This is a genomic window from Rubrobacter taiwanensis, from assembly GCF_004337705.1.
Taxonomy (GTDB): Bacteria; Actinomycetota; Rubrobacteria; order Rubrobacterales; family Rubrobacteraceae; genus Rubrobacter_C; species Rubrobacter_C taiwanensis.
The window spans coordinates 1-115,343 of sequence record NZ_SKBU01000023.1 but is presented as its reverse complement, the minus strand read 5'-3'; the positions used below and the strand labels follow the sequence as shown (position 1 = coordinate 115,343).

The window sequence follows — 115,343 nt, the reverse complement described above, 5'->3', positions numbered from 1 at the left end:
TTAGCGACTCCTTGCGGTCTCTGGGGCGCTCGGAGCTGCGCGAGACACCCTCCATAGCGTGCCAGGTCGCGATGGCGCTGCCCACCCGCTCCGGGCGGGCCCGGATCATGTGGACCCTCTTCGGAGCCGTCCTCTTCGCTCTGGCCGTGGTCGCGCTGGAGCTGCGGGATGTGAGCCTGATCACGGCCGGGATGGAGGTTCTGGGCTTCTCCTGGGGGGTGGCCTCCGGGCTTGCGGGCATGCTCAGGATCTTCTTCACCGCGGCCGGGTCTTTCATCCTGCTCGCGCTCGCCGTCGGCGCGCTGATAGATCTCGGGATCGCGGCGGGCTGGATCCTCTTCCGCCGCAGAAGAGCCCGGGAGGCATGATATGCCGCCCGCCGTGAGAAACGCGCTGCTGGTTCTCACGGCCGCGCTGCTGCTGGCGCTGCCGGAGACGGCTTCCGCGCTGGAGAAGAAGCCCGTGGGAGACATCGTGGTGCGAGAGGGTGAGGTCCTGCCCGAGGCGAGCACCGGCTGGGGAGATATCACGGTGGACGGGGAGGTCTCCGGAGACGTGCGCAGCGGGTTCGGGGACGTGGAGATCAACGGGCCCGTCGGCGGCGACGTGGAGGTCGGGTTCGGGCAGCTGGCCATCAACTCGCGGGTTCAGGGCGGGGTGAGCGTCGGGCACGGTGACGTCCGCCTCGGTCCTGAGGCCGAGGTGGGGAGGGTCTCGGTCGGCAACGGGAGCATCGATCCCCACCCGGATGCCGTCATCCGGGACGCCGAGTCGCTGGGAGCCGCATCCGAGATCCGGCACTCGCTCTGGGCCGGCCTCGTCTCCGGCATCCCGGAGATGGCGAGCTGGATGCTCGCGGCTCTGGGGCTGGCGGCCGTGGGGATCCTGCTGGTGGCGTTGGTCCCGCGCCCGGTGTGGGCCGCCGCCCGGAGTCTGGAGACGGCTCCCGGCCGGGCGCTCCTGCTGGGGCTCGCCTCGCTGCCCGGCGTCTTCATCCTGAGCGTTTTGCTCGCCGTGACCATAATCGGTATCCCGGTCCTGCTGCTCGCCGTTCCGGCGTATCTGGCGCTCGTGATCTTCGGGGTTCTCGTGGTCGCATACCTGCTGGGACGCCGGGTGCTCATCGGGACCGGCTACTACCGTGGCGGTGACGTGGCGGCCGTCGGGCTCGGCGCCATTCTGGTCTCGGCCGTGTACCTGATACCGCTCCTGGGCGGCGCCCTGCTCGCCCTTCTGGCCCTGCTCGGGACCGGGGCGGCCATCTCCGCCGCGCTCTTCCGCCGCCAGAGCGGCCATCCATCCTACGAGGCGTATCTGAGAGACCGGCGCGGCCGCTGAGCCGGGGGAGCTTGCACGGCGGCCGGCAGCATATATACTGCCAGATGAGGTGGGATCGGTTGGCACCCCGCGTAACGCAAACGTAACATCCGTGCAACGCGCACTTAACTGCGGTGGGCTAACATCCGCCTGAGACGAAGACGTTGCGCGGGATGCAGGGGACGTTTGAAAGGAGGCTTGTTCGCGAGGGATAAGCGAGTGTATGCGTATCTCGGACGTATCGGAAGAGACCGGATGACAGAAGGAGGATAAGGTTTGACCGAATCTTTGAGCAGGTTTACACGACTAGCCATGCTGCTGGCCCTCATAGCTGTGATGCTATGGGCCGTAGCCGGCTGCGGTGAGCAGGCCGGGGAGCAGCCTGCCGAGGAGCCTGGCGAGGGCGAGGCTGCGGAGGAGGTAGCCGGTGAGAACGGGATCGTAATCGGCTACGATCAGGAGCCGCAGATCCTCAACAGTTTCATTCAGGGTGGAGACCTGGCGGCCACCAGCGACATGACGGCGGGTATCCTGCAGGCTCCGCTCAGGATTACGCCGGATCTGAGCACGCTGGAGTCGGCCTACCAGCCCGAGCTGGCCGAGTCTCAGCCGGAGGTCGTGAGCGAGGACCCGCTGATCATCGAGTACACCCTGCGGGAGGGCATCACGTGGTCCGACGGCGAGCCACTCACCAGCGAGGACGCCCGGTGGACCTATGAGCAGATCATGGACGAGGACAACCAGATCATCACCCGCGTCGGGTGGGAGCTGATCGAGAGCTTCGAGACGCCGGACGAGCGGACCGTCCGCATAACCTTCAGCGAGCCCTACGCCCCGTGGCGCGACCTTCTGGCGACCGCGATCCTGCCCAAGCACATCTACGAGAACGAGGACTTCAACACCGCGCTGAACAACGAGATCGTCGGCAGCGGTCCCTTCGTGCTGGAGGAGTGGCGCAAGGGTCAGGACCTCACGCTCGTCAAGAACGAGAACTACTGGGGCGAGGAGCCCGCTCTGGACCGGATAACCTTCCGGTTCATCCCGGACACCAACACCCTCATAACCTCGCTCGAGGCCGGCGAGGTGGACTTCATCAACCCGCCGCCGGACATCGGCCTGATCGAGCGTCTGGAGAACATCCAGGGCGCGCAGGTCGAGACCGCGGCCGGCACGACGTGGGAGCACATCGCCTTCAACCTCGAAGAGGTAGACAACCTCCAGCTGCGCCAGGCCATAGCCTACGGCATAAACCGCCAGCAGGTCGTGGATGAGATCCTGCAGGGCGAGGTTCCGCCGCTGCACAGCATTCTGGTTCCCGAGCAGGGCGATTTCTACACCCCGGCGTGGGAGCAGTACACTCACGACCCGGAGCGGGCGCGCCAGCTCGTTGAGGAGGCTGAGGCTGCGGGCGCCGAGACCACGATCACCTTCTCGACGACCGCCGGCAACGCCCTGCGCGAGACGCTGCAGCAGGTCGTGCAGCAGCAGCTGCAGGAGGTCGGCATAGACATCCGCATCGAGAACACTGCCGCGCAGACCTTCTTCGGTCAGTGGACGGTCGAGGGCAACTTCCAGATGGGCGAGTGGGCCTGGCTCGCCAGCCCGGACCCGTCGGTCACGACGCTCTTCAGTGCGGACCAGATCCCGCCGGACGGCCAGAACTACTACCGCTACGAGAACGAGCAGGTCACCGAGTGGCTCAACGAGGCCGACCGGACCGTCGACGTCGAGCAGCGGGCCGAGCTGCTGCGGCAGGTGCAGGAGCAGATGGCCGAGGATCTGCCGCTCATCCCCATGTTCCAGCGGCCGGTCACCTACGCCTTCGTCGAGGGGCTCGAGGGGCCGGAGGTCAACCCGACCCTCGCCGGACCGTTCTGGAATATCGAGGAGTGGTCCATCTCGCGCTAGCGGAGCGCATTCTCAGGTGTGAGGCCCCGAACCTGCGGGCCTCACACCTCCGCGCTACGTCCGAAAGAAGGCGTACGCTTGCAATCGTGATTCGCTGGGGATTTAATAACGACACCGCTACGGGCATGGAGATTGTGTTCGGAACTCCCGAGAGCGGGCCGGAGGTGCGCGAAGCTTGCTAGCTTACATAATCAGGAAGATACTCTTCAGCATCATCATTCTGTTCGTGGCGAGCTTCGTCATCTTCTATCTGGTGAGTCTTTCGGGAGACCCCCTGCAGGAGCTGGCGCTCAATCCGCGGGTCAGTCAGGAGGACATAGAGCGGCTGGCCGCCACGTATGGTCTGGATCAGCCCGTGTACGTGCAGTACGGGATCTGGATCCGCGACATACTGCTGTATGGGGACTTCGGGCTGAGCTTCAAGCAGAACACGGACGTGAACTCGATCATAGCCGCGCGCATCTGGCCGACGGTGCTGCTGATGGGTTCATCGCTCATCTTCACGCTGGCCATAGCCATACCGTTCGGCATCTACTCGGCGATCAAGAAGTACAGCCTCATCGACAACATCGGGACCTTCCTCTCGTTCGTGGGTTTTGCGATGCCGGTCTTCTTCCTGGGGTTGATTCTGCAGCTGGTCTTCGCCGTCTATCTCACAGAATGGCTTGGCGTGCGGGTCTTCTACGTCTCCGGGATGAGTTCCAGGGGCGGGGGCGTGATAGATCTGCTGCAGCACCTCTTCTTGCCGATGGTAACCCTCTCGGTGGTGAGCATCGCGACCTTCACGCGCTTTCAGCGCAGTGCGATGCTGGATGTGCTCTCGGCGGAGTACCTGCGGACGGCGCGCGCCAAGGGGTTGAGCGAGAGGACGGTCTACCTCAAGCACGCTCTGCGCAACGCGCTCATACCCACCATCACGCTCATAGCTCTCAGCGCGGTCTCACTGATCGCCGGGGCGGTCATCACGGAGACCGTCTTCTCGTGGCCGGGGCTCGGGTTCCTGCTCATAGACTCGCTCTACAAGGGCGACTACAACGTGGCGCGGGCGCTGCTGCTCATCACGGCGGTGCTGACGGTGCTATTCAACCTCCTGGCCGACATAGCGTACTCGATCGTGGACCCGCGGGTCAGCTACGACTAGGGTAGAGGAGAGTTCTGTGGTAGATCAGAGAAGGACGGGGGCCGGGGGCGGCATAGAGAGCAGCGAGGTGATGCAGGCTGCCGAGGCCGCCGGTGAAGAGTACGGCAAGGTAGAGGGCCGGACCCAGCGCGAGATAGTCTGGCGGCGCTTCAAGCGGCACCGGCTGGCTCTCATCAGCGCCTTCGTCCTCATCCTTCTGTACATCTCGGCCATAGGCGCGCCCGTCTTCGCGCCCTACGGATACGAGGAGCAGGACTTCACCCGCATCAACCAGCCGCCGAGCGCCGAGAACATAATGGGGACCGACCGGCTCGGGCGGGACACCTTCTCCCGCGTGCTGTACGGGGGCCGGGTCTCGCTCATGGTCGGCCTCGGGGTGGGCGTCTTCTCGACCGCGCTCGGAGCGGGGCTGGGGATAATCTCCGGCTACTACGGCCGGGCGGTGGATGTGGGTATCATGGGTCTTACGGACTTCGTGCTGGTCCTGCCGTTCCTGCCGGTGATGCTGGTGCTCGGGAGCATCTTCCGCTTCACCCCGCTGACCATCACGCTGGTGCTGATAGTCCTGATCTGGACCCAGATAGCCCGGTTAGTGCGCGGGGAGGTGCTCTCCCTGCGCGACCGGGAGTTCGTGCAGGCGGCCAGGGCCATCGGCGTTTCGGACTTCAAGATCATGGTCCGGCACATCCTGCCGAACGTGGTCGGCGTGATAACCGTGCAGGCCACCCTCACCGTGGCGCTGGCCATCCTGCTGGAGAGCGCGCTCTCGTTCCTGGGGCTGGGCATCCAGCCGCCGACGCCTTCCTGGGGCAACATGCTGACCGACGCGCGCACCACGATGACCCAGCAGTGGTGGCTGACGATCTTCCCCGGCATGATGATAGTCATCACGACGTTGTGTATTAACTTCCTGGGCGACGGGCTCAGGGATGCTCTGGACCCGAAGGCGGTAGAATAGCGAGCATGGCGCTGCTAGAGGTAAGAGATCTGAAGACGCATTTCAGGACGCCGGACGGGATCGTCAAGGCGGTCGATGGCGTCTCGTTCACGCTGGAGGCGGGGGAGACCCTGGGGATAGTCGGGGAGTCCGGTTCGGGCAAGAGCGTCACGGCGCTCTCGATCATGCGGCTCAACCCCCAGCCGCCCTGCTACTACCCGCAGGGCGAGATCCTGTTCGAGGGCCGGAACCTGCTGGAGGCGGGCGAGAGGGAGCTGCGGGACATCCGGGGCAACGACATCGCCATGATCTTCCAGGACCCCATGACCTCGCTCAACCCGGTCTTCACGGTCGGCGACCAGATCATGGAGGCGGTCCGCATCCACCAGAAGGTCTCCAAGAAGGAGGCGAAGGACATAGCGATCCAGGCCCTCCGGGACGTGGGCATCCCCAACCCCGAGCGGCGGGTGGACGAGTACCCGCATCAGTACTCGGGCGGCATGCGCCAGCGGGCCATGATCGCGATGGCTCTGGCATGCAACCCGAAGATCCTGATCGCCGACGAGCCGACGACGGCGCTCGATGTCACCATCCAGGCCCAGATCCTGGAGCTGATGGTGGAGCTGCAGGAGAAGTACGGCACGGCGATCATCATGATCACGCACGACCTCGGGGTGGTCGCGCAGCTGGCGGACAAGATCATGGTCATGTACGGGGGGCGGGCCGTGGAGACGGGGACGACCGACGACGTCTTCTACGACCCGCTGATGCCCTACACCTGGTCGCTTCTGCGTTCCATCCCGCGGCTGGACAAGGCTGGGGAGGTACGGCTCCTGCCGATCAGGGGCCAGCCGCCCTCGCTCATCTTCCTGCCTCCGGGGTGCAACTTCAACCCGCGCTGCCCGTTCGCGAAGGACAAATGCCGCGAGGTGGACCCGCCGCTGGAGGAGAAGCGTCCCGGACACCGGGCGGCATGCATCCTCTCGCTGCAGGAGATAGAGGAGAGCAAGCACCGGGTGGACGAAGAGCTGGGGGTGGAGCAGTAGCATGAGCGAGTACCTGCTAGAGACCCGCAACCTGAAGATGCACTTCCCCATCCGGGCGGGGGTGTTCAAGCGCACGGTGGGGCACGTGAAGGCTGTGGACGGAGTGGACCTGCAGGTCCGCCGGGGGGAGACGCTGGGTCTGGTGGGCGAGTCCGGGTGCGGCAAGAGCACGCTGGCGCGCCTGATCCTGCGGCTGCTGGAGCCCACCGAGGGCGAGGTGATCTTCGAGGGCGAGAACATCCTGAAGTACAACCGCCGGCAGATGATGAAGGTGCGGCGGAACATGCAGATCATCTTCCAGGACCCCTACGCCAGCCTGAACCCCCGGATGACCGTGGGCAACATCATCGCCGAGCCGCTGAGGACCCACAGGGTCACCGACGACGTGAAGAAGCGGGTGCAGGAGCTGCTGGAGATGGTGGGCCTAAGCCCCGAGCACTACAACCGCTACCCGCACGAGTTCTCCGGCGGCCAGCGGCAGAGGATCGGGGTCGCGCGCGCCATCGCGCTGCGGCCGAAGCTGATCATCTGCGACGAGCCGGTCTCCGCCCTGGACGTCTCGATCCAGGCCCAGATAGTGAACCTGCTGGAGGATTTGCAGGACGAGCTGGGCCTGACCTACATCTTCATCGCGCACGACCTCTCGGTCGTCAAGCACATCTCCGACCGGGTGGCGGTGATGTACCTGGGCAAGATCGCGGAGATCGCCGACCGCAATACCCTCTACGGCCGTCCGCGCCACCCGTATACCAACTCGCTGCTCTCCGCGATCCCGATCCCGGACCCGAAGCTGGAGCGCGAGCGGCGGCGGATCGTGCTGGAGGGCGACGTTCCCTCGCCTGCGAACCCGCCTTCGGGCTGCAATTTCCACACTCGCTGCCCGCGGGCCCGGGAGTACTGCCGGGAGCACGTGCCGCCGCTGGAGCCGCAGGAGGCGAAGGACCACCGGGCGGCCTGTTTCTTCCCGGTCACCGAGGGCCAGAAGGTGGAGGACCGCACGAGCGAGGTCCCCTACCGGGCGACGACGGCGGAGTAGCCCCGGAGGGCGGCTTCTCTCTTGCGTGGTATCGGCTTCTGCCTGCTCGCCGCTCTCCTCTCGCTGGCGCTTGCGGCCTGCGGTCCGGGCGACCCCACGGTGAGCAACGGTCCGCCCGGGGTTGTTCCCCCGGAGCGGCAGGAGATAACCCAGGTGGGGCCGGGGGGCGTGGCCCGTCTGGAGCTGCCGCTCGAGCCGGGGTGTCTCAACCCCTACCTGCGGGAGTGCGAGGGAGCCGCTGCTCTCTCGGGCGTGATCCTGGAGTCCCCGCTCGCCGTCGTCGGGGACGGTCGCTACAGACCGTACCTGATGGAGTCTCTGCCCTCCTTCGAGTCCGGGACGCTGAGCGAGAATCCGTTCACCGTCACCTACCGGCTGCGGTCCGGCGTCCGGTGGTCCGACGGCGAGCCGCTCACCAGCGGGGACGCCGCCTGGACCTACCGGCAGGCTCGCGAGCTGGGCGACGGGCTGGCCCCTCCGTACGCGGGTTGGAGCGAGCTCGAGCGCGTCGAGACCCCGGACGCGCGCACCGTGCGCCTGACGTTCTCCGCTCCCCGGTCCGACTGGAGGACCCTGCTCACGGCCCCGATCCTGCCCCGGCACGTCTACGAAGGGCGGGATCTCGGCGAACTGCCGCTGAGCGAGGGACTGCTCGGCAGCGGCCCGTTCGTGCTGGAGGAGCGAACTCCGGAGGGCATGTGGCTCGTCCGGAACGAGAACTACTGGGCCGATGAGGAGCTGCCGCTGCTGGACGGGCTGGAGATCCGCTTCGGCGGCCCGGCGGCCGGGGCTCTGGCGGCCGGGCAGGCCGACTTCGGGGTCCTCGGCTCCCGGAGGGCCGGCGAGGTAGAGGTTATGGGCGACGTTCAGACCGCCCCGGCCGCCGCCGCCGTGGAGCAGCTCCTCTTCGACACCGGACGCCTCTCCGATCCCAGGCTGCGCCGGGCCGTGGCCCACGCCATAGACCGGGAGGCGCTCGCCCGGAAGACCGGGGGGCTTGAGGTGGCAAACGGCCTCTTCCCGCCCGGGATGAGCCGCTACCACGCTCCGGCCTGGGAGGAGTACGCGCACGATCCCGCCCTGGCCCGGCGGCTCGCGCGGGCGGCGGGGGCCGCCGGGTCCCTGGAGATCATCTACCCGGCGGGGGACGAGCGGTTGCAGGAGATGGCGGGGGGCGTGGCGCGGGACCTGGAGGCGGCCGGGATATCCGCCCGGGTGCGGGGAGTTCCGGCGCGGGAGCTGGCCCTGAAGATGCTGCCGGGAGCCTTCGACCTCGCCCTGTTGAGATTCGAGGCTCGCCGGGACGGTTCGCTGGCGCTCCACGCGCCCTACAGCCGGTCGGAGGCCCTCGGGGAGAGCCTCCGCGAGCTCGACGTCGGGCGTCGGGCGCGGCTCGTGCGGGAGGCGCAAGAGGAGATGGCTGAGGAGCTGGCGGTGCTGCCGCTCGTCGTTCGGCGGGACGTGCTCGCCTGGTCGAACGCCCTGTACGGCCCGCGGCCGGAGACCCCCGTGCAAAGTGTTCTGTGGAACGTAAGGGAGTGGGGATTCTACCGCTAGCGCCGGGAGATCTGCCGGCAGGGGATGCTACAATCTCTCGTGTCTATGAGAATCATTGCCGGGAGAGCTCGGAGGTTCCCCGCGCGCCGGGGCCGCTGGAGAGCGTTCCTCATCATTCTGCTCGTGGCGCTGATCCCCGCGGCGTACCTCTTCGGAAAGTCGCAGGCTCCGGAGGTGCCCGAGGGAGCCGCCGATGAGTTCGCGCTCTACCTGGAGGCGTGGGAGGCGGTGCGCGAGGACTACGTGGACCGGTCCCGGCTGGACCCCCGGGAGCAGACCTACGGCGCGATCCGGGGGATGCTCGAGAGCCTGGGCGACGAGGGGCACACGCGCTTTTTGACGCCCGAAGAGGCGCGGGCCAACCGGGATGAGCTGGCCGGAGAGTACGTCGGGGTCGGCATCCAGGTCGAGGACCGCGACGGCCGGGTGGTGGTATCCGCTCCCATAGACGGCTCACCCGCCGACGAGGCGGGCATCCGGCCCGGGGACGTAATCGTTGCGGTGGACGGCCGGAGCGTCCGGGACATGGAGCTTAACCGGGTCGTGGAGCTGATCAGGGGCCCCGAGGACACCGGGCTCCGGCTGACCGTCGAGCGGGGAGGCCGGGAGTTCACCTTCCCGCTGGACCGGACCGAGATTCGGGTTCCCGCCGCCTCCTGGCTCATGATCCCCGGCACCGACGCGGCGGTCCTGCGGCTCGCGGCCTTCTCGGCCGGGGCGGCCGACGAGGTGGAACGGGTGATGGAGGAGGCGGAAGAGGCCGGGGCCGGACGCTTCATACTGGACCTCCGGAACAATCCGGGGGGGAGGGTGGATCAGGTGCCCGGGATAGCGGGGCAGTTTCTGGAGCCGGGTCAAGTAGTATACATCCGCAAGGACGCCGACGGCAGGGAGCACGAAGTCTCCGTCCCCCGGCGGGCGGAGCCCACGCGGGCTCCGGTGGTGGTGCTCGTCAACGAGGGGACGGCCTCCAGCGCCGAGATCCTGGCCGGAGCCCTCCAGTCCCACGGCCGGGCGAAGGTCGTCGGGGAGACGACCTTCGGGACGGGGACCGTTCTGAACGAGTTCGTGCTGGAGGACGGCTCCGCCATACTGCTCGGGGTGGCGGAGTGGCTCACCCCCGACGGACGCTTCATCCGCGAGGACGGCATCGAACCGGACGTTCGGGCGGAGCTGCCGGAGGAGGTGCGCCCGCTCACCCCGGACGAGAGCCGGAACCTCTCCCGGGAGCAGATGCTCGACCGCGACCCCCAGCTCGGGCGCGCCTTCGAAGTTCTGCAGAGCGGATCCTAGAACGGCTCCGTTAGCACGCTCTCTCTTGCGGGTACACATCCCGGTGTAACTGCTCGTTTTCAGAGGAAGGTCTTCGCGTGAAACTAACAGGCAGGGCTCTGCGGGGAGCTGTCGGCGGAGCGGTCGGCACGCTCGCGCTTACCGGGTTGCGCAAGGTCATGGACCGGGTGGGACTGGTCGAGACGACGGCCCCCGAACAGGTCGTGAAACGGGCCGAGGAAGTAGGCTTGATCGGGGACATCGGGCCATTCACCCGCCGCCTCCTGATACTCGCCGCGCACTTCGCTTACGGCGTCTCCGCCGGAGCCGCCTTCGGCGCGCTGCGCCGCGAGTGCGCGGGCAGGGACGCTGAGGCCGCAGTGGGAGCGGCGCTCGGAATCCTCAGCTGGGGGGCGGGGTGGTCCGGCTGGCTGTGGATCCTCGGGGTGCATGGCGCACCCTGGCAGCAGCGGACGCCCCGGGTCCTGCTGCCGGTCCTGGATCACGCCTTCTTCGGAGCCGTGTGGGGGCTGGTCTACCGGGTGCTGAGGCGGCCCTAGCTCCGGCAGGTTATACTGAACGCTTAGAGGAGGCGAAGCGATTTGAGCGCAGCGGTAATAATACTGATCATACTTATCATCGTGGGGATAGCGGCAGCGGTCGCTTTCGCCGTCGTCACGGGGCGCACTGCCGGGGAGGCCCCGCGCGAGGGAGAGGACGAGGACGAAGAGCGGCGCGTAGAGGAACGGTAGCGCCGGGCCGTTAATCCAGCAGGTCCCGCAGCCCGGCTGCGTGGGGGCTGCTCTTGATCTTGGCCAGCGCGGTGAGCTGGATCTGGCGTATCCGCTCCCGCGTCACGTCGAACTTCTCACCCACCTCCTCCAGCGTCTTCGGCTGGCCGCCGGAGAGCCCGAAGCGGTACTCCAGCACCATGCGCTCCCGCTCCGGCAGGCCGTTCAGGGCCTCCTGCATCCGGGCCTTCAGCAGCGAGGTGGTGGCCAGATCGTGGGGTGTGGCTGAGTCCTCGTCCGCTATGAAGTCCCCCAGCTCGGAGGAGCTGTCCTCTCCGACCGGGGTCTCCAGCGAGATGGAGCGCCGGCTCACGCGCCGGATGCGCTCTATCTCCTCCGCCTCCACATCCATCGCCCGGGCGACCTCCTCGTCGGTCGGATCCCGGTTCAGCTCCGCGGCCAGCGTGCGCTGGACGCGGTAGTACTTGTTAATCTTCTCGACCATGTGCACCGGTACCCGGATGGTGCGGCCCTTGTCGGCGATGGCCCGGGTTACGGCCTGCCTTATCCACCAGGTGGCATACGTGGAGAACTTGTAGCCCTTGCGGTAGTCGAACTTCTCGACCGCCCGCATCAACCCGATATTCCCTTCCTGCACCAGGTCCAGCAGCGAGACGCCCCGGTTGGCGTACTTCTTGGCGATCGAGACCACCAGCCGCAGGTTCGCCCGGGTAAGGTGGGCCTTGGCCCGCTCGTCGCCCCTCTCTATCCGCTTGGCGAGCTGGACCTCCTGGTTCTTGGTCAGAAGCGGGGTCTTGCCGATCTCGTCCAGATACATCTGGACCGCGTCCCCCGTGTAGCGGCTGCGGAGGTCTCCCTCCAGCACCTCTTCTACCAGCCGGGTCTCATCTTCGGAGTCCTCAGGGACGCCGTTGCTCAGGAACTCCGGGTCCACGACCTCGACACCGTTCTCGCGCAGCAGGGAGTAGACCTGCTGGATCTCTTCGGTGGAAAGGTCTACCTCCTGTAGGAGGTCCAGTACTTCGGCTGATTCAAGAGACCCGGATTCCTGTCCGGCCTCAAAGAGTTCCTGCACTTCGTCTATATCTCGAAGATCTCTCTGAGGTTGCACCCTGCTCCCTTGCTCCTGAAGCCCGTCTGTTACCCTGACGTAATATATCTTAATCGGATGAAAGTTCAATAATGCTCTAAGATGTAACCTCATGACCGGCTACCGGAAGCGGCTCTCTGGAGAGGGTGGAGGATCGTGATCACCAACATTCGCAACCTGTACAAGATACTCAGCGAATCCCGCACTGCTGCCGAGCGGAGAGCGACGCTGGCCGTGCTCGGGGACTCTCCTGCGGCGGACGAGATCGCGGCGGTGCTCGGGGCACAACGGAGTGTCCGGGGGGCGGAGGTCGTAATCTGCGTGCTGGGACCGGGGGAGAGTACGCCTTCCGGAGTGGAGCCGGTGCTCACCGTCTCCATCGGGAGCGGTCCCGGGGACGTCGTTCTGGCCGGTACCACGGAGCAGGACATCAGGGAAGACCTGATCCCCCGCCTGCTGGACGAGGTGGATGAGGACTACCTGCTCCCGCTCGGCCGCGCCTACGAGTCGCTGCGCCGCCCGGTGTGCGAGAAGATCGTGCGCAACAACGCCCGGCAGAACGCCGTGATCGGCGCTCTGCCCATCCCCGGTGCCGACATGCCGGTCATGACGGCCAATCAGGCCCGGATGGTCCTGAGCATCGCCGCCGTCTACGGCGAGGAGCTCTCGCTGGAACGGGCGCGCGAGCTGGTCGGGGTGGTCGCCGCCGGGTTCGGGCTGCGGGCGCTCTCGCGGCAGCTCGTGAAGTTCATCCCGTTCGGAGGCTGGGCTGCCGCGGCCGCCATCGCCTACAGCGGCACGCTGGCGATGGGCCGGGCCTCCATCCTGTACTTCGAGCGCGGCAAGGAGATGCCCGGCGAGGAGGAGATGGAGCGGATCCGGGCGCAGGCCGAGGAGGAGGCCCGCCGCTACGGAGGAGGGCGGTGAGGGGAGGTTCGCTCTGTATAATCCTCTCAGGGAATGGCTGACTGGCGCTTCGTAGAGCCTGACGGCGAGCTTGTATCCGGTCTGATGCGCGCCGCTGGTGTAGATCGGATCTGTGCCGTCGTGCTCGCCAACCGGGGGGTTCTGCCGGAGACGCTCGAGGACTTCCTGAGCCCCAGCCTGAAGAACATCTCGCCCCCGGACGGAGGGCCGTGGCGGGTGGCGGCCCGGCGTGTTGCCACCGCCGTAAGGAGCGGCGAGCGCATCGGCATCTTCGGGGACTACGACGCGGACGGTGTCACCTCCGCCGCCGTTCTGAGCCTCGCTCTGAGCCGCTACACGGAGAACCTGGTCGTGAAGCTCCCCAACCGCCAGACCGGCTACGGGCTGCTGGAGCCCTACGTGCGGGACATGTTCGCCGAGGGGGTTAGGCTGCTCATCACGGCAGACTGCGGGATATCGAACCACCGGGAGATCGAGCTCGCCGCGGGTAATCTGGGGATGGACGTGATCGTGACCGACCACCACCTCCCGCCGGCTGAGCTGCCGGAGGCGGCCGTTGCCGTGCTGGACCCCAAGATATGGGATGAGGACGACCCGCTGGCCGGGGTCGGAGTGGCGTGGAAGCTGGCCCTGGCGCTCGTCCGCGAGCTCGGCGATCCCGAGGGGCGGCGGGTTCTCGGACGGCTGCTGGATCTGGTCGCCATCGGAACGGTCGTGGACATCGCGCCGCTGGTCGGGGAGAACCGCACGCTCGCCTGGACGGGCCTGAAGTACCTGAACGGCGGGAATGTACGGCCCGGGCTCGAGGCCCTGATCCGGGCCGCGGGCGTCAGGCGCCCGCTGGACGAGGAAGACCTGGGATGGCGCATCGGGCCGCGGCTCAACGCCATCGGGCGGATCCGGAACCCGTATCCTGCTCTGGACCTGCTGCTCACCGGAGAGCGGCAGCGGGCGGCCGAGATATCGCAACTGCTCAACCGCCTGAACGCCGAGCGCCAGCAGCGCACCCGGCTGGCCGTGGAGCGCTGTCTGAGGGAGGCCGACCCGGAGCAGGACTTCAAGGTAGTGTTCACGGACGAGATCGGGGGCATCGCCGGGCTCATCGCCGGGAAAGTGGCACAGGCCACGGGCCGGCCGGCGGCCGTATTGCACCGGCGCTCCGACGGCTCCTACGGCGGCTCGGCCCGCGCCGGAGAGACGGACGTGGACCTCTACCGGGCGCTTTCTCTGTCGCGGGAGTTCCTGAAGGAGTGGGGCGGGCACCGCAAGGCGGCGGGGATCTCGGTCTCGCCCGGCAAACTGGAGGCGTTCATCGAGCGTGTAAATGCCGCGGTGCGCGAGCAACTCGCGGAGAACCCGCGGCTCTTCACCCCCGCTCTGGAAATTGAGGCCGAGCTCTCCGCGGAGCGTCTCACCAACGGGCTGCTGGACTGGCACGAGAGGCTCGCCCCGTTCGGAAGCGGGAACTACCGGCCGGTCTTCGTCTCCGGAGGATTCTGCGTGGCGGGCTCCCGGCAGCTCTGGGAGGGGATGAACCTCCTGAAGCTGGACGGCGGGGTCTCGGCGAAGCTGGCGGGAGAGGAGATCCCGGAGTCCCCCTTCGACGCGGCGTACACCGTGAGCCGCAACCCCTACACCGGCGGGGTGGAGCTGGAGATAGTGGACTGGCGGAGGTAGGAGCTTGAACGCTATCGGGGTGGACGTCGGGGGAACCAAGATCGCGGCCGGGCTGGTGAGCTCCGGCGGCGAGCTCCTGAGGAGTGTCCGCTACCCCTCCTCCGGCCCGCCGGAGAAGCTCCTGGAGAACATAGCCCGGGCCGTCCTGGAGGCCGGGGAGGGGAGCGAGGTCGGCGGGGTGTGTCTGGCGGTGCCGGGCTTCATCCTCTCAAAGGAGAACAAGGTTATCTTCTCCCCCAACCTGCGTACCATCGAGGGGATACCACTCAAGGAGGAGCTCGGGCGCAGGACGGGCCTCAACGTCACCGTGGAGAACGACGCCAACGCGGCGGCCTGGGGCGAGTTCCGTTTCGGAACCGGGCGGCACGTAGATCATCTGGTCTTCCTGACCCTCGGGACCGGGGTGGGCGGCGGCGTCATCATCGGGGGAGAGCTGCTGCGCGGGGCGCAGGGCGCGGGCGGCGAGCTCGGGCACGTCACCATTCAGGCCACCGGGCCGCGGTGCAACTGCGGCAACCGCGGCTGTCTGGAGGCTATGGCCTCGGGGACCGCCATTCGGCGCCGGGCGCTGGAGCTCGCCGCCGAGCGGCCGGACTCCGCCCTGGGGCAGCTCGCCGCCGAGCGGGATCTGCTCGGCGAGGATGTCACCCGGCTGGCCCGGGAGGGCGATGAGGCCGCAAGGAGGGTGCTGGAGGAGGCCGGGGTCTGGCTCGGCATCGGGGTTGCCGGGTTCGTGAACGTGTTCAACCCGGAGATGGTGGCCGTGGGCGGGGGAGTAGCGGAGGCCGGGGACTTCATCCTGGAGCCGGCGCGCCGCGAGGTGCAGCTGCGCTCCATGTCCCCCTCCCGGGATCTGGTCGAGATCCGTCTTGCCTCTCTGGGGGTGAGATCCGGGATGCTCGGCGCCGCGGCGCTCGCCCGGCACCCCTCCGGGGAGTGCGTGCTCGGGGGCTGAGCCCTTGCCTCTCGTGGTCGTCCCCACCCCGATAGGCAATCTGGAGGACATCACGTTGCGCGCCCTGCGCGCCCTGCGCGAGGCGGACGTCGTGGCCTGCGAGGACACCCGCCACACGGGCCGGCTGCTCCGGCACTACGGGATAGAGGCAAGCCTCGTCTCCTACCACGAGCACAACGAGGCCGCCCGCGCCCCGCAACTGGCCGAACGGGCGCGCCGGGAGAGGGTGGCTCTGGTCTCCGACGCGGGGATGCCGCTCGTCTCCGACCCCGGCTACCGGCTGGTGCAGGAGTGTGTCGAGCGCGGGGTGGAGGTGGAGGTGCTGCCCGGCCCCTCGGCGCTCGTCACGGCGCTCGTGGCCTCCGGCCTGCCGGCGGACGAGGTCGTGTTTTTAGGTTTCGCTCCGCGCCGGCGGGGCGAGCGGGCCGCGCTCGTAGAACGCATCGGGCACGAGAGGGCCACCTTCGTCCTCTTCGAGTCCCCCAACCGGCTGGCGGGCATGCTGAGCGAGCTGCCGCCGGAGACCCCGGTCGCCGTGGCACGGGAGCTCACCAAGCTGCACGAGGAGGTCTTCCGGGGTAGCGCGGCGGAGGCGGCGAAGCGCTTCGCGGGCAGGGCCCGGGGCGAGGTGGTGCTGGTAGTGCGGGGCGGTACAGCTACGGCCGCTCCGGATCTGGAGGAGGCCGTGGCGCTGGCGCGGCGGTACGCCGCAGAGGGAGAGACACCGGGCCGGGCGGCGGCGCGGGCGGCCAGGGAGACGGGTCGGAAGCGGGGCGAGATCTACGCCCGGCTGGCGGCGGAGGCGTAGGAAGCTGCGCTCGCGCGGGGGTACAATCAGGGCATGAGCGGAGAGGTGAGACTTCTGCGCACCGTGGACGAGGTGCGCTCGCAGCGGTTCGAGCGGCCTTCGGGCTTCGTGCCGACGATGGGTTTTCTGCACGAGGGGCACCTCTCGCTCATGCGCCGGGCACGGGAGGAGAATGAGTCGGTGGTGATCTCGATCTTCGTCAATCCCCTGCAGTTCGGACCGGCGGAAGATCTGGAACGCTATCCCCGCGATCTGGACCGGGATCTGAAGCTGGCCGCTGGGATGGGTGTGGACGCCGTCTTCGCTCCGGCGGCGGAGGAGCTCTATCCGGAGGGGTTCACGACCGAGGTGCGGGTCAGGGGACTGGAGGAGAGGCTGGAGGGCGCGGCCCGGCCCGGCCACTTCGCCGGGGTTGCGACCGTGCTCGTCAAGCTCATGAACATCGTGGACCCGGACCGGATGTACATGGGCCAGAAGGACGCCCAGCAGGCCGTGATCGTGGAGCGCATGATCCGGGATCTGAACTTCAGGACGCAGCTCGTCGTCTGCCCGACGGTGCGGGAGGAGGACGGGCTGGCCCTCAGCTCGCGCAACGTCTACCTGAGTCCGCGGGAGCGAAAGGCAGCTTCCGCCATCTCGCGCGCCCTGTTTGCAGCGCGGGATACCGGCTCGCGGGAGCCGGCCGTGCTGGAGCGCGTCTTCCGGGATGAGATCGGCCGCGAACCTCTGGTGCGCCTGGAGTACGTCTCTGCCGACGACGCGGAGACTCTGGGGCTCGTGGGGGAGCACACGCGGCGCATCCTGCTCTCCTGCGCGGCGCGGGTCGGCAAGACCCGGCTCATAGACAACGTTCTCATAGACACCGGCCGGTAGTGGTAGAATCGCGCCCGTAGCATAACCGCGTGGATCGGAGGCAGACAGTGGGAGAGATAAGGCGTTCGCGGGAGGACCGCTGGATCGCCGGGGTCTGCGGCGGCATCGCCCACCGCTTCGGCTGGAACTCCAATCTGGTGCGCCTGGCCGTGGTGGCCGTGGCCCTGGTCGTGCCGGGCGTCTCGATCTGGATGGTGGTGCTCGCCTACGTGCTCGCCATCCTCCTCATCCCCGAGAGCGAGGCATACTAGGGGAGGGTGTTGGACTTCGCCGCGGCGCAGAAGCAGGCGCTCGAATGCCGGAAGTGCGGCCTCTGCTCCGGCCGGACGAAGGTGGTCTTCGGCGAGGGGCCGCTGAACGCCGAACTCTTCATCGTCGGGGAGGCTCCGGGATTCAACGAGGACCGCGAAGGGCACCCCTTCCGGGGGGCCTCGGGCCTCTTTCTGGACCGCCTGCTGGAGTCCATCGGCCTCGAGCGCGAGAGCGTCTACCTGACCACGCTCGTCAAGTGCCGCCCCCCGGAGAACCGCGCTCCACGGCCTTCAGAGGTAAGCTCCTGCAGGCCGTACCTGGTCGCGCAGCTTTCAGCCGTTGATCCGAAGGTGGTCGTCGCGCTGGGAGATCTCGCAAGCCGGGCTCTCACGGGCCGGCGGGAGCCCGTCTCCCGTATCCGGGGCCGCGCCGTACCGGTGGACGGGCGCTACGTTTTTCCGACCCATGCCCTCTCCCGGGCGCTCTACACGCCGGCGGACCGGGCCCTGATCGTCTCGGACTTCTCCCGGCTGCCGGAGCTGCTCGCCGCCGACCGCCCGACCACCTACGAGACGCTGAACGTTCCGCCCGAGAAGGAGCAGCTCCCCCTGCAGCCGGGGCTCTGGTAGGGAACGTCATGGAGTGGGAGGGGCTCGACGAGGGGGAGCTGAGAGATCTGGCCGCAAGGGTGGCCGGCGCGCTGAAGCCCGGTGATGTGGTGGTGCTCGCCGGAGAGGTGGGAGCGGGTAAGACGGCCTTCGTGCGCGCCGCTTCGCGGGCGTTGGGGGTGGAGGAACCGATCACCAGCCCCACCTTCCAGCTCGCCCGCAGCTACGAGGGAAGGGCGCGCGTCAATCATCTGGACCTCTACCGGCTGGAGGAGGTGCGGGACTGGGACGCGCTGGATCTGGACGAGTATCTGAGCCCGGAGGCCGTGACGTTTATCGAGTGGGCGGACCCGGCGCTGGAGCTGCTGGAGAACCCGACCCTGATCGAGCTCTTCCACGAGACCCCCGGCACGCGGCGGGTGCGCATCTCCGGACCTCTGGAAGAGAGGCTGTAGGATGCTGTTTCTGGCCCTCGACGCCTCCACACCCGTCACCACCGTGGCCGTCGCCCGGGACCGGGAGGTGCTGGCCGAGATCTCGGTCGCGGCCCGGGGAGCGTCCGAGGTGCTGCTCCCGGCGGTGAATGCCGCCCTGGAGCTCGCCGGGGCGGAGCTTAGGGAGCTGGACCGGCTGGTCGCCGGGACGGGGCCCGGAACCTTTACCGGCATCCGGATCGCGGTCGCCACCGCCCGGGCGCTCTCCCTCGCCTCCGGTGTGCCGCTCGCGGCCGGATCGACGCTGGCAGCGCTCGCGGCTCCCGTGCCGGCCGAGGACGTGCTCGCCGTGATAGATGCCAGGCGGCGCGAGGTCTTCGCTCAGAGGTTCGAGGCCGGTCGTCCCGCCGGGGAGATCCTCTGCTCGAAGCCGCACGACCTCCGCGTCGAAGGCTCCCCCGTGATCGTGGGCGACGGAGCCGTACGATACCGGGAGATTCTGGAACCCCTCGGCATCATCCCGCCCGACGACTCCCCGCTGCACCGCGTCTCGGCGGCGGGACACGTGCTGGCGGCCGACCTTGAAGCCGTGCCCGCCGAAGACCTCATCCCCCTCTACATTCGCCGGCCGGACGCCGAGGTGCGCCGGGACCGCAACCCCTGGAGCACATGATGGGGGAGGGCGGCGCGCCGGTCCTGCGGCCGATGCAGCGCTCGGACCTCGACGCCGTTATGGAGATAGAACGGGTGAGCTTCGAGACGCCGTGGAGCCGGTGGTCCTACGCCGCCGAACTGAAGAGCCCTTTCTCTACCTATCTGGTTCTGGAGCTGGAGGGCAGGCTCGCGGGATATATCGGCGCAAAGCGCATCGCAGACGAACTGCACATCATGACGGTGGCCGTGCGCCCGGACTGCCGCCGCCAGGGCTGGGCCCGGAGGCTCCTGCGGGCCGTGCTGGAGGCCAACCCGGGCGTCGTACGTGTACACCTCGAGGTGCGCCGGGGCAACTACCCCGCCAGGAGACTGTACGAGTCACTGGGATTCGAGCCGGTCGGCGTCCGGCCCCGGTACTACGAGGGCCGCGAGGACGCCATCCTCATGAGCCTGAACCTCTGAACCGCTCCCGGGCCCGGCGGCGGCGCTCCTCTATTCTCTTCTCCACCTCCGGCGGGCGTTCGAAGGGCTTGAGCAGGAGCAGGGCCGGCAGCAGGCAGGCCACGAACCCGCCGAAGATGAGTGCCGCTATCCTCCAGTCCACCGGACCGATGATCAAATACAGCACGAACTGCACCAGCAGCGTCAGCGCTATGAACGCGAACATCAGCGCGAATACCCTCATGTCCTCCCCAGTATATATACCCTCCGGCAGGATGAAGTGCGCTGCGCGGTATAGAATGGTCCCAGATATGCGGGACTCCAGGACAATACTTGCCATCGAGACCTCCTGCGACGACACCTGCGCGGCGGTCGTCCGGGACCGCCGGGCGCTCTCGAACGTGATCCACACCCAGCAGGAGCACCGCCGCTACGGCGGCGTCGTCCCGGAGGTCGCCTCCCGGGCCCATCTGGAGCGCCTGGACGGCGTCGTGCGGACCGCGCTTAGAGAGGCCGGCGCGGAGCTCGGAGACGTGGACGAGGTGGCCGTGACCGTGCGGCCGGGTCTGATCGGGGCCCTGCTCGTCGGCGTGGCCGCCGCCAAGGGTATCGCCTGTGCGCGCCGGCTCCCGCTCGCGCCGGTTAACCATCTGGAGGGGCACGTCGCCGCTGCCTACCTCGAAGACCCGGGGCTGGAGCCCCCGTTCGTGGCTCTCGTCGCCTCCGGCGGTCACACCGTCCTGTATGCCGTCGGGAAAGACCGCGGGATGAGCCTCCTCGGGCAGACGCTCGACGACGCCGCCGGCGAAGCCCTGGACAAGGGAGCCAGGATGCTCGGACTCGGGTTCCCCGGTGGGCCGGCTCTGCAGAAGGCCGCCGCAGAGGGCGATGACGCCCGCTACGACTTCCCCGTCGCGCTCCGGGACGGGAAGAACTTGAACTTCAGCTTCTCCGGCCTGAAGACCAGCCTGCTCTACAAGATCAGGGGCATGAGCGGGGAAGAGGTGCGCGCGGAACTGCCGCACCTGGCCGCCAGCTACCAGAGAGCCGTGGTAGAGGCGCTGGTGTCCAAGCTGCTGCGGGCCGCCGAGCTCCGCGACGCCTCGACCCTCGTGATGGCGGGCGGCGTCGCGGCCAACGCCGTGCTGCGCGAACGCCTGCACAAAGAGTGCAAGAAGCGAAGCCTGAAGCTCGTCATCCCCTCCCCGCGGCTCTGTACCGACAACGCAGCCATGATCGGCGCCGCCGCCCTCTCTGCCGAACCCCTCCCGTACCCGCATTACCTGAGCCTGAACGCCAGAAGCGTCTGAGGCGCTAGCCGCGCTCCGGCCGCCGGGAGAGGATGCTCTCCCGCTCCTCACCCCGCAGGATCGTGCTCTTCGCACAGCTCATGCAGGTCGCATGCAGGTTCTCCGGATGGTCCCTGCGGTAGAGGAAGAGCGCGAACCTCTTGGGAACCCGGTAGTAAATGTGCACGGCCCGCTCCCCGCAGTGCACGCACTCGCGCTCCTCGCGCCCCAGCTCCTTCGGAATGCGGCTGAGAGAAGGAATCTTGTCCATCCTGAAGACGCTCACGAGTTGAATTCTACCGCGGCCGCGATTATACTTCCGGGTGCGTTTTGGCACTCTCAACCCGAGAGTGCCAAACAACGCGGGGCAACTGTAGGGTAACAGCTTTTACGGAAGGAGGTTGGGAGTGGCGCACAAGGAGCTAAAGTTCAACACCGATGCGCGCCGGGCGCTGGAGCGGGGTGTAAACAAGCTCGCTGACGCGGTCAAGGTGACGCTTGGCCCCAAGGGTCAGTATGTAGTGTTGGACAAGAAGTTCGGTTCGCCCACCATCACCAACGACGGTGTCACGATCGCCCGGGAGATCGAGCTGGAGGACATCTTCGAGAACCAGGGTGCGCAGCTCGTCAAGGAGGTTGCGACCAAGACCAATGACGTGGCCGGTGATGGTACGACCACTGCGACCGTACTGGCGCAGGTCATCGTGCGCGAGGGGCTGAAGAACGTGGCCGCTGGGGCCAACCCGGTCATTCTGCGCAACGGCATAGACAAGGCGGTTGAGGCTGCGGTCGATGCCATCAAGGAGCAGTCGAAGGAGATCTCGGGCAAGGACGAGATCGCTCGCGTGGGGGCTATCTCGGCGCGCAGCGACGAGGTTGGCAGGGTCATTGCCGAGGCCATCGACAAGGTCGGCAAGGACGGTGTGGTCAACGTCGAAGAGGGGCAGACGCTCGGGATGGACCTCGAGTTCACCGAGGGCATGCAGTTCGACAAGGGCTATCTGAGCCCCTACTTCGTGACCGACCAGGACCGCATGGAGGCGGTGCTGGAGGAGCCGTACATCCTGATCGCCAACCAGAAGATCAGCAACGTGCAGGATCTGCTGCCGCTCTTGAATCAGGTGATGCAGGCGGGCAAGCCGCTTCTGGTCATCGCCGAGGACGTGGAGGGCGAGGCTCTGGCGACGCTCATCGTCAACAAGCTGCGCGGCACCTTCACGGCGGCTGCGGTCAAGGCTCCGGGCTTCGGTGACCGGCGCAAGAGGATGATGGAGGACATCGCCATAGTCACCGGTGGTGAGGTCATCACCGAGGAGTTGGGCCTCAAGCTGGAGAACACGCAGCTCGATCAGCTCGGGCGGGCGCGCCGGGTCGTCATCACCAAGGACGACACCACCATCGTGGATGGTGCGGGCGACCCCGAGCAGATCAAGGGCCGGATCAACCAGATCAAGGCCGAGCTGGAGACCACCGACTCGGACTTCGACCGCGAGAAGCTGCAGGAGCGGCTGGCGAAGCTGGCCGGTGGCGTGGCGGTCATCAAGGTCGGTGCGGCCACCGAGACTGAGTTGAAGGAGAAGAAGCATCGCGTGGAGGATGCTCTCTCCGCGACGCGGGCCGCTCTTGAGGAGGGCATCGTGCCCGGTGGTGGTGTGGCTCTGCTGCACGCTCAGGAGGCGGTCGGGAAGCTGCTCGACGAGCTCGACGGCGACGAGCGGACCGGGGCGCGCATCATCTACCGGGCGCTGGAAGAGCCGCTGCGCCAGATCGCGGTGAACGCCGGTGCCGATGGGTCCATCGTGGTGGACAAGGTGCGCGAGAAGGGCGACGGGATCGGCTTCAACGCCCTTACCGGCGAGTACGAGGATCTGATCAAGGCCGGGATCATCGACCCGACGATGGTGACCCGCTCGGCGCTGCAGAACGCGGCTTCCATCGGCGGTCTGCTGGTCACCACCGATGTGGTCGTGGCCGAGCCGGAGGAGGAGCAGCCCGCGATGCCCGGCGGTGGCGGCATGGGCGGCATGATGTAGGCCTACCGGCAGGAGAGCTTTACCGGGAGCGGCGGCCGTAACTCCGGCCGCCGCTCCCTCTGTTTGAAGTTTCGCCCGGGGGGGTATATTGCCTCAATCTGTATGGTTGATGTGTGAGGAGGTAGGTACAGTGCGCGGCGGTCTTCTGGGTACGGTGATAACGGTTCTGGTGATCGTTCTGCTCGTGATCCTGATCCTTCGGCTGATCTAAAGAGCCGTGTTGAGTCAGATCGTCTACATCCTGCTGGTGGTGCTCGTAATCGTCGTGATACTGAGCCTCCTCGGGGTTCTGTAAGGGGGAGTGGGTCTCTAACAACACCTTGACCGCTTATGCTACCGGGGTGTAGCATAAGCTGGACTTGCGGCGGTTGGAGAGAAAAGCGGCGAGAGCCTGCGGCGTAGTGTGCCGTGGGCTCTTTCTCTACCAGAAGGGGGCTTCGTAGGGCATGGAGATCGAGATCGGCAAGGGAAAAACGGCGCGGCGGGCCTACGGGTTGGATGACATAGCGATCGTTCCGAGCCGGCGCACCCGCGACCCGGAGGACATAGACATCTCCTGGAAGCTGGGGAGTTTGGAGCTGGAGCTACCGTGTCTGGCGGCGGCTCTGGATGCGGCGGTAGATCCTCGGACGGCCGGGATCATCGGGTCTCTGGGTGGGCTGGCGGTGCTGAATTTGGAAGGCATCCAGACGAGGTATGAGGATCCCGGGCCGGTCTTCGAGGAGATCGCCGCTCTGCCTCAGAAGAAGGCGACCCGGGTGATGCAGGAGATCTACTCCGAGCCTATCAAGGAGGAGCTGATCTTCCGCCGGATTCAGGAGATAAAGGATCAGGGGGTCTTGGCGGCGGCTTCCCTGACGCCGCAGCGCGTGGAGCGCTATCACCGGGCTGCGATCGAGGCCGGTCTAGACATCCTGGTGATTCAGGGGACGGTCGTCTCCGCCGAGCACGTCTCGAAGCAGGTGGAGCCGCTGAACCTGATGGAGTTTGTCCCCGAGCTGGACGTGCCCGTGATCGTCGGCGGCTGCGCCAGCTACTCCACGGCGCTGCACCTGATGCGCACCGGGGCGGTCGGTGTGCTGGTCGGGGTAGGGCCGGGGCGCATCTGCACCACCCGCGGTGTGCTTGGTGTCGGGGTGCCGCAGGCCACCGCGATAGCCGATGCGGCCGCAGCGAGGATGCGTCACTACCTGGAGACCGGAGAGTACGTGAACGTGATAGCCGACGGTGGGATGCGCACCGGCGGCGACATCGCCAAGGCCATCGCCTGCGGGGCCGACGCGGTGATGCTCGGCAGCGCGTTCGCCAGGGCGGAGGAGGCTCCGGGGCGCGGCTACTCGTGGGGCATGGCGACCTTCCACCCCACGCTCCCGCGCGGGACCAGGATCCAGACCAAACCGGCCGGCACCATAGAGCAGATTCTGCTCGGACCGGCACACGAGAACGACGGCACGCTGAACCTGATGGGTGCGCTGCGCACCAGCATGGCGACTACCGGATACGCGAACATCAAGGAGTTCCAGAAGGCCGAGGTCATGATCGCGCCGGCGCTGCAGACCGAGGGGAAGCTGGAGCAGATCACCCAGCGGGTGGGGATGGGCTGAGTTTTGATCCTCGTCCTCGACTTCGGCGGCCAGTACGCGCAGCTCATCGCCCGGCGGGTACGCGAGGCGCGCGTCTACTCCGAACTGATCCCCTACGACACGCCGCTGGAGGAGATTCGGTCCAGAGGGCCCGAGGGTATCATCCTCTCCGGCGGGCCGAACAGCGTCTACGAGGAGGGAGCTCCGCGGCTGGACCCCGGGCTCTTCGAGCTTGGCATACCCGTTCTGGGCATCTGTTATGGGATGCAGCTCATGGCGCTGGAGACCGGCGGGAAGGTCGGGAGCGTACAGATCCGGGAGTACGGGAAGTCCGAGCTCGAGGTGATCGAGCCCGGACTGCTGTTGGACGGGACCCCCGACGAGCAGCAGGTCTGGATGAGCCACGGCGACGCCGTTCTGCGGCCCCCGGAGGGCTTCACCGTCACGGCGCGCACCGGATCGGCTCCCGTCGTCGCCTTCGAGAATCTGGAGCGGCGGCTGTTCGGGATCCAGTTCCACGCCGAGGTCCGGCACACGGCCTACGGCATGGAGATCCTGCGAAACTTTCTCTTTGAGGCGTGCGGGTGCCGGCCGGAGTGGACGCCGGTAAACATCGTCACGGATGCGGTCGAGAAGGTGCGGGAGCAGGTAGGAGACGCGAAGGTCATCGCCGGGCTCTCGGGCGGGGTAGACTCGGCGACGGCCGCGATGCTGGTGCACCGGGCGGTCGGGGACAACCTGACGTGCGTCTTCGTGGACCACGGGCTCCTGCGGCAGAACGAGGGCGAGCAGGTCGTGGAGGCGTTCAGGCGCAACTCGGAGGTGCCCCTGATCCACGTGGACGCCCGCCGAAGATTTCTGGACAGGCTGGCCGGGATCACCGACCCGGAGGCGAAGCGCAAGATCATCGGGGAGGAGTTCATCCGCACCTTCGAGGAGGAGGCCCGGCAGATAGAGGATGCCCGGTTCCTGGTGCAGGGCACGCTCTACTCGGACGTCATCGAGAGCGGTACCCGCGACGCCGCCCGCATAAAGAGCCACCACAACGTCGGCGGGCTGCCGGAGATCATGGACCTGGACCTGGTGGAACCTTTGCGCAACCTCTTCAAGGACGAGGTCCGGGTCGTGGCCGCAGAGCTCGGGCTGCCGGACCGGCTGGTGTGGCGGCAGCCGTTCCCCGGGCCGGGGCTCGCGATCCGCATCATCGGGGAGGTTACCGAAGAGCGGCTGGAGATCCTGCGCCGGGCGGATCACGTGCTGCAGGACGAGATCCGCAGCGCCGGATACTACCGCCAGCTCTGGCAGAGCTTCGCCGTGCTCCCGGCCATCCACTCGGTCGGCGTGATGGGCGACGCCCGCACCTACGCCTACCCCATAGTCATTCGGGCTGTCACCTCGGACGACGCCATGACCGCCGACTGGGCGCGCCTGCCCTACGATCTTTTAGAGCGCATCTCCAACCGCATCATCAACGAGGTCCCGGGCGTCAACCGCGTCGCCCTGGATATCACCAGCAAGCCTCCCGGCACGATCGAGTGGGAGTAAGCGGCGGGCGGCTCCGGAGTGCAGGAGCCTAAGCTCGCCCCGCTCGCAGATCGGGCATACGAGGCTCTCTGCCACCGGAGGGGTACCGCTGCGCCTACAGGAGAGTTGCTGTTATGCATGCCGGAGGTGGGACTCGAACCCACACGGCCCATAGGGCCACCGGATTTTGAGTCCGGCGCGTCTACCAGTTCCGCCACTCCGGCAGGTGTGCGACCGGATTATAACACCGGGGAGGGCGGGGGCAGAGATAACGGAAACGGGGAGAGGCTATCCTCTCCCCGCCGTCTTGCTCCCGCTCTGTTCTGGCTCAGGCGCTGCGCGCCTGCTCCTCGTGCCGGCCTTCGGCGAATTCTTCCACGATCTTAGCACAGAATGCCGGCAGGTCGTCCGGTTTGCGGCTGCTCACGAGACCCTGATCCACGACGACCTCTTCATCTACCCAGTTGCCGCCCGCGTTCCGGATGTCGGTCTTGAGCGAGGGCCAGGAGGTTATCGTGCGGCCCTTAAGGACATCGGCCTCGACGAGCGTCCACGGACCGTGGCAGATCACACCCACCGGTTTGGCCTGCTCGAAGAACTCGCGCACGAAGCGAACGGCCTCCTCGTCCATCCGCAGGAAGTCCGGATTGGCGACGCCGCCCGGCAGGACCAGCCCGTCGTAGTCGGAGGCGCTGGCCTCAGAGACCACTCGGTCTACCGGGAACTTGTCGCCCTTGTCCAGATGGTTGAAGGCCTGGATCTCGCCCGGACGCGTGGAGAGTAGCTCCGGAGTTCCTCCGGCCTCCTTTACCGCCTTCCAGGGCTCAGTAAGCTCGATCTGCTCGGCGCCTTCGGGGGCGACCAGAAACGCTATCTTCTTGCCCTGAAGCTCGTTGGCCATCGCTCCTCCTGTAGCTGTTTTTCCGTATCACTTCCGGTTACAAGGAGTTGCTACCCGGATCGAGGACCAGATAAACCTCTCCGGCGCGGAATGGTGCGGCCTAGTAGAATGATACTCGATGGGAGATCGGCCCTTCGAAAGCCACGAGGGAGCGCCTGCGCTGGCGGCGCGGCCGGTCGTGGAGATCCGGGACCTCACCTACAGCTACCGGGGACGGCGGGAGCCGGCTCTGCGCGGTGTGAACTTGGAGATCCGGGAGGGGGAGTTCGTCGTCATCATGGGGCCTTCGGGGGCCGGGAAGAGCACTCTGTGCGCGGCGCTCAACGGCCTCGTGCCGCACTTCTTCCGGGGGAGGATGCAGGGGGAGGTGCGGATCCGGGGACGCTCCACCGGCGAGGGTAGGGTGGGGGAGTTCGCCCGCGAGGTAGGGCTGGTCTTCCAGGACTTCGAGGCGCAGCTCTTCTCCACGAACGTGGCGCTGGAGGTGGCGTTCGGGCCGGAGAACTTCCGGGTGGACCGCGAGGAGATCCTGCGCCGCACGGAGGAGGCGCTGGCTCGGGTCCGGCTGCAGGGCTTCGAGAACCGGCAGCCGGCGACGCTCTCGGGCGGGCAGAAGCAGCGGCTCGCCATAGCGTCGGTACTGGCCATGGAGCCGCACATCCTGTGTCTGGACGAGCCGACGACGGACCTGGACCCCATCGGCAAGCAGGAGGTCTTGCAGATCTCGGCCGAGCTGCGCCGGCGGCGGGACATGACGCTCATCGTGGTCGAGCACGAGACCGAGGAGACGCTGGAGGCGGACCGGATAGTGATCTTGCGGGATGGCGAGGTCGTCTGCGACCGTCCGGCCCGGGAGGTCTTGCGGGATGTGGAGCTGCTGGAGGAGAACCGGGTCATGCCGCTGCAGGTGGCCCGCTTCTTCCACGGGCTGGGGGTGCGCAAGGAGGAGCTGCCGCTCACTCCCCGGGAAGGGGTGAACCAGTTCCGCGAACGGGGCTTCCGGGTGGACGAGCGCTGCTACGAGGAGCTGCTCCGGCGGGACGAGGAGCGCGAGAAGAGCTACGGGGAGCCCCTGATCGAGGTCGAAGAGCTGGCCTTCTCCTACCCCGGCGGCGTGGCGGCGCTGGAGGACGTGAACCTCACGGTGCGGCGGGGCGAGTTTCTGGCCGTGGTCGGGCAGAACGGCTCGGGCAAGACGACGCTGGTTAAGCACTTCAACGGGCTTCTGATGCCCACCCGGGGGTCCGTGCGGGTCGGGGGCGAGGAGACGCGGGAGCAAGGGGTGCGGCTGCTGGGGCGCAGGATCGGGTACGTCTTCCAGAACCCCGACCACCAGATCTTCTCCGACACCGTCTTCGATGAGGTGGCGTTCGGCCCGAAGCTGCGCGGGCTCGGGGAAGGGGAGGTCAAAGAGCGCGTCACGGAAGCTCTGGCCGCCGTCGGGCTGGAGGGTTACGAAGAAGAGGACCCCTTCGGGCTCACGAAGGGGGAGAGGCAGCGGGTGGCGGTGGCCTCCATTCTGGCCGGGCGGCCGGAGGTCGTGATCCTGGACGAGCCGACCACGGGCCTGGACTATGCCGAGCAGCGCTCCATGATGGAGCTGGTCCGGCGGCTGAACGAGTCGGGGTCCACGATCATCGTCGTCACGCACACCATGTGGGTCGTCGCCGAGTACGCGCACCGGGCGGTGGTGATGCGGGACGGGCGGGTCGCGCTCTCCGGGAGCGTGCGCGAGGTGCTCTCGCACGAGAAGGAGCTCGTGGAGGCTTCGCTGCGGCCGCCGCACATAGTCTCGATGAGCAACGAGCTCGGCCACCCCGCGCTCTCGGTCGAGGAGATGCTCTACATCACGGAGAGGGACGGCCGGTGAACCCGTACCTCTACCTCGACCGGGACACCTTCGTGCACCGGTTAGATCCGCGGACCAAGATGTTCCTGCTGCTCGGGGCGTTCGTGCTGGTCTTTATCTACCTCAACCCGCTCTACCAGCTCGCGGTGCTGGCGGTGATCCTGTTCTTCGGTTATCTGGCGAAGATGCTGGTGAACCTCAAGCGCATCTGGTTCATCCTGGTCATGATCTCGGTCATGACCGTGCTCTTGTGGTCCATATTCGGCAGCGGCGAGACGCCGCTCTTCCTCTTCTTCGAGCTGGAGTCGCTGCTCTACGGTCTCGCCATAGCGCTCAGGATAGTGGGCGCGATCATCGCGGGCATGATCTTCCTCTCCACCACGCGCAACGAGGAGATAGCCACCGGTCTGGTGAAGCTCGGGATACCCTACCGCTTCGCCTTCGCCGTCTCGACGGCGCTCCGGCTCGTGCCCACCATAGCCGCCACCGGCTCGACCATCGGGCAGGCCCAGCGCTCGCGCGGCCTGGACCTGGAGAGCGGGAACATAATCCAGCGGATTCGGAAGAACGTCCCGCTTCTGATCCCGGTCTTCGTCTCCACCATTCGCTCCACGAACGTCTTCAGCATGGCGCTTGAGTCCAAGGGGTTCGGCGCGGGCAAAGAGCGCACGTACGTGCTGGAGCTGCACATAACCCGCCGGGACGTTCTGGCGATGGTTCTGTTCTTGCTGGTGCTCGCCGCGGCCCTGGCTATCCGGCTGGCCGGCTACGGCGGTCTGGAGGGGTTCACGCGGTAGGTTCTCTAGAGGAGAGGAGTCTTGAGGTGAGAGAAGTATTCACGATGTGGCGCCACACGCAGATGGTGGTCTTGGTGGCGCTGAGCGCGGCGATCTACGCGGCGGTCCTCATCCCGTTCAAGGGGTTCGTCCTGATTCCCGGTTTTACCGAGATCCGGCCCGCCAACGTCTTCCCGTTCGTGTTCGGGCTCCTCTTCGGGCCGGCCGGGGCCTGGGGCGCTGCGATAGGGAATTTGATCGGGGACTTCTTCGGCACGCTGGGGCTGGGGAGCATCTCGGGGTTCGTGGGGAACTTCTTCCTGGGCCTGATCCCGTACAAGCTCTGGGGCGCTTTCTTCGCCGGCGACCCGGCCCAGACCATCGACTCCCGCAAGAAGCTTATCGGGTTTATCGGGATCGTGATCGCCGCCTCTGCCGCCTGCGCGCTCTGGATCGCCTGGTTTAACGACCTTCTGGGCAACGTGCCGTTCGCGGCTCTGGGCAGCATCATCACGGTGAACAACGCGGTTGCGGGCATCGTGCTGGGGCCGATCCTGCTGCTGGTTCTCTATCCCCGGGTTAAGCGCTGGGGCCTGCTCTGGACCGAGATCATGCACCCCGAAGAGGTCTCGCCTGCCCGGCTGCGGACGCTAGGCAACATCCTGATGTGGGTCGGCAGCGTAGGGGGCATCGTGGTGGGGCTGATCATAGCGCTCGGCCTCTACGAGCAGGGCTTCGCCGCGGCCGGCTTTACCCCCGAGGGCTTCGGCGACGTCGGCGCGCTCGGTATCGGGCTCGGGATGATCCCCTTCCTCGCCCTGATAGTCATCGCCAGCATTATGCTCGGCGGCCGGGAGCAGGTCGTCGCGGAGCAGGAGGGCTCGGGGAGGGTCGTGTAGATGACGAGCTCGGTGAAGGACCTCTCGCTCGCCCCGGGCGGTCACCGGAAGATCGACTGGGCCGCCCGGCACTCTCCGGTCCTGAATGCCGTGCGCGACCGCTACCTCAAAGACGGAACCTTCGAGGGGCTGACCGTCGGGGTCTCGCTGCCCATCGAGGCCAAGACCGCCTACCTTACGGTGGTGCTCGCCGAGGCCGGCGCTGAGGTGGCGCTCGCCAGCCCCGGGCCGTTCTTCGTGCAGGACGATGTTGCCGCCGCGCTCGCCGAGAGGGGCGTCACCGTCTACGCCTCCTCGGACAACCCGCCCGAGGAGGCCGACCGGGAGCTGGAGCGGGTCCTGGATCACGGGCCGGACGTCATTATCGACGACCGCGCCGCCCTGACCCGTCTGCTGCACACCACCCGGCGGCACCTGCTGGGGAAGGTGCGCGGGGCTTCGGAGGAGACGACGAGCGGCGTCGCGAAGCTGCGGGCGATGCAGGACCAGGGCGTGCTGGAGATCCCCACCATCGCCGCCAACGACGCCCGCTGCAAGTACCTCTTCGACAACCGCTACGGCACGGGCCAGTCCACGATCACGGCCATCATGCAGAACACGAACCTCATGCTCGGCGGCAAGCGGCTGGTCGTGGTCGGCTACGGCTGGTGCGGCAAGGGCATCGCCCGCTACGCCGCGGGCCTGGGAGCGCGCGTCACCGTCTGTGAGGTGGACCCGGTGCGCGGCCTGGAGGCCTACGCCGACGGCTTCGACGTGTTGCCCGCTCTGGAGGCTGCCGGATTCGGGGAGATCTTCATAACCGCTACCGGCGGGAGGCACGTGCTCGCGCGGGAGCACTTCGAACGGATGCGGAACGGGGCCATCCTGGCCAACGCCGGGGGCGTAGACGTGGAGATAGACGTGGACGCTCTCGGCGAGCTCGCCCGCAAACGCTACGAAGCACGGCGGAACGTCGAAGCGTTCGTCATGCCGGACGGCCGGGAGCTGCACCTCGTGGGGCGCGGGATGGTCGTCAACCTCACGGCCGGAGATGGCCACCCGGTGGAGATCATGGACCTCACCTTCGCCATCCAGGCCCTCTGCGCCCACCACCTGGCCAACCGCCGGCAGACAGAGCCCGGGGTGCACCTGCTCCCCCGGGAGATAGACGACCGCGTGGCCGGGATCAAACTGCAAACCCTCGGAATGGGGGTGGACAGGCTCACGCCACAGCAGGAAGAGTTCCTGCGAGAGTGGCGCGAATAGCCTACACGGCCCGGCGATTCGTTGGTAAAATCTGACCGGTCGCTCGTGGTGACCGTAGCTCAGCTGGTAGAGCATCGGATTGTGGCTCCGAAGGTCGCGGGTTCGAGCCCCGTCGGTCACCCTCCCAAATCCCCTGTAAATCGCAGGAAAACGAGAGAGGCCGGGATCGCTCCCGGCCTCCAGTACACCAGTTTTACACCAGCTGAGATGCTACTTCTACCTCAAGGAGGTATCGACCGTCCTGAGGGATGGCGATTGCGTTGGAGATCTGCACCGTGCCGATCTCATTAGCAAGAGCAAAGGCCACTTCCCGGCCTTCCTCGTCAAGCAGTGATGCTATGAAGTTGGCTTGGCCCTGGTGGGTTATCTCGAAGACTGAAAGTCCTTGCTGGAGTTCGAAGTAAGCGTGAAGCGCGGTAAGCGTCCCATCCTCCTTCTCCCTCCCATCCCCCGGTGTTCTCGTGGGTCCCCTGCGAGATCTACTACGAAGACTAGGGAGGTTGCTATCGCCAGACTCAAGAAGACTCAGGCAAGTCGGCTGTCACGTGCCGCTCATGCGGGTGGGGTCGGACCTCATGGCGGCGGCGCTGTCACTCGCTGGAGCGAGGCCGCACGAGGCCAGGATGGGGTGGCTGCCGAGTTCGGTCGGGGGCTGTACTGCAAGCGCAAGGATGATGTAAGGAACCCGAAGTAAGGAGTAAGGACATGAACGAAGAGAGAAAGCCGGTCGGCCCGAAGGTCACAGTGGCTACCGCAGCCGTCACGATCCCGGTGTTCACGTTGGGGCAGTTCGGCATAGAGCTCACGCCGGAAGTTGCCGCGGCGATCGCCACGCTCCTCGTGTTCGGGACGGGCTACCTCAAAAGTGAGTAAGTGTCCCCACAACACCGCTGTATTCTCCCGTACTCCTAGCAGCTGGCTATACAGCTGTCCTGCCTGCGAGCTCGTGGGCAAAGGCGAGCGCGCAAGGATCGCTCACAGAGAGTTCCAGCGTGTGGCCCACCGCCGGCACGTGGAGAGCCCGATGGGGCGCCAGCGGACCGGGGAGAAGTCCACTCAGCAGGAGTAGGTCGTCTTCGCTTATTCGCCAGAGGGGACGGCAGCAGGCTGCTCTTCGTGCGGCGGCCGGAGGTAGTTAGCGGAATGGTCGACGCACCTGCCGATGTGCCCGCCGTCGCACGAGGCGCTACGGGTAACGGCCTCTGACGACAGAGCGCACGTCGAGGATGAGACGCAGGAGTTTCATGAGCTCGCGCACGAGGCCCCTTTCTTCTCTCTGACGACCTTCAGCTGCTTGTTCTCAGCCACGGCCTCGCGCACCAACATCTCTATGACCTGGGCCTGGGAGACGTGCCACTCCTCGGAGATCTCGCGCAGCATCTTAAGGACCTCCGAGTCCAACCGGAAGTTTCGGGACTCCTTCGGCACCTCAGCCCGTCTCCAGCGTCAGCGTGTTCGTCTGAGCACCCTTGCTCCGAGTGCTCAGGTAGAGCACCTCAATGCCGACCAGCCTCCCGTGCTCGTCCAGATCTAGTATCACCCCATCCTCTATCTCCCGCGTCTCCCGGACTTCTTCGTCGGAGACGTAGACGTAGAGGGCGTCCGCCTCCCGGTCTACCGTAACTCTCATACCTCTCATGCCTCCTTTGCGTTCACTATACCCGCACTCGCCGGTCAGGGTAGAGAGACACCACCCGGCGCGGCGCAGCCTCCTCATTAACCACCACCCGCAGCACCCGCCCCGCCCGGATGTTCCGCCCCTCCCGAAAGCGCATCGCTTTCAGGTAATGGACCACGCCACGCTCCGGGTGCGGCTCCACCTGGTCGGGGAAGAGGATCGTGTCGAGGATGACCTCTTCGGAAACGTCTCGTCGCTCCATCCTCTGTGCCGCGTGTATGGTGAAATCAATCTCCATACCCATAGTGTAACACATATGCGCCACATATCAACACATAGCAAGAAGGTTTTACGGAGGTTTTTCGGTGGAGGATTTAGCAAGGCTGAGAGAAGCCTTCCGCGCGGGCGCACTCCTGGCCGGAACAGGTGCGGAGGGAGCGGATCATGCGGTGCAGCGTCCGGGGCATTCGGGGAGACATGTTGTGGTGGATCGAGTGCATCTGGTATGAGTCGCGCCTGAGTGTGTACGGTTCGCGCTCGCGGGTTTGGAGCTGGACGATGTAGGAGAGGTGCACGGTCCTCAACTTACCGTCGAGACCATGCTGGCCTTCCTTGTAGCCGTTGTCTGTGGTGAGGATTGTCGTATCGCGAGTCCCACTGGTGGGATCGGTGGGGCGCGTGGAATGGGGAGAAGATGAAGAATGGTCTGTCGTCTGCTGCCTCGATGAACGGAACGGGTTGGTGCGATCCCGGACATAGCGGGTGCCCAGAGGCTCATCTACCTGTACTACCTCGTCGTTGATGTTGTACTGGTTGAGCCGGAGGCGCTGGTCTTTGGCTCCGAAGGTCGCGGGTTCGAGCCCCGTCGGTCACCCTCTTGATCTCCCTTTAGATAAGCCGGGTCGCTCGAAAAGCCACTACCTTCTGGCTTCGCCGGCTGAAGGTTGTGGCCTATGCCATATCAGATACGGCAATGTCTTCGTCCAAAGGGTGGACCGGTCGCCGGACGTGCCGGAACGGCAGGCGCTTGAGGTTCTCCGCGCATGGTCCTGGCAGGTCGAGTGTGTAGCTCGCTTTGGCTATGGGATCGTAGGCCCTGCGGTGGCCGGCGGCTGCTTTGATGTTGATGACAAACAACTCCTCCGGGTTGATGCCCTGGCTTCTCCACTGCGCGAGGTCGAATGGTGGGGTCTTGCGACTGGTGACGAGCACAACTACGCCGCCGCAGCGGACCAGCACGCACGCTCCCATGTCTATCTGCCGGCCAGACATGGAGGCCAGGTGGCTTCGCGGGTCCTCCAGACTGAATCGCCCGCTGGAGTGTCCGAGCACCTCAACCTCTACCGGGAGCGGTTCGGCCCCGATAGCGCCGCTCTTGCCGCCGAGCAGGATCTGCTGCCGGTGCCCCGGCTGCTTTCTCGATAGAGAAGCGACCGTTTCCGGATCGTTTATGACCACGCCCGCCTCTTGGATCCCGTGCTCCAGCAATGCCGCAAGTACTCTGGTGTTGTCGCCCGGGGCGCCTCCGCCCACGTTATCTGAAGGTTCAACGAGAAGTACGGGACCTTCGTCATGTTCCTTGAGCCTCCTCATCGCCTCCTCAAGGGAGAGCCCCTCCATCTGGGCCGACGAGCGCAATGACACCGCCAGTTCGGCCAGTTCTTGCAGCCGGCGCCTGGCCCGGGCGGGATCGCCCAACGTTACCGCCGAGAGGCACACCCCTGCCTGCGGCACGTCAGCGAAGGGGAAGCCTCCGAACACGTTGACCGCGATAACCTCCGGATACTCGCGCTCTGTCCTCCGGGCACTCTCTTCCAGGGCGCGCATCGGCCCGGCCGACGTGCCGGTCGCAGTGGGCGGCCAGAGCAAGGGCACGCGCACGCGCACCGCTACGGGCTTCTCTCCGGATTGCATCAACCGGTCCAGTAGCAGCGCGGCGTTCACCGCGGCTTCCTTGGCGTCAATGTGAGGGTTCTCCCGGTAGGCTATAAGACCATCGGCGAAAGCGGCCATCTCCTCGCTGAAGTTGGCGTGGAGATCCAACACCCCGCAAACAGGTTTGCCCGTAAGAGCCTCCATCCCGCGCAGGCGCCGCAGGATCTCGCCCTCTGCATCCTGGAACGATTCGGTAACCATCGCACCGTGCAGAACGAGACAGACGCCATCTATGCCATCCCTCGCATACCCCTCCACGCGCTCCCGGACTTGCTTCCAGAACGTCTCGACGACCTCATCGGCGACGGTCGGACCCGGAGCAGCCCTCAGATCCACCGCAGGCAGAACCTCCCACCTCCGTTTCCTGGCAACCTCAAGAACACCCGCCATCGGCGAGAAATCCCCTTCGGAGCCCAGGATCTCCTCCCCGACTGTTGTCTCGAAGTCCTCGAGCGTGGTTCGCCCGCCTAAGAACGTGTTCGTTTCGTGATAGATGCCGGCTATCAGAACCCTCTTGCCCACGCCCTGCCTCCTCTCACATCACGCCGCCGGAATCCGACTCTTGGACACATAAAAACTCAGGCTCGCCTTCCTTCGGATGAAGGGCAAAGCTTACTCTAACAGCCCGTTTGTTTCTTCTCAATACTAGCCAGTTTCGTTCGAAGAAACCAAATAGAGGTCGAGGGGCTACGCTCCGGATACACGGCTGGTATACTCCGGGTGCTCTTTGAGAAAGTATTGTTTCGTGTCGTGGTACGAAGGAGTGCGGTGATGTCGGAAAGAGCGGCGTCTGGGGGGGCTTACATAGTCAAGCCGGTGTACAAGGCACTCAACGTGTTGCGATGCGTGGGGGAGCATGGCGGTCGGCTTACCCTGACGGAGGTGAGTCGGCTCACGGGTCTGCACAAGACGACGGCGTACAGGTACCTTCATACCCTGGCGGAGTGCGGTTTCGTAGCGCATGATCCCAGGACGGACACTTACGGGCTCGGGATGCGGGTTTGGGAGCTGGGCCGGCTCGTCAGCGGGGATATGCGGGTGCGGGAGGTGGCGCTGCCCGTCATGCGAGAGTTGCGGGACGAGTTCAACGAGACGGTGAACTTGGGGATCCTGGACGGAAAGGAGATCGTTTACGTCGAGATGCTCGAGAGCGGGCACGCGCTGAGCATGCGCGCTAGAGTGGGGGGGAGAGATCCGGCCTACTCTACCTCTCTGGGCAAAGCCATCCTCGCCTTTCTGCCGGAAGAGGAGCAGCGCTACCATCTGCCCTCCCGGCTCTCGCCCCGTACCGGCCGCACGCACACCTCCCTCAAGGCGCTTAGAGACGACCTGAGCGCGACCCGGCGGCGGGGTTTCGCGCTGGACAACGGAGAGAATGAGGAGGACGCCCGCTGTATCGGGGCGCCTGTCTTTGATCAGAGCGGCTCTGTGGTGGCTGCCATCAGCGTCTCGGCTCCGGCGAGCCGGCTGCCGGATGAGCTGCAGCCCCGGGTGGCCGCGGCCGTTATGAAGGCCGCGGAGACTATCTCGGAGCGTCTGGGATATCCGGAGCTGAGAGACAATGCTCCGGGAGACCGGCGTTACTCCTCCGGGAGATAGGCGAGCGGGAAGGCGCTGTCTCTGTAGCATCGGCGGCGAGATCGGTTCAGAGTATGCCGTACTTCTCGTAAGCCTCCATTATCCCCATGCCGTTCTGAAGAGCCCGCTTCATGCTGTCCTCCCCGCTCGCCTTCTCAAGCGCGCGCGGCAGCACCTGGTCTGCAACCTCCGCCGGGATGACCACCACGCCGTCATGGTCTCCGAAGACGATGTCGCCGGTCGCTACTACCGCGTCGCCGCAGCGAATGCGCCCGCCGTGAGCGATGACCTCCGCCCGGCCCTTGGAATCTAACGGGCTGTATCCTCTGGCGAACACGGGGAACCCCATCCTCATGATCGCAGCGCTGTCCCTGGTCAGACCGTCTATCACGGCGCCCCTGGCACCCTTACTTGCCGCGGCCGTGCTTAGCAGCTCGCCCCACAGCCCGCAGCTGGTTGAACCATTGGTCGTGGCCACGACTACGTCACCGGCCGAGAGGCTGTCCACGGCTTCGAGCTCCTTGAGGTATGGCTCCTCAGGCATCTCATAGACGTCAGTAGCCAGAATAGTATAGGCACGCCCAACCAGCGTGTAGGAGGGATCTACCGGCCTTACGTCATGGCTGAGCGCCTGCCATCTGAACCCCAGGTCGTCCAGAATGTCCGCGATCACCGCGCTGTAGAGCTTCTCCTGCATGGCGGCGAAATCTATGCGCCTCTCCGCATCTCTCACTCGAACGCCTCCCCTTCCTCGCAGCTAAACCTTACTCCCCAACCCACCAGCGGCTGCAGTGCCGCGCTGCTTAGTACACCACCAGCCCGTCGATCTCTTGATGCGAAACTCCATTTTCTTGACGAGAAACACAATGGTTAGTAATCTACTGGCGAAGGAGAGATCCGTCAAGGTCTCTTGCGGGTGTAAGGCAGGGCTTGCTCCGTAAGGAGGTGGGGGCTGAAGAGTTGCAACGGGGGTGGGGAAGCGGAACATCTGCTGCAAGGGGGCCATCGCTTTGGGGAGATCGGGAGTCGTGAGAATTTCTCCGGTGGTGCTGGCGGCCGGTTACTTCCTCTCTTCTGCTCCTCTTGCGAACACTTCGGGCTTCCGATCCCACGCTCGTTTGTGGACTACCGGCGAAGTTTTTTGTGAATGGAGGTTATATGGGAAGAGACGAAGCTAGCCGGTTGAGCCGGAGGGAATTTCTGACCCGGAGCGCATGCCTCACGGCTGCCCTGGGGGTATTCGGACCGCTTTCGGGATGTGGAACGGGCCAGCAGGAGGCAGAGCAGGGTCCTGGCGAGGAGTTTACCGGCGCGCTCTCTGTGCTTATGGGGTCGCACATGGAGCCCGTGCGGGAGGTCGCCCGGATGTACGAGGGGGAGTACGGGGTAGAGCCGCAGATCGAGGAGGTTACGACCCCGGATCTGCGAAGCAAAGTTACGACGGCTTTCCTCGCGCGGCGGTCGCCCTGGGACTCCGTATTTCTGACGGCCGAGCTGGGAGCCGAGGTCGCCGACAAGGGCTGGCTCGTCGAGGCGACCGAGATGATCGGGCGCGTTCGCGAGCAGGGCACGCTCGTAGAGCGCTCGCTCGGCGCCGCCACCTACGAGGGGACGATCTACGCCGTTCCCTGGACCATCGGTTGTCCCATCCTGCACTGGAACAAGAGGTTGCTGGCTGACGCGGGCCTCGATCCGGAGGCGCCTGCCGAGTGGCATAGGACGCCGAATTCCTGGGACACGATGGTGGAGTTCGCCAGAGAGGTGACCGACGTGGACCGCAACATATACGGGCTCACTGACGCCTGGGCCGGAACTCACGTGCTCTGGACGTGGGGCAGCCTGCTGCAGATGCACGGTGGAAGCTTCCTGGACGAAGACGGCCAGCCGGCCATGAACAGCGAGGCCGGGATTGCGGCGACGGAGAAGCTGGTCGATCTCCTGCACACCCATGAGGTGATCGACCCGGCCGTGACGACGTACACCTGGGTCTTTGACGCCTCGCCGGGCTTCCTTAACGGCAACCGCGCCTTCTTCATTACCTGGCCTTTTATCGCCGATCTCGCGAGCTCGGCTGAGGATTCCAACATTGCGGGTGAGAACGGTTTTGCGCCCAACCCCGCTGTGGAGACCAGCGCTTCGGTAGATGGCTCCGAGTACTTCGCCGTCCCCGTGTACTCCGAGAACGAGGACGAGGGTTGGCGGTTCATCGAGCTTCTCTCGTCGCTCGAAGGCCAGAGGGTGGTCGCAGAGTCCGGATGGGCTCCGATCCACGCTGAGTTGTTGGAGGACGAGGCGCTCTTGGAGAGGTTTCCATTCTACGCAGCGATCCGCCAGTCGTACGAGTATCCTGTAGATGGGGGGTGGTCGCCGGATAGGCCCGTGTGGGCGGAGATACTCGCGAACCAGATCTCGGAGGCTCTCGGCCGGCAGAAGTCGCCCAGGGAGGCGATGGACGATGCGGTGAGGAGGATCCGGGAGCGGAGGGAGGAGGGACAATAAAGGGCGGGCGAACGACCCGGAGGGCGGTGAAGGGGCGTCGGGATGCGCCTGCGCGGATAGCTCCGGCGGCCCGGCCCAGGCGAGGACGGGTTCGGCCTGAGACGTGGCTTGCGGTCGCGTTCATCGCTCCGACGATCCTGATCGTTTGCGGGGTCTACCTCTATCCGGCGGTCGCCACGCTGCTGTACAGCTTCTCGGAGCTTGAGGTAGCCAGTCTGCGCATCGATCGTTTCGTCGGGCTGGAGCACTTCCGCGGTGCCGTGGCCAGCGAGGAGTTCAAAGCGGTGGTCCTGCGCACCCTCTACTTCGGGCTGATGGTCGTAGTTCTCACGACCGTTCCCGCGTTCCTGATCGCGTTGCTGCTCAAGGAACGCTTCCGGGGCCGCAACTTCCTGCGGGTTATCGTGCTGCTCCCCTGGGCGCTCCCGCCGGTGGTCTCGGGCGTGCTCTGGAGCCAGATGTTCCACGCCGACTTCGGGTTTATCAACGGGCTCATACGGACCGCCGGGGGGGAGGGGAACATCATCTGGCTCGGAGATCCGGTTCTCGCCCTCCACGCGGTCATCATTGCCGAGGTGTGGCGTTGGATCCCCTTCGCCACGCTCTTCATCCTCGCCGGCCTGCAGACGATCCCGCCCGAGACCTACGAGGCGGCGTCCGTCGACGGAGCAAACGCCTGGCAGAAATTCCGCTACCTTACCGTGCCGCTCATGTGGCCGATACTGCTGCCGGTTACTATCTTCATGTTCGTGTGGGCGATGAAGGCGTTCGACACTATCTTCGTGCTTACGCAGGGTGGTCCCCGGATGGGAACGACGACGTTGAACTACCTCGTGTACCGCCAGAGCTTCCAGGAGTTCTCCTTCGGGCAAGCTGCGGCTACCGCATACATTCTCTCTCTGCTCACGTTGCTGGTGATCGCCGTTCTCGCCTTCTTGCGCTGGCGGGCGAGGATCCGGAGCGGGGAGGTGGCGTCGTGAAGGCGCTGCGCAGGCTCTGGGTCTACCCGGCGGCCCTCGCCGTCCTGGTCGTTATCGCTTTCCCCCTGTACGGCGTCGTGCTCACGAGCATCCAGCGAGAGCAGGATATCCGGTCGCGGGACGTTAACTTCATCCCTCGTTACATCGAGCTCGGTCACTACCAGGCCGTCCTGGATCCGGGACACATAGTCCCAATCAGGGAGGCGATGATGAACAGCTTCACCGTCTCTGTGCTGACGGCCGTGATAGCCGTGGCGCTCGCCCTCCCGGCGACATACGCTCTGTACAGGCTTCCGTTGCCCGGGCGCTCTTACATACTCGCCGGGCTGGTTTCGATCTACCTCCTGCCCACGATCCTCTTCGTGCTGCCGCTCTACGTGCGGGCGGCGCAGTTCGGGCTCCTCGACACCTTCACCGGCCTCGTAATCCCCTACGTGGCATTCATTTTGCCGTTTATGGTCTGGATCCTCGGCGCCTTCCTCAAGGCGATTCCGGTACAGATCGAAGAGGCAGCGATGATCGACGGTGCCAACCGCCTGCAGATCCTCGTCCGCGTCGTGCTGCCTCTGATGAAGCCCGGCATCGGGGCCGGGCTCCTTATGGGCTTCATCCTCGCGTGGATCGAATTCCTGACGCCGCTGCTCTTCACCCGGGAACTCAGGATACTCACGGTTACCCTCGGTCTGTACAGGTCCACCTACGAGATCGAGATCGGCCAGCTGGCGGCGGCCGCCGTCCTGACGGCGCTTCCCCTCATAGTCCTTACTGTCGTCTTCCAGCGGGCGATCTCGCAGGTGATCACCACGGGAGCTGAGCGATGAGATCAATCGTGAGAATTTGGCCGTTCGACAAGGAGGTGTTTGAGTGAGCGTTCTCCTGGCTGACCGAACCTGGCCGGAAGTCCGCGAGGCGATCGAGCGGGGAACCGTCTTCGTGGTCCCCATAGGGGCGACCGAGCAGCATGGAGGGCATCTGCCCCTGGAGACCGACTGGCGTCTGTGCAGCGTGGCGGCCGAGCGGGCGTGCCGGCTCGCCGCAGAAGAGGGAGTGCCGGCGCTCGTCACGCCTCCGATCTGGACCGGGTTCTCTCCCCATCACATGGATTTCCCCGGCAGCGTCACGCTGGAGCTCTCGACCTTCATCGAGCTGGTAAGCCAGGTGGCGCGTAGCCTGTGGCACCACGGGGCGCGCAAGATCCTGCTCCTGAACGGCCACGGGGGCAACGCTAACTTGCTCCGATCAGCCGTGCAGCAGCTGCGCTTTCAGCACGGCGTGCGGGCGGCGGCGGCCAGCTACTGGGACTTCGTGCTCCCTAAGATCACCGGGTGGCGCCGCTCGAGACCGGGGGGGATAGACCATGCGTGCGAGATGGAGACGGCCTTGATGCTTGCGGCGCGTCCGGAGCTCGTGCGCGAAGAACACGCTCGTGACGCAACCTGGTTTCCCAACTCCGATTTTCTGAGTGGAGATCTCGCCGTCGGCGCTCCGGTCGCGGTGACCTTCGCCTTCTCCGAGCTCACCGAGGATGGCATCCTGGGCGATCCCACGGCGAGCACGGGCGAGCGGGGCGAGGAGCTGCTGGCGGCAGTAGCCGAGCGAATCGCCGCCTTTATCCGGGAGTTCTACGGTTGGGACTGGGACAGACCGCAGACTATCTAGGAGGTGCGATGACCGAAGTTTCGATCTGGACCTACCCGTGGGACCTCGCCGACGAGGGTGTTGGCGAGGCACTGAAGACGATGCGGGATCGGGCCGGAGCTACCGGAGTGAACGTAGCAGCGGTCTACCACGCCGGCAAGTTTCTGCACGTCCACAACCCCAAACGACGCGTGGTCTTCCCGCGCTCGGGAACGCTGTACTTCCGTCCCGATGCGAGCTGGTACGGGCGGCTGCGCATCGAACCGCCGGTTTGGGAGGGAGCCGGCGGTTTCTGGACAGAGCTTCGCAACGAGGCTGATCGGCTGGGGCTCGAGGTTACGGCGTGGACACTCTGTCTACACAACAGCGGCGTCGGGTTTGCTTACCCGGACTGCGCGGTCGAGAACGCCTTCGGCGACCGCATCTACACCGACCTGTGCGCCAACAACCCGGATGTCCGGGCGTACCTCGTGGCCGTCGCCCGGGACATTGCCGCGAACGTAGCCCCCGACAGGCTCCTGCTTGAGTCGCTGGAGTACATGCCTTTCAGGCACGGCTACCACCACGAGGTGATCGGGGTCCCGACCGGCCCGACCGTGGACTTCCTCATGAGCCTCTGCTTCTGTCCAAGCTGCCTGGAGGCGGCTTCAGAGAGGGATGTAGACCTCGTCTCCGTGCGCGGGTGGACGCGCGAGACGCTGGACCGGCACTTCGCCGATCCCTTCGCCGGAATTCCCGAGATGAGCTGGGCGGAGCTGCACGAAGCGGCCGGCGGCGAGTTCTCCGGTTTTCTGAAGCTGCGGCAGGACGCTCTAGTCTCACTGCTCACCGATATCGCCGGTGCGGTTAGGGAGTCCTCGCCGGCACGCCTGGCCCTCCTGGATTTCGGACCGCTCTACCCGAACGGCCCCGACGGCCGCGCATGGGAGAACGGCGTCGACATCTCCCGGCAACTCCCGCTCATCGACGAGATACACCCGACCTTCTACTTCGCTGACCCTGGATTACACCGCCAGAAAGTGAGGCAGTACGTCGAGCTGCTCGCCGGCGAGAAGCCGATGGTCGCCGCAATCCGGGCGATCTTACCCCAGACGGATTCGGAGGAGAGCCTGCGCCGGCAGCTGGAGCCGCTTGCGCCCCACGCGGCCGGTTTCTCCTTCTACAACTACGGCTTCATGCCGCTCCCGGCTCTGGACTGGATCGCATCCGCAGCGAGGACGGTGTCCGCCATATGAGACCGCGCGTCGACATACTCATCCAGCCCTTCTGTCTCCGGTTCAGCCTGCACGAGGACGAGGTCGTCTACCACGTGGCCGGCAGCGCGGACATGCAGCTCGACCGGATGGAGGCTTTATTCGGGGTCGATCCCGGACGCCAGACCCTCTTCGACGCCAACCTCGGCTTCCTGCCGGTAGCGACCACCGCCCTCATCAGGGGCGAGCGCAACATCCTGGTCGATCCGGGCAATCATCATGTGGGCTTCTACGGGACGCTGGGGCTTGCCCTGCGCCGGTTCGGCCTAGGCTTCGAGGACGTGGATCTGGTCGTCTGCACCCATTCCCACCACGACCACATGTCGAGCATCTTCACCCTGCGAGGAAAAGAGCTCGTGATCGGCGAGGGCGAGCTGGACTTCGCGCGGGAGCTGTACGGTGCCGAGGAGACCGGCGCCCGCCTGTCCACCATGGGAGCGCTAACCGAGGTTCCCGCCGGCGGCGAGCTTGAGCTCTGCTCCGGCGTGACCGCTGTAGCAACGCCGGGGCACACCCCCGGACACATCAGCTTGCTGGTCGATGGCGGCGAGGAACGAACGGTCGTCGCCGGAGATGCGGTGATGACCCGCACCGAATATCTCGAACGTCGCTTCTCTCACTGGTACACGGAGGAGCAGCTCAAGCAGCTGAACGCAAGCCTCGACCGCCTGTACGCCTGGGAGCCCGGCCTGGTCCTCCCCGGGCACGACCGGGCGTTCCGGCCGGAGAGCGATGGCTGAGAACACCTTGCGCGCCGCAGTCATAGGTGTTGGGATGATCGGCACGCTCCACGCTCGCGTCTACCGGGATGATCCCCGGACGGAGCTGGTCGCCGTAGTGGACGTAAACGAGGAGCGGGCGCGCGAGGTCGGCACCGAACTCGGCGTTCCCTGGTACGCCAGCGTCTCCGACATGCTCGCTCAGGAGGAGATAGACGCGGTCACGGTTGCGACGCCCGAGCAACATCGCTACGATCCGGCCGTGGCTTGCGCCAGGGCTGGCAAGCACCTCTTGCTCGAAAAACCCCTCGCCCCGACCCTGCCCGAGGTGGACCGGCTTATCCTGGAGGTCGAGAAGACCGGGGTTACGACGATGGTCAACTTCATCCTCCGCTCCGATCCCCGGTACGTGCGGGCCAAGTGGGCGATGGGCGACGGGACGGTGGGGGAGCCCTGCACGATCTTCGCTCGCCGCAGGGGGACCTCCCTCGGCGCGGAAGTGTACGGGCCGTGGACCGACCTGCTGATCTCGACGGCGATACACGACCTCGACGTCATGGTGTGGCTCAACGAGTGCGCGGTCGAGCGCGTGTACGCCGAAAGTGTGGTCAAGCGGTCTGCCGAATGGGGGCGCGAGGATGCAGTCGCTGCCGTGCTGCGCTTCGCCAACGGTGCCGTGGGACTCCTGGAGACCAGCTGGGTCCTGCCGCCGAACGTACCCGCTCCTCTCGATGCCGCGCTGGAGGTCGTCGGCACGGGCGGCGGGGTCTTCATCGAGGGCGCGAATCACGGTCTCGCTATCGCAGACTCCGAGGGTTACAAGTTACCGGACCTGGCCAACTGGCCGGCAGGGCGAGAAGGCGTGGAAGGGGCTCTCCGGGCGAGCATCAGCGCCTTTATCACCTCGGTTCTGTACGGTGAGCCTCCGGTCATGAGCCTGCGTGAGGCACGCTACGCGCAAGAGATAGTCGAGGCACTGAAGATCTCTATACGGCGTGGCGCTCCCGTGAAGCTCCCACTGGAAGGCGGAGGCCAGGCTGATTGAATGAGACACCGGGAGGCAGATTCTGTTGCACCCCAAAGTGCTGTTTCTCATCGGCTGTGTCGCTGCCGTGTTCGGACTGACGGGATATGTATCGGCAGATCCTGAGGAGCTCCCGTCCGAGCAGATCTAGACGGGAGAGTGAACGATCATGTATATGCAGGAGATGTATATGCAGGAGATGTTTTCGCTTCGGGGCAAGACAGCACTCGTTACGGGGGCACGAACAGGGATGGGTCAGGCTATTGCGATCGGGCTGGCGAAGGCAGGGGCGGATCTCATCCTTCTGGGACGCCGGCCCGATATGCAGGAGACCCGAACGCTCGTGACCGAGACCGGTCGACGCGCAGAAACAGTGGTCCTGGATCTCTCCGATCCCGATCTCGTTCAGTGGAGAGGGAGAGAGATCGCAGAGCGCTACCGAATCGACGTGCTGGTGAACAACGCGGGTATCATAAGGCGGGAACCGGCCATCGAGTTCTCGCGGGAGAGCTGGGATAGCGTAATCCAGACGAACCTCAGCTCCCTGTTCCTGCTCACGCAGCCTATCGCCCGCCCGATGCTCGAGCGGGGCGAAGGGAAGATAATCAATGTCGCTTCGGTTCTCTCTTTCCAGGGAGGCATCAACGTTGCCTCGTATGCTGCGAGCAAGCACGCGGTCGCCGGCCTTACCAAGACCCTGGCCAACGAGTGGGGACCATACGGTGTGCAGGTTAACGCCATAGCACCGGGATACATAGAGACGAAGAACACCGAACCATTGCGCAGAGACGAGGAGCGCAACGCCTCCATACTCGCCCGCATTCCTGCAGGCCGCTGGGGCAAACCGGAGGATATATCAGGAGCCGCCGTCTTCCTGGCTTCCCGGGCCTCCGACTACGTCAACGGACACATCCTCGTCGTCGACGGAGGATGGCTGGCCCGGTGAGCTGCCAGCGTAGGGCAGGCTCTTCCCGGAGAAGCGCAACCACAAGCGGACTGGGACCGAAGCAGGTGGGGTTGCTTGTAGGTGCGGGCGTAGCTCCCACAAAGATAATCATGGGGTATCTGGGCTTCGAAGAAGACGGTCGCTTTATCGTCTTCGATTCCCGGATCACAGGGGAATGCCCAGGGCGCGTGCTGCGACGCAGCGAGGCCCGCTAAAGAACTCCTCTGGGAGGAATCTCACTTTGTAGTTGACTTCCTTGCGGAGTAATCCTAGAATGTAGAAAAGCTTTTCTGAAAAGCTTTTCTATAAGCGAGGGTAGGATGAATATCAGGGACGTAGCACAGAGGGCAGGGGTCTCCATATCCACGGTCTCCAGGGTGTTGAACGACACCGGCTATCCGGTCAAGCCGGAGACCCGGCAGAGGGTACTGGAGGCCGTAGAGGAGCTGGGCTTTCGGCCCAATGATCTTGCCCGAGGGCTGCATCTCAAGAGGACCCGTACGGTGGGGTTGGTGATCCCGGACATCACTAACCCTTACTATCCGGAGCTGGCTCTCGGCGTTGAGGCTACTGCGTCGGGAGAGGGGTACTCGGTAATCTTCTGCAACACCAACCGGCGGGCCGAGAAGCTGGAGCACTACGTAGATGTGCTGCTGCAGAAGCGGGCGGACGGCATCATCATCGCCGGGGGAGGGACGGATTTCAGTCCGGTCTCTCAGGTGCTCTCGGATTTCGATATCGAGGCGGCGGTGATTGGGAGGCACAACCTGCCGTTCCCGTCGGTGCAGATAGACAACGTGGGGGCTGCTTATGAGGCTACTTCGCATCTGGTAGAGCTGGGGCATGAGCGCATAGCGTTTATCAGTGGGCCGTTGAGCCTGACCAGTGTGCAGGACAGGCTCAACGGATACAGGGAAGCCCTTCGGAGGCGGGGCATCGAGCGCGATGACCGGTTGGTGCGTGAGGGTGACTTCCAGCCGGAGAGTGGCTACTCGGCGGCGCGCTCCTTGCTACAGGGGAGCGTAAGGCCGACGGCGATCTTCGCGGCTAACGACCGCATGGCTATAGGGGCCATGGCTGCGGCCTTTGATCTCGGCATGGAGGTGCCGGAGGAGGTCTCCATCGTCGGTTTCGACGACATCACTATGGCTTCGTACGTGCGGCCCGCGCTTACTACCGTTTCGCTGCCGGGTTACGAGATGGGGGCATCCGCGATGCGGCTGATACTGAAGCTTATCTCCGGAAAGGAATGTCCCCGGGTTACTTGGTTACCTGCAGAGTTAGTGGTCAGGGATTCCTCCGGACCGCCGCCGCGGTCTGACGGATCGCCAATCAGGAAGGGAGGGGTGGAAGACAAGATCTAGAGGCAGTTTTTCCGGCTGGCCCTGGAAGCACACAGAGGAGATGAAGGAGGAAGAGTGGACTATCGGACGAACGATGCGGGTGCCGCGCGCAAGCACAACCTGCTGACCATGTCTTACGCTGAGGTTGAGGAGAGGCTTCAGGAGGACGGTCAGGACGTGGTGCTCGTCCCGCTCGGGAGCACGGAGAAGCACGGGGCTCACATCCCGCTCGGGACGGACAGCTACGTGACCATGGAGGTGGTAGAGCGCACGGCCGAGGCAGCCGATGTCATGTACTCGCCGCTGATGCCGTTCGGGTACTCGCCGCACCACATGGGCCGGCATCTGGAGGGGGCCGGGACCATTACGCTCGCCGCCGAGACCTACCGCCGGGTGATGCACGATGTGGCGCGGAGCCTGATCTACCACGGCTTCAAGAAGATCATCTTCATCAGCCACCACGGCTCGAATACGAAGCCCATAGACGAGATCATGCGGGCTCTGCGCTACCACACCGGGGCGTTCATCTCCTTCTACAAGACGCCGACCGAGCGCGAGGCCACCGTGGTTCAGGATCTCTTTGACAACCCCCCCGAGGAGACGCCGGGCTGGCACTCCAGCGAGCTCGAGACCGCGTGCCTGATGGCTACTGCAGAGGGGCTGGTAAACATGGACCGGGCGGTGAAGGACCGCGCCCACGCGCCGGCATATATGGGGGATGCCTTCTCCAAGCGCGATGGCACGGGAACGGTCGAGTTTCAGGGATCGGAGAACATCTGGGTTCCGATGGAGCACCACGAGTACTGCGACACGGCTGTGATCGGCAATCCCTTCCGGGCGACTAAGGAGAAGGGCTTGGCTATGTTCGATCGGATGGCCCGGCACCTGACCGACTACGTGAACGAGGTGCGCAACTTCGAGGTTGAGATCAAGCAGAGCGACTTCCCGGAGCGGGCTTATTCCTACGGAGCGCAGTAAGAGAGACTTCTGGAGGGCTCGAGTGGCTACCAATCCAGGACCGGCGAACGGCCTTGTTCGCCTGATGCGCGAGGAGTTGGTGGAGATCTCCCACCGCGCGTATCAGCGGGGGCTGGTAGTCGGCGTCAGCGGCAACAACAGCGTGCGCATACCGGGCACCGACGCCGTCCTGATAAAGGCTACCGGGGTCAACCAGGGGGATATGGACACGGCCGACACCGTACTTCTCGACCTAGACGGTAACGTGCTAGAGGCGGGTAGGGAACCCTCCAAGGAGATTCGCTGGCACCTGGCCATCTACCGCCAGAACCCCGGGGTCGGCGGCGTCGTGCACGTGCATCCTCCATACGCCACGGCGTGGGCGGTCGCAAACCGCACCCCTCCGCTGGTTCACACGGCCGCCCGGGGCGTGTTGCGTAAGATAGGGCTTGTAGAGCTGGCACCGTCGGGCTCTCAGGAGCTTGCGGACCTGGTCGCCGGAGCTTTCTCAGATAGAGATCTCCGCGTCGCGCTCATGCGCGAGCACGGGATCATCGCCATTGGTCCGGACCTGCGCACGGCCTACTACCGGGCCGAGTACCTAGAGGATACGGCCAAAGTTGCCCTTCTGGCGGCGCAGGTACAGGCACTCGGGCCGGACAGAGGGGTCTCGCTCGCCGGAGAGAGAGCTGCTGCGGAGGGCGGTGGCTGATGGAATCTCGCGCCATCGCCATACTCGCGACGCTGGACACCAAGGCGGGCGAGGCCGCTTACCTGCGGGATCTCATCCAGGACCGCGGTTGGTCTACTCTCGTGGTAGATGTCGGGTTGGGCGATGCCCCCGAAGGGCTCGCCGGGATCCCGGCGGACGAGGTGGCGACCGCCGCCGGTACCGGCGTGGCCGAACTCCGCGCCGCTGGGCGACGGGATAAGGCTATGGAGGCGATGGGATCGGGCGCCGGGAAGCTGCTCGCCGAGAGATACCGGGCCGGTCGGCTCGCGGGTGTCATCGCAGCCGGAGGTAACCAGGGAACGGCGATCGCCTCCATAGCCATGCGGGCCCTGCCCATAGGGCCGCCCAAGGTGATCGTCTCTACCGTAGCCTCGGGAGATGTGCGCGGTTATGTCGGAGACAGCGACATCGCGATGATGTTCTCCGTCGGGGATCTCCTCGGCGGGCCGAACCCTGTGACCAGCCGGGTGCTCGAAAAAGCCGCGGCGGCAGTCGCCGGCATGGCCGATGCAACAGAACGTATTGCTGCGGAACAGGAGCCGGGATCTGTTTCAATAACGGCCTTCGGCAACACCCACAAAGCGGTGGTTGTCGCTATGGAGCGCCTGACCGGAGCGGGTCATCATGTGGTTCCGTTTCACGCCTCCGGTGCCTGCGGCTCTGCCATGGAGCGGCTGGTGGACGAGGGGAAGATCGAGGGGGTGCTGGATCTCACGACACACGAGCTGCTCGGGGAGCTGTACCCGGAGGATATCTACGCGCCGGTGCGTCCGGGACGGCTGACCGCAGCCGGCCGCCGGGGCATCCCTCAGGTTGTGGTTCCCGGAGGTCTGGAGTACTTCTGCTTCGGAGCCCCGGAGACGATACCACCCCGCCTGCGGGGTCGGGCGATTCACTACCACAACCCTTACAACACCAACGTGCGGGCAAGCCGGGAGGAGCTGCGGCGAGTGGGGGAGACGATGGCCGAGCGCCTCAACGCCGCCCGCGGGCCCGTTGCGATCTTGATACCGCTGCGAGGCTGGTCCGAAGTGGGTAGCCCCGGCGGCGTGTTGCATGACCCGGAGGCCAATCGCGGTCTCGTCGAGGTTCTGCGGGAGCGCGTCAAACCGGCTATCTCCCTGCGCGAGGTGGATGCGGTGATAAACGATCCCAACTTCGCCGAGCTTGCTGCGGACACGCTGTTGGGATTCCTGGAGTCTGGATCTAGGCCGGAGAGGTCTGGCGTAGCCGGCGGCGAGCAGCGAGCCACTGTGGTTAGAGAATCGGGAAAGGAGGAGCCTGATGACCGCTGGCTCTTAGAGTAGGTCTGGCTTGCCAGGGAGGGGGAACCCTTGAGCCAATCTTCGAGAGCGAAAGGAGGAGTCGTCCATGACGATACCGACTAGAGAGCAGGAGCCGAGCTACAGCGTGCCTGAGAGCATGCGCGCGGCGGTGCTCTTCGGTCCCCAGGACATGCGGGTAGTAGACAAGCCCGTGCCGGAGCCCGGTTTTGGCGAGGTGCTTGTCAAGGTGGCCATGTGCGGCACCTGCGGGACCGACCTCAAGATCTATGACGGTCACTTTCCCCAGACGCCGCCGTACGGCGAGTTCACGCCGGGGCACGAGTGGACCGGCACCGTCGTGGCTCTCGGGGAATCGGTAGACGAGTTTGCGCTGGGGGACCGGGTCTGCATCGAGGCTCACCACGGGTGTGGCCGGTGCGACAACTGCCTGGTCGGCAAGTATACCGCCTGCCTGAACTACGGTAAGAGGGAGAAGGGACATCGCGCCACCGGCATGACCACCAACGGCGGTTTCGCCGAGTACGTAGTTCACCACGTGAGCTCCCTGTACAAGCTCCCGGACAACGTCTCCCACAAAGACGCCGTCCTGATCACCACGGCCGGCACAGGGCTCTACGGCCTCGATGCCGCCGGCGGTTACATTGCCGGGCAGGACGTGGCAGTCTTCGGCCCGGGCCCCGTGGGGCTTATGACCGTGGAGGCGTGCGAGCAGCTGGGAGCCAACCAAGTGATCCTGGTCGGAACCCGGGAGAGCCGCCTCCAGGTGGGCCGCAAGCTCGGCGCCGATCATACCGTGAACGTGCGCGAGCGGGATCCGGTAGAGGCTATTCTGGAGCTTACGGGGGGCGCGGGCGTAGATCTCGCTATCGAGTGCTCCGGAGCTTCGAATGCCCCGCAACAGTGTGTGGAGGTGACCAAGCGCGGCGGCAAGATACTGGTGGTCGCCTTCTACAAGGAACCGGTTACCCTGGATCTGAGCGCCGTCGTCCGGAGCGACATCACCTTGTACACCACCCGCGGTGAGGGCGGCAACAACGTCAAGCGCGCGGTCTCGCTCGCCGCGCAGGGCCGGTTGCACGGTGAGGGTCTCGTCACCCACGAGTATCCCCTGGAGGACATAACGGAGGCCTTCCGGGTCATGCGCGAGCGGGAGGGAGATCCCCTGAAGATTGTGCTCGTCCCGTAGGGACGCATGTGAAGCCCTCAGAATGCCAAACTGGGAGAGTTCTCAGGGTTAGAGCAATTCTCCGGAAAGGCTGAGCCCAATACGGGCGTGATCTGAGGTCTGGGTGGGGGGAGGGTAAGCGCAGCGGAAGAGCAAGAAGGGGTGATGTCTGTGAGCGTTATAAGATTGAGACGGAGCCTTGCGGCTTCCCTGGGAGTGCTGGTGATTGCGCTCCTGGCGTTCTCGTGCGGGCCCGGTGCCGAGTACCCGAGCCGGCCGGTCGAACTGATCGTTCCGTTTGGCCCGGGAGGTGCGGCAGACGTAGCTGCCCGGCAGATAGCTGAGTTGGCCTCAGAGGAGCTCGGCGAGAGCATCCAGGTGAGGAATGTCACCGGTGGCGGGGGCGCCGTGGCCTACAACGAGGTGGTAAACGCGCCCAATGACGGGTACACCGCTATCTGGTCCTCGGCGGCCCTGAATACCCTGGCGGCCGCAGGCAATATCGATTTCAACTACGAGGCTTTCGAGCACGTAGCTATAGTCAGCACCGAGACGGTTACCCTTGCGGTAGCGGCAGACTCGGAGTGGGAGAACCTTGAGGATTTCATCGCTGACGCTCGGAATCGGACGCCGACGGTGGGTAACTCGGGTATGGGCAGCACCACTCATCTTACCGCCGTCGCTCTGGCTGAAGAGGCTGGCGTGGAGTTCGAGCATGTGCCGTTCGGCGATGGTCTGGCGATAGCGAGCGTGATGGGCGGAGAGATAGACGCCAGCGTGCAGCATCCGGCCGAGATCATGTCGCAGTACGAGGCCGGGGACATACGTATCCTGGCGATCACCAGCCCCGAGCGCATCGAGACCTTCGAAGACGTCCCGACGGCTCAGGAGCAGGGAGTTGACGTAGTCCTGGAGCAGTGGCGGGGCATCTCCCTCCCGGAGGGTACGGACGAGGAGGTCATCCAGAGGCTTGAGGACGCCTTTACGCAGGCGGCGGAGACCGATGAATGGGCCGAGTTTACCCGGAATACCGGCGCCGATGTCAGGATCATGGGCAGCGAGGAGGCAACCGAGTTTATTGCGGACATGCAGCAGCAGATAGACGAGATTGCCGCGGCTGCCGAGGAGAACTGAGCTACCGGAGAGGTGGGAGAAGGCGGCATGGAGCTACGGATCCTTCACCGCCCTTTCCCGCCTGCCGCCTTGATAAGGGGACGCCGATGACCTTGAGGAAGTATCAGGACGCCATTATCGCGGTGCTGTTGCTCGGGTTCGCCGGCCTGTTCGCGTACCAGGCCGGCCAACTCCCTCAGGAGCACGTCCAGCGAGCGCCTGGTATGGCGATATACCCTTTGCTAGTAGCCGTTGCTATCGGGATTGCCTCGTTCGTCCTGCTTGTCAGGAGCTTGATAAAGGCGGAGGATGCAGGCTCTGAGGAGAAGCAAGAGCCTGAAGTTGATCTGGAGGAAGGCGTAACCTCAAGGAACGAATCAGAAGAAGACAGATCCGCTGAGGCGGGAAAACAGCGCCTCGCTCCCCACATTTTGTTCCCCATTGTGGGCATCGCCATTCTGGTTAGCTACGGCTGGGCGCTGGAGGCGGTTGGCTACCTCGTGGCAACTCCTGCGTTGCTCGCACTCCTGCTGCTCGCTTACGGGGTGCGGAGCTGGAAAGTTATCGTGGGGTTGTCTGCTGGTGCCACGGCTGTCATCTATCTGGTCTTCTATTACCTGCTGCTGATTCGCTTACCGTAGGCAGGGTCTATCATGCTCCTGGAGAACCTCAGCCAAGCGCTCATGGATATAGGTCACCCGATGACGCTGCTGGCCATCTTCGCCGGCGTCCTGTTCGGCATCGTGATGGGCGCGATCCCGGGTCTGACGGTGACCATGGCGATGGCGTTGATGCTGCCTTTCTCGTTTATGCTCCCTACCGCACCGGCTATCGGGCTCTTGCTAGGGGTTCATGTCGGAGGGATAACGGGCGGTTCGGTGACAGCGATTCTGCTCCGGATACCGGGCACTCCCTCAGCATCGGCCACACTCCTCGACGGGCACCCGATGGCGAGCAGGGGAGAGGGAGGCAAGGCTCTGGGCACAGCCGTTATGGCCTCGTTCTTCGGGGGGATGGTCAGCCTGTTGGCGCTCATCCTCATCGCTCCCCAACTGGCGGCTCTCGCGTTGAAACTGGGCGCTGCTGAGCTCTTCGCCATCGTGGTGCTCGGCCTCAGCATCATAATCGGGGTCTCGGGACGGTCGGTGATTAAGGGCATAATCGCGGGCCTGATCGGGCTTGCCTTCATGACGGTGGGCTTGGATCCCATGCTGGGCGTCCCCCGCTTCACCTTCGACCAGATCGCATTGCAGGCCGGGGTCTCGCTTATTCCGGCGATGATCGGGTTGTTCGCCATCCCGCAGATACTTGAGGAGCTGGAGCCGCGCCTTCGTACAGGCACGCGGGCGGTGGCCAGAAGGGTCACGGCGAAGTTGCCCAGCAGAGCGGAAGCGAGGTCTCTGCTGCCCACCTTCCTGCGCGGTTCGCTTATCGGGACGGCTATCGGCATAGTACCAGGAACGGGCGGGCCGATAGCTGCTTTCCTGGCGTACGATCGGGAGAAACGTGCCTCAAGAGAGCCCGAGAAGTTCGGTACGGGCGTTATGAGGGGGGTGGCGGCCCCTGAAGCCGCGAACAACGGGGTCACGGGCAGCGCGCTTATCCCCATGCTTACCCTGGCCATACCCGGCGATCCGATCGTTGCCGTCCTCATGGGGGCGCTTATCATCCACGGTTTGCAACCGGGACCGCTCCTCTTCCAGGAGCAGCCCGTCTTCATCCTAGGCGTCTACCTCTCGCTCTTGGTGGCGTACGTATTCACTGTGGTGACCCAGCTGCGCTTGATCCCTCTCTTCGTCCAGGTTCTCAAGATCAAGCGCCCCTACCTTCTCTCGGTTATCGCGGCGCTGGCCGTGGCGGGCTCGTACGCCGTGGATAACACCATGCTTGCGGTATGGACAATGCTCTTCTTCGGAATTCTGGCGTATCTGATGGGTAAGTTCGGCTTCCCTGTTATCCCGGTGCTGCTGGCCATCGTGTTGGGACCGATACTCGAGGCCCAGTTTCGCCGCGCTCTGGTAATATCCGGCGGTGACCCGACGGTGTTCGTTACCCGTCCGCTCAGCCTGACGTTTCTTGTGCTGGCCCTGCTGGTGCTCTTTAGTCCGCTTATCCGCAGGGCGGCATCCTCCCTGGCAGGGCGGCTTCTGCACCGAGGCTCCTGAAAACCGAACCCTCCTGGTCCCGCTGTGGACGCTACCGCAGCGTGCATTAAACTGTACGCTAAACGAAGTTGGTCCTTGCGAGACTCAAAAGACAGGAAGTAAAGAAGCTGTATCCGACGGGGCAAACTCGATCATCTGCTGCGATAGGCGGGTTGCCGCCAGAGACCGCAATGGTGCTCCGGCGGCGCTTCAGAAGGGAGAAGTGTGGCACCCGGAGTTGATGCCGCTTTCGACCCCATGCTCGGTCTGCTGGAGAAGAACGGCCTGATATGCCGGGAGGTGGCCCGGGAGTTGATCTCTCTTGCTCCGGGAAGCAGGCTGAAGACCACGAGCGAGTATGCGCGCCTCCTGCGGGCGGGCCAGGGAACGGTCCAGAAGGCATTCAAGACGCTGGAGGGGATGGGCGCTATCATCCTCGAAAGCCGAGGACATCTGGGCACTTACTTACTCGAGAAGGATCTGCGGCGTCTGTGGGCGGTTAGCGGTCTGGGGACAGTGACCGGTGTGATGCCGCTGCCCGACTCCGGAGAGTTCGAGGGCATAGCTACCGCTCTTACGCAGCTGTTCAAAGACGCGGGCATCCCGCTGAACCTCTTGCATTTAAACGGTGCCAGACGCCGCATCGAGTACCTGAGATCCGGCGCAGACTTCGTGGTGCTCTCGCGCTTCTCAGCTGAGAGGGTCTGCTCTCAAGAGCCGGACCTGAAGGTGCTGCTTGGCTGTGGCGCCAACACCTTCTACGCCGCCGATTCGCTGACCGTTCTGGTGCGAAGAGAAGCGGAGGGCACGATCCGGCGCGTGGGTATTGACGAAACCTCTTGGGATCACGCGGAGATCACCCGTCTGGAGTTCGATCAGGCTCCGGTGGAGTTCGTGCCGAGCCCTTACCATATGATCCCCGATCTGATCCTGGAAGGGACGCTCGATGCGGCCGTCTGGCGCAGAACGACCCGGCGCGTGGAGGCCGCCTCCCAAACACTGAGCTTCCTGCCCATCCGCAGCGACTCGGCCCGCCGTATCTCGCAGGATCTGAGCGCGCTAGCGGTGGTGGGCGCGAAGGACAACGCGGCTACCGGCTCCCTCTTCGCGGAGGTGGTAGACGAGAGAGGGTTAGTGAGGGTTAGAGACGAGGTGATCGAAGGCAAGCGTGTGCCCCTGTTCTGAAGCAGAGGCCCGTCACTTTTACCGGCTGGGATCCAGAGGGTCGTAGAGATCGCCATAAATACGCTTTCTGGTATCTTCTCTTGCCAGAAGGTCGTGGGGATATCCGAGCTCGATAGCGCTTGCCTTATTTAGCCTCGCGCGATGCTCCTCGCAGAGGCTAAAGTCTAGACAGGCCAGGTTCTCGCGCATCTGGCCGGCATCTACCGCTCCCATAATGGGCACGATGCCCCAATATTGTTGCCTGAGCCAGGCCAGCGCGACATGAGATGGCGGCCGTCCCGCCTCTGAGGCTATCCGGCGTACCTCGGCCGCTATACGGGCGTTTCTCTCGTCGGCCTCGCGTCCGACCCTGGAGAGCCGATAGGCGCCGGGCGGGGGACCGCCAACCGCACCCGCCAGCCATCCCGCTCCGAGAGGAGAATAGGCCGTGATACCTATGCCCAAATCTTTGGCCATCGGTAATAGCTCGCGCTCCGGCTCTCGCTGGATGAGGCTGTACTCCACTTGCAGGTTCACGAACGGCGTCCAGCCTCTAAGTTCGGCCAGGGTGTTGGCCCGCGATACCACCCAGGCCGGAGCGTTGGAGACCCCGACGTGAAGGACCTTGCCCGCCCGGACAACGTCGTCTAGAGCTCGCATCACTTCTTCTGCAGGAACCGTAAAATCCCAGGCGTGTACCAGATAGAGATCCACATACTCCGTTCTGAGGCGCCTCAGGCTGCCCTCTAACGCCCGCACCAGACTCTTGCGGTGGTTCCCGCTCGCGTTTGGATCCTCTCCGCGCGTGGAGAGAGTGTACTTGGTCGCCAGAACAAACCTCTCCCTGTCCCCTGCCACCAGCTCGCCGACGTATTCCTCGCTCTTCCCCCTGCCGTAGCGGTTGGAGGTGTCAATGAAGTTTCCGCCAGCCTCCGCAAAGATCTCGAAGATAGCCTTACTCTCATCCTTGCCCGCTTCGCCAGCCCTGCCCGAACCAAACGTCGCCGTACCCAGACATATCTCCGAAACCCTCAGCCCGCTGCGCCCCAACAACCTGTACCGCATGCCGCTCCCTTCCTCAAATCTACAGCCCCCGACCACTTCATGCTATCCCGCTGACCTTTACAGCAATCTACATTATTTTGTATATTGTGTGAAGCTAAGAAAGGAGGAAGAGATCGGGCAAGTATACGTTTTAGCCGTCTGCGGGATGGGGTTTGGGACGAGTCTCATGATGCTGATGAACGTGCAGGAGCTGGGCAGAAAGCACGGGATTCAGGTCAGGGGGGAGGCTGTAGATCTGGGTTCGGCGAAGGGGCGGGAGGCGGATCTCATCGTGGCGTCCAGTGAGATAGCCGACAAGCTCTCCGGCTCATCCGTGCCGGTGGTTGGCTTGAGCAATCTGGTGGATAAGGGTGAGCTGGAGCGCAAGGTACTCCCGGTGCTCAAAGAGTTGGGTGGAGAGTAGTGGTATGACGTGCGCGTAGATCCTGAAATTCGGGAGGAGGTTAGCATCGGCGGCAAAGCAAGAACCGTGCTCGGAGACGTTGAGGCGGAACAACTGGGCGTAGTCTACAGTCACGAGCATCTCATTGCCGTTCCGCCGGCGTCTCAGGAGGACCGGGATCTCGAGCTGAGCGACTACGACAAGTCCCTGCAGGAGCTTGTGTACTTCAGAGAGGCTGGAGGGAGGACGCTTGTTGAAGCCTCCACCCTGGATTACGGGAGGAACGTGCAGCTGCTCGCTAAGATGTCCGAAGCTGCCGGCATCAACGTCGTAGCCACCACCGGCTTCAACAAGCACATTTACTTCCCTGATTGGGTCGAAGCGAAGTCTGTTGAGGAGATAGCGGATCTGTTGATACGGGAGGTGCGTGAGGGGGTGGATTCAACGGGCATCAGGGCTGGAGTTCTCAAGTCCGGCTCCTGGTACAACGTGATCCACCCTTTGGAAGAGAAGGTGACCCGGGCCGTTGCCAGTGCTCAACTCGAGACAGGGGCTCCTGTCTGGCTTCATACGGAGGCCGGCACCATGGGGTTGGAGATGCTCGACATTCTGGAAGAGGAGGGGGTAGACCTGAGCAGGGTCGCTGTGGGGCACTCAGACCGCAATGCGGATCCCTATTACCACCTCAAGCTCGCCGAGAGGGGCGCTTACGTGCAGTTCGATGGTCCCGGGAAGGTCAAGTACTACCCGGACAGCACGAGGGTGGATCTTATCAAGAACCTCCTAGGGCACGGATACGGAGCGCGGCTTCTGATCTCCGGGGACATGGGGCGCCGGTCCTATCTGCACGCATACGGAGGCGGGCCCGGCTTCCGCTACATACTCACCAAGTTCATACCTAGATTGCGTGATGAAGGGATTAGCGAGGAGAGCATAGAGCAGATATTCGTTGCTAACCCTGCCCGGTGGCTGGCGCAGTTCTGATCCGAACCCGGAGTGAAATAAGGTGGGCGAACTGTGAGAGAGGTCGGAGAGATCCAGTACATGACCCGGGATAAGGTTGAGGAGGCTGTGGGACGTTTCCCCGTAGCCATACTTCCCCTGGGTGCTACGGAGCAGCACGGGCCTCACCTGCCTCTGGGGGTGGACACCCTCCTCGCGGAGGGGCTGGCGCGGCTTGTGGCCCGGGAGACGGGGGCTCTGCTACTACCCGCAGTGCCCTTCGGCTACTCGTGGGTGTGGCGGGAGATACCTGGCACGGTCTCCTTGCAGCAGCACCACGTAGAGGCCGTGATCAAGGACGCGGCATACAGCGTCTCGCGCTACGGCGTTAAGCTGCTCGCCCTGATAAACGGCCACGAGGCCAACAACGCTTCCATGAAGTACGCGGCTCGCGAACTTCAGGACGAGCTCGATATGCCGGTGATCTACTTCTTCTACCCCGAGCTCGCGCAGGTGATGGAGGAGCACTGCGATTCCCGGAGCTGGCACGGCATGATCCACGCTTGCGAGTTTGAGACGTCCCTTATGCTCGCGCTCTACCCGGAGCACGTCCGGATGGAGCGAGCGGTTGCGGAGTACCCGGAGAAGCCGGCTCTTTACGGAAATTCCACTCTCTCGCTCGGGGAGCTCAGCGAGAGCGGCGTCTACGGCGACCCGACGAGGGCCACCGCCGAAAAGGGACGGCGGATGCTGGACGTATTCGTGAAGAGCATCTCGGCTGGGATTCGAGAAGGGTTTGAGTTGGCGCAAGGGGGAGGGCAGGACCGGTAATTCTTATCTGCCTCTGATGCGCTATTGGCGGAAGGGAAGGAGAGCATGGAGATCATATTCGCCGTAATCGAGCTGATACAGCTGCCCGCTATCGTGCTGGGCCTTATCGCACTTATTGGATTGTTGATCCAACGCAGGCCCGGCGGAGAGGTTATAAACGGCACGGTCAAGACGGTGTTGGGCATGCTCATCATCGGTGTCGGGATCGGGGCGCTGGTCAACGCTCTGGACGGTATCCAGGCGATGTTCCAGACTGGTATCCCGGAGGAGCGGTTTCAAACCTTCGTCACATTCGACGAGGCGGTGGTGAGCGCCGTTCAGGAAGCGAACGTAGACGATCTGGGAGCGGCGATAGCGTGGACCCTGCTCTTCGGCTACATCTTTCACATCATCCTGGCCAGAATTACTCCCTTCCGTTACCTCTACCTGACGGGGCATATGATCTGGATCCACGCTGGCGCTTTTGCCATCCTGTACCATTCATTGGGCCTCTCGCTGGTGTGGGTAATTGCTCTTGCTTCCATAACGCATGGCACCTACATGACGCTGGCCCCCGCTATAGCCCAGCCGTTCATGCGCAGGATCACGGGCAGCGACGAGATTGCCTTCGGGCATGGGCAGACGCTGCTCAACGTGTTTTGCGCCTTGGTGGGCAAGCTGGTCGGCGATCCGGAGCACAGCGCGGAGAAGCTGGAGGTGCGCGACTCGCTGAATTTCTTCCGGGATATCGCCATCTCCACCTCCCTGATCTTCCTGGTTATAAGCCTGGGGGCAGCAGGTCTTGCGGTGTGGCAGACGGGAATCGGAGGCTTCGAGGAGAATATCAGCGACGGTCAGAACTGGCTCGTCTTCGCCATCTTGCAGGGATTGGGCTTCGTTGCCGGAATGCTGGTCCTCCTGCAGGGGGTGCGCATGCTCCTGGCCGAGATCGTTCCGGCCTTCAGGGGAATCGGCGAGAAGGTCATTCCCGGAGCCCGGCCGGCGCTGGACGTGCCGGTCATCTTCCCGTACGCACCCAACTCCCTGATTATCGGCCTCATATCCGGGACCGTAGCTCAGGTTGTGGCGATGGTTCTCTTGGCGCTCATCGGTTGGCCGGTCCCTCTGCCAAGCATGATCGTGGCCTTCTTCGCCAGCGGAGCGGGGGCCATCTTCGGCAACGCCACCGGAGGCCGGCGCGGGGCCGTGGCGGGCGGCTTTCTCTGGGGGTTCGTGGGCTGGTTCATGATCAGCTTCGCATACAAGATGCAGGTGTTCGGCGACTTGGGCGCGCTGGGCGCCGAAGGACTTGCCTTCACCGTACCGGACGCGATCGTGCCGGCCATAATAATCTGGCTGATCGCCCGGCTGCTCGGTTTTGTTTGATGGGTTCGATGGCTGGAGGGAGAACGTCGAACGCCTCTCAGAGGTCTCCGGAACAGATGTGGTTGGCTACGGCTCCTTCATCCGGGCTATCGAGGAGCGGCGGGCTTTCTTCAAGGAGATGGGCGCCGTGGCCACCGACCACAGCGCTCTCACGCCCCATGCCGAACGGCTCTCTCCTGCCGAAGCGGAAGCCATCTTCGCGCGCGCCCTGCGCGGCGAGGCCAGCGAGGACGACGCCGGACGCTTCACCGCGCACATGCTGGTGGAGATGGCGCGTATGAGCGCGGAAGACGGTCTGGTCATGCAGCTGCACGCTGGATCTTTCCGCAACCACAACGAGACCATCTTCTCGCGGTTCGGAACCGACATGGGCACCGACATTCCAGTCGCGACCGAGTGGACCCGCAACCTGCGGTCGCTGCTGAACGCGTACGGCGCCGACCCAAGCTTCCGCCTCATCCTATTCACACTCGACGAGAGCACCTATTCCCGAGAGCTTGCTCCGCTCGCCGGCCACTACCCGGCGCTCTTATTGGGAGCGCCGTGGTGGTTCTTTGACAGCCCGCTGGGGATGCGCCGCTACCTGGACGCCGTGGTGGAGACCGCCGGCATCTATAACCTCGCCGGCTTCAACGACGACACGCGGGCGTTCGCCTCGATCCCCGCTCGCCACGACGTGTGGCGGCGCGTAAGCTGTGACTGGCTGGCGGGGATGGTGGTCCGTGGCGTAATAGACGAGGAGGATGCCCCAGAGATGGCGCGGGAGCTGGCCTACGGGCTGGCGAAGCGGGCTTATGGGCTGGATGGCGATGCGTGAGGTCAAGAGAGCGAGGAGGCGGTTGTGAACCGGATCTTCGGCCTTCGAGGCCGGGTCGCCGTTGTGACCGGCGGGACCGGCGTGCTCGGAGGGGCGATGGCGCGTGGGATCGCCCGCGCCGGGGCGCGCGTGGGTGTGCTGGGACGCCGGAAGGAGAGAGCGGCCCGGGTAGCAAAGGAGATAGAGGAGGCCGGCGGAGAAGCGATGCCGCTGCCCGCCGACGTCCTGGACCGGAAACAGCTGGAAGCTGCCAGGGAGACGGTGCTGGAGCGCTGGGGGAGGGTGGACATACTCGTAAACGCCGCCGGCGGCAACGTGCCGGGGGCCGCCGTGGGAGAGGGAGAGAGCTTCTTCGGACTCTCCCGGGAGGCTTTTGCCGGAGTCTTCGACCTGAACCTTGTGGGTACCGTGCTTCCCATCCAGGTATTCGGTGCGGCTATGGCAGAGGGTAAGCCTCCGGGGGAGGCGGAAGGCTGCATAGTCAACATCTCTTCGATGGCAGCACAGCGCCCTCTCACGCGGGTCGTGGGCTACTCTGCGGCCAAGGCCGCCATAGACAACCTCACCCGCTGGCTGGCCGTGGAGCTGCCCCGGCGCTACGGCGCGGGCATGAGGGTAAACGCTATAGCTCCGGGCTTCTTCCTCGGGGAACAGAACCGGGCGCTGCTCGTAAACGAGGACGGGTCGCTAACCGAGCGTGGGGGCAAGATCATCGAGCACACCCCGGCGGGACGCTTCGGAGAGCCGGAGGAGCTTGTGGGGACCCTGATCTGGCTTTGCTCTCCTGCGGCCGGCTTCGTTAACGGTGCCGTAATTCCCGTAGATGGTGGCTTCTCGGCCTTCTCAGGGGTGTAGGCGCGCACGGGGCTCTGTGGCCCCAGGACACCGCCCGGGGATCTCTCCGGGCGGTGTCCTGGGGCTGCCGGTCTAGCGGTCAGCGTAGGCCGGGTGATGCTCCCGGAGGGCTTTGCCGCCGGGCCTGGCCTCCAGGAGCGTGTCCTGCAGAGCGTAGTAGGCTGGCTTGCGCTCGAAGTTCTCCCACATCACGGTCGCGGCACCCTGGTCCGGGAAGAATACGGGGACCCAGGAGTACTTGTCGGTGAAACCCCAGATCGTGAACGAACCGCATCCTGCCACGTTCAGGCAGGCCTGGAGCGCCTGGCGGTAGTAGTCTGCCTGCTGCTGCAGCTGCGCGGGCGTCGGCGCTGCTCCGCCGGGCAGGTCCATCCGGACGTCGAGCTCGGTGACGGCGGTCGCGACCCCGAGCTCGTCGAAGCGCTGCAGGTTCGCCTGCATATCGGCCGGGAATGGCCACCGCGTGCTCAGGTGAGCCTGTACCCCGAAGCCGTGAACCGGGACCCCCTGAGCGCGCAGATCGCGGATCAGGTTGTAGTAAGCAGTACTCTTGGCGTTGATGCCTTCGACGCTGTAGTCATTGAAGAACAGCTCGGCTTTGGGGTCGGCCTCGTGCGCCCACCGGAAGGCGTCCGCGATGATACCCGGCCCAAGCTCCCGCAGCCAGATGTTCTCCTGCGTGCGCAGGTTGCCGTTGCCGTCGAAGATCTCGTTAGCCACGTCCCACTGGTGGATCTGGCCCTTGTAGCGGCCGACGACGGTGAAGATGTGCTCGCGCAGAATCTCGCGCAGCTCCTCGTCCGTGAAGTCGCCCTCCTCCAGCCACGCCGGGTTCTGGCTGTGCCACAGCAGGGTGTGCCCCCGGACTTTCTGGTTGTGCCGCCGGGCGAACTCCACGATCTCGTCGGCCGGACCGAAGTTGTAGACGCCCCGCTCGGGATGCACGAACTCCCATTTGAGCTGGTTCTCCGGCGTGACCGAGCTGAACTCAGCCGCTAGCAGCTTGCGGTACTCGGTGTCGTAGGTGAACGGGTCGGGATAGTCCTGGGCCTCGTGGTGACCCCCACCGGCCGCCGCAGATCCCACATAGAGATTCTTCGGAGCCGCCCACCGGAGAGTATCCTGCTTGGCGAGACCCGGAGGCCTGTCCGGCGGGGCAGCCGGCGCCTTACTCACTCCCAAGATCATCAGCCCCAGACATAATCCCCATAGCAGGAGAAGCCCCCTGACGTAGCCTGCACTCAAGTCATCCCTCCTTACTTTAGTTACCACCCCAGCTAAGTTAGCCGGAATAGTAGCCTTTATGCGTCTGCATTGCAATGCTATGGCCGTAATATCCCGAAAATTCCGGCAACTTTTTTTACTCAATTAATTAAGTGTCGCAGGTGCTGTTCTTGGCCTTCTGGAGCCGGGCTGAAGAGAGAGGCCGGTCTTGCCTGAGGGTTGCGCGACGGTGTTTTCTCTGATTCTTGTCTCAGCCTGCCTCGACTCTTCGGAACGCGCGGTTGCAAAGATGATAGACGGCGTAGGCGGTGGAGCTGCCCGCTATTAGCAGTGCCACGGGGATGATTGCCACTAGCGCCGCAGCGGCGCCTACTACCAGCAGGCACAGAACGGAGACGGGAAGCCGCCCGATACCGAAAAGGACGGAGTTCTTGATGATCTGAAGGAAGCTTACGCGGTAGTTGGCCATCACGGGAAACAAGTATACGGATGTGACCAGGTAGAGGATCCCCAGGATCGAGACGCAAAAGAAGAGAAGCGGCTGCCATGGGGGCGCCGATTGCGCGGCGAGGTTGAGGCCGGACAACAGCAGCAGACCGAGCGGGGACCAGATCACCGCGACGCACAGGCTCTGGGTGAAGTTGGCCTTGAAGAAGCGCAGAAAGCTGGCGATCACGCGAGGCTCCCTGTCCAAAACCCACTCGCGCACGACCGCGAACATGGCGGCCGTGGCCGGCCAGATCGTGACCACCGGGAGGCAGGCGAGCAGCCAGCACAGGTTGAGGATGAACAGATCCGAGAAGCGTTCTAGCATCCGGTAGATACGGCTGTCCTGAAAGCTCATCGTCCCTCCCCCCCGGCGCACCCCCGCTGCATGCGGCGCCTCTCTTGACCGGCCAAAAGTCTGTCTGGCCGCATTCTTTTCCTGAAATATATGGCACAAGACATGCCGGGACACCCACAGTTTAATACAGTATTCGTAAAAAGATGCCGGTGTATAAGGGGATATGGCTGAAAACTTGACAGTAAAAACCGGAAAATGTACCCTTTACCGGGAGACTTTATTTACGTTGTTTTATAAGTGGGTTACGGGAAGGATTGGAGATCGAAGACGGGAACCGTGGCAGGCGTGTAGCCGGTAGGGTGGCTGGAGATATCCGGCGTCACAACCGTGCGGTCGTGCTGGAGTTGGTTCGCAACCTCGGGCCGGTATCCAGGGCGGAGGTGGCCCGGGCGGCGCGGCTGAGCCCGGCCACGGTGGCCGAGATCATCGGCGAGCTGGTGCGTGAGGGGCTGGTTCGGGTTGCGGGCGAGGGGCCCTCGACCGGCGGGAGGCCCCCGGCGCTCGTGGAGCTTGACCCCGAGGCCCGCAGTGCGGTCGGTTTGGAGATCGGTCCGCGGACCCTTACTGCTGTGGTGACCGATCTCAACGCTGCCGTAAAAGTGCGTGTGGAGAAGCCTTCGAAGATGGTCGAGGGGGCAAAGGTTACCGCCGGGCAGGTGGAGGCGATCTTCGAGCAGATTCTGCAGGAGGTGCCGGAGGCGGCGGAGAACAGTCTCGGTGTCGGGGTGGCGGTTCCGGCTCCGATACTGAGATCGAGAGGGACTAGATTCGACCCTCCCAGCGACCCGGAGTGGGGTGGCCTGGACGTTCCGGAGTTGATAAGTCGCAAGTTCGATGCGCCGGTCTTAGTAGACAACGATGCCAATGCTCGGGCTTTGGGGGAGTTTCTGTTCGGCGCGGGGCGCGGGGCTAGCAACATGCTCTATGTGATAGCCCACTGGGGGGTGGGCGGAGCGCTCGTGGTGGATGGCGATCTGCGGCGGGGGGCTGACGGAGGAGCCGGGGAGATCGGACACACGGTCATAGAGGTAGATGGTCCGCCCTGCGGGTGCGGGGGGTACGGCTGTCTGGAGGCCTTCGCCGGTAGGGCGGGCATCGCCCGGAGGGCCCGGCGGGCGCTGAAGCTGGCAGGCAGGGATCGGTTGGGAGGAGTGGATCTTGATGACCTGAAGGTCAGGCATGTTGTTCAGGCGGCCCGCGACGGAGACGAGCTGGCCGCAAGGGTGCTCGAGGAGACCGGCCAGTATCTGGGGATCGGTGTTGCCAACGCGATCAACGTTCTCAATCCGGAGGTGGTGGTGTTGGGGGGCTCGACCGTGGAGATCGGGGAGATGGTGACGGGCCCGCTCGTCAGGGTCGCCAGGAGAAGGGCGCTGCCGGGCATGGCGGAGGGAACGAGAATTGTGAAAGGGGAACTGGGGGAAGACGCCGGGGCCGTGGGTGCTGCGGCTCTGGTATTGCGGGAGTTGTTTGCCGTCTCCGTTCCGGAGGCGGTGCGGAGAACGGTTGTGTAATAAGGGATGGGGGCGGAAGCATCGTCAACAGGAGGAGGTTTTTGATGAGAAGGAGGCTCAGCCGGAGAGAATTCCTCAAGGTTGCCGGCGCGGGAGTCGCTGGTGCGGCCTTGCTGGGAACCGCAGGCTGCGGGGGGCAAGGGGACGAAGGACAAGAAGGTGGAGCGGAGTCGCTCGAGATGTGGCTCTTCTCCGAAGAGCGCGCCGAATGGATCCGGCAGGTTCTCCAGTCGGAGGTTTGGACGTCTGAGCATGGGGACGTGGAGGTCAATCTGCGGGTCTTCCCCTACGAGCAGATGCACGACCGGTTGCAGACCGCGCTCGTTTCCGGACGGGGAGCCCCGGACCTGGCGGACGTCGAGATCTCGCGCTTCTCGCCGTTCATCCGGGGAGATCAGGTCCCCTTCGTGCCGCTCAACGACCGCATAGGCGACGAGATAGATAACGTCTACACGCCGGCCGGCACAGATCCGTGGACGTGGGAAGGCCAGATCTACGGCCTCGGAAACGAGCTGAACACCTGCGTGCTCGCCTACCGGCAGGACATCATGGAGGACGCCGGCATCCAGACCCCGTTCGAGACGTGGGACCAGGTCATAGAGGCGGGCCGGGAGATCTCTACCGCTGACAGGAAGATGTTCGCCATACACGACGAGGCTTTCGGCGACCACTATATGATGTCCCAGAGCGCCGGCACGACCTACTTCGATGAGCAGGGCAACTACATCGGCGACAACGAGCTGAGCATCGAGGCGATGCAGTTCCTTTACGATCTGGTCTACGAGCACGAGATCGCCGACATCGCGCCGGTAGCTGGCGATGATCAATGGTATCCGCCGAACTACCGGGCGGCCTTCAGGGCCGAGCGGTTCGTCGCGGTGTTCGGGCCGCCGTGGCACCTCGCGATGCTTCCCCTCGACGTGCCGGATCAGTCCGGGCTATGGACCGTACAGGAGTTTCCGCAGGGTGTAGGCGAGGGTATTCCGACGGCCCAGTTCGGCGGCACCGGACAGTGCATAACCGTGCAGTCCGAAAAACCCGATCTGGCCTGGGAGCTCATACGCGCCTGCAACCTGACCACCGAAGGAGTCCTGGAGGACTTCAAGTTGCGGACGGTGTACCCGACCTACAGCCCCGCCTACGAGGATCCCGCGCTGCAGGAGCCCAGCGATTACTTCGCTGACACGAGGTTCGGGGAGCTCTACTCGTCCCTCGCTCCGCAACTCGTCCCGTTCAACCAGTCGCCGCAGTGGGCCGAGGCGACCGAGACCATTATCAGGGATGTGATTACTCCGGTCATGCAGGATAGGGCGGATGCGGCGGAGGCGCTCAGGCAGGTGAGGTCGGCGATAGAGGGAGGCTAACAGCTACGGGCCCGGTGACGGCGGACGCTTTCTGGCGTCCGCCGTCACCCACGATCTTCGAGGGCAGAGGTGGCGGAGCGGGTGTATAGAGAAGAGACGCAAGCAACGCAAGAGCACGGGGCGGGCAAGCCGCCCGGGGAGCGGAGGCCGACTGCGGGATGGTGGCGCCGCAACCAGCGCGCGTATACGCCGTACCTGTTCTTGCTGCCGTTCTTCTCCATCTACTGCGTGTTCATGCTGTACCCGATCTTAGATGCCCTGAGGCTGAGCTTCTTCGAGGCCGGGGGGTTCGGGACGCCGGAATTCATCGGACTGGGCAACTACCGGCAGCTTCTGGAAGACCCGCGCTACCTCAAAGCGCTGGAGAACACCACGATCTACACGCTGGCGAGCATCTTTATATTGAGCCCCATCGCGCTCATCCTGGCGGTGACCATCCGCTCGTTCGTCGTCCCCTGGGCGACGTTCAAGAGCTTCTACCGGCTGACCTTCTTCCTGCCCTTTATCACCTCCCTGGTGGTAGTGGCGCTGATGTTCAACGTTGTGTTCGATCCCAACTACGGGCTGTTGAATGCTTTCCTTACGTCGATCGGCTTGCCCCAGCTAGGCTGGTTGCGTTCTCCGGATTTGGCGCTGCCGTCCGTGATCATGGTCGGGATCTGGACCTACGTGGGGATCAACTCGCTCTACTTTCTGGCCGGGCTGCAGAACATCCCGGATGAACTGCACGAGGCGGCGGCCGTGGACGGGGCGGGGCGGGTGAAGACCTTCTTCTACGTGACGCTGCCGCTGCTCAAGCCCGTGATCCTGTTCGTCGTCGTGCAGGCGACCATATTCTCCTACCAGCTCTTCGAGCTGCCGTTCCTGCTTACGGGAGGCGGACCCTCGGACGCGACGCTGACGCTGGCGATCTACCTCTACGAGACCGGCTTCAGGCAGTTCGACCGCGGGTACGCGTCCGCCATCGGCTACTCGATGGCCCTCATAGCCATAGCCATAGCTGCGACGCAACTGTACCTGTACAGGAGGCTCGAGAGGTGAGAGGACTTCGCTCCAGAGAGAGGGGGGCACCTGATGAGCCATAAGTTAAGAACACGCTTCTGGCAGGTGCTCGGCAATGCCTTCCTGTTGTTCGCCGTGTTCCTCACGGTCATGCCGTACATCTACATGGTCACCTCGTCTTTCAAACCTGGTAGCGAGCTGTTCTCCATACCGGTCCGGATCTTCCCCGAGAGCCTTTATCTGGGCAACTACGAACTGCTGCTCCGGGAAACCGACTTCGTGCGTTGGTTCTTGAACAGCGTCTTCGTCTCCGCTGCGCGCACGGCGCTCTCCATCGTCATCTCGATAATGGCGGGCTACGCCTTCGCCAAGTTCGCCTTCAGGTTCAAGGGCGTTCTGTTCGTCTTGGTCATCGCTATGCTGACCCTGCCCATATACGTGCTCATCGTGCCGCTCTACACGATGATGATCACCTTCGGCTGGACGGACACCTACATAGCCCTCATCCTGCCGGTCGCGGCGCAGGCGATAGGCGTCTTTCTGGCGAGGCAGTATCTCCTCTCCATCCCCGACGAGATGCTGGACGCCGCGCGCATAGACGGCGCCGGGGAGTGGACGGTCTTCTGGCGTATCATCCTCCCGCTCTCGAAGCCGGTGATCGCCGTGCTCGGCATCCTGTTCTTTACCACCACGTGGAACGACTTCGTCTGGCCGCTGGTAGTGCTGACGGAGAGCAGGATGTTCACGGTCAGCCTCGGGCTGCCGACGCTTCTCGGTCCCTACAGCCAGGAGTACGGTGCGATCCTGGCAGGGTCGTTCTTGAGCACCCTCCCGATCGCCGCCGTCTTCCTCGTCATGCAGCGGCGATTCGTGGAGGCAATAACGGCCGGGGCGATTAAGGGTTGATGGTGACAATCTGAGCGGGATTCCAGTCCAAGGCGTAGGGGAGAGTCCCGGACAAACGGAGGTTGTTAGATGACGGAGAACCAGCAGGCGCTCAGCGTGAAGGGGAGCGAGATCGTAGACGGCGAGGGCAGCCCCGTCGTGCTGCGCGGGTTCGGCCTGGGCGGCTGGATGAACATGGAGAACTTTATCACCGGTTATCCGGCCAACGAGGAGGCCCAGAGGGAGGCCGTAAGAGAAGTCCTCGGGGAAGAGAGGTGCGAATACTTCTTCGACCGCTTCCTGGAGCACTTCTTCACCGAAGACGACGCCCGCTTTATAAGCTCCCTGGGACTGAATCTTCTGCGGCTGCCGGTCAACTACCGCCACCTCGAGGACGACATGCGGCCCTTCGAGATAAAGGAGGAGGGCTTCAGGCACCTCGACCGGGTGATAGAGCTGTGCGCGAAGCACGGGATCTACACGATCATCGACCTGCACGCCCTGCCCGGTTACCAGAACCAGCACTGGCACTCGGATAACCCCACCCACAAGGCGCTGCTCTGGAGGCACAAGCACTTCCAGGACCGCACGGTGAATATCTGGGAGGCGATAGCCGGCCGCTACAAGGGTAACCCGTGGGTTGCAGGCTACAATCCTGTAAACGAACCGGCCGACCCTACCGAAGAGATGCTCATGCCCCTCTACAGGCGCCTCTACGAGGCGATCCGGGCCATAGACCCAGACCACATAATCTTCCTTGAGGGCAACCGCTACTCGCAGGACTTCCACATGTTCGGAGAGCCGTGGGAGAACGTGGTCTACACCAACCACGACTACGCCTTGCCGGGGTTCGTGGATGGCGGCCCGTACCCGGGTGTATCTCGCGGGAAGTACGTCGACCGGGACGTGCTGGAGCAGACGTTCCTCCAGCGCAGCAGCTACATGCTGGAGCACGGGGTGCCCATCTGGGTGGGAGAGTTCGGCCCGGTCTACCCGCAGGACCGCCCCGAGACTCACCCAACCCGCTACCGGGTACTCCGGGACCAGCTGGAGATCTACGACCGACACGGGGTCAGCTGGGCGATCTGGACCTACAAAGACATCGGGCTGCAGGGGGTCGTCTACGCCGCTCCCGATTCGCCGTGGGTGGAGCGCATCCGGCCCATCCTGGAGAAGAAGGCCCGCCTGGGCGTGGATCACTGGGGCGGGACGGACGCGCACATCCGCCACGTAATGGAGCCGCTGGAGCAGCTCTTCGAGAAGGAGTATCCCGGCTACGACCCGTTCCCCTTCGGGGCCCGGCGCGATATCGAGCTGCTGGTGCGCAACATCCTGCTGGCCGAGCCGATGGTCGGCGAGTACGCAGAGCTATTCCGGGGCATGGAAGAGGCGGAGATAGACGGGATGATGCGGTCCTTCCGATTCGAGAACTGCATCAGGCGCGAAGAGCTGGCCGGCATACTCTCCGAGCACGCTCCCAGGGCCGCCGGGAGGAAGGGCTGAGCTTGCGTTCTGGGGTAAGCTGGAGGAGCTTCGGGGCATCTGCGGCTCCCCGGTGCGGGAGAGGCGAAAAGGAGGCTTGAATTTGACTAACGTGGTGAAGAACTCGGTAGGGATCTGGGCGTTTGGGCCGGCGGTCACTCGCTTTGTGCCGCCCGGCTACCACCACGAGGTGGCAGACGAAGGGATGGTGGAGAAGACAGAGCGGGTGTGCGAGGGGCTCTCGGATCTGCTCGATGGACTTGAGTACCACTACCCCGGAGAGGTGAACGAGGAAAACGCAGAGGGGATCCTTGCGGTGCTCAAGGAGCACCATATGGAGCTGCCCGTGATCGCCGCCGGGCTGCACAACGACCCCACCTACAAGATGGGCGCTCTCATTAACCCCGACGAGCGGCTCAGACGCCGGGGAATAGATACCCTCAAGCGAGGGATCGAGCTTGCGGGTGAGATCGGGGCGAACTTCATCATCTGGCCCGGGGCCGAAGGGTACAACTACACCTTCCAGCGGCCCTATGCCGGGACGTGGAGGGCGTTCATCGAGGGAGTAGCTGAGCTCACGGAGCACGCCGGCGGACGGGGCGTAAAGATCTTTCTTGAGCACAAAAACAGCGAGCCGGCGATGAAGATTTTGATGCAGAACATAGGCATGACGCTCTTTACCATAAAGAAGGTAGAAGAGCTTGGGGTAGACACCTCCAATCTGCTGGTGAACCTGGACTGGCAGCACCTGATCATGAACGGGGAGTCTCTGGCCGAGTACGCCGAGCTTCTCGCTTCAGAGAACAAGCTGGGCCACCAGCACGCCAACGACGGCTGGGGCACCTTCGATGACGACAACGTGGTGGGCACCAACTTCTTCATGCAGACCTTAGAGATGGCCCAGACCCTGCAGGACGTGGGCTACGGGGCCAACGGGGAGATAGTGGGCTTCGACCTCTATCCCTACACAGAAGATCAGGTAAAAGCCGTAAGGCGCGCTATTTTGCACTGGGAGTTCATCTGGGATGTGGCCAAGAGAATAGAGCGCAGAGCACTCGCGGAGGCCAAAAAGAGGGCCGACGCCCTTGGAGGGCAGAGGGCGGTCTATGCGGCACTCGGGCTCGACTCTGAATACGAGGAGAGGATCATCGGGCGGCGCAAAGAGGCCAAAGCCTCAAGGAGCGCTTCACAGCAGTGAGCGTGCTCATCGGCCTGGACATAGGGACCACGGGAGCCCGGGCGGTTGCCGTAGAGGAGGACGGCAGAGTCTTAGCCGAAGCCTCCTCAGAGTACCCGCTGATGAGCCCTCGCCCCGGCTGGAGCGAGCAGGACCCCGAAGACTGGTGGCAGGCATCCAGAGAGGTTCTGGGCCGGGTGGCCACAAAGGTCGGAGGCGAGGTTGCGGGGCTTGGGCTCACCGGGCAGATGCACGGCTCGGTCTTCCTTAACTCCTCAGAGGAGGTCATCCGCCCGACTCTATTGTGGAACGACCAGCGCACGCTCAAGCAGTGCGAGAAGATAACGGAGGCAGTCGGCGAGGAGCGCCTGCTCGCCATCGCCGGCAACCCGGCTCTGACCGGCTTTCAGGCGCCCAAGATCCTGTGGCTCAGAGACGAAGAGCCGCAGAACTACGAGAAGGTGGCCGGCGTGCTCCTGCCCAAAGACTACGTGCGCCTCAGGCTCACCGGCGAGCACGCAACGGACGCCTCCGACGCCGCCGGCACGCTGCTTTTAGACGTGAGGCTCAGGGACTGGTCAGAGGAGATCCTCTCGGCGCTAGAGATCCCCAAAGAGTGGCTGCCCGCAGTATACGAAGGGCCACAGAAGACGGGAGCGCTGCGCGAAACGGTCGCCCGGGAGCTCGGCCTGCCTCCGGGAATACCGGTGGCAGCCGGCGGCGGGGACAACGCGGCTGCTGCGGTGGGGACGGGGATAATCCGGGAAGGGATAATAAGCTCCTCCATCGGAACCAGCGGCGTGCTCTTCGCCCATACAGACACCTTCTCGCCCGACCCCTCGGGGAGGATACACGCCTTCTGCCACGCCGTACCCGGCAAGTGGCACCTCATGGGGGTTACGCTCTCTGCGGGGGGCTCTCTCGGGTGGTGGCGCGGTGCTCTGAGGAGGGACTTTGAGGAGCTGGTAGAGGCGGCCTCAGAAGTTCAGCCCGGCTCAGAAGGGCTCCTCTTCCTGCCCTACCTCAGCGGCGAGAGGACCCCCCATCTGGACCCCAAAGCCCGCGGGGCATTCTTCGGGCTCACCTCCCGCCACACGCTCGCGCACATGAGCCGGGCTCTGATGGAGGGTGTTGTCTTCTCCCTGCGGGATGCATTAGAGATCATGGGCGGCCTTGGGGTCGGTGCGGAGGAGGTACGGGTGACGGGAGGCGGAGCGAGGAGTCCTCTGTGGAGGGAGCTCCAGGCCGACATCTACGGCGCGCCTATCTACCGCACCACGGCCGATGAGGGGCCGGCATATGGAGCGGCCCTTCTGGCCGGAGTTGCCTGCGGCGTCTACACGGATGTGGAGGAGGCTTGCTCGCATATCCGGCTGCGTGATGAGGTAGTCCGGCCGCACCCTGAGCGGGTGGCCCTCTACAACGGATACTACGAGGTCTACCGCTCGCTGTATCCCGCAACCAGGGACGCCATGAGCAGCCTGACGGATCTCGCCGCGAGCGGCCAGCATCGACCGGGAAAGGCACCAGCATGACCGCACATAACGAGAGCAACTCCGCGTTCGGCGGGCTTGAGACCCCCGATACGCTCACGGCGGACGAGATCGAGGCCAGAGCGCGCGACCTGCTCGCCCGGCTCAGTCTCGACGAGAAGATCTGGCTGATGTACGGCGATACCCCGTTCTGGTCCGGGTTGGCAGATATGATGGACGGAGGATACAACCTGCGGGTGTGGCCGGCCGGAGCCGTTCCACGCCTGGGCATCCCCGGCATCCGCTTCGCCGACGGGCCGCGCGGCGTGGTGATGCCGGGCGCGACCACCTTCCCGGTCTCGATGGCCCGCGGCGCGAGCTGGGATGTCGGGCTGGAGGAGCGGATCGGCGACGCGATCGGGCGCGAGCTGCGGGCCCTGGGGGGCAACCTCTTCGGCGGCGTGTGTATAAACCTGCTGCGCCATCCCGCCTGGGGCCGCGCCCAGGAGACCTACGGCGAGGATACCCACCACCTCGGCTCCTTCGGTGCGGCGCTCGTCCGCGGCGTGCAGCGCCACGTGATGGCCTGCGCCAAACACTACGCCCTTAACTCCATGGAGAACGCCCGCTTCACCGTCGACGTCACCGTCGATCCGCGCGCGCTGCACGAGGTCTACCTCCCGCACTTCAAGCGGGCGGTGGATGCGGGCGCGGCCTCGGTGATGAGCGCCTACAACAGCGTCAACGGCGAGTGGTGCGGGCAGAACGAGGCGCTCCTTACCGGCATCCTCAAGGAGCAGTGGGGCTTCGAGGGCTTCGTGCTCACCGACTTCATCTTCGGCATGCGGGATGCCAGAAAGGCCGCCCTGGCCGGACAAGACCTCGAGATGCCGTTCCAGATGCTCTACCACCGCGACCTGAGGGAGTTGGTCGAGCGCGGCGAGGTGCCCGTCTCGCGGATCGACGACGCGGCGCTGCGGCTGCTCCGGCAGCAGGTGCGGTTCGCCCAGGGCCGTGATCCGGACGACTACACCCCCGACGTGGTGGGGTGCGAGGAGCACCGCCGGCTGGCCCGCGAGGCGGCGCAGAAGAGCATCGTGCTGCTCAAGAACGAGGATGGCATACTGCCTCTGGCCGGCGTGCGGCGCGTGGCCGTGATCGGAGAGCTGGCCGACACGCCGAACACCGGCGACCGCGGCTCCAGCGACACCCGCCCGGGGTATGTGATCACCCCGCTGCAAGGGCTCCGCGCCGCGCTCGGCGACGGGGTTGCGGTCGAGTACTACGATGGGAGCGACCCGGCACAGGCGGCGAGGCTCGCCCAGAAGGCCGACGCGGCGGTCTGCGTGGTGGGCTACACCTTCCGCGATGAAGGAGAGTACATACCCCCCGACCTGATGACCCGCTTCGCGCCCAACCTCCCGCAGCCTTCGCCGGAGGAAGAACCGGTCGCCCGGACTCTGATGCAGGGCGGGACGCCGGACGAGGAGGAAGGGTCCGGATTCGGTGCCGGCGGCGATCGCGCCGCGCTCACCCTGCGCCCGGAGGATGAGGCACTGATCCAGGCGGTTGCGGCGGCGAATCCGCGCACCGTGGTCGCGGTTATGGGCGGCAGCGCGATCATTACCGAGGCCTGGCGCGAGCGGGTGGCGGCCATCCTCATGCTCTGGTACCCGGGCATGGAGGGCGGGAACGCCTTCGCCGACGTGCTGCTCGGGCGGGTCAACCCGAGCGGCAGGCTCCCCTGCAGCTTCCCAAGGCGCGCCGAAGACCTGCCCTTCTTCGATAAGGATGCTACGGAGATCACCTATGACCTCTGGCACGGCTACCGCAAGCTGGAGCGCGACAGAACCCGGCCCGCCTTCCCTTTCGGCTTCGGCCTGAGCTACACCTCATACGCCTACAGTAACCTCCGGCTGGCCCGAGATCAGTTGGGGCCTGACGACACGCTCGTGGCCGAGGTCGATATTACCAACACCGGCAGCGTCGAAGGCGAAGAGGTGGTGCAGCTCTACGTTGCGGCGCACGGGTCGGAAGTCGAGCGCGCGCCGAAGGAGCTGAAGGCGTTCGCCCGCGTGGCGCTGGCCCCGGGAGAGAGGAGCCCCGTGCGCCTGGAGGTGCCGGTTGCGGACCTTGCTTACTACGATGCGGAGAGGCGGGAGTTCGTGGTCGAGCCGATCGACTACGAGGTCGTCGTGGGTCGGCACGCACTGGATGAGAATGCGCTGCGAGCGCGTTTCCGCGTGAGATGAGGGGGCTTTACGGCCGGAGTGCGGTTGATCCGGTCACATCCCGCGGTGATGTGGAACGAGGGTGCAGAGAGGAGGGGGGTGCTTGTCCGGATTGCAGCGGACCGGATCTCAGATAGCGTCTCTGTACCCGTGCAGCAACGCTTCGCGTCAGGTGCTGAACCTCTCGGGCTTTTGGGACTTCCGCTTCGATCCCGGGGATGCCGGGCTCGATGCCGGCTGGGGCGCGGGATTTGCGCCCCAGCGCCCCATAGCGGTGCCCGCCAGCTGGAATGAGCAGTTTGAGGAGGCGCTGGACTATCTCGGTCCGGCCTGGTACCAGACGCGCTTCATCCTGCCCTGGGGGTGGAGCGGGAAAAGGGTGCGCCTGCGCTTCGGCTCTGTGAACTACCTGGCTGCGGTATGGCTCAACGGCGCTCATCTGGGTGAGCACGAGGGCGGCCACCTTCCCTTCGAGTTCGATGCCGCGCCGTACCTGCGCGCCGGGGAGAACCTGTTGGTGGTGAGGGTGGAGGGGGAGCTCGCGCCCGACCGCGTGCCGCCGGGCAGGATACCTCCGGACCCCCGGGACGACTTCCCGCACCGCAACCACCCCGACACCTCCTTCGACTTCTTCCCCTTCTGCGGCATACACCGCCCCGTCGTGCTCTACGCCACGCCCCGCGACGCTATAACCGACCTCACGGTAAGAACCGAACTTGAAGGGACGACGGGGCTCGTGCGCGTGCGGCTGGACCGCACGCCGGGGGATGGGGCGACCGCGCGCCTGTCCCTCAAAGGGCATGGTGCCGAGGTCGCAGAAGAAGTGTCCCTCTCCGGCGAGACGGCGGAGATCGAGCTAACGCTGCCGGATGTTGCGCCGTGGTCTCCGGAGGCGCCCAACCTGTACGAGCTTGCGGCCGAGCTCTCGCGCGGCGGCGAGGTCTTCGACCGCTACTCGCTGCCCGTCGGCGTGCGCACCGTGACCGTCGAGGGAGACGCCCTGCTTATCAACGGGGAGCCGGTGAAGCTAAGGGGCTTCGGGCGCCACGAAGACTTCCCGGTGGCCGGGCGCGGGCTCGTGCCGCCTGCGGTCGTGAAGGACTACGCGCTCATGCGCTGGGTGGGAGCCAACTCCTTTCGCACCTCTCACTACCCGTACTCCGAGGAGGCGATGGACCTCGCCGACCGGCTCGGGTTCCTGGTCATAGACGAGACGCCCGCGGTGGGCCTCTTCTTCGCAGAGGAGGGGCTGGGGAGGCGCCTACAGCTGTGCCGGCAGTACGTTCGGGAGCTTGTGGCCCGCGACAAGAACCGTCCGGCAGTTATCCTGTGGAGCCTGGCGAACGAGCCGCACTCTAAAAGGCCCGGTGCCAAAGAATTCTTCCGCGAGCTCTACGGCCTCACGAAGTCCCTGGACCCGACCCGTCCGGTAACGCTGGCCAGCATGCACGAGGAGGCCGACGAGGCGTTCGAGTTCTGCGACCTGATCTGCCTGAACCGCTACTTCGGGTGGTACACCGAACCCGGCATGCTCGAAGAGGGCTTCGCCAGGCTCTCCGAGGATCTGGACGCCGCGCATGCAAGGTACCACAAGCCCGTGATCGTTACCGAGTTCGGTGCCGACGCCCTGCCCGGCTGCCACTCCCACCCGCCCGAGATGTTCACCGAGGAGTACCAGGCTGAGATGATCTCCGGCTACGTGCGGGTTCTGGAGGAGAAGCCCTACGTCGCCGGACAGCACGTCTGGAACCTGTGCGACTTCAAGACCGCCCAGGAGGCAAGGAGGGTGGGCGGTATGAACCTGAAGGGCGTCTTCACCCGCGACCGCCGCCCCAAGCTGGCGGCCCACCGCCTCAGGCAGTTCTGGAACGCGCGGCACGACGAAGACACGAGAAAGGAGAGAGCATGAACTTCCCGGAAGGTTTCCTGTGGGGCACGGCGACGGCGGCCTACCAGATAGAAGGTGCGGCCGCCGAAGACGGGCGTGGTCCCTCCATCTGGGACACCTTCTCCCATACCCCCGGCAAGGTCTACCGCGGTGACACCGGAGATATAGCGTGCGACCACTACCACCGGCTGGAAGAGGATCTGGATCTGATGGCCGCCCTCGGCCTGAAGGCCTACCGCTTCTCGGTCGCCTGGCCACGCATCCAGCCGGAGGGCAGCGGAGAGGTAAACCGGAAAGGGCTGGACTTCTACCGCAGGCTCGTGGACGGACTCAGGGAGAGGGATATAGAGCCGATGCTCACGCTCTACCACTGGGATCTTCCGCAGGCGCTCGAAGACCGGGGCGGCTGGACGAGCCGCCAGACGAGCGAGCGGTTCGCCGAGTACGCGGGCATCGTCTACGAGGCGCTCTCCGGCTCGGTGAGGTACTGGATCACGCTCAACGAGCCCTGGGTCTCGGCCTGGATGGGCTACGGTATGGGGATGCATGCGCCGGGGAGGAGGGGCACCGGAGAAGCCCTCGCCGCGACGCACCACCTCCTGCTCGGGCACGGGCTCGCGCTGGAAGCGATGCGCGCGCAGGGCGGGAACGACCGGTTCGGTATCACGCTCAACCTCGCGCCCGTGCGGGCGGCCTCGGACGAGCCCGCCGACACAGAAGCGGCCCGGCGCGTGGACGGAAACGCCAACCGGCTCTACCTTGACCCGCTCTTCCGCGGCAGCTACCCGGAGGATATGGTGGAGTACTATCGCGATGCCAGCGACTACGCGTTCGTGCGCGAGGGAGATCTGGAGCGGATCTCCGCTCCCGTGGACTTTCTGGGCGTAAACTACTACATGCGCCACACCGTGATGGACGCCCGCAGGGACTCCCCGGATCTCGCCACCGGCATCCGCTTTCACGGCCTGGGCGCGGCGACGGTCCTGCCGCCCGGCGTCGAGACCACCGCGATGGGCTGGCCCGTGGAGCCGGATGGCCTCACCGAGCTGCTGGTGCGGCTCAAGGACGAGTACACGGAAGACCTGCCCGTCTATGTTACCGAGAACGGATGCGCCGTCTACGACTACGTGGACCCGGAGGGCGGTGTGGACGACGTGGAGCGCATCTCCTTCCTCGACGCTCACTTCCGGGCGGCGCACGAGGCCATCGAGCGCGGCGTGAACCTGCGGGGATACATGGTCTGGTCGCTGCTGGACAACTTCGAGTGGGCCGAAGGGTACTCCAAGCGCTTTGGCATCGTCTTCGTGGACTACGGAACCCAGAGGCGCATCCCCAAAGCGAGCGCCCGCTGGTACCGGGAGGTCATCCGCAAGAACGGCCTGCCGGACGCCGGCCGATAAGCGCTCCGGCGGAGCGGACGTCCCGCAGCGTGCTAAAATCCAGAAGTTCTGTCTTGCGGAAGACGGCTTTTAGAGAGTGAGCGCGCCTTGGGTAGAGGGAGTACTGCGGCAGGCTCCGGCAACGGAGTTCAAACGGTCGAGCGGGCTCTCGACATTCTGGAGCTCTTGAGCCGGCGGAGGGGGGAGCTTGGGGTGAGCGAGATCGGCTCCGAGGTCGGGCTCGCCGGCGGGACGGTGCACCGGCTGCTCTCCACGCTCACCGCGCGCGGTTACGCCCGCCAGAACCCCGCAACCCGCAAGTACGTTCTGGGTCCCAGGGCGCTCACCCTGGCCTCTGCCGTCAGGGAGCGGCTGGGCGTGCTGGCCCGCCCGTTCCTAAGGGAGCTTATGGAGATCAGCGGGGAGTCTGCAAACCTCGCCGCTCTCGACAAGAACTCGATCGTCTACATGGAGCAGGTTCCGGCGCCCCGCATGGTGCGCATGTTCACCGAGCCGGGCAACCGGGTCCCCCCGCACTGCACCGGCACCGGCAAGGTGCTCCTGGCCTACCAGCCCGAAGAGGCGGTGGACTCCATCATCCGCCGGAGTGGGCTGCCGCGCTTCACGCCCCGCACCATAACCGATCCGGACAGGCTCAGGGAGGAGCTCGCGTGCATCCGCGAGCAGGGCTACGCGCTGGACACCGAGGAGATGGAGGAGGGGGTGCGGTGCCTTGCGGCCCCGGTCTTCGCTCCGGACGGCAAGGTTCTGGCTGCGATGAGCATCTCGGGTCCGGCCGGGCGGCTGGATGAGGAGCGTATCCGGGAGCTCATCCCCCACATCCGGCGCATAGCGGAGAGCTTCTCCGCGAGCCTCGACGTCTCGCCGGAGGCCGCCTCCGGAGGCGGGGATGATCCCGGACCGGGGTGAGATGAGGGGCTCCGGGCAGGAACGCCTGTTCGAGGGCGAGACGACGGAGACGGTGGAGCCGCCGGAGAAGGGGCTGTACCTGGGCACATCCGGCTGGTCGTACGCCGACTGGGAGGGCACGCTCTATCCTCCGGGCACGCCGCCCGTAGGGCGGCTGGCGGAGTACGCAAGACACTTCGCCACGGTCGAGATAGATTCCACGTTCTACGGCACACCCCGGCGTTCGACGGTCGAGCGCTGGCGCGCTACCGTGCCGCGGGGGTTTCTCTTTGCGGCCAAGTTCCCGCGCGAAGTCACACACGAGCGCGAGCTGCAGGACGCAGGCGATCCCGCCCGCGCCTTCGTGAGCACCATGGCCGGGCTGGAAGACAAACTCGGACCGCTGCTCGTGCAGCTACCCCCGGGCTTCCGGGCGGATAACATCGGGCGGCTGGAGGATTTCCTGCGCGGACTGCCGCGAGGGTTCCGGTACGCCGTCGAGGTCCGGCACCGGAGCTGGCTGAAGTCCGGGCTGCCGGAGCTCCTCGGCGAGCTCGGGGCAGCGCTCGTGCTCGTGGACAGCCCCGGCATGCCGCGCCAGGAGCTCGCCACAGCGGACTTCGTCTACATCCGCTGGCTCGGCGACCGCCGGGAGTTCCCGGAGGGACACACGCACCCCAAGCGCGACCGCTCGCAGGACCTCCGGTGGTGGTCGGAGCGGGTGGACCGCTTCCTGGAGGAGGGCCGGACGGTCTTCGCTTACGCGAACAACCACTACGAGAACCACAGCCCGAGCACCATAGAGCGGTTTCTGGGGATGAGGGGCGGCTGACCCTGCCGGTGGATTGAAGCCCGCCGGCGTTTTATCTTTAACCCGGAGTCTCTGCCGGATCTCACGCCCGAAAGGAGTTACATGCCGGATCGAGACGCCCGCCGTCTGCAGTACTACGCCCGCCGTCTGGACGAGCTGCGCACCTGGCGCAACGCGCGCGAGCTGCCCATTCGCTACTGGCGGTTCACCGCTCCAGACGGCGAGGTGCGCAAGCTGGAGCTCGGGGATCGCTGGCCGGCCGTGGAGGTGCCGGTATCCTTCTCGGCGAGTGCGGCGGTGCCCGCGGAGTGGAGGGGAGAGCCGGTGGAGCTCGACCTCTGGCTCGGGGGCGAGGGGTTCGTGCGGCTCTCGAACGGCGTGGAGGGCGGATTGGACCCCTTCCACCGGCGCTTCCCCGTTGCGGACTCCGCCGCGGGCGGCGAGCGCGTGGAGATAGAGGCCGAGGTCGTCCCCAAGGGGCTCTTCGGCTCGCACGTGGCCGAACCCAGGCTCACCCGCGCGCACCTCGTCGTGCCCGAGGTAGGGGTGCGGGCGTTGGAGCGGGATCTCTCCGTCATCGTGGAGGCCTGCCGCTACCTCGGAGACCACGAGGCCGTGCCGCTTCTGCTGGATGCGGTGGAGGCCGCTTTCCGGCAGCTGGCGCCGGACTGGCCCTCCCGCACCGATATCGCGCTCGCCCGTTACCGGGAGCGGTACAAGAACACCATGGGCCGCGCCTTCTGGAGCCTGCCGCCGGTCTTCGAGGACGAGGCTCTGGACGTGGAGCAGGAGGGGCTCGAGCTCTGGAGCCTGCCGCCCGGGATTGGGGATCTCGAACCGCTCTCCGAACGGGCGCGGGCGGCCGTCCGGGCCGCCCGCGCGGAAGTGGCCCGGAGGCTGGAGGAGCTCCGGGAAGAGTACCCGCCGGCCGGGCGGCTGGCGCTGAGCGGGCATGCGCACATAGATCTGGCCTGGCTCTGGCCCCTGCAGGAGACCCGGCGCAAGGCGCGGCGCACCTTCTCCAGCGTGCTGCGCCTGATGGAGGAGTACGGGGAGTTCACCTTCAACCAGTCCTCGGCCCGGCTCTATGCCTGGGTCGAGGAGGAGCACCCGGAGCTCTTCGAGCGCATCCGGCGGCGCGTTGCGGAGGGGCGCTGGGAGCCGGTCGGCGGCTCGTGGACGGAGCCGGACTGCCAGATGCCCGGAGGAGAAGCCTTCGTCCGCCAGCTTCTCTACGGCCAGCGGTACTTCGAGGAGAAGTTCGGGCGTCGCTGCAAAGTCGCCTGGCTGCCGGACGCGTTCGGATTCTCGCCGGGCATCCCGCAGCTCCTGCGCGGGGCGGGCCTGAGCGGGTTCTTCACCTGCAAGCTCAAGTGGAACGAGGCCAACCGCTTCCCGCACAACCTCTTCGTCTGGGAGGGGATAGACGGGAGCACCATCACGGCCCACACAATGGAGAACCCCGGTTCGGACTACAACGGCAACGTCGCGCCGTCCGACCTGCTGGGGACGTGGCGCAACTACACGGGCAAGCGGTACCACCCGGAGAGCCTGTTCACCTTCGGCTGGGGCGACGGGGGCGGCGGTCCGAGCCAGAAGATGCTGGAGAACTACGAGCGGCTGCGGGACTTCCCGGCCCTGCCGCGCCTGCGCTCCGTGCGCGTGGAGGACTTCTTCGAGAGCCTGCCGCGCGCCGGGCTGCCGAAGTGGGTCGGGGAGCTGTATCTGGAGCTGCACCGGGGCACGCTCACCTCGCAGGGCCGGGTGAAGAAGCTGAACCGGGAGGCCGAGCACCGGCTGCTGGAGGCCGAAGCGTTCGCCCTCATCGCGGGGTTCTGCGGCTTCGAGTATCCCCGGGAGGAGCTGGAAGGAGTCTGGAAGACGCTGCTTTTGAACCAGTTCCACGACATCCTTCCCGGCTCCTCCATCCGCGAGGTGTATGAGGAGGCCCACCGCCAGCTCGCCGGGGCGGTCGAGAGCGCCACCCGCATCCGGGACGCGGCCCTGCGGCACCTCGCGGAGCGGGTGGAGGAGCCTCAGGAGGCGGATGGCGTGTTGCTCGTGGCGAACGCCGCTCTGCATCCCCGTCCGCTCTCCGCGGTGCTGCCGGAGCTGGAAGGGGGTGAACTGGTGGACGCGCGGGGAGAGCCGCTGCCCGTTCAGAAGACGCGCGACGGTCTGCTCGTGCACGACCCGGGGCGCGAGGTGCCGGGGCTCGGCTGGGTGGCGCTCTTCGTGCGGCGGGGTGCTGAGAGGATGCCCGGGGCCGGTGTCCGCGTCCGGGAATCCGGGGGCGGGGCCGTGCTGGAGAACGGGGAGATCCGGGCCGAGATCGGGCACGACGGAGCGCTGCATAGCCTCTACGACCAGGTTGCGGAGCGTGAGGTGCTGGACGGTCGCGGGAACCTCCTTCTGGCCTGCACCGACAAGCCCCGGGAGTGGGACGCCTGGGACATAGAAGAGCGTTACGAGCTCGAATGCGAAGAGGTCGGCGGGATGGAGGAGGTCCGGGTTACAGAATCCGGGCCGCTCGAGGCGGCGGTGCGCACTACGCGCCGCTGGCGCAGCTCGCGTATCGAGCAGACCTACCGGCTCCGGGCCGGCTCCCGGCGGCTGGATATCGAGACTCGCGTAGACTGGCGCGAGCGGCAGGTGCTCCTGCGGGCGCTCTTCCCGCTGGCCGTGCGCTCGCACGAGGCGACCTTCGAGACGATGTACGGCGCGGTGCGCCGTCCGACCCATCGGAACACCTCCTGGGACGCCGCACGCTTCGAGGTCAGCGCCCACCGCTTCGCCGACCTCTCCGAGACCGGGTACGGGGCCGCGCTGCTGAACGACGGGAAATACGGCCACAGCGCCCGGGACAACGTGCTCGGCATCAGCCTGCTCCGGAGCCCGGTTCACCCGGACCCGACCGCAGATGAGGGCGAGCACCGCTTTACCTACAGCCTCCTGCCGCACGCGGGGGACTGGACGGCGGGCGTGGCGCGCGAGGCGTTCGGCCTGAACAGCCCGCTCTTCGCCGTTGTTCTCGAGCCCGGTTCAGGGAGCGTGCCGGTGGAGTCCGGTCTGGTGCGGAACGAGGGACTGGAGCTCGCGCTCGGGGGCCTCAAGCGGGCCGAGGACGGGGAGGACGTCATCCTGCGCCTCTACGAGCCGCACGGTGCGCGGGGAACGGCCGTCCTGAGGTTTGCCCGGCCGCTCGAGAGAGCGCTCCAGACGAACCTGCTGGAGGAGCTGGAGGAAGAAGTGGCTGTGGAGGGAGACACGATAAGAGTCTCCGTGCGCCCGTTCGAGGTCCTGACGCTGCGCCTCTCCCTCGCCCGTGATAACCTCTAGGTGGTCTGCCCGTGTAGCGGAGAGCCCCGTCGGGTAGAACCCCGTTATGGAGCAGCTCACAGACAACCGCTACCGCACCATCCGGCGCCTCGGCAGCGGGGGCATGTCCGAGGTCTATCTGGCACACGACGAGGTACTGGGACGCAACGTCGCCCTCAAGGTATTGCGCGGGCACCTCGCCGAGGACGAGGAGTTCGTGGAGAGGTTCAGGTACGAGGCCCGGAGTGCGGCTGCGCTCTCGCATCCCAGCATCGTCTCTATCTACGACCGGGGAGAGTCCGGCGGCACGTACTACATAGCCATGGAGTACGTGCCCGGCGGTACGCTCAAGGACCGTATCCGGCGGGATGGGGCCCTGCCGCCTTCTGCGGCAGCCGAGGCGGCGATCCAGATCGCCGGCGCGCTCGAGGCTGCGCACCGGCGGGGGATAGTGCACCGGGACGTCAAGCCGCACAACATACTCATCACCGAATCCGGCGACGTGAAGGTGGGGGACTTCGGCATAGCCCGGGCCGCGTCTGCGGCCCGGGCGACGGCGACGGGCATGATCCTGGGCACGGCCCATTACATCTCGCCCGAGCAGGCTCGCGGCGAGGGGGCCACCCTGCGGAGCGACCTCTACTCTTTGGGCGTCGTGCTCTACGAGATGCTCACCGGGAGGGTGCCCTTCGAGGCCGAGACGCCCGTAGCTCTGGCCGTCAAGCACGCCAGCGAGCCGCCGCGTCCGCCGCGAGAGGTGAACCCGGCCATCCCGCCGGAGCTGGACGCCATCGTACGGCGGCTGCTGGCCAAGGACCCGGAGGAGCGTTACCCGAGCGCGGCCGCGCTCATCCGGGATCTGGAGCTCTTCCTGAGCGGACTCTCCGGGGAGGCGACCCGGATCATGGCTCCGGCGGCGGGCGGGCGTCCGGGGCGGCGCCGGAGGACCGGTCTCTGGGTTGTGGCCTTCGCGGGGCTCTTCCTCCTCTCATTCGCGGGCGCGGTCGGCTGGAGCCTCCTGCAGCCGGCTCAGAGCGCGGATGCCAGGGCGGTGCCGGACCTGCGGGGGCAGACGCTGCAGGAGGCGCGGCAAGCGCTCGGCGGGGACTACGAGCTCGTTGTGGAGGCCACCAGGGACGTTCCCGAGCCCGGGAACACCATCCTGGAGCAGCGCCCCGGCCCCGGATCGCCGCTAGAGCCGGGAGGGGAGATCTCGGTCGTCCTCAGCTCCGGGATGGTGGAGGTTCCGGATGTGGCGGGGGAGCCTGAGGAGGCCGCCCGCCGGGTGCTGGAGGAGGCCGGGCTTGAGGTCCGGGTCGAGACCGGGGAGAGCGGCTCGGTGGCGGAGGGGGACGTGATCCGGCAGGAGCCGGAGGCCGGGGAGATGGCCGCGTTCGGATCTCCCGTAACCATCTTCGTGAGCACCGGAGAGCCGGAGGTGAGGGTGCCCGACCTGGCCGGTATGTCCCTCTCGCAGGCCGTAAGCGCGCTGGAGGCGGCCGGCCTGAGCTTCGGGAGCGAGTCCTACGCTCCGAGCGCCGCCGCGCCGCAGGGAACCGTTATCGCTCAGTCTCCGGCGCCGGGGAGCGCGGTGGAGCCGGGGACGGCCGTGGACGTCACCATCAGCTCCGGCCCGCCTGCAGCCGCAGCCCCGGGGGCGGCCGGTGGAGCCTCGGGCGGCGAGACGACCGTGTACTACCGGGTGCGGCCCGTGCAGCCGCAGGAGCAACGGCCGGACACCGGAGGCTCTCAGCCCGCGCAGCAAGATGAGCCGCCGGGTCAGCCTCCCGGTGAGCAGCAGCGGCCGGACTCCGGCGGTTCTCAGGCGGGGGCGCCGGATCAGAGTGGTTCCTCCCGGACCCAGGGCGAGCAGAGCGTCTTCGAGGACGGCTCGCCGTTCGGTCCCGGCGGCTTCCCGGGACCTGCCCCGGTGCGGCCGCAGCCGGCAGAGGATGACTAGTCTTCGCCGGATTCTTCCGCGAGCTGCCTCAGCTGGCAGAGTATGCGGTGGGTGAGGCCCCAGATCACGTACCGCCCGTCGTAGATGAGGGCGGGCCAGGTGCCGGGGAAGTCCGCGATCTCCACGGGCTCGTCCTCCAGCTCCTCCAGCGGCACCCAGAACGCCTCCTCCACCTCGCTCTCCTGCAGGGGGCCGGGTTCCGCGTCTATGGCGACCACGACGGGGGAGACGGTGAGCCGTCCCGGCATCCTGCGGGGCGAGACGTCGCTCAGGCGGCCCAGGTAGCGCCCCCAGGAGATATCTATCCCGACCTCCTCCAGCGTCTCCCGGCGCGAGGTTTCGTAGGGAGAGGCGTCGTCCGGCTCGCAGCGGCCGCCGGGCAGCGCCATGTGTCCGGACCAGGGGTCGCCGGGCTTCTCGGCGCGCTGGATCACGAGCACCTCCAGGCCCTGGCCCCGTTCGCGCAGCAGCAGGGCGACGGCCGCCCGGCGCGCGGTACCGCTCTCCAGGTGTGGCTCGAACTTCCTCAACGCCCGCGCTATTCTCTCCAGAGTCCCCATCGTCCGCCAGTATACCGGCCCGGGCGGCAGAGAGATGTTATGCTTCCTCTCTGCAGAGTTTGAGAGGGGAGTGTGGCATGAGAGATGAGCGGATCAGGAAGTGGGCCGGGCTTCTGACCGAGTACTCGCTCGGGGTCCGGGAGGGAGATCAGGTCCTGATCTCCGGCTCCGTCCTGGCCGGACCTATCCTCAAGGAGGTTTATGCCGCCGTGCTGGACCGCGGGGCGTACCCGATCCCGCAGGTGACGCTGCCCGGGATGCAGGAGGTCTTCTTCCGCCATGCCAGAGATCGCCACTACGAGAAGATAGCCCCGGCGGTGCGCGGCCTCTACGAGCGGGCCGACGCCTACGTCAATATCCTGGCCCCGGAGAACACCCGCGCGCTGGCCAGCGTAGATCCCAAGAAGCAGCAGGCTATCAGCCTGCGCGACAAGCCCATCCGGGAGATGATCCTTGAGAAGGACCGCTGGATACTCACGCTCTTCCCGACCAATGCGCTGGCGCAGGAGTCAGACATGAGCCTGGAGGATTACGAGGAGTTCGTCTTTGAGGCGATGGCCCTGAACGAGGATGACCCCGTAGAGTTCTGGCGCAGGAAGGAAGAGGCCCAGGCCGGTCTCGTCCGGCGGCTGGAGCGGGCGGACGAGATCCGCATCACGGCTCCCGGGACCGACCTCACGCTCTCCGTGAAGGGCCGGAAGTTCGTCAACAGCGCCGGCCGGCACAATATGCCCTGCGGCGAGGTCTTCACCGGCCCGGTCGAGGACTCGGCCAACGGTCACATCTTCTACAACATCCCCTCGGCCGTGCAGGGACGGGAGGTCTCCGGTGTGCGCTTGAGGTTCGAGAACGGCCGGGTCGTCGAGGCTTCCGCGGAGAAGGGGCAGGAATATCTGGAGGCCATGCTCGACGCGGACGAAGGCGCCCGGTACCTGGGCGAGCTGGGTATCGGGACCAACTACGGCATCCGGCGCCCGACGCGCAACATCCTCTTCGACGAGAAGATCGGGGGCACGGTGCATCTCGCGGTCGGGCAGTCCTACGAGGTGACCGGCGGCAAGAACTCCTCCAGCGTGCACTGGGACATGATCTGCGACCTCCGCGGTGGCGGGGAGCTGTACGCCGACGGTGAGCTGATCCAGAAGGACGGGAAGTTCGTCGGCTACGATCTGTAACTGCCGCCCGGAGGTATACTTGCTGAGGTTCGAGCGGTTCTTCTGGAGGTGGAGCTGAGTTGGACGGCTACCGCACCGGCCCGGCGGAGCGGGCCGGCTGCTGAATCCGTGGAGGTGTTGGGAGGCGTGCGCTACGACGCCGTGTTCCTGGACGTCGACGGCACGATGCTCTGGATGGATCTCGACCTCGAAGGCTACGTGGAAGATCTCGCCCCGTACGCCGCCGGGGAGCTCACCCCGCACCGCGCCGCCCGGCCGGTCCAGGAGGCTCTGCGGGAGTACATACAGGAGAACGTCAGGTACCGCACCGTGGAGGAGCTGAACGGCTTCAAGCACGCCAACGCCCGGCGGACGGCCCGGCTGCTCGGTCTGGACGCGCCTCCCGAAGTCCTTCTGGAGAGCCTGGAGCGCCGCCTCTCCTTCAACCTCTTCCCGGAGACGGTGGAGGTGCTGGAGGAGCTGCGGAAAACGGGGGCGGGCCTCTACGTGGTGTCCAACTGGGACATCCTCCTGGAGGACGTGCTGGAGGAGATGGGCATCCTCGGATACTTCGACGGCCTGATCGTCTCCGCCCTCGTCGGGGCCGAGAAGCCCGACCGGCGTATCTTCCGGGAGGCGCTGCGGGTGAGCCGGACCGATCCCCGCCGGGCTGTGCACGTCGGCAACGATCCGGTAGCCGACGTCCGGGGTGCGGCCGCGTGCGGGATAGACGCCGTGCTCGTGGACCGCAGCGGGGAGGTGGAGGCCCCGGAAGCCGTCGCCACCATACCGGATCTCGGCCGCCTGCCGGAGCTCGTCGGAAGTTAGCCGCTCTAGAAGGAGATACAGGCCGGATATGCTCGAAGAGGAGCTGCATGTAGATTTCGCCCGCATAGAGCGGGCGGTGCGGGAGATACTGCTGGCGATAGGGGAGGACCCGGAGCGCGAGGGTCTCAGGGATACCCCCCGGCGCATCGCCCGGGCCTACGCCTTCCTGTTCGCCGGGCTCGCCGAGGACCCGCGGGCCCATCTGAGCGTCGGGTTTCAGGAGAACCATCACGAGATGGTGCTCGTGAGGGACATCCCGTTCTACTCGATGTGCGAGCACCACCTCATGCCGTTTATCGGGAAGGCCCACGTGGGCTACATCCCGAACGGGAAGGTCGTCGGGCTCTCGAAGCTGGCCCGGGTGGTGGAGGGTTACTCCCGGCGCCCGCAGCTGCAGGAGCGGCTCACGGGGCAGATAGCCGACGCGCTCTACAGGGGGCTCGACGCTCAGGGAACGATCGCCGTCGTGGAGGCCGAGCATCTGTGCTACGACCGGGAGACCGAGATCCTGACCCGGCGGGGATGGGTGCGTTTCGACGAGATGGACGTGGAGGACGAGGTCGCACAGGTCGATCCGGATTCGCTCCGCATGAGCTTCGTGCCGCCTCGGAACCTGGTCCGGTACCGTTACTCGGGACCGATGTACAGATGGCGCAGCGACACCGTCAGCCTGATGGTCACTCCCGAGCATAGGATGGTGTATCGGGCGGAGTGGGATCTCCGGTGGTCCGTAGCTCCGGCCTACGCCATGCCGCCCGCTTTCTATGTGCCCCAGGCGGTAAAGTGGGACGCGCCGGATGTGAGGCGGGTGGATTTCGCCGGCGAGAGCGTGTCCGGAGATGATTTCGCCGCGTTCATGGGGATGTGGCTCTCCGGGGGCTGGATGCGCAGCGACGAACGGGGGGTGGCCGTGAGCCGGAACGCGGAGGGAGGGACAGACGAGATTCGGGCGCTGCTGCAACGGCTGCCCTTCGGTTTCCGCCGGGCCGTGTGTAAGGACCGCTCCGAGCGCGTCCGGTTCGAGTCGGGGCACCGGGGCCTCTACGAGGCGCTGCGCGCCTTCGGGAAGCCTGAAGTGAGGTGCGTGCCTGACGAGATCAAGGGCATGAGCGCCCGGCAGATCGAGCTCTTCCTGCGCTGGCTTGCCCCGGGAGAGGGCCGCATCTACATGTCCGGATCATGCCGCCTGATGGACGATGTACAGGAGCTGCTGCTCCGGGTTGGCGAGACCGGAGCTCTCCGGATTTGCAAGGACCACGCCCGGATAGAGGTTCGAACCCGCGGGGAGCGGCCGGAGGAGGACTGCGGGAGCTGGGGCAGACTCCGGGCCGAGCACCTGGAACGGGTAGACTTCGACGACGAGGTCTTCTGCGTGAGCGTTCCTACCGGAGCCGTTCTGGTGCGCCGGGAGGGGCTTCCGGTCGTGAGCGGCAACTGCATGACGATGCGCGGCGTGCAGAAGCCGGGCAGCATAACCGTCACCTCCGCCGTGCGCGGAATCTACGCCAGAGACGAACGCTCCCGGCAGGAAGCGATGGCGCTCATCTCACGCGGGAGGTAGCCGCTACCCGCCGGAGCCCTTGGCGGCCGGCTCGACGAAGATGTGCCGGGCCAGCTCCAGGCTGATGATGTGGCGGTCACCGCCGGTCTCTATGACCAGCGGACCGTCGAAGGGATGGCGGCCCGTGACCTCCAGCTCCACGCCCAGGGTCAGCCCGATCTTTGAGAGATAGGAGAGCATCTTCGGGTCCCGGTCCAGAACGCGCCGGACGGCGACCCGCTCGCCGATCTGCACGCTCTCCAGCGGGACGTAGTCCTGCTCCTCGATCTCGCCGTCCTTGGTCGGGATCGGCGAGCCGTGCACGTCCACCGTGGGGTAGCCTAGCAGCTGGTCCACCCGGTCCTCGAAGTACTCTGATATCACGTGCTCTAGCCTCTCAGCCTCAGCGTGTACCTTGTCCCAAGGGTACCCGAGCGCCCGGGCGAGGTAGAGCTCGATCAAGCGGTGGTGCCGCAGCACCTCAAGCGCGATCTTCTCTCCCTCCCCGGTGAGCGTGACGCCCTTGTACGGCTGCCGCTCGACCAGACCGAGGTCCGCCAGCCGCTTGACCATGTTCGTCGCCGAGGCGTCGGCCACGCCCATCAGCTCGGCCAGCCGCGAGGTGCTGGCCTTGCCCTCGGTCTGCTCCAGCTCGTATATGAACTTTATGTAGTCCTGCATGGCCTTCGTCAGAGCCATTGCGGTTGCCTCCGGACGTGACGGTCAGGGCATGCTAAAGCCGAACCCCAAGTATATAGCCGGGGCCGGGGCGCTACAACCCTCCTACTCTTCCCCGGCCTCTATCTCCACGCCCTCAAACTCAACCGTGGCAGCCTGAGTGAAGACCTTGCCCTCACCGTCCTCCGACCCGTGGCGGTTGAACCGCGGCGGCTCCAGATCCACCTTCAGCGTGTACGTCCCGCTCTCCGGGAGGCTGAAGTTGTTGGCGTAGTGGTAGAACTCACCGTAGTAGAACTCTAGCTCCTTGCTCTCCACCTCCCGCCCGGACTCGTCGAGCACCGTGAGCGTTATGCTCATCTCCGGGATGAGCAGCCCCGTGTCCGGGTCGAAGGGCAGAACTTCGATGTGGTTGGTCTCGCCGGCCTCCGGCTCGCGCCACCGGAGCCGGTTGGGCTCCCCCTCCCACCAGCCCTCGGCCGGCTCCACGATGTACCCGACCAGATACGGCCCGACCTCTTTGAGACCGCCCTCACTGGAGATCTCCTCCTGCGCGATGGCATAGGAGTCCACGATCCCCTGGAAGTCATCCTGAGCCGGCCCGGCGACCGTGGTGCCCGCCGTCGTCCCCCCGGTAGTACCCCCCGCCGTGGTGCCCGCCGTGGTGCCGCCCGTAACCTCCGTGGTGGCCCCGCCGGTCTCCCCGGTCGCCTCCACCCCTTCCTGGTTCCCCCCGCACGCCGCGAACATACCCACCAGAATCGCCAAAACCCCCGCCGCTAACGCGCGACCAGCTATGCCCGCCAAATATCTCCCTCCTTGATGTCCCCTGTCTCGTAATGACAGCCATTTGCAATAAAGCGGCTATCAGGGTACTCTTCCGGGCGGGTCCGGTCAAGCGCCGGGCCTTCGCTGCGGGAGTTTTGGAGAAGGGGGTGTTTTGGGCCGGGTTTCGGATGGGAGGCTCGGGGGGCTTCAGGCTCCGGGTCCGGTTTAGGGAGATTCTCCGGTGGGGGTGATCTTCGTTCTGATCGCGCTCTATCTGCCGGGGCATTTCCTCGGCGGCGGGCTCGCGCGCAAGGGGGACGGTCTGGCGGAGGTCTTACTGCTGCGGGTGTGTGCTGCGGCGGCCGTTGCGTGCCCGGTGCTCGTGGCGCTGGCGCTGCTCGGGCGGTTCGAGGCCCCGGTTATCGCCGGGGTACTGCTGGCGGTGGCCGGGGTGATATGGCTCTTTCGCCGGAGGGGCGGTTACCGGCCCCGGTTCTTCCGGTGGGATCTCGCCCCGGCGGGGCTTGGGGCTCTGGGTGCGGTGCTCTACTCGCGTCCGGCGGAGTACGTAATCAACGACCGCGACCCCGGGGTCTACACCATCGTCGGCGCGAAGCTGGCTCGAACCGGGGAGCTGTTTACGAGGGATCCGCTCGTGGCCGCCATAGCGCCCTTCCACGAGTTCCACGCCGCCACCAAGTACCCCGGCTTCTACATATTAGGGGAGGGTTTGATCGTGCCCCAGTTCTTCCCGGGGCCTTTCGTCTGGCTGGGGGTCGGGAACCTGATGGGCGGCGTCCAAGCCGGGCTCTTCTGGGTGGTGCCGGTCTTCGGGGCGCTCTCCGTTGCGGTCGCCTTCCTGCTCGGCCGGGAGCTGTTCGGGCGGTGGGCCGGGATGCTGGGGGCGGCCCTGCTCGCGGTGGGCTATACGCAGGTGTGGTGGGCGCGCCATCCGTCGAGCGAGGTGATCTCGCAGTTCTTCATCCTCGGCGGGCTGTGGCTCGCCGCCCGGTTCGCGAGCGGCGGCCGCGCGCGCGAGGGGGTTCTGGCCGGGGCCCTGCTCGGCGGGGCGATGCTCGTGCGGGTGGATGCCTTCCTCGCGGCGAGCGCCGTACCCCTCCTGGTGGGCTACGACCTGCTCCGGGGCGGGACCGCGCGGCGCTGGCTTCCGCTCTGCATCCCGCTGGCGCTCTTCGCCGGGGCGGCGCTGCTCTACGCTACCACGCTTGGGGGGCGCTACCTGGAGCTGATCCGGGAGAACCACGGGCTGGGGCGGGCCCTGGAGCTGGCCCCGCACATAGTAGCAGCCGTCGGGCTGCTCGCCGCTCTGCTCCTGCTCGCCCGGCGCGGCGGCGCGGCGGGCCGGCTGGCGGCGCATGGGCGGAGCCTCGCGCTCCTCTGGGCGGCGGCCCTCGTAGGAGCCGCCCTCTGGGCGTACTTCCTGAGACCCGGAGACCCGCCGGTTCTCCCGGAGGGTTCGGTGCCCTTCAGGGCGTACGACGAGCACGTCGCGGTCCGCATGGTCTGGTTCCTGACCCCCGCGGTGGCAGCCCTGGGGCTTGCGGGCTTCCTGCTCGCCGCCCGCCGGTTGACCCCGGGACGCTTCATCTTCCTGGGGGCCGCCGCCAGCTTCGCCGTCCTGTACGTCGCCCTCCCGAACGTGGCGCCGGACCTCCCCTGGGCCACCCGCCGCTTCGTTCCGGCCGTCTTCCCGGGGCTCTGCCTGCTCGCCGGGTACGCCGTCGCGGAAGCGGGGCGGTTCGCGGCGCGGTGGAGGCCGCTCGCCGGGGTTGCCTGCGCGGCGGCGTTGGCTGCGCTCGCACTCGGCTGGACCGTACACACCGCCTGGCCGGTCTACGGCGTGCAGGAGCTGCGCGGGGGAGTAGAAGGGTTCGAGCGGGTCAACGCCGCCATACCCGAGGCCCGCGTCGTCTTCGTGGAGCTGCCGGGCCGTCCGGACGACTACGGGGCTCCGCTGGAGTACCTGCACGGGCGGCCGGTGCTCGCCTACGACTCGAAACGCTTCCGGGAGGAGCTGGATGCGCTGCGCGCCGCCGGGCTGCTAGAGGACGCGATCTACGTGACGGTCGACGGGCTGCCCGCCCCGAGCATCCACGGCCTGGAGATGATCGAGCTCGCGCGCGAAGAGGTGACGCTTCCGCGCCTCCGGCCGGAGTACGAGCGCGTCCCGAGTGGCACCTACGAGCTGCAGGTCGTCTTCAGGGTCTACCGGCTGGAGGATGGGGGATGAAGTTGCGGCTCCTGCTGCTTCTCGCCGGGTTTGCGGTGCTGCTGGCGGCGGCGGTGGCGGTCTCCCCGGAGGCCGTGCGGCAGGCCGTGTACCACGCGTTGCGCAACCCCCTCGGGCTCTCGCTGGCGTTCGCCGCCTACACGGGGGCGTTCGTACTGCGGGCGCTCGCCTGGCGGGAGCTGCTCCGAGACCGGATCCCGCTGCGGTGGCTGTTCTCTCTGCTGCTCGCCGCCCTCTTCCTGAACCATGCGGCTCCGGCCAAGGCCGGGGACTTCGCCCGCATGTACGCAGCGGCCCGGCGCGGCGTTCCGGCGGAGCGGGCCGTGGCGAGCGTGGTGCTCTCGCGGGTGGCAGACCTCCTCGGCCTGCTGGTGGTGCTCGCCGGAGCCTGGGCGCTCGCCGGTGGCGCGCGGTGGGGAGCTGTCGCTCTGCCCGCGGCGGTGGTGCTGGCCGGCTGGGGCGGGCTCTGGCTGCTCGCCCGCATCGAGCTGCCCTCCGGGGTGGCCCGGCGCGCTGCCCGGCTGCAGGCGGCGCTGCGGGAGACCACCGGGGCGGCGCTGCTGCGGGCCCTCGCGTTCGCGGCGTCGGCCTGGGTGCTGGAGGCCGGCATCCTGCTCTTCGTGGCGCGGGGGCTGGGGATGGACCTCCCGCTCTCCGCGGTGGTCGCCGCCTCGTGTTTAGCCGTGCTCGCGGCCGCCGTTCCCCTCACCCCGGGGAGCGTCGGAACCTACGAGGCCGGGATGGTGGCCGCGCTGGTGGCGCTCGGCCAGGGGGCGTCCCTGGCGCTGGCCGCGGCCGTAATCTCCCACGCCCTGAAGTTCTTCTACGCCCTCGCCGCTGCTCCCTGCGCGCTCGGCGAGGGGGTCTCCGTCGCGCAGGCTAGAGAGGTGAGAGATGCGTCCCGCGTCCGGGTTTGAGATAGTTGCCGCGAGGGTCTGGAATGTCCTCAACGAGGGCAAGTCCTTCCATCCCGTCTTCGTGCTGGGGACCTTCCTGCTGCTCCACGTCCCCGAACTGGGGAGCGCGGAGTTCTGGGCGCGGGCGCTGCCCGCGCTGGCAGTTGCATCTCCTTTGGTAGCTCTCTTCGTCTACTACGACTTCCCGCTGCGGCTGCGGTGGACTCTGTGGGCGTACCTCGCCGCCTTCCTGCTCCTCTTCCGGTTCGCCGACCTCGCGGCCCTCGTCCTCGCGCTCGGCCTCTACATATTTTTCACCGTCTTCTTCTGGGGGACGCTCTACTACCACCTGCGCACCGGGGCCCCGAGGACCAACTTCCTGCGCTTCTGGAGGCTGGTGCTGGAGAACCCGGACTCCACCAGCGGCAACTTCCTGGAGCAGGTGCCGAAGGCCCTGATCTCGCTCTTCACCCTCCAGTACCTCGTCTCAGAACCGCTGACGTGGGGGCGGGCGGGGCTCGCGCTCGGGTTCACCGCGGCGCTCGCCACCGCGAGCTACGTTTTGCACCGGCGCTTCTTCGATTGGAAGCCCGTCTACCCGGCAGAACCCACACGGGACGTGAACCGGGGCCGCCCGCTGGCGCGGCGCGTGATCGTCGTCGTGATAGACGGCTGCCGGCTGGACCGCTTCCACCAGGCTAGGAAGCCATACCTGGAGAGGATGATGGCCTCCGGGACCGTCTACACCACCGTGGAGACCGTCTACCCGGCGCGCACCGTCGTCTGTTTCTCCTCTATGCTGACCGGCGCGCCGCCGGAGGCGCACGGCATCTCCTCCAACCTCGTGCTGAAACTGGGTCTCAGGGTGGAGAGCGTCTTCGACGCGCTGCGCCGGGCCGGGAGGAAGGGGCGGCTGGTCGGGATAGCCCACCTCATAGACGCCTTCGGGGACGACGTGGCGAGCGTTACGAGCGTGGCGCACAACGACCGGATAGACCAGAACCTCATCGCCGCCGCCAAGCGGGAGCTGGAGGAGCAAGATCCGGACCTGCTCGTGCTGCAGCTGCTCGCGGTAGACCAGAACGGCCACGTGCGGGGCACCTACTACCCGGAGTACGTAGAGCGGATCGAGATCACCGACCGCCTCATCGAGGGCTTCATGCGCTGGTGCGAGGAAAGGGGCTACCTGGACGGGGAGACCGCCGTGATCCTGATGGCCGACCACGGGCAGGGCATCGGCATCGGAGCCCACGGCCACCTCTCAGAGGGCGAGCGCTACGTGCCGTTCGCCCTGTGGGGCGCCGGGATCGCGCCCGGCAGAGTGGTCGAGGAGCCGGCCTCCATCCTGGACCTCGCGCCCACGATCTGCTACCTGCTCGGCGTCGAGCCGCCAGACGGCTCGGTCGGCCGGGTGCTGAAGGACGCGCTCGCCGGGGAGCGGGTGAGGTGAGCGCCGGGCTCCTGGCCGTCGTCGTCCCGGCGAAGGACGAGGAAGCCACGATCGGCGAGCTGCTGGAGCGGATCTCCCGCGTCCAGATCCCAGGCTACATGCTGCGCACCTTCGTGGTGGACGACGGCTCGGCAGACCGGACGGCGGAGATCGCCCGAACCCGAGGCGCGACCGTGATCCCGCACCCCGCAAACCAAGGGCTCGGAGCGGCACTGCGGACCGGGCTGCGCGCCGCCGTGGAGGCCGGAGCGGATGCCGTAGCCTACCTTGACGCCGACCTGGAATACCACCCGGAGGACATCCCGCGCCTGGTGGAACCCGTCCTCGCAGGCCGGGCGGACTACGTGCTCGGGAGCCGCTTCCTGAACGGAGCGCGGGGGATGAAGCTCCACCGGCGGCTGGGTAACCACGCGTTCACCACCCTGCTCAGAGCCCTCGCCCGGTGCCCGATCTCCGACGGCCAGACCGGGATGCGAGCCTTCTCCAAAGAAGCCGCCTCCCGGGCCGAGATCATCCACGACTATAACTACGCCCAGATCCTTACCCTCGACCTGCTGCGTAAAGGATTCCGCCTGGAAGAGGTGCCGGTCCAGTACTCCACCCGCCGCTACGGACTCTCCTTCGTAAACTGGTGCTACCCCCTGAAAGTCCTGCCCGCCATCTGGCGCGAACTGCGTACACCATGAACGCCTTGCCACTCACCGCAAACCCGTGCGATACTGTAAGTAACTATAAGTTACAAACGGCTTACATTGTAACGATTTCGTGTGGCAAGCTCATGCGTGAGAGTTACGAGCGGAGGTGTTATGGGACGCAGGGGCATCTTCTGGGCCGGGATGATGCTGGCTTTAGTGGTGGCGGCGTATACGGTACCGTATACGCTGCTCTCCGGGGTGGATGCATGGTACGGAGCGTTTCTGTTCTGGGTGTTGTTTGGGCTGGCGGCGATCGGGGTGAACGCTGCGATCTCCCGGAGCTGGAGGGACTAGGGTGGAGGTAGGTCTGGTCTGGCTGGCGATCGGGGTCTATGTTCTGCTCGGGGCCGGGGTGGCGGTTCTGGCTCGGGGCGGGTTCGTCGGGGATCTCTCGGACTACTTCCTGTGGCGCCGTTCGATGGGCGGGGTCGTGGCGGCGCTGAGCTACAGCGCGACCACGTTCAGCGCGTTCATGATGGTGGGGCTTGCGGGGCTGACCTATGCTGGCGGTGTGGGGGCCTTGGGGTTCGAGATGATCTACATCTCCGGTCTGGTGCTGGTGGCGTTCTTCGGGCCGCGCTTTCTCTTGGCGGGCAAGAGGTTCGGGTATGTGACGCCGTCGGAGATGCTCGGCGACCGCTACGCGAGCCGGGCCGTGGCGGCGGTTACGGCGCTGGCCAGCTGCGTCTTTCTGATACCCTACAGCGCGGTGCAGCTCGCCGGGATCGGGTATCTCCTGGAGGGCACGACGGGCGGGGCGATCCCGTTCACCACCGGGACGCTCGTAGCCACGGTGCTCGCCGTCGTCTTCGCGCTGGTGGCGGGGATCCGCTCCGTCGCCTGGACGGACGCGCTGCAGGTAGTCATCATGTTCGTCTCGGCATCGGTGGCCGTGGCGCTGGTGGTGAACGCTTTGGGCGGGTTTGGGGAGTTCTTCGGGCGGCTCGCCGCGGAGCGGCCGGGGTCTTTGAGCGTGCCCGGGAGGGACGGGTACTTCAGCTTCAGCGTGTTTCTGGGGCTCACGCTGCCGTGGTTCTTCTTCAGCATCTCAAACCCGCAGGTCAGCCAGCGGCTCTTCATGCTCGGCTCGCTGCGGAACCTGCGCAGGATGCTGCTGGGGTTCTTAGCCTTCGGGTTCGTCTACACGCTGGTGGCCGTGCTGTGGGGCTATGCTGCGCTGCTGGAGTTCCCCGAGCTGGAGTCGCCGGATACGGCCTCTCCGGCGCTCATAGCTTCCGGACTCGTGCCGCCGGTGGTGAGCGTGCTGCTCATCGTGGGGATTCTGGCTGCGGCGATCTCCACCATAGACTCCATCCTGCTCACGCTCGCCTCGATGGTGGCGCGCGACGTGTATGGGGTCTCCCGGGCCGCGCCGGACGACGCCCGGCAGCTTGCGGTCGGGAAGGTCGTGATCCCGCTGATCGCGGTCCTGGCACTGCTCTTCGCCGGGTTGCGTCTGGACCTGATCGCGGTCCTCGCCGTTTCGTCTTCTGCGGGGTTGTTGGTCACCGTGCCCGCGATTATCGGGGCGTTCTTCTGGAAGCGGGGCACGGCCGCCGGGGTGCTTGCGAGCATCGTCGGGGCCGGGCTGCTGGTCGTGCTGCTGGAGCTCACGCAGGTACGGCCGCTAGGTCAGGCCTCCGGTGTCTGGGGGCTGCTCGCCGCGAGCGCCCTCTACGTGGGCGTCAGCCTCATCACCCGTCCGCCGCGGGAGCGGGCCGAGGAGTTCATCGGGTACCTGCGGGGCGCGCTGCGAGATAAGGGGGCGGCTTAGCGCCGTTCCGGAGCGAACGGTGTTCTATGATTGGTGCGTGGACCTTGCCGGTGGGAACATGCTGCGGGCGGGGCGGAGATGAGCTGCGGGCGCTCGCTGCTACGGGACCGCAACCTGCACATCGTCTTCGGCGTCACGTTGATGGCCGTGCTCGGGGCCTCCAGCGTGACGCCGGCCTTCCCGCGGATAGTGGAGGAGCTCGGCGTCTCGCCCGGAGAGGTTGGGCTCCTCATCACGGTCTTCACGCTGCCGGGCGTCTTCCTGACGCCGGTGCTGGGCATTCTCTCGGACCGCATCGGGCGCAAGCGGGTCTTGGTGCCTTCGCTGCTGCTCTTCGGGGTGGCGGGTGGAGCATGCGCGCTGGCCCGGGATTTCGAGCTGCTGCTGGCGCTGCGCCTTCTGCAGGGGGTGGGAGCTGCGTCGCTTGGAGCGATGAACGTGACCCTGATCGGGGACCTCTTCTCCGGCCGTGAGCGGGTAGTAGCTATGGGGTACAACTCCGGCGTGCTCAGCGTCGGAACGGCGGGCTATCCGGTGCTCGGCGGCGCGCTGGCCACTTTAGGCTGGTTCTACCCGTTCGCCCTGCCGCTCTTCGCCGTCCCCATCGGGCTTCTGGTGCTCTTCTCCCTGCGCAGCCCGGAGCCGCGCAGCGAGCAGGGGCTGGGAGATTATCTGCGCGCCGTGTGGAAGCGGGTGCGGGACCGGCGTGTGATCGGGCTCTTCACGGCCAGCATCGTCACCTTCATCATCCTCTACGGGCCGTATCTCACCTACCTGCCGCTCTTGATGGCCGGCTCCTTCGGCGCACCGCCGTTCATCATCGGGGCGGTGATCTCCAGCTCCTCGGTTGTGACGGCGCTCACCTCTTCGCAGCTCGGATGGCTGACCCGCACGTTGCGCCCGGCGAGCCTCATCAAGGCTTCCTTCGCGCTGTACGCGCTGGTGCTGATCATGGTGCCGAACATCCCCGCGTTGCCGCTGCTCCTGGTTGCGACCGCGCTCTACGGGATCGCGCAGGGTATCAACATCCCCAACATCATGGTGCTCCTGAGCGGGGTTGCGCCCGCGGAGAACCGGGGTGCGTTCATGGCGCTCAACGGAATGGTGCTGCGCTTCGGACAGACCGTAGGACCGGTCTTTATGGGCGCGGCGGCCGCGGGGCTCGGGCTCGCCGGAGCCTTCTATGCCGCTGCGGGTCTGGCGCTTATCATGCTGGTGCTGGCGTTCCTGTTTATAAGGTAGCGCTCTCTACGCCCCGGTCAGCACCTCCACGGCGCGGTCGGCAGCGTCGGCGTAGGGCCTGAAGACCAGATCCGCCCCGGCCTTCTCCAGCGCCCGGGCGTCCTCTTCGTTGGCCGCCGTGAGCGCGATCTTCCCCTCAAAACCGTGCTCCCGCAAGGCTTCGAGCAGGACCAGGTTCACGCTGCGTTCCCTGACGGAGCTGATGACGCACCGGGCTTTGCTCAGGGGCAGGGCGGCCGGAAACTCGGGGTCTTCGGCGTCTCCGTAGTGTGCGGGCAGGCCCTTCTCGTGCCAGCGCTCGACGGCCTCGGGGTCGAAGTCCACGCCGAGCAACGAGACTCCCCGCTCTTTGAGGCCCGCAGCGATCCGGCTGCCGTAGCGCCCCAGACCGAAGATTATTACCTCGGCTCCGGGCTCCTCTCTCTCGCCTTCGTCCTCCGGGTGCTCGATGTCGCGCTCGAAGATCGAGAGCCAGGGTGCCAGTCGTTCGTAGAGGGGATGGGAGTAGAGGATCATATATGTGGAGATGCTGATGGTTATGAGGCCGACGAGCGTTATGAGGCCCAGAGTGTCGGGACCTATGTGTCCCAGGGAGAGCCCCAGTCCGGCGAAGATCAAGGAGAACTCGCTGATCTGGGCCACGGTGAGCCCGGTCAGAAACCCGGTGCGTTTGCGGTAGCCCATCACCCCGATGATGACCATGAGTATCAGGGGGTTGCCGATCAGGACGAATAAAGAAAATATGATGCCAGCCCCAAGCTTCTCTCCCAGCAGCTCCAGATCCAGGTTCGCCCCCAGGCTTATAAAGAAGAAGAGGAGCAGGAAGTCTCGCACGCTCGTGAGCCTTGCCCCTATGGTCTCGCGGTACCGGGTGGAGCCTAAAGAGACGCCGGCGAGGAAGGCCCCGATCTCCTTGCTGAACTCCAGAAAATCTCCGGTCGCCGCCAGGAAGACCGCCCAGGCGATGGAGAACAGAACCAGCAGCTCCGGGGATGCGGCCAGACGCCGCAGCAGCGGCGGGAGAACGTAGCGCATGAGCAGGGCTATCGCGGCCAGAAACGCCGCCCCCTGCACCGCCACCCTGAAGAGCCGCCATCCCAGATCTGTACCCTCGCCGCCCTCGCCGAAGGCGGTGAGCGCGATCATCACGATCACCACCACTATGTCTTGCACGATCAGGAGCCCTACGGCGATCCGCCCGTGCAGGGAGTCGATCTCCCGCTTGTCGGAGAGCAGCTTGACGATGATGATCGTGCTGGAGAAGGTCAACGCTATCGCGATGTAGAGCGCCGCGACGGGATCGAAGCCGAGCGCGAGCGCGATCAGGAAGCCGCCGATGGAGGTGAAGAGCACCTGCCCGAGCCCGGTAGCCAGTGCCACCGGTCCCATGGTGCGGATCAGGTGCAGATCCAGCTTGAGCCCGACGATGAAGAGCAGCAGCGCTATACCCATCTCTGCCAGCAGGTCTACCGGCTCTCCGGGTTCGATCCAGCCCAGCACCGAGCCCACAAGGATCCCCACCGCTATGAACGCCACGATGAGCGGCTGGCGCAGCCGGACGGCCACCGCCCCGACGATGGCGGCGATGATGAGCATCGCCGCTACGTCGTAGAAGACGTTGTCGAAGATGTCATGTAGCAGATCGGGCACCGGGGCTGCCTGCCTCCGCTACCTCGTCGGGTTGAGACTGCTCTAACATGTCTCTCCGGCCGGCGGCAGCAGCGTCCCTACCTGCTCTTCTTGCGCTTCTTGCGCTTCCGGCGGAGCCGCTTCTCCCGGTTCCTTGAGGAGTCGTCGGAATCCTCGTCCTCGGACTCCAGCTCTGCGGCCGCAGAGCTGGCCTCTTTCTTTTCTTCCTTTGGCTTGTCTTTGCCGGGGCCGAGGTTGTAGATGATGTAGTTCTGCACCGCCGTGAAGATGTTGTTGGCGATCCAGTAGACGAAGAGCCCGGCCGGGAAGGTCCAGGTTATGACGGTGATGCCGAACGGCAGGATGCGCATCAACCACCGCTGCTCCCTTGGCAGGCGCTTGGCCGTGATCTCCATCCCGATCAGCATCGTGACCGCCGAGAGTACCGGCAGGATGAAGTACGGGTCGTGCTGCGTGAGGTCCGTGAACCAGAAGATGCCGCCCTCCCTGAAGGTGGGCTCGCTGGCGGGGCGGTCGGCCGCCCCGATGATCCCGGCGCTCCCTCCGAAGTCCCGGATGACGTAGAAGATCCCGATGAAGATCGGGAGCTGCACGAGGATCGGCAGGCATCCGCCGAGAGGGTTCACCCGCCGCTCCTGGAAGAGCTTCATCTGCTCTTCCTGCTGCTTCTGCCGGTTGTCCTTGTACTTCTCCCGGATCTTGTCCAGTTCCGGCTTGAGCTCCTGCATGGCCTTCATGCTCTTGACCTGCTTGACCGTCAGCGGGAAGAGAACGGTGCGCACCACCACGGTCAGCAGGGCGATGCTGATCCACCACTCGACCCCTAGATCGTAGTGGAAGAAGCGCAGCACATAGGCCAGGACGCTTACGACCGGGCTGAACAGGTTTTCTATGAAATCAACCATGCAGCCCGCTTATTCTAACCGACCCCGACCGAGTTATCAGGGCGGAGCATATAATCTATGGGTGCGTGTCGCAGGATGTTGTACGAGTTTGAACCGGTGAATGAGCGCTACGCGCGCGAGATCCTGAGCTGGAGCTACGGGAAGCCCTGTTCATCGCACGATGAACCGGCAGAAGGGCTGCTGGCGGTGCTACTGGCCCCGGAGAATAACTACCACGCCATCCTGAAGGACGGCGAGCTCGTCGGGTTCTTCTGCGCCGGACCTGATGCGCGGGTGCCGGGCGGGAATTACGATGGGGATGCGCTGGATATCGGGCTCGGGCTGCGCCCGGATCTCGTCGGGCAAGGACTGGGGCTCGGTGTCGTGAAGGCCATCCTGCGCTTCGCGCGGGAGAGGTTCTCTCCGGCGGCGTTCCGGCTGACCGTCGCGACCTCCAACCGGCGCGCGATCCGGGTCTACGAGCGGGCCGGGTTCGAGTGGGAATGCCTCTTCGAAGGCGAGGGCGGAGCGGAGTTCGCTCAGATGGTGCGGGAAGCAGAGGGGTGAGGGCCGGGGTGTGCCGGTAAGACCGCCCTGCCGGCATCGAGCTGTGCCGGCTCCGGGAGCGCACCGCACTCCCGGTCTCTGAATAACACCTGTACCGAAGTACAGCCCGAAGACGGGTCCGCCGTCCGATGGCGGAAGGCTTCACCTGCCGTACATTCTGTTTGCAAGGGTTACGCCGTTACGGAGGAGGCCGGATGAACTCTGGAACAAGATCGTGAACTCGGCCCGGAGTGCCGGAGGCCGCGTACGCCGAAGCCTTGCGCGAGCGCTGCTTCTGGTGCGAGTTCGGGGATCTGCGCCTGCTGCGGGGTTAGAATCAGGGTGGATACGGGAGGAGTCGAATGCACAACGGTTTTCGGGTCGAGCAGATAGACCACGTCGAACTCTTCGTTCCGGACCGCTACGAGGCCGCGGAGTGGTACGGGCGGGGCAACCCGTTCGAGATCACGCCCTACGACTACGAGCACGTCGGCCGGCGGCTTTAGGAAAGGGGGGCTATGGAGACGAAGGCCAATTTCGTGCGCGCTGCGAGTCTGGAGGATGTTGAGAGAGCGGGGAGGTTGCCCGTTCGGGTAGAGGGGCATTCGCTGGCCCTGTTCTCAACGGGCGGCAGAGTCTACGCCTTGGACAACCGCTGCCCGCACATGGGCTTCCCGCTGCACCGGGGCACGGTCGAGGACGGCATCCTCACCTGTCACTGGCATCACGCCCGTTTCGACCTGGAGAGCGGCGGAACCTTCGACCAGTGGGCGGACGACGTCCGCATCTTCCCGGTCGAGGTCCGGGATGGCGAGGTGTGGGTAGACCTCACGCCCCGCGGCGACCGGTGCGAGTACCGGCGCAGCCGCCTGCGGGACGGGCTGGAGCGCAACATCTCGCTGGTGATGGCGAAGTCCGTGATCTCGCTGCTGGAAGCCGGCGAAGATCCCGCCGAACCCTTCCGCGAGGGATTGCTCTTCGGCGCTCGCTACCGCAGGAACGGCTGGGGGGCGGGGCTCACCATCCACACCTGCATGATGAACCTGCTGCCTCGCCTGCAACCTGAGGACAGACCCCGCGCCCTGTACCACGGCCTCTCGGCCGTCGCCGGAGACTCGGACGGCACGCCGCCGCGATTCCCCCTCAGGCCCCTGCCGGACACCGCCGCAGACCTTCCCACCCTCAAGCACTGGTTCCGGCGGTTCGTGGAGGTGCGCGACGCCGAAGGTGCCGAACGCTGCATAGTCTCCGCCGCCAGGAGCGGAGCCGGCCACCGGCAGCTGGCCGACATGCTCTTCGCCGCCGCGACCGACCACCGCTACATAGACGCCGGGCACCCGCTGGACTTCACCAACAAAGCTTGCGAGGCGCTGGACGTGGCGGGCTGGGAGCACGCCGGGCTCGTTCTGAGCGGCCTGGCGCGCGGCTACGCGAACGCCGGCCGCATGGAGGAGTCCAACTCCTGGCGCAACCCGGTGGATCTGGTGGAGATCCTGGACGATGCTTTCGAGCAGCTGCCCGCCGCGCTGGAAGCGGGGAGGGAGCACCACAAAAAAGGATGGAGCGGCCGCGAGGAACTCGTGCCGGTGCTGCTGGGCGAAGACCCGCAGGCCATCTCGGACGCCCTGCTCTCGGCCCTGCGCGAAGGCGCTGCCGAATCGGAGCTGGCCGGTACCGTAGCCTACACAGCCGCGCTGCGTATCGCCCGCTTCCCGACCAGTAACGAGTTCGGCGACTGGGATACCGCGCTGCATACCTTCACCTTCGCCAACGCCGTGCATCAGGGCCTGCGGCGCGCGCCCTCGCCGGAGCTTTTGCGGGGCGTCTTCGACGCGGCAATGAGCGTCTACCTGGACCGCTTCCTGAACGTGCCCCCGGCCCGCCTTCCGGAACCGGACGGAGAAGAAGACCCGGAGGCCCTGCTGAAGGAACTGCCGGATCTGCTGAACCGGCAGCAGCAGGTGGATGAGGCCGGGCGTCTGGTAGCACGCTACCTGGCGGCCGGAGATCCCGACCGGCTTATGGCCGCGCTGGGCGGGCTGCTCCTGCGCGAGGACCGGGACTTCCACACCATCCAGGCCGTCGAGGCCGCCTTCCGGCAGTACGAAGCGTTGCGCGGCCGGCAGGAAGGCGATGCCGTGCTGGTCGCCGCCACCCGGTACCTGGCGGCGCATTCACCAACGGTGCGGCGGCAGGGACAGACCTACACGATAGCACGCCGGCTCCAGCGCGGCGAACGCATCTTCGAGTGAGAGGATGCCTCAAGCGTTCCGGCCGTTGACAAACTAATATAGGTAGTTTTAAACTATGTACGATAGTAAATGGCCGCGCCGGAACCGAGGAGGCGAAGAGATGAGGGTCGTTGCTCACGGGGAGAACATGGTTCAGATCACTCGCTATCCGAGGGTCTTTCCCGTCAATTGCTACCTGGTACGCGAGGAGGACGGCTTCACCCTGATCGACGCGGGGCTTCCGGGCAGCGAGCGGGCGATACTTGAGGCTGCGCGGGAGCATGGGGGAGAGATCCGGCGCGTTGTGCTGACGCACGCCCACGGCGACCATGTGGGCTCGCTGGATGCTTTAGGCGGAGCTTTACCCGGGGTGGAGGTGATGGTCTCGGCGCGAGAGGCCCGCTTTCTCGGCGGGGAGATGAGCCTGGACTCTGGGGAGCCCCAGGTCCGGCTGCGCGGGGGATGGCGGGTGTGCGGGACCAGACCCACGCGCTTGCTGTCGCCGGGTGAGAGGGTGGGATCTCTTGAGGTGGTGTCTTCTCCGGGGCACACACCGGGGCACGTGGCTTTCCTGGAGACCAGGGACGGGACCCTGTTTGCCGGCGACGCCTTCCAGACGCGCGCGGGGGTTGCGGTGGCCGGGACCTTGAGGGTGCTCTTTCCCTTCCCGGCTTTGGCGACCTGGCACGAGCCGACGGCGCTTGAGAGCGCTAAGCTTTTGAGGGCGCTCGAGCCGTCCCGGCTGGCGGTGGGCCACGGCGAGGTGCTCGAAGAGCCTCTAGAGGCGATGGACCGGGCGATAGCCGTCTCCGAACGGCGTGTGGGGAGGAGCGAGGATGCCGGTGTGGGGGTGCGGCGTGTCGCCTAGGGCGGGTCTGGACCGGGAGGCGGTGGTTGAGGCCGCTGCTTCTCTGGTCGATGAGGAGGGCCTGGATGGCCTTACGGTAGGCCGGCTGGCCGAGCGCCTCGGCGTCCGGGCTCCCTCGCTCTACAACCACATCGCGGGTCTTGAGGAGCTAAAACGCGCGGTGGCGGTGCTGGGAGTAGAGCGGCTGGCCGGGTCTCTCATGCGGGCTGCGGTGGGCAAGAGCGGCGAGCAGGCGGTCTTCGCGATTGCGGACGCCTACCGCGCTTTCGCCAGAGAGCATCCGGACCTCTACGCCGCCACCCTGCGGGCTCCGGAGCCGGGTGACGGCCGGTATTCGAGCGCGGCCGGGGAGATACTTGAGGTTGTGGGGGCTGCGCTGGAGCCCTACCGGCTAGGATCTGAGGACCGCCTCGATGCGGTCCGGGGCCTCCGCAGCCTCTGCCACGGCTTCGTCTCGCTGGAGCTCTGTGGAGGCTTCGGCATGCCCCGGGAGGTGGACCGGAGTTTCGAGCAGGCCGTGCGGACCTACCTGACCGGCCTTGCCTGCGCGGGCGGGGAGTCCGGGGTCGGAAAGTCGGACTGAGGTAGAAAGGGTGCGTTGCCATGAGTGCTTCCATCACACCGGATATTCCTCTGGAGATTGTAGAGAAACTGCGTTCCGCGCGGCGCGTTGCGGCTCTGACCGGCGCGGGCGTCTCGGCCGAGAGCGGCGTACCGACCTTCCGCGACGCCCAGACGGGTCTCTGGGAGCGCTACAGCCCGGAGGAGCTGGCTACGCCCGAGGCTTTCCGGCGCGACCCGAAGCTGGTCTGGGAGTGGTATGCGTGGCGGCGCGAGCTGGTCTCGCGGGCGGAGCCCAACCCCGGCCACTATGCGCTGGCGGAGCTGGAGCGGCGGGTTCCGGAGTTCACGCTCATCACGCAGAACGTGGACGGGCTGCACCGCCGCGCCGGGAGCAGGAACGTCGTCGAATACCACGGCAACATCCACCGCACGCGGTGCTTCGGCGAGGATCGGATCGTCGAGGGCCGGGAGGATGCGGGGGAGGTCCCGCCGCGTTGCCCGGACTGCGGCGGTCTTCTGCGGCCGGACGTGGTGTGGTTCGGGGAGATGCTGCCGCCCGGAGCGGTGGAGCGGGCGCTGGAGGCGGCCGAGAGCTGCGAGCTCTTCCTCTCCGTCGGGACCTCGGCGCTCGTACAGCCGGCCGCATCCCTGCCCTATGTAGCGCTCGACGGCGGGGCGATGGTGGTCGAGATCAACCCCGAACGCACCCCGCTCAGCGGGAGCGCCACCTATACCCTGCGCGGGCCGTCCGGTGAGATGCTTCCTGCGCTGTTAGAGGCCGCCTGGGGTCAGGAGAGCCGCCGGTAGTATGCGTAGGCTGCGACGGAGATCGCCGCGAGGGCTCCGAGCGCCGCGTAGATCCCGGGGGCCGTCTCCGCTCCGCCGAGGTGCACGATGGCGAGCGTGCTCGGCGTCAGTCCGAGCGCCGCGGCCAGGATGAACCTCCAGAAGGACAGACCGCTAAGGCCCGCGGCGTAGCTTACGGCTCCGAAGCTGATCAGGGGTATTAGCCCCGCGACGAAGGCTATGATGGCTCCGTGCTTCTGGATGCTGTGGTCCAAACGCGCGAGCCGGCGGCTGCGGACCACGAACCGCCGGCCCGTAAGCCGGGAGATGCCGAAGCAGATCGCGCTCCCCAGCATTATGCCCGCCCAAGACATTGCGAACGCCGCCGGGGTTCCGAAGACGTAGCCGCCGGCGACCTGTATCGGGGTGGCGGGCAGCGGGGGAACCACGGACTGGAGGACCATCAGCAGCACGTATGCCGCCGGGGCCCAGGCACCGGCATCTTCGACGAGCCGCCGGGCCTGCTCCCGGTCCGAGAAAATCTCCCACGACCACTGCCACGCGCCGGTCCACCATAGGACGAGGGCGGCCGCTGCGGCTGCGGCCGTCCCGGCCAGAAATTTGCCGGGGTTCGAGATGGATGGGCTCAGTTTCCCGATCTGCCCGCGTCCTACAGGTTCACGGTGCGCAGGGTGGACTCGTCGTAGCGGTTCCCGGCGGCCGCTCCCTTCGGCAGCGCCTCTTCTATGCGCTCCAGGTCCTGCGGGTCCAGCTCTATCTCCACCGCCGCGGCGTTCTCCTCCAGGTACCGGCGGCGCTTGGTGCCGGGGATAGGTACGATATCCTCGCCCCGGTGCAGCACCCAGGCCAGGGCGAGTTGGGCGGGCGTGACGTCTTTCTCGGCCGCGATCTCCTTCACCCGCTCTACCAGCTCCAGATTCTTCCGGAAGTTCTCGCCCTGAAAGCGGGGGTTGTTGCGCCGCCAGTCGCCCTCTGGCAGATCTTCGGGAGCGGTGATGCCGCCGGAGAGGAAACCCCGCCCGAGCGGGCTGTAGGCGACGAATCCGATCCCGAGCTCCCGCACTGCGGGCAGCACTTCATCTTCCGGGTCCCGGCTCCAGAGCGAGTACTCGGACTGCAGCGCCGAGATCGGGAACGTGGCGTGCGCCCGGCGGATCGTCTCCGGCGCGGCCTCCGAGAGGCCCAGGTAGAGAACCTTCCCCGCCTCCACCAGCTCTCCCATTGCGCCCACGGTCTCCTCGATGGGCACGTCCGGGTCTACCCGGTGCTGGTAGTAGAGGTCTATGTGGTCCACGCCGAGCCGCAGCAGTGAGGCGTCGCAGGCTCGCTGCACGTACTCCGGGCGGCCGTTGATGCCCAGCCGCGTCCCATCTTCGGCGCGCACTATGCCGAACTTGGTCGCCAGCACCACCTCCTCCCGGCGGTCTTCTATGGCGCGGCCGACCAGCCGCTCATTGCGGCCGACCCCGTACATGTCCGCCGTGTCCAGGAAGTTGATACCCAGCTCCAGAGCCCGGTGGATTGTGGCCATCGCCTCTTCTTCGTCCGCCGGTCCGTAGAACTCGCTCATCCCCATGCACCCGAGCCCTATGCGGGAGACGGTGAGGCCCTGGTTGCCGAGACGCACCTCTTCCAAGATGTAACTCCTTTCCGAATCGCTCGCGCAAGATTCTATACCCTGCCGCGGTGCACCCCGCACATCGGCTAAGATGGTCCGGAAAACGAGGAGAAAGGAACTGGTGCATGCGCGTACTGGTGACCGGAGCACGGGGCAAGGTCGGGAGTGCGGCGGCTGCCGCGCTCGCCGATGCAGGACACGAGGTCACAACGACGGACCTGGGGCCTCCCGTCTTCGAACGCCCGCTGCCGGGCGAGCTGCCCTACGTCCAGGCGGACCTCGCGGACGCGGGCGACGCCTTCGCCGTCGTGCGCGGGGCGGAGGCCGTGGTGCACGCGGCCGCGATCCCGGAACCGACTAAAAACCCGCCGCACGTGGTCTTCGAGAACAACCTGATGGCGGTCTTCAACGCGGTCGAGGCCGCGGTGCGCTTCGGAGTGCGGCGGTTCGTGAACATCTCCAGCGAGACGGTGCCGGGTTTCTTCTTCCCGGAGCGGCCGTTCCTGCCGGACTACGTGCCGGTGAACGAGGAGCACCCGGTCCGGCCGCAGGACCCCTACGCCCTCGCCAAGCACTTCTCCGAGCAGCTCATGGACGCCGCCGTGCGCCGCAGCGATATCCGGTGCATCTCTATCCGGCCGAGCTGGGTGCAGTGGGAGGGCAACTACGAGCGCAACCTGGGACCGCAGGTACGCGACCCCTCCATCCTCTCGCCCAACTTCTGGAGCTACGTAGACCTCTACGACCTGGCGGACGCGATCCGGCTCGCCGTCGAGAGCGACCTGCCGGGCCACGAGGTCTTCTACATAGCCTCCCCGGACAACTGCACGGGGCGGCCGTTCCGGGAGCTGGTCGAGAAGTACTACGGCGACCGGGCGCCCGAGATCCGGGCCCTCCCCCGCGAGGACGCGGCCGGGATCTCCTGCGCCAAGGCGGAGCGGATGCTGGGCTACTCCCCCAGACGTTCCTGGCGGGACTACCTGGACGAGAACGGCCGGCTGAGGCCCGGCGCGGGGGCGCGGGATGACTGAGCTGCGGGTCGCGGTCGTCACGGGAGCGGCCCGCGGCATCGGGCGGGAGGTCGCGCTGGAGCTGGCCCGGCGCGGGTACGCGGTCGCTGCGAACGACCTGCGGGCTCCTGAGGCGACCGTGGAGGAGGTGGAGAAGCTGGGAGCCACAGCGCTCCCACTGCCCGGCGACGTTTCGAACGAGGAGGATGCGGAGCGGATGCTGGCGGAGGTGTCCGGCCGGTTCGGGCGTGCGGACGTGCTGGTGAACAACGCCGGCATCAGCCACATCTCCCCGGCCGAGGAGACGAGGCCGGAGGACTGGCGGCGGGTGCTGGAGGTGAACCTCACCGGCCCGTTTCTCATGTGCCGGGAGTTCGGGCGGGCGATGCTGGAGCAGGGCGCGGGGAGCATCGTGAACGTAAGCTCTGTGGCCGGGCTTCTGGGGGTTGCCGACCGCTCGGCGTACAACGCCAGCAAGCACGGGCTCGTCGGGCTGACGCGCACGCTGGCGGCGGAGTGGGGTGGCCGCGGGGTGCGGGTTAACGCCGTGTGCCCCGGCTGGGTCAAGACCGAGATGGACGAGGAGGACCAGGCCGGCGGCGGATATACGGACGCGGACATCGAGGGGCGCACCCCGATGGGCCGGTTCGCGCGCCCGCAGGACGTCGCCCGGGCCGTCGCCTTCCTCGCCGACCCGGTCGAGAGCGGTTACGTAAACGGCCACGCCCTCTCGGTGGACGGCGGCTGGGCTTCTGACGGGAGCTGGGAGAGCCTGAGGCTCTCCCACAGGTGAGGTATCAGCCCGGAGGGCTTGCGGAGAACTCCTCGATCACCCGGTCCGGACGCTTGTCCGGGACCCGGAGCAGGATTATGAGGGCGATGGAGAGCGTGATGAAGAGCGAGAAGACCGCGATACGGTACGCTCCCGGGCCGAGACCGCCGAACACGGTCAGGATGAGCCCCGTAAGGAGCGGGCCGGTGACGGCCGAGAAGCGTCCGGCCAGCCCGTAGAACCCGAAGAACTCCCCGACCTTCTCGGAGGGGGAGAGGGCCACGAGCAGCACCCGGCTCACCACCCACGTGGAGCCCAGAGCCACCCCGACCAGCGGCCCGGCCAGCAGCAGCATCCAGGCCTCGACGGCCGCCGTGGCAACCAGCACGGCGGTGAGCCAGACGCAGATCACGATCACCATGGCCTTCTTCGGCCCGAGGCGGTCGGCCACGAACCCGAACGCCGTAGACCCCAGGATCGCGAACACGGTCGAGAAGATGAGCAGGTTGCGGATGTCCTCCTGCTGCATGCCGAAGACGACCCGGCCGTAGAGCGACATGTTCGTGACCACGGTGTTGGCCGCGTCGGTGAAGAGGAAGGTGGCAATGATAAACGCCCCCATGCCCGGGTACTGCCGGATGTTGCGCACCGTCCGCAGGATGTCCCGGTACGTCTCCCGCACCCGCACGGGTCTGGGCTCTCTCACCCGCCGGTCCGGCACGAGGAAGAAGGCCGGGAGGCTGAAGAGGAGGTACAGCACGGCCGTGGGCACGAAGGCGTTGGAGTTGAGCTCCTCGTCGGTCTGCAGCCAGAACCCGAGCGGGCCCAGGATCTCCTTCATCATACTGGCGTTGGTGACGAACAGCGTCAGGAAGAGCAGGGCGAAGATGCTCCCGATGTATCCGGCGGCCACGCCGTAGCCGCTGATCTTCCCGGCCCCCCGCCGGCCCGCAATGCCGGGCAGCAGCGAGTTGTAGAAGACCTGGGTCGTCTGGTAGGCGAAGTTGGACGCGATGAAGATGGCCGCGGCGGCGGCGACGGTTCCGAAGAGGTCCAGCCCCAGCACCCCAAGCCCGGCCAGCACGGTGAACAGGATCAGGTACGGCATCCGCCGCTGCCGCAGGTCGGCCACGGCTCCGAAGAACGGCGCGGTGAGCGCGACCAGCAGCATCGAGCCCGCGGTGATGTAGTTGAAGAGATCCGGCCCGCCCCCGAGTTCATCCCCAAGCCACAGCGGGAAGAAGTAGCTCAGGATGCTGAGCGAGAAGATCGTGTTCGCAAAGTCGTAGACAATCCAGGCCCCCACGGCTGCGGAGGAGACCTTGCGGGGAACGGGTGTCGAAGTATCCGCCATCTAGTATAAATATTACTAGAGAAGGGTCGCCACCCGTTCGGGAGTCGTGCCTGCCGGAGATCTTCTGAAAAATCGCCTGCTCAGGTTCCTGCTCGCTCTGGGGGCGGGACTGCTGGCCGTGGCGCTGGCTCTGGGGCTCGTCTACCGGGAGCAGGCGGCGGCCCAGCTCCGGACGCTCGTGATCCTGGGGACGGTTCTGGAGGCTCCGCTGCTCGGGGATGTCGCGCGCTTCGCCACGGGAGAGCCCCGGCTGGAGGACCGGGATGTCGCGGGCTCTCCGGCGCTCGTGGCGTACCCATCGGGGGAGGGGCCGCACCCGGCGTTTGTCTTTATCACCGGCGCGGACCCGTTGGGCCGGGAGAACCCGACGCTCCGGCGGTTGGCGGAGGGGCTGGCGCGCGCGGGGTACGTGGTCTATGCCCCGGAGCCTGCCGGGCTGCCGCTGGGCGAGATCTCGGCAGAGACGGTTGAGGCTTCCGTGGACGTCATCCGCGCCGTCGCGAACGACGAAGACACCCAGGGCGGCCGGGTGGGGCTCGCCGGGGTATCGGTGGGGGCCTCGCTGGCTCTGGTGGCCGCATCGGAGCCCGGCCTGCGGGAGCGCGTCACGGTGGTGGCGGGTGTAGCACCCTATACCGACATCCGGGAGGCGATCCGCATCGGCACCACCGGGACCTACCTGCGGGACGGCGAGCTGGTGCGGTTCGAGGCCGACCCCTACCTGTCTCTCGTGGTGGCCCGCTCCCTGTTCGCGGGTCTGCCGCCGCAGGAGGGCTCGGAGTTTGTAGAGGCGCTGCGGCCTCTGGATCAGAGCTCGCCCGACCCGCTGGCCGCCTTCCGCGCCTGCGCGCGGGCGGGCGCGGGGCTGAGAGAACTGTTCGAAGCCCTGCCGCCGGAGACGGGAGGCCCGCTCTCGCTCCTGCGGGCCTGCTCCTCGGAGGATCTCTCACCGGCGGCGCGGCAGGTGGTCCGGATCCTCGGCAATACCGATCCCCGGCGCTTCGACGAGCTGTACGCCGGTCTGCCGCAGGAGACGCGCGCGCGCATCGAAGAGCTCTCGCCCATCACACGCGCGGAGCGGATAGAGGCCCCGGTGAGGCTCGCCTCTCCGCCCCGCGACAAGTACTTCCCGGTCGCCGAGTCCCGCGCCCTGGCCGCACGCGCCCCGGACGCGGAAGTGCTGGTGACCGCCGCGCTCGCCCACGCCGACCCCGAGCCCGGCGACGTACCCGGCTACCTGCAGCTCAACGGCTTCGTGGTCGAGGTGCTGCGCGAGGCGGCCGGGTAGTCTTCTTCGCTGGCGATGATGCCCGCGCATCTCGGCATGATATATCATCCTGCTGGATATGCTGCAGGCCGTTGCATCGCTGCTGGTCGGTGAGCACCGCCGGGCGGTGGAGGAGATCCGGAGCGGGCTGGAAGAGAGATTCGGCATCCGCGGCGACTACGCCGGGCACCTGCCGCACTTCTCCTATCAGGTCGCGGAAGAGTATGACGTCGGGAGGCTCAAGGAGCTCTTGCGCGGGTTCGCCCGCGAGGTGTCTCCTTTCGAGGTGCGGACCTCCGGGCTGGGCGTGTTTACCGGGGAGCGGCCCGTGCTCTACGTTCCCATCGTCCGAACCCCCGCGCTCAGCTGGTTGCACCGGGTGCTGTGGCGCGAGCTCTCGGGGACCGGCCAGAATATCTCCGGCTACTACAGGCCGGAGTACTGGATACCTCACATAACCCTCGCTCAGGGAGAGAGGTTCGAGGAACTACTCCCGGATGTCTTGTGCTGGCTCAAGGACCGGGAGTTCGGCTGGAAGGTGCCGGTGAACAACCTGGCCCTGATCCAGAGGGCAGGGGCGGAACACGAGCTGATCTTTCAGGTGGGACTGGGGCCGTGATGCGAACTGGAGGATTCTATGTCTGAACCGGAGATCCGGGAAGCCCGGGAGAGCGATGCCGGAGCGCTCCTGAACCTCTACACGAAGCTGGATTGGGAGACCAGCTTCATGCTCTACGAACCGGGCGAACGCCGGCATACGGCGGATGAGATGCGGCGGAGAATCCGGGAGGTGAAGGCACAGGAGAATAGCACGCTGCTGGTCGTCGACGGGGGAGGCGAGCTGGTGGGCCTCCTCGGAGCCTTCGGCGGCCGGGTGCGCCGGAAGCGGCATTCGGCGCTCATAATAGTCGGTATCCTGCAGGAGTTTACCGGCCGGGGTATCGGAACCCGCCTGTTCGAACGCCTGGAAGCCTGGGCACGCCGGAGCGGCGTACACCGCCTGGAGCTTACCGTCATGACGCATAACACGGCCGGAATCGCGCTGTACAGGAAGATGGGATTCGAGATCGAGGGCACCAGAAAACACTCCCTGCTGGTGGACGGCCGCTACCTGGATGAGTACGCCATGGCGAAGCTCCTGGACTGACCGTACCGTATGTCGGAGGCGACTTTGGGATTATCCACAACATGTTGTGGATAAGTGGATAATTGCGTGCCGGCCGTTCAGTGTTTGCGTGTTTTCACGGTTCGCAGGAGGCGCCAGGTGTAGAGGGTTGAGGCTGCCGTGGCGGCCCAGAAGCCGGCGGTCAAGTATCCGGCGAGGATATCGCTCGGGTAGTGCACGCCCAGGTAGAGGCGGGAGAATCCTATGGCCATCATCAGGGTCAGGCCCAGGGTACAGATAGCCCAGCGGCTCGCTCCCCGGAGCCGGCTGGCGATGATGATCGTGAGGACGCCGTAGAATCCGACCGAGATGGTAGCGTGTCCGCTCGGGAAGGAGTAGAACGAGGCTACGTAGTCCGTCTGGAAGAGTTCGGGCCGGGCGCGCTGGTAGAGCGCTTTCAGGGCGGTAGTGATCACCATGCTGCCTGCGGTTGAGATCGTGAGCAGGGCGGCCGAGAAGCGCAGGCCCCGAAGGTACAGGGCTGGGGCGGCGATGGCCAGCAGGATGCCCACGAACCAGTAGTAACCTAGCGCTGTTACGGCGAGCATGAGCGGTTCGAGGTGCGGGGGGAAGGTGGTGTGGATCCAGTTCAGGATCGCCTCATCCAGCCGGTGTGTTTCGCCCTCGAAGACCTCTTCTGCCAGCGATTCGAAGCCCAGCAGCAGCGTGAGCGCCAGGGTGAGTCCGGCGGCCAGCTGCAGCCCTATGACCAACATCGGGTTTTCGTGCAGGCGGTGTATGAACTCTCGTAGTCTCATGGTTGTATTTATAACCGGAACTTGCACCGGGATCTTCGAGTATGCTACCCGGTGTTGGGCGAGACGTACCCGAGTGAGAGGAGCTCTGGATGAGCAAGGGCAGGGAGATCCGGGAGCCTTCCGGGAAGCTGGGGGTACTTCTGGTGGGCATGGGGGCGGTCTCCACCGCCTTCATCGCGGGGGTGGAGCTGATCAAGAGAGGGCTCGGCCGGCCGGTCGGTTCCCTGACCCAGATGGGCACCATTCGTCTGGGCAAGCGCACCGAGAACCGCGTGCCGAAGATCAAAGACTTCGTCCCTCTCTATAGGCTTGAGGATCTGGTATTTGGGGGGTGGGATGTGCTGCCCGACGACGCCTACGAGGCGGCTGTTACGGCTGGGGTGCTTGAGAAGGGGCATCTTGAGGCGGTCAAGGAGG

General features: G+C 65.9%; 110 protein-coding genes, 2 tRNA genes and 2 pseudogenes (1 of these 114 running past the window's edge). 92 read left to right on the top strand and 22 right to left on the bottom strand.

What is annotated here, in order from left to right:
* The 11 genes from E0L93_RS12675 to E0L93_RS15905 all read left to right on the top strand — a co-directional run.
* Window positions 1–368, top strand: the 3' portion of a protein-coding gene (locus E0L93_RS12675) for an anti-sigma factor family protein (RefSeq protein WP_132692441.1). The gene continues 136 nt to the left of window position 1, outside the view; only the last 368 of its 504 coding nucleotides appear in the window; its start codon lies off the left edge, out of view; the stop codon is at window positions 366–368.
* A 1-nt stretch (window position 369) separates the two neighbouring features.
* The gene (locus E0L93_RS12670) at window positions 370–1,338 is read left to right on the top strand and encodes a DUF8173 domain-containing protein (RefSeq protein WP_132692440.1); all 969 of its coding nucleotides are present in this window, start codon (window positions 370–372) and stop codon (window positions 1,336–1,338) included.
* 255 nt (window positions 1,339–1,593) lie between these two features.
* The gene (locus E0L93_RS12665) at window positions 1,594–3,225 is read left to right on the top strand and encodes an ABC transporter substrate-binding protein (RefSeq protein WP_132692439.1); all 1,632 of its coding nucleotides are present in this window, start codon (window positions 1,594–1,596) and stop codon (window positions 3,223–3,225) included.
* Between the two features lie 175 nt (window positions 3,226–3,400).
* Complete coding sequence (locus E0L93_RS12660; protein WP_132692438.1) at window positions 3,401–4,366, top strand: ABC transporter permease; 966 nt, start codon at window positions 3,401–3,403, stop codon at window positions 4,364–4,366.
* A gap of 16 nt (window positions 4,367–4,382) precedes the next feature.
* Window positions 4,383–5,324 (top strand): oligopeptide ABC transporter permease, encoded by a 942-nt coding sequence (opp4C, locus tag E0L93_RS12655; RefSeq protein WP_243638222.1) that lies wholly within the window; start codon window positions 4,383–4,385, stop codon window positions 5,322–5,324.
* 5 nt (window positions 5,325–5,329) lie between these two features.
* Window positions 5,330–6,349, top strand: a complete 1,020-nt coding sequence (locus tag E0L93_RS12650) for an ABC transporter ATP-binding protein (RefSeq protein ID WP_132692437.1) — start codon at window positions 5,330–5,332, stop codon at window positions 6,347–6,349.
* A gap of 1 nt (window position 6,350) precedes the next feature.
* Window positions 6,351–7,385: an ABC transporter ATP-binding protein gene (locus E0L93_RS12645; protein ID WP_132692436.1), complete on the top strand. Its 1,035-nt coding sequence runs from the start codon at window positions 6,351–6,353 to the stop codon at window positions 7,383–7,385.
* Window positions 7,386–7,406: 21 nt separating this feature from the next.
* Window positions 7,407–8,942: an ABC transporter substrate-binding protein gene (locus E0L93_RS12640; protein ID WP_132692435.1), complete on the top strand. Its 1,536-nt coding sequence runs from the start codon at window positions 7,407–7,409 to the stop codon at window positions 8,940–8,942.
* Window positions 8,943–8,987: 45 nt separating this feature from the next.
* Window positions 8,988–10,235, top strand: coding sequence for a S41 family peptidase (locus E0L93_RS12635; protein ID WP_165874356.1), 1,248 nt, complete (start codon window positions 8,988–8,990; stop codon window positions 10,233–10,235).
* A gap of 77 nt (window positions 10,236–10,312) precedes the next feature.
* On the top strand, window positions 10,313–10,774 hold the full coding sequence (locus E0L93_RS12630; RefSeq protein WP_132692433.1) for a hypothetical protein: 462 nt from the start codon (window positions 10,313–10,315) through the stop codon (window positions 10,772–10,774).
* Between the two features lie 42 nt (window positions 10,775–10,816).
* Window positions 10,817–10,966: a hypothetical protein gene (locus E0L93_RS15905; RefSeq protein WP_165874355.1), complete on the top strand. Its 150-nt coding sequence runs from the start codon at window positions 10,817–10,819 to the stop codon at window positions 10,964–10,966.
* 10 nt (window positions 10,967–10,976) lie between these two features.
* Here E0L93_RS15905 and E0L93_RS12625 read toward each other — a convergent pair whose 3' ends face one another.
* Window positions 10,977–12,077, bottom strand: coding sequence for a sigma-70 family RNA polymerase sigma factor (locus E0L93_RS12625; RefSeq protein WP_132692432.1), 1,101 nt, complete (start codon window positions 12,075–12,077; stop codon window positions 10,977–10,979).
* 135 nt (window positions 12,078–12,212) lie between these two features.
* Here E0L93_RS12625 and E0L93_RS12620 point away from each other — a divergent pair, with 135 nt between their 5' ends.
* The 10 genes from E0L93_RS12620 to rimI are packed head-to-tail and all read left to right on the top strand — an operon-like array spanning window position 12,213 to window position 19,706.
* Window positions 12,213–12,983 carry a YcjF family protein gene (locus E0L93_RS12620; protein WP_165874353.1) on the top strand — a complete coding sequence of 257 codons (771 nt, stop codon included), beginning with the start codon at window positions 12,213–12,215 and terminating at the stop codon, window positions 12,981–12,983.
* Between the two features lie 33 nt (window positions 12,984–13,016).
* Window positions 13,017–14,660 (top strand): single-stranded-DNA-specific exonuclease RecJ, encoded by a 1,644-nt coding sequence (locus tag E0L93_RS12615; RefSeq protein ID WP_132692430.1) that lies wholly within the window; start codon window positions 13,017–13,019, stop codon window positions 14,658–14,660.
* 4 nt (window positions 14,661–14,664) lie between these two features.
* Complete coding sequence (locus E0L93_RS12610; RefSeq protein ID WP_132692429.1) at window positions 14,665–15,615, top strand: ROK family protein; 951 nt, start codon at window positions 14,665–14,667, stop codon at window positions 15,613–15,615.
* A 13-nt stretch (window positions 15,616–15,628) separates the two neighbouring features.
* Complete coding sequence (gene rsmI / locus E0L93_RS12605; protein ID WP_243638227.1) at window positions 15,629–16,423, top strand: 16S rRNA (cytidine(1402)-2'-O)-methyltransferase; 795 nt, start codon at window positions 15,629–15,631, stop codon at window positions 16,421–16,423.
* Window positions 16,424–16,468: 45 nt separating this feature from the next.
* Window positions 16,469–17,296, top strand: coding sequence for a pantoate--beta-alanine ligase (gene panC / locus E0L93_RS12600; protein ID WP_132692427.1), 828 nt, complete (start codon window positions 16,469–16,471; stop codon window positions 17,294–17,296).
* Window positions 17,297–17,343: 47 nt separating this feature from the next.
* Window positions 17,344–17,547, top strand: a complete 204-nt coding sequence (locus tag E0L93_RS12595) for a PspC domain-containing protein (RefSeq protein ID WP_207890481.1) — start codon at window positions 17,344–17,346, stop codon at window positions 17,545–17,547.
* Between the two features lie 6 nt (window positions 17,548–17,553).
* Entirely contained in the window at window positions 17,554–18,177 is a 624-nt protein-coding gene (locus E0L93_RS12590) for a uracil-DNA glycosylase (protein ID WP_132692426.1), read from the top strand.
* 8 nt (window positions 18,178–18,185) lie between these two features.
* A complete protein-coding gene (gene tsaE / locus E0L93_RS12585) occupies window positions 18,186–18,611 on the top strand; it encodes a tRNA (adenosine(37)-N6)-threonylcarbamoyltransferase complex ATPase subunit type 1 TsaE (protein ID WP_132692425.1) in 426 nt (141 codons plus the stop codon).
* A 1-nt stretch (window position 18,612) separates the two neighbouring features.
* Window positions 18,613–19,263, top strand: coding sequence for a tRNA (adenosine(37)-N6)-threonylcarbamoyltransferase complex dimerization subunit type 1 TsaB (tsaB, locus tag E0L93_RS12580; protein ID WP_132692424.1), 651 nt, complete (start codon window positions 18,613–18,615; stop codon window positions 19,261–19,263).
* On the top strand, window positions 19,260–19,706 hold the full coding sequence (gene rimI / locus E0L93_RS12575) for a ribosomal protein S18-alanine N-acetyltransferase (protein WP_207890480.1): 447 nt from the start codon (window positions 19,260–19,262) through the stop codon (window positions 19,704–19,706). The genes tsaB and rimI overlap by 4 nt, the downstream gene beginning before the upstream one ends.
* Here rimI and E0L93_RS12570 read toward each other — a convergent pair.
* Window positions 19,687–19,929: a hypothetical protein gene (locus E0L93_RS12570; RefSeq protein WP_132692423.1), complete on the bottom strand. Its 243-nt coding sequence runs from the start codon at window positions 19,927–19,929 to the stop codon at window positions 19,687–19,689. The two genes, rimI and E0L93_RS12570, sit on opposite strands and share 20 nt — an antisense overlap.
* Window positions 19,930–19,996: 67 nt before the next feature.
* Here E0L93_RS12570 and tsaD point away from each other — a divergent pair, with 67 nt between their 5' ends.
* Window positions 19,997–20,995 (top strand): tRNA (adenosine(37)-N6)-threonylcarbamoyltransferase complex transferase subunit TsaD, encoded by a 999-nt coding sequence (gene tsaD, locus E0L93_RS12565; protein ID WP_132692422.1) that lies wholly within the window; start codon window positions 19,997–19,999, stop codon window positions 20,993–20,995.
* Between the two features lie 4 nt (window positions 20,996–20,999).
* On the opposite strand, the gene E0L93_RS12560 is transcribed toward tsaD, so the two are convergent.
* Window positions 21,000–21,260, bottom strand: a complete 261-nt coding sequence (locus E0L93_RS12560) for a hypothetical protein (RefSeq protein ID WP_132692421.1) — start codon at window positions 21,258–21,260, stop codon at window positions 21,000–21,002.
* Window positions 21,261–21,381: 121 nt separating this feature from the next.
* Between E0L93_RS12560 and groL the strand changes: the two genes are divergently transcribed.
* The 3 genes from groL (at window position 21,382) to guaA (ending at window position 26,135) form a co-directional block, all read left to right on the top strand.
* Complete coding sequence (gene groL, locus E0L93_RS12555; RefSeq protein WP_132692420.1) at window positions 21,382–23,007, top strand: chaperonin GroEL; 1,626 nt, start codon at window positions 21,382–21,384, stop codon at window positions 23,005–23,007.
* Between the two features lie 446 nt (window positions 23,008–23,453).
* A complete protein-coding gene (locus E0L93_RS12550) occupies window positions 23,454–24,611 on the top strand; it encodes a GuaB3 family IMP dehydrogenase-related protein (protein WP_132692419.1) in 1,158 nt (385 codons plus the stop codon).
* Window positions 24,612–24,614: 3 nt separating this feature from the next.
* Window positions 24,615–26,135 (top strand): glutamine-hydrolyzing GMP synthase, encoded by a 1,521-nt coding sequence (gene guaA / locus E0L93_RS12545; RefSeq protein WP_132692418.1) that lies wholly within the window; start codon window positions 24,615–24,617, stop codon window positions 26,133–26,135.
* 118 nt (window positions 26,136–26,253) lie between these two features.
* On the opposite strand, the gene E0L93_RS12540 is transcribed toward guaA, so the two are convergent.
* Together E0L93_RS12540 and E0L93_RS12535 are read right to left on the bottom strand one after the other, a co-directional pair.
* Window positions 26,254–26,338 (bottom strand) — tRNA-Leu (locus E0L93_RS12540).
* 104 nt (window positions 26,339–26,442) lie between these two features.
* On the bottom strand, window positions 26,443–27,015 hold the full coding sequence (locus E0L93_RS12535; RefSeq protein WP_132692417.1) for a type 1 glutamine amidotransferase domain-containing protein: 573 nt from the start codon (window positions 27,013–27,015) through the stop codon (window positions 26,443–26,445).
* A 118-nt stretch (window positions 27,016–27,133) separates the two neighbouring features.
* On the opposite strand from E0L93_RS12535, the gene E0L93_RS12530 reads away from it, so the two are divergent.
* The 6 genes from E0L93_RS12530 to E0L93_RS15900 all read left to right on the top strand — a co-directional run bounded on the left by E0L93_RS12530 (window position 27,134) and on the right by E0L93_RS15900 (window position 32,657).
* On the top strand, window positions 27,134–28,885 hold the full coding sequence (locus E0L93_RS12530) for an ABC transporter ATP-binding protein (protein WP_132692416.1): 1,752 nt from the start codon (window positions 27,134–27,136) through the stop codon (window positions 28,883–28,885).
* Window positions 28,882–29,661, top strand: a complete 780-nt coding sequence (locus tag E0L93_RS12525; RefSeq protein ID WP_132692415.1) for an energy-coupling factor transporter transmembrane component T family protein — start codon at window positions 28,882–28,884, stop codon at window positions 29,659–29,661. Before E0L93_RS12530 ends, E0L93_RS12525 begins: the two co-directional genes overlap by 4 nt.
* 26 nt (window positions 29,662–29,687) lie before the next feature.
* Window positions 29,688–30,539, top strand: coding sequence for a QueT transporter family protein (locus E0L93_RS12520; RefSeq protein WP_132692414.1), 852 nt, complete (start codon window positions 29,688–29,690; stop codon window positions 30,537–30,539).
* Window positions 30,540–31,784: an adenosylhomocysteinase gene (locus E0L93_RS12515; protein ID WP_132692413.1), complete on the top strand. Its 1,245-nt coding sequence runs from the start codon at window positions 30,540–30,542 to the stop codon at window positions 31,782–31,784.
* Window positions 31,785–31,832: 48 nt separating this feature from the next.
* A tRNA-His gene (locus E0L93_RS12510) sits at window positions 31,833–31,905 on the top strand.
* Window positions 31,906–32,489: 584 nt separating this feature from the next.
* Entirely contained in the window at window positions 32,490–32,657 is a 168-nt protein-coding gene (locus tag E0L93_RS15900; protein WP_165874352.1) for a hypothetical protein, read from the top strand.
* Between the two features lie 369 nt (window positions 32,658–33,026).
* Here the strand turns inward: E0L93_RS15900 and E0L93_RS15895 are convergent, their stop codons facing one another.
* The 4 genes from E0L93_RS15895 to E0L93_RS12490 form a co-directional block, all read right to left on the bottom strand.
* The gene (locus E0L93_RS15895) at window positions 33,027–33,212 is read right to left on the bottom strand and encodes a hypothetical protein (protein WP_165874351.1); all 186 of its coding nucleotides are present in this window, start codon (window positions 33,210–33,212) and stop codon (window positions 33,027–33,029) included.
* A gap of 1 nt (window position 33,213) precedes the next feature.
* A complete protein-coding gene (locus E0L93_RS12500; RefSeq protein ID WP_132692412.1) occupies window positions 33,214–33,414 on the bottom strand; it encodes a DUF2283 domain-containing protein in 201 nt (66 codons plus the stop codon).
* A gap of 25 nt (window positions 33,415–33,439) precedes the next feature.
* Entirely contained in the window at window positions 33,440–33,700 is a 261-nt protein-coding gene (locus E0L93_RS12495) for a DUF4258 domain-containing protein (protein WP_279387500.1), read from the bottom strand.
* A 653-nt stretch (window positions 33,701–34,353) separates the two neighbouring features.
* Window positions 34,354–35,859, bottom strand: coding sequence for a M81 family metallopeptidase (locus tag E0L93_RS12490; protein WP_132692410.1), 1,506 nt, complete (start codon window positions 35,857–35,859; stop codon window positions 34,354–34,356).
* Window positions 35,860–36,108: 249 nt separating this feature from the next.
* Here E0L93_RS12490 and E0L93_RS12485 point away from each other — a divergent pair, with 249 nt between their 5' ends.
* On the top strand, window positions 36,109–36,936 hold the full coding sequence (locus E0L93_RS12485; RefSeq protein ID WP_132692409.1) for an IclR family transcriptional regulator: 828 nt from the start codon (window positions 36,109–36,111) through the stop codon (window positions 36,934–36,936).
* 46 nt (window positions 36,937–36,982) lie between these two features.
* Here E0L93_RS12485 and E0L93_RS12480 read toward each other — a convergent pair whose 3' ends face one another.
* Window positions 36,983–37,648: an RraA family protein gene (locus tag E0L93_RS12480; protein WP_132692408.1), complete on the bottom strand. Its 666-nt coding sequence runs from the start codon at window positions 37,646–37,648 to the stop codon at window positions 36,983–36,985.
* A gap of 449 nt (window positions 37,649–38,097) precedes the next feature.
* Here E0L93_RS12480 and E0L93_RS12475 point away from each other — a divergent pair, with 449 nt between their 5' ends.
* From E0L93_RS12475 to E0L93_RS12395, 17 genes are all read left to right on the top strand, one after another.
* Window positions 38,098–39,414 carry an ABC transporter substrate-binding protein gene (locus tag E0L93_RS12475; RefSeq protein WP_165874349.1) on the top strand — a complete coding sequence of 439 codons (1,317 nt, stop codon included), beginning with the start codon at window positions 38,098–38,100 and terminating at the stop codon, window positions 39,412–39,414.
* A 26-nt stretch (window positions 39,415–39,440) separates the two neighbouring features.
* Window positions 39,441–40,394, top strand: coding sequence for a carbohydrate ABC transporter permease (locus tag E0L93_RS12470; protein WP_132692406.1), 954 nt, complete (start codon window positions 39,441–39,443; stop codon window positions 40,392–40,394).
* Window positions 40,391–41,215 carry a carbohydrate ABC transporter permease gene (locus tag E0L93_RS12465; protein WP_132692405.1) on the top strand — a complete coding sequence of 275 codons (825 nt, stop codon included), beginning with the start codon at window positions 40,391–40,393 and terminating at the stop codon, window positions 41,213–41,215. Before E0L93_RS12470 ends, E0L93_RS12465 begins: the two co-directional genes overlap by 4 nt.
* Before the next feature lie 43 nt (window positions 41,216–41,258).
* Complete coding sequence (locus E0L93_RS12460) at window positions 41,259–42,053, top strand: creatininase family protein (protein WP_132692404.1); 795 nt, start codon at window positions 41,259–41,261, stop codon at window positions 42,051–42,053.
* Window positions 42,054–42,061: 8 nt separating this feature from the next.
* Window positions 42,062–43,267 (top strand): glycoside hydrolase family protein, encoded by a 1,206-nt coding sequence (locus tag E0L93_RS12455; protein ID WP_132692403.1) that lies wholly within the window; start codon window positions 42,062–42,064, stop codon window positions 43,265–43,267.
* The gene (locus tag E0L93_RS12450; protein WP_132692402.1) at window positions 43,264–44,025 is read left to right on the top strand and encodes an MBL fold metallo-hydrolase; all 762 of its coding nucleotides are present in this window, start codon (window positions 43,264–43,266) and stop codon (window positions 44,023–44,025) included. Before E0L93_RS12455 ends, E0L93_RS12450 begins: the two co-directional genes overlap by 4 nt.
* A complete protein-coding gene (locus tag E0L93_RS12445; RefSeq protein WP_132692401.1) occupies window positions 44,018–45,049 on the top strand; it encodes a Gfo/Idh/MocA family protein in 1,032 nt (343 codons plus the stop codon). Before E0L93_RS12450 ends, E0L93_RS12445 begins: the two co-directional genes overlap by 8 nt.
* Window positions 45,050–45,212: 163 nt before the next feature.
* Window positions 45,213–45,974 carry a 2-dehydro-3-deoxy-D-gluconate 5-dehydrogenase KduD gene (gene kduD / locus E0L93_RS12440; protein ID WP_424511429.1) on the top strand — a complete coding sequence of 254 codons (762 nt, stop codon included), beginning with the start codon at window positions 45,213–45,215 and terminating at the stop codon, window positions 45,972–45,974.
* A 320-nt stretch (window positions 45,975–46,294) separates the two neighbouring features.
* Window positions 46,295–47,338, top strand: a complete 1,044-nt coding sequence (locus E0L93_RS12435) for a LacI family DNA-binding transcriptional regulator (RefSeq protein WP_132692399.1) — start codon at window positions 46,295–46,297, stop codon at window positions 47,336–47,338.
* 54 nt (window positions 47,339–47,392) lie between these two features.
* On the top strand, window positions 47,393–48,295 hold the full coding sequence (locus E0L93_RS12430; protein WP_165874348.1) for a creatininase family protein: 903 nt from the start codon (window positions 47,393–47,395) through the stop codon (window positions 48,293–48,295).
* Window positions 48,296–48,317: 22 nt separating this feature from the next.
* Window positions 48,318–48,986 (top strand): class II aldolase/adducin family protein, encoded by a 669-nt coding sequence (locus E0L93_RS12425; protein ID WP_132692398.1) that lies wholly within the window; start codon window positions 48,318–48,320, stop codon window positions 48,984–48,986.
* A complete protein-coding gene (locus E0L93_RS12420) occupies window positions 48,986–50,314 on the top strand; it encodes a Tm-1-like ATP-binding domain-containing protein (RefSeq protein ID WP_132692396.1) in 1,329 nt (442 codons plus the stop codon). The genes E0L93_RS12425 and E0L93_RS12420 overlap by 1 nt, the downstream gene beginning before the upstream one ends.
* 64 nt (window positions 50,315–50,378) lie before the next feature.
* Window positions 50,379–51,479, top strand: a complete 1,101-nt coding sequence (locus E0L93_RS12415; RefSeq protein WP_132692394.1) for a zinc-dependent alcohol dehydrogenase — start codon at window positions 50,379–50,381, stop codon at window positions 51,477–51,479.
* 150 nt (window positions 51,480–51,629) lie between these two features.
* A complete protein-coding gene (locus E0L93_RS12410; RefSeq protein WP_165874347.1) occupies window positions 51,630–52,592 on the top strand; it encodes a Bug family tripartite tricarboxylate transporter substrate binding protein in 963 nt (320 codons plus the stop codon).
* Between the two features lie 86 nt (window positions 52,593–52,678).
* Complete coding sequence (locus tag E0L93_RS12405) at window positions 52,679–53,212, top strand: tripartite tricarboxylate transporter TctB family protein (protein ID WP_165874346.1); 534 nt, start codon at window positions 52,679–52,681, stop codon at window positions 53,210–53,212.
* Window positions 53,213–53,224: 12 nt separating this feature from the next.
* Entirely contained in the window at window positions 53,225–54,736 is a 1,512-nt protein-coding gene (locus tag E0L93_RS12400) for a tripartite tricarboxylate transporter permease (RefSeq protein WP_132692388.1), read from the top strand.
* A gap of 204 nt (window positions 54,737–54,940) precedes the next feature.
* On the top strand, window positions 54,941–55,900 hold the full coding sequence (locus tag E0L93_RS12395; protein ID WP_132692386.1) for a YhfZ family protein: 960 nt from the start codon (window positions 54,941–54,943) through the stop codon (window positions 55,898–55,900).
* A gap of 18 nt (window positions 55,901–55,918) precedes the next feature.
* Here E0L93_RS12395 and E0L93_RS12390 read toward each other — a convergent pair whose 3' ends face one another.
* Window positions 55,919–56,944 carry an aldo/keto reductase gene (locus tag E0L93_RS12390; RefSeq protein WP_132692384.1) on the bottom strand — a complete coding sequence of 342 codons (1,026 nt, stop codon included), beginning with the start codon at window positions 56,942–56,944 and terminating at the stop codon, window positions 55,919–55,921.
* Window positions 56,945–57,032: 88 nt separating this feature from the next.
* On the opposite strand from E0L93_RS12390, the gene E0L93_RS12385 reads away from it, so the two are divergent.
* From E0L93_RS12385 to E0L93_RS12360, 6 genes are read left to right on the top strand one after another with little or no spacing between them, the layout of a single operon-like run.
* On the top strand, window positions 57,033–57,347 hold the full coding sequence (locus E0L93_RS12385; protein WP_207890479.1) for a PTS sugar transporter subunit IIB: 315 nt from the start codon (window positions 57,033–57,035) through the stop codon (window positions 57,345–57,347).
* A gap of 45 nt (window positions 57,348–57,392) precedes the next feature.
* Window positions 57,393–58,310, top strand: a complete 918-nt coding sequence (locus E0L93_RS12380; RefSeq protein ID WP_132692456.1) for a phosphotriesterase family protein — start codon at window positions 57,393–57,395, stop codon at window positions 58,308–58,310.
* Window positions 58,311–58,370: 60 nt separating this feature from the next.
* A complete protein-coding gene (locus E0L93_RS12375) occupies window positions 58,371–59,099 on the top strand; it encodes a creatininase family protein (RefSeq protein WP_132692455.1) in 729 nt (242 codons plus the stop codon).
* Between the two features lie 45 nt (window positions 59,100–59,144).
* Window positions 59,145–60,464, top strand: a complete 1,320-nt coding sequence (locus tag E0L93_RS12370) for a PTS ascorbate transporter subunit IIC (protein ID WP_132692380.1) — start codon at window positions 59,145–59,147, stop codon at window positions 60,462–60,464.
* Entirely contained in the window at window positions 60,457–61,281 is an 825-nt protein-coding gene (locus E0L93_RS12365) for a glucuronate isomerase (RefSeq protein ID WP_132692379.1), read from the top strand. The genes E0L93_RS12370 and E0L93_RS12365 overlap by 8 nt, the downstream gene beginning before the upstream one ends.
* Before the next feature lie 33 nt (window positions 61,282–61,314).
* The gene (locus E0L93_RS12360) at window positions 61,315–62,136 is read left to right on the top strand and encodes an SDR family oxidoreductase (protein ID WP_132692454.1); all 822 of its coding nucleotides are present in this window, start codon (window positions 61,315–61,317) and stop codon (window positions 62,134–62,136) included.
* 72 nt (window positions 62,137–62,208) lie between these two features.
* Here E0L93_RS12360 and E0L93_RS12355 read toward each other — a convergent pair whose 3' ends face one another.
* Both E0L93_RS12355 and E0L93_RS12350 read right to left on the bottom strand, forming a co-directional pair.
* Complete coding sequence (locus E0L93_RS12355) at window positions 62,209–63,324, bottom strand: endo-1,4-beta-xylanase (RefSeq protein WP_132692377.1); 1,116 nt, start codon at window positions 63,322–63,324, stop codon at window positions 62,209–62,211.
* 286 nt (window positions 63,325–63,610) lie between these two features.
* Complete coding sequence (locus E0L93_RS12350; protein ID WP_132692375.1) at window positions 63,611–64,204, bottom strand: YesL family protein; 594 nt, start codon at window positions 64,202–64,204, stop codon at window positions 63,611–63,613.
* A 299-nt stretch (window positions 64,205–64,503) separates the two neighbouring features.
* Here E0L93_RS12350 and E0L93_RS12345 point away from each other — a divergent pair, with 299 nt between their 5' ends.
* The 14 genes from E0L93_RS12345 (at window position 64,504) to E0L93_RS12280 (ending at window position 85,596) form a co-directional block, all read left to right on the top strand.
* Window positions 64,504–65,718, top strand: a complete 1,215-nt coding sequence (locus E0L93_RS12345; RefSeq protein ID WP_165874345.1) for an ROK family transcriptional regulator — start codon at window positions 64,504–64,506, stop codon at window positions 65,716–65,718.
* Window positions 65,719–65,762: 44 nt separating this feature from the next.
* Entirely contained in the window at window positions 65,763–67,082 is a 1,320-nt protein-coding gene (locus E0L93_RS16350; RefSeq protein ID WP_132692371.1) for an ABC transporter substrate-binding protein, read from the top strand.
* Window positions 67,083–67,151: 69 nt separating this feature from the next.
* Entirely contained in the window at window positions 67,152–68,123 is a 972-nt protein-coding gene (locus E0L93_RS12335; protein ID WP_207890474.1) for a carbohydrate ABC transporter permease, read from the top strand.
* A gap of 33 nt (window positions 68,124–68,156) precedes the next feature.
* Window positions 68,157–68,990: a carbohydrate ABC transporter permease gene (locus E0L93_RS12330; RefSeq protein WP_132692369.1), complete on the top strand. Its 834-nt coding sequence runs from the start codon at window positions 68,157–68,159 to the stop codon at window positions 68,988–68,990.
* Window positions 68,991–69,059: 69 nt separating this feature from the next.
* Window positions 69,060–70,472 (top strand): glycoside hydrolase family 5 protein, encoded by a 1,413-nt coding sequence (locus E0L93_RS12325; RefSeq protein WP_132692367.1) that lies wholly within the window; start codon window positions 69,060–69,062, stop codon window positions 70,470–70,472.
* A gap of 91 nt (window positions 70,473–70,563) precedes the next feature.
* Window positions 70,564–71,649, top strand: a complete 1,086-nt coding sequence (locus E0L93_RS12320; RefSeq protein WP_243638226.1) for a sugar phosphate isomerase/epimerase family protein — start codon at window positions 70,564–70,566, stop codon at window positions 71,647–71,649.
* Entirely contained in the window at window positions 71,646–73,163 is a 1,518-nt protein-coding gene (xylB, locus tag E0L93_RS12315) for a xylulokinase (protein WP_132692363.1), read from the top strand. The genes E0L93_RS12320 and xylB overlap by 4 nt, the downstream gene beginning before the upstream one ends.
* On the top strand, window positions 73,160–75,352 hold the full coding sequence (locus E0L93_RS12310) for a beta-glucosidase family protein (RefSeq protein ID WP_132692361.1): 2,193 nt from the start codon (window positions 73,160–73,162) through the stop codon (window positions 75,350–75,352). Before xylB ends, E0L93_RS12310 begins: the two co-directional genes overlap by 4 nt.
* An 82-nt stretch (window positions 75,353–75,434) precedes the next feature.
* Complete coding sequence (uidA, locus tag E0L93_RS12305; protein WP_165874344.1) at window positions 75,435–77,240, top strand: beta-glucuronidase; 1,806 nt, start codon at window positions 75,435–75,437, stop codon at window positions 77,238–77,240.
* Window positions 77,237–78,619, top strand: a complete 1,383-nt coding sequence (locus E0L93_RS12300; RefSeq protein ID WP_132692357.1) for a GH1 family beta-glucosidase — start codon at window positions 77,237–77,239, stop codon at window positions 78,617–78,619. Before uidA ends, E0L93_RS12300 begins: the two co-directional genes overlap by 4 nt.
* Window positions 78,620–78,706: 87 nt before the next feature.
* A complete protein-coding gene (locus tag E0L93_RS12295) occupies window positions 78,707–79,528 on the top strand; it encodes an IclR family transcriptional regulator (RefSeq protein WP_132692355.1) in 822 nt (273 codons plus the stop codon).
* On the top strand, window positions 79,509–80,339 hold the full coding sequence (locus tag E0L93_RS12290; RefSeq protein ID WP_132692353.1) for a DUF72 domain-containing protein: 831 nt from the start codon (window positions 79,509–79,511) through the stop codon (window positions 80,337–80,339). The genes E0L93_RS12295 and E0L93_RS12290 overlap by 20 nt, the downstream gene beginning before the upstream one ends.
* Before the next feature lie 81 nt (window positions 80,340–80,420).
* Window positions 80,421–83,657 carry an alpha-mannosidase gene (locus tag E0L93_RS12285; RefSeq protein ID WP_132692351.1) on the top strand — a complete coding sequence of 1,079 codons (3,237 nt, stop codon included), beginning with the start codon at window positions 80,421–80,423 and terminating at the stop codon, window positions 83,655–83,657.
* Between the two features lie 46 nt (window positions 83,658–83,703).
* Window positions 83,704–85,596: a protein kinase domain-containing protein gene (locus E0L93_RS12280; protein WP_132692349.1), complete on the top strand. Its 1,893-nt coding sequence runs from the start codon at window positions 83,704–83,706 to the stop codon at window positions 85,594–85,596.
* On the opposite strand, the gene E0L93_RS12275 is transcribed toward E0L93_RS12280, so the two are convergent.
* Window positions 85,593–86,156, bottom strand: coding sequence for an NUDIX hydrolase (locus E0L93_RS12275; RefSeq protein ID WP_132692347.1), 564 nt, complete (start codon window positions 86,154–86,156; stop codon window positions 85,593–85,595). The genes E0L93_RS12280 and E0L93_RS12275 overlap by 4 nt on opposite strands.
* A gap of 77 nt (window positions 86,157–86,233) precedes the next feature.
* Between E0L93_RS12275 and E0L93_RS12270 the strand changes: the two genes are divergently transcribed.
* The 4 genes and pseudogenes from E0L93_RS12270 to E0L93_RS16655 all read left to right on the top strand — a co-directional run.
* Window positions 86,234–87,331, top strand: coding sequence for an aminopeptidase (locus E0L93_RS12270; protein ID WP_132692345.1), 1,098 nt, complete (start codon window positions 86,234–86,236; stop codon window positions 87,329–87,331).
* A 108-nt stretch (window positions 87,332–87,439) separates the two neighbouring features.
* The gene (locus tag E0L93_RS12265; protein WP_132692343.1) at window positions 87,440–88,138 is read left to right on the top strand and encodes an HAD family hydrolase; all 699 of its coding nucleotides are present in this window, start codon (window positions 87,440–87,442) and stop codon (window positions 88,136–88,138) included.
* Window positions 88,139–88,166: 28 nt separating this feature from the next.
* Window positions 88,167–88,625, top strand: a pseudogene (gene folE, locus E0L93_RS16660) (GTP cyclohydrolase I FolE); the annotation flags it as partial.
* A 948-nt stretch (window positions 88,626–89,573) separates the two neighbouring features.
* Window positions 89,574–89,699 (top strand): annotated as a pseudogene (locus tag E0L93_RS16655) (GTP cyclohydrolase I); the annotation flags it as partial.
* A 3-nt stretch (window positions 89,700–89,702) separates the two neighbouring features.
* On the opposite strand, the gene E0L93_RS12250 reads toward E0L93_RS16655, so the two are convergent.
* Window positions 89,703–90,377, bottom strand: a complete 675-nt coding sequence (locus E0L93_RS12250) for a metal-dependent transcriptional regulator (RefSeq protein WP_207890472.1) — start codon at window positions 90,375–90,377, stop codon at window positions 89,703–89,705.
* An 84-nt stretch (window positions 90,378–90,461) separates the two neighbouring features.
* Window positions 90,462–91,163 (bottom strand): iron transporter, encoded by a 702-nt coding sequence (locus E0L93_RS12245; protein WP_132692341.1) that lies wholly within the window; start codon window positions 91,161–91,163, stop codon window positions 90,462–90,464.
* 208 nt (window positions 91,164–91,371) lie between these two features.
* Here E0L93_RS12245 and E0L93_RS12240 point away from each other — a divergent pair, with 208 nt between their 5' ends.
* The 7 genes from E0L93_RS12240 to E0L93_RS12210 all read left to right on the top strand — a co-directional run bounded on the left by E0L93_RS12240 (window position 91,372) and on the right by E0L93_RS12210 (window position 99,432).
* Entirely contained in the window at window positions 91,372–93,375 is a 2,004-nt protein-coding gene (locus tag E0L93_RS12240) for a glycosyltransferase family 39 protein (protein WP_132692339.1), read from the top strand.
* Complete coding sequence (locus E0L93_RS12235) at window positions 93,372–94,292, top strand: lysylphosphatidylglycerol synthase transmembrane domain-containing protein (protein WP_132692337.1); 921 nt, start codon at window positions 93,372–93,374, stop codon at window positions 94,290–94,292. Before E0L93_RS12240 ends, E0L93_RS12235 begins: the two co-directional genes overlap by 4 nt.
* Window positions 94,270–95,721: an alkaline phosphatase family protein gene (locus E0L93_RS12230; protein ID WP_132692335.1), complete on the top strand. Its 1,452-nt coding sequence runs from the start codon at window positions 94,270–94,272 to the stop codon at window positions 95,719–95,721. Before E0L93_RS12235 ends, E0L93_RS12230 begins: the two co-directional genes overlap by 23 nt.
* The gene (locus E0L93_RS12225; RefSeq protein ID WP_207890471.1) at window positions 95,718–96,407 is read left to right on the top strand and encodes a glycosyltransferase family 2 protein; all 690 of its coding nucleotides are present in this window, start codon (window positions 95,718–95,720) and stop codon (window positions 96,405–96,407) included. The genes E0L93_RS12230 and E0L93_RS12225 overlap by 4 nt, the downstream gene beginning before the upstream one ends.
* Before the next feature lie 120 nt (window positions 96,408–96,527).
* Window positions 96,528–96,710: a hypothetical protein gene (locus E0L93_RS12220; protein WP_132692333.1), complete on the top strand. Its 183-nt coding sequence runs from the start codon at window positions 96,528–96,530 to the stop codon at window positions 96,708–96,710.
* A gap of 1 nt (window position 96,711) precedes the next feature.
* Complete coding sequence (locus E0L93_RS12215; protein ID WP_132692331.1) at window positions 96,712–98,190, top strand: sodium:solute symporter family protein; 1,479 nt, start codon at window positions 96,712–96,714, stop codon at window positions 98,188–98,190.
* A 78-nt stretch (window positions 98,191–98,268) separates the two neighbouring features.
* On the top strand, window positions 98,269–99,432 hold the full coding sequence (locus tag E0L93_RS12210) for an MFS transporter (protein WP_132692329.1): 1,164 nt from the start codon (window positions 98,269–98,271) through the stop codon (window positions 99,430–99,432).
* A gap of 6 nt (window positions 99,433–99,438) precedes the next feature.
* Here the strand turns inward: E0L93_RS12210 and E0L93_RS12205 are convergent, their stop codons facing one another.
* A complete protein-coding gene (locus E0L93_RS12205; protein ID WP_132692450.1) occupies window positions 99,439–101,028 on the bottom strand; it encodes a cation:proton antiporter in 1,590 nt (529 codons plus the stop codon).
* 131 nt (window positions 101,029–101,159) lie between these two features.
* Window positions 101,160–101,987 (bottom strand): YidC/Oxa1 family membrane protein insertase, encoded by an 828-nt coding sequence (locus E0L93_RS12200; RefSeq protein ID WP_132692327.1) that lies wholly within the window; start codon window positions 101,985–101,987, stop codon window positions 101,160–101,162.
* Between the two features lie 96 nt (window positions 101,988–102,083).
* On the opposite strand from E0L93_RS12200, the gene E0L93_RS12195 reads away from it, so the two are divergent.
* From E0L93_RS12195 to E0L93_RS12175, 6 genes are all read left to right on the top strand, one after another.
* Complete coding sequence (locus E0L93_RS12195; protein ID WP_165874343.1) at window positions 102,084–102,533, top strand: GNAT family N-acetyltransferase; 450 nt, start codon at window positions 102,084–102,086, stop codon at window positions 102,531–102,533.
* 341 nt (window positions 102,534–102,874) lie between these two features.
* Entirely contained in the window at window positions 102,875–103,018 is a 144-nt protein-coding gene (locus E0L93_RS15890; RefSeq protein ID WP_165874342.1) for a hypothetical protein, read from the top strand.
* A 12-nt stretch (window positions 103,019–103,030) separates the two neighbouring features.
* Window positions 103,031–104,764: a Rieske (2Fe-2S) protein gene (locus E0L93_RS12190; protein WP_132692323.1), complete on the top strand. Its 1,734-nt coding sequence runs from the start codon at window positions 103,031–103,033 to the stop codon at window positions 104,762–104,764.
* Between the two features lie 100 nt (window positions 104,765–104,864).
* A complete protein-coding gene (locus E0L93_RS12185) occupies window positions 104,865–105,611 on the top strand; it encodes an MBL fold metallo-hydrolase (protein WP_132692321.1) in 747 nt (248 codons plus the stop codon).
* A complete protein-coding gene (locus E0L93_RS12180; RefSeq protein ID WP_132692319.1) occupies window positions 105,601–106,194 on the top strand; it encodes a TetR/AcrR family transcriptional regulator in 594 nt (197 codons plus the stop codon). The genes E0L93_RS12185 and E0L93_RS12180 overlap by 11 nt, the downstream gene beginning before the upstream one ends.
* 20 nt (window positions 106,195–106,214) lie before the next feature.
* Entirely contained in the window at window positions 106,215–106,982 is a 768-nt protein-coding gene (locus E0L93_RS12175) for an SIR2 family NAD-dependent protein deacylase (RefSeq protein ID WP_132692317.1), read from the top strand.
* Here the strand turns inward: E0L93_RS12175 and E0L93_RS12170 are convergent.
* Together E0L93_RS12170 and E0L93_RS12165 are read right to left on the bottom strand one after the other, a co-directional pair.
* Window positions 106,964–107,425 (bottom strand): TVP38/TMEM64 family protein, encoded by a 462-nt coding sequence (locus tag E0L93_RS12170; protein ID WP_243638224.1) that lies wholly within the window; start codon window positions 107,423–107,425, stop codon window positions 106,964–106,966. The genes E0L93_RS12175 and E0L93_RS12170 overlap by 19 nt on opposite strands.
* Window positions 107,426–107,631: 206 nt before the next feature.
* Window positions 107,632–108,618 carry an aldo/keto reductase gene (locus E0L93_RS12165; protein ID WP_132692313.1) on the bottom strand — a complete coding sequence of 329 codons (987 nt, stop codon included), beginning with the start codon at window positions 108,616–108,618 and terminating at the stop codon, window positions 107,632–107,634.
* 107 nt (window positions 108,619–108,725) lie between these two features.
* Between E0L93_RS12165 and E0L93_RS12160 the strand changes: the two genes are divergently transcribed.
* Window positions 108,726–109,631 (top strand): NAD-dependent epimerase/dehydratase family protein, encoded by a 906-nt coding sequence (locus E0L93_RS12160; protein ID WP_132692311.1) that lies wholly within the window; start codon window positions 108,726–108,728, stop codon window positions 109,629–109,631.
* The gene (locus E0L93_RS12155; protein ID WP_132692309.1) at window positions 109,624–110,403 is read left to right on the top strand and encodes an SDR family NAD(P)-dependent oxidoreductase; all 780 of its coding nucleotides are present in this window, start codon (window positions 109,624–109,626) and stop codon (window positions 110,401–110,403) included. The genes E0L93_RS12160 and E0L93_RS12155 overlap by 8 nt, the downstream gene beginning before the upstream one ends.
* Before the next feature lie 4 nt (window positions 110,404–110,407).
* Here the strand turns inward: E0L93_RS12155 and E0L93_RS12150 are convergent, their stop codons facing one another.
* Window positions 110,408–111,736: an MFS transporter gene (locus tag E0L93_RS12150; protein WP_132692307.1), complete on the bottom strand. Its 1,329-nt coding sequence runs from the start codon at window positions 111,734–111,736 to the stop codon at window positions 110,408–110,410.
* A 46-nt stretch (window positions 111,737–111,782) separates the two neighbouring features.
* Here E0L93_RS12150 and E0L93_RS15885 point away from each other — a divergent pair, with 46 nt between their 5' ends.
* The 3 genes from E0L93_RS15885 to E0L93_RS12135 are packed head-to-tail and all read left to right on the top strand — an operon-like array spanning window position 111,783 to window position 114,150.
* Complete coding sequence (locus tag E0L93_RS15885) at window positions 111,783–113,024, top strand: hypothetical protein (RefSeq protein ID WP_165874341.1); 1,242 nt, start codon at window positions 111,783–111,785, stop codon at window positions 113,022–113,024.
* A gap of 58 nt (window positions 113,025–113,082) precedes the next feature.
* A complete protein-coding gene (locus tag E0L93_RS12140) occupies window positions 113,083–113,622 on the top strand; it encodes a 2'-5' RNA ligase family protein (RefSeq protein ID WP_132692305.1) in 540 nt (179 codons plus the stop codon).
* Window positions 113,623–113,640: 18 nt separating this feature from the next.
* Window positions 113,641–114,150 (top strand): GNAT family N-acetyltransferase, encoded by a 510-nt coding sequence (locus E0L93_RS12135; RefSeq protein WP_132692303.1) that lies wholly within the window; start codon window positions 113,641–113,643, stop codon window positions 114,148–114,150.
* Window positions 114,151–114,227: 77 nt separating this feature from the next.
* Here the strand turns inward: E0L93_RS12135 and E0L93_RS12130 are convergent, their stop codons facing one another.
* Window positions 114,228–114,926: a phosphatase PAP2 family protein gene (locus E0L93_RS12130; protein WP_132692301.1), complete on the bottom strand. Its 699-nt coding sequence runs from the start codon at window positions 114,924–114,926 to the stop codon at window positions 114,228–114,230.
* Window positions 114,927–115,015: 89 nt separating this feature from the next.
* Here E0L93_RS12130 and E0L93_RS12125 point away from each other — a divergent pair.
* On the top strand, window positions 115,016–115,343 hold a 328-nt coding region (locus E0L93_RS12125; protein WP_207890469.1), incomplete at its 3' end, for an inositol-3-phosphate synthase.

Coding starts and splice junctions, on each gene's coding strand:
- E0L93_RS12670 (WP_132692440.1), top strand. CDS start 370: ATGCCGCCCGCCGTGAGAAACGCGCTGCTGGTTCTCACGGCCGCGCTG.
- E0L93_RS12650 (WP_132692437.1), top strand. CDS start 5,330: ATGGCGCTGCTAGAGGTAAGAGATCTGAAGACGCATTTCAGGACGCCG.
- E0L93_RS12645 (WP_132692436.1), top strand. CDS start 6,351: ATGAGCGAGTACCTGCTAGAGACCCGCAACCTGAAGATGCACTTCCCC.
- E0L93_RS12635 (WP_165874356.1), top strand. CDS start 8,988: ATGAGAATCATTGCCGGGAGAGCTCGGAGGTTCCCCGCGCGCCGGGGC.
- E0L93_RS12615 (WP_132692430.1), top strand. CDS start 13,017: ATGGCTGACTGGCGCTTCGTAGAGCCTGACGGCGAGCTTGTATCCGGT.
- tsaE (WP_132692425.1), top strand. CDS start 18,186: ATGGAGTGGGAGGGGCTCGACGAGGGGGAGCTGAGAGATCTGGCCGCA.
- tsaB (WP_132692424.1), top strand. CDS start 18,613: ATGCTGTTTCTGGCCCTCGACGCCTCCACACCCGTCACCACCGTGGCC.
- rimI (WP_207890480.1), top strand. CDS start 19,260: ATGATGGGGGAGGGCGGCGCGCCGGTCCTGCGGCCGATGCAGCGCTCG.
- E0L93_RS12570 (WP_132692423.1), bottom strand. CDS start 19,929: ATGAGGGTATTCGCGCTGATGTTCGCGTTCATAGCGCTGACGCTGCTG.
- tsaD (WP_132692422.1), top strand. CDS start 19,997: ATGCGGGACTCCAGGACAATACTTGCCATCGAGACCTCCTGCGACGAC.
- E0L93_RS12550 (WP_132692419.1), top strand. CDS start 23,454: ATGGAGATCGAGATCGGCAAGGGAAAAACGGCGCGGCGGGCCTACGGG.
- E0L93_RS12535 (WP_132692417.1), bottom strand. CDS start 27,015: ATGGCCAACGAGCTTCAGGGCAAGAAGATAGCGTTTCTGGTCGCCCCC.
- E0L93_RS12530 (WP_132692416.1), top strand. CDS start 27,134: ATGGGAGATCGGCCCTTCGAAAGCCACGAGGGAGCGCCTGCGCTGGCG.
- E0L93_RS12515 (WP_132692413.1), top strand. CDS start 30,540: ATGACGAGCTCGGTGAAGGACCTCTCGCTCGCCCCGGGCGGTCACCGG.
- E0L93_RS15900 (WP_165874352.1), top strand. CDS start 32,490: ATGAACGAAGAGAGAAAGCCGGTCGGCCCGAAGGTCACAGTGGCTACC.
- E0L93_RS12500 (WP_132692412.1), bottom strand. CDS start 33,414: ATGAGAGTTACGGTAGACCGGGAGGCGGACGCCCTCTACGTCTACGTC.
- E0L93_RS12495 (WP_279387500.1), bottom strand. CDS start 33,700: ATGGAGATTGATTTCACCATACACGCGGCACAGAGGATGGAGCGACGA.
- E0L93_RS12485 (WP_132692409.1), top strand. CDS start 36,109: ATGTCGGAAAGAGCGGCGTCTGGGGGGGCTTACATAGTCAAGCCGGTG.
- E0L93_RS12455 (WP_132692403.1), top strand. CDS start 42,062: ATGACCGAAGTTTCGATCTGGACCTACCCGTGGGACCTCGCCGACGAG.
- E0L93_RS12450 (WP_132692402.1), top strand. CDS start 43,264: ATGAGACCGCGCGTCGACATACTCATCCAGCCCTTCTGTCTCCGGTTC.
- E0L93_RS12445 (WP_132692401.1), top strand. CDS start 44,018: ATGGCTGAGAACACCTTGCGCGCCGCAGTCATAGGTGTTGGGATGATC.
- kduD (WP_424511429.1), top strand. CDS start 45,213: ATGTATATGCAGGAGATGTTTTCGCTTCGGGGCAAGACAGCACTCGTT.
- E0L93_RS12435 (WP_132692399.1), top strand. CDS start 46,295: ATGAATATCAGGGACGTAGCACAGAGGGCAGGGGTCTCCATATCCACG.
- E0L93_RS12420 (WP_132692396.1), top strand. CDS start 48,986: ATGGAATCTCGCGCCATCGCCATACTCGCGACGCTGGACACCAAGGCG.
- E0L93_RS12415 (WP_132692394.1), top strand. CDS start 50,379: ATGACGATACCGACTAGAGAGCAGGAGCCGAGCTACAGCGTGCCTGAG.
- E0L93_RS12405 (WP_165874346.1), top strand. CDS start 52,679: ATGACCTTGAGGAAGTATCAGGACGCCATTATCGCGGTGCTGTTGCTC.
- E0L93_RS12400 (WP_132692388.1), top strand. CDS start 53,225: ATGCTCCTGGAGAACCTCAGCCAAGCGCTCATGGATATAGGTCACCCG.
- E0L93_RS12390 (WP_132692384.1), bottom strand. CDS start 56,944: ATGCGGTACAGGTTGTTGGGGCGCAGCGGGCTGAGGGTTTCGGAGATA.
- E0L93_RS12375 (WP_132692455.1), top strand. CDS start 58,371: ATGACCCGGGATAAGGTTGAGGAGGCTGTGGGACGTTTCCCCGTAGCC.
- E0L93_RS12370 (WP_132692380.1), top strand. CDS start 59,145: ATGGAGATCATATTCGCCGTAATCGAGCTGATACAGCTGCCCGCTATC.
- E0L93_RS12355 (WP_132692377.1), bottom strand. CDS start 63,324: ATGATCTTGGGAGTGAGTAAGGCGCCGGCTGCCCCGCCGGACAGGCCT.
- E0L93_RS12350 (WP_132692375.1), bottom strand. CDS start 64,204: ATGAGCTTTCAGGACAGCCGTATCTACCGGATGCTAGAACGCTTCTCG.
- E0L93_RS16350 (WP_132692371.1), top strand. CDS start 65,763: ATGAGAAGGAGGCTCAGCCGGAGAGAATTCCTCAAGGTTGCCGGCGCG.
- E0L93_RS12330 (WP_132692369.1), top strand. CDS start 68,157: ATGAGCCATAAGTTAAGAACACGCTTCTGGCAGGTGCTCGGCAATGCC.
- E0L93_RS12325 (WP_132692367.1), top strand. CDS start 69,060: ATGACGGAGAACCAGCAGGCGCTCAGCGTGAAGGGGAGCGAGATCGTA.
- E0L93_RS12310 (WP_132692361.1), top strand. CDS start 73,160: ATGACCGCACATAACGAGAGCAACTCCGCGTTCGGCGGGCTTGAGACC.
- E0L93_RS12300 (WP_132692357.1), top strand. CDS start 77,237: ATGAACTTCCCGGAAGGTTTCCTGTGGGGCACGGCGACGGCGGCCTAC.
- E0L93_RS12290 (WP_132692353.1), top strand. CDS start 79,509: ATGATCCCGGACCGGGGTGAGATGAGGGGCTCCGGGCAGGAACGCCTG.
- E0L93_RS12285 (WP_132692351.1), top strand. CDS start 80,421: ATGCCGGATCGAGACGCCCGCCGTCTGCAGTACTACGCCCGCCGTCTG.
- E0L93_RS12280 (WP_132692349.1), top strand. CDS start 83,704: ATGGAGCAGCTCACAGACAACCGCTACCGCACCATCCGGCGCCTCGGC.
- E0L93_RS12275 (WP_132692347.1), bottom strand. CDS start 86,156: ATGGGGACTCTGGAGAGAATAGCGCGGGCGTTGAGGAAGTTCGAGCCA.
- E0L93_RS12270 (WP_132692345.1), top strand. CDS start 86,234: ATGAGAGATGAGCGGATCAGGAAGTGGGCCGGGCTTCTGACCGAGTAC.
- E0L93_RS12250 (WP_207890472.1), bottom strand. CDS start 90,377: ATGGCTCTGACGAAGGCCATGCAGGACTACATAAAGTTCATATACGAG.
- E0L93_RS12235 (WP_132692337.1), top strand. CDS start 93,372: ATGAAGTTGCGGCTCCTGCTGCTTCTCGCCGGGTTTGCGGTGCTGCTG.
- E0L93_RS12230 (WP_132692335.1), top strand. CDS start 94,270: ATGCGTCCCGCGTCCGGGTTTGAGATAGTTGCCGCGAGGGTCTGGAAT.
- E0L93_RS12220 (WP_132692333.1), top strand. CDS start 96,528: ATGGGACGCAGGGGCATCTTCTGGGCCGGGATGATGCTGGCTTTAGTG.
- E0L93_RS12210 (WP_132692329.1), top strand. CDS start 98,269: ATGAGCTGCGGGCGCTCGCTGCTACGGGACCGCAACCTGCACATCGTC.
- E0L93_RS12205 (WP_132692450.1), bottom strand. CDS start 101,028: ATGCTCATCATCGCCGCCATCGTCGGGGCGGTGGCCGTCCGGCTGCGC.
- E0L93_RS12200 (WP_132692327.1), bottom strand. CDS start 101,987: ATGGTTGATTTCATAGAAAACCTGTTCAGCCCGGTCGTAAGCGTCCTG.
- E0L93_RS15890 (WP_165874342.1), top strand. CDS start 102,875: ATGCACAACGGTTTTCGGGTCGAGCAGATAGACCACGTCGAACTCTTC.
- E0L93_RS12190 (WP_132692323.1), top strand. CDS start 103,031: ATGGAGACGAAGGCCAATTTCGTGCGCGCTGCGAGTCTGGAGGATGTT.
- E0L93_RS12185 (WP_132692321.1), top strand. CDS start 104,865: ATGAGGGTCGTTGCTCACGGGGAGAACATGGTTCAGATCACTCGCTAT.
- E0L93_RS12175 (WP_132692317.1), top strand. CDS start 106,215: ATGAGTGCTTCCATCACACCGGATATTCCTCTGGAGATTGTAGAGAAA.
- E0L93_RS12170 (WP_243638224.1), bottom strand. CDS start 107,425: ATGGTCCTCCAGTCCGTGGTTCCCCCGCTGCCCGCCACCCCGATACAG.
- E0L93_RS12160 (WP_132692311.1), top strand. CDS start 108,726: ATGCGCGTACTGGTGACCGGAGCACGGGGCAAGGTCGGGAGTGCGGCG.
- E0L93_RS12155 (WP_132692309.1), top strand. CDS start 109,624: ATGACTGAGCTGCGGGTCGCGGTCGTCACGGGAGCGGCCCGCGGCATC.
- E0L93_RS12150 (WP_132692307.1), bottom strand. CDS start 111,736: ATGGCGGATACTTCGACACCCGTTCCCCGCAAGGTCTCCTCCGCAGCC.
- E0L93_RS12140 (WP_132692305.1), top strand. CDS start 113,083: ATGCTGCAGGCCGTTGCATCGCTGCTGGTCGGTGAGCACCGCCGGGCG.
- E0L93_RS12135 (WP_132692303.1), top strand. CDS start 113,641: ATGTCTGAACCGGAGATCCGGGAAGCCCGGGAGAGCGATGCCGGAGCG.
- E0L93_RS12130 (WP_132692301.1), bottom strand. CDS start 114,926: ATGAGACTACGAGAGTTCATACACCGCCTGCACGAAAACCCGATGTTG.